The organism is Streptomyces sp. NPDC006259 (assembly GCF_042870975.1).
Classification (GTDB): Bacteria; Actinomycetota; Actinomycetes; order Streptomycetales; family Streptomycetaceae; genus Streptomyces.
Genome location: NZ_JBIAHY010000003.1, coordinates 1 through 115,343 on the forward strand (window position 1 = coordinate 1; position 115,343 = coordinate 115,343).

96 protein-coding genes (1 of these 96 running past the window's edge) are annotated in these 115,343 nt (G+C 73.2%); 48 read left to right on the forward strand and 48 right to left on the reverse strand.

Annotated elements, in window-relative coordinates; all coding sequences use genetic code 11:
- Positions 1-539 precede the first annotated feature (539 nt).
- Genes ACFYO5_RS11490 through ACFYO5_RS11500 form a run of 3 tightly spaced genes read left to right on the forward strand, consistent with a single transcriptional unit; the run spans position 540 to position 3,051 of the window.
- The gene (locus ACFYO5_RS11490) at positions 540-1,670 is read left to right on the forward strand and encodes an ABC transporter ATP-binding protein (protein ID WP_388707228.1); all 1,131 of its coding nucleotides are present in this window, start codon (positions 540-542) and stop codon (positions 1,668-1,670) included.
- Entirely contained in the window at positions 1,667-2,386 is a 720-nt protein-coding gene (locus ACFYO5_RS11495; protein ID WP_388707231.1) for an ABC transporter permease, read from the forward strand. The genes ACFYO5_RS11490 and ACFYO5_RS11495 overlap by 4 nt, the downstream gene beginning before the upstream one ends.
- The gene (locus tag ACFYO5_RS11500) at positions 2,383-3,051 is read left to right on the forward strand and encodes an ABC transporter permease (RefSeq protein WP_356562407.1); all 669 of its coding nucleotides are present in this window, start codon (positions 2,383-2,385) and stop codon (positions 3,049-3,051) included. Before ACFYO5_RS11495 ends, ACFYO5_RS11500 begins: the two co-directional genes overlap by 4 nt.
- 152 nt (positions 3,052-3,203) lie before the next feature.
- Here ACFYO5_RS11500 and ACFYO5_RS11505 read toward each other — a convergent pair whose 3' ends face one another.
- Genes ACFYO5_RS11505 through ACFYO5_RS11520 form a run of 4 tightly spaced genes read right to left on the reverse strand, consistent with a single transcriptional unit; the run spans position 3,204 to position 7,569 of the window.
- Positions 3,204-3,803, reverse strand: coding sequence for an ATP/GTP-binding protein (locus ACFYO5_RS11505; RefSeq protein WP_356562409.1), 600 nt, complete (start codon positions 3,801-3,803; stop codon positions 3,204-3,206).
- Complete coding sequence (locus ACFYO5_RS11510) at positions 3,790-4,230, reverse strand: DUF742 domain-containing protein (protein ID WP_356562411.1); 441 nt, start codon at positions 4,228-4,230, stop codon at positions 3,790-3,792. The genes ACFYO5_RS11505 and ACFYO5_RS11510 overlap by 14 nt, the downstream gene beginning before the upstream one ends.
- 37 nt (positions 4,231-4,267) lie before the next feature.
- Complete coding sequence (locus tag ACFYO5_RS11515; protein WP_356562415.1) at positions 4,268-4,744, reverse strand: roadblock/LC7 domain-containing protein; 477 nt, start codon at positions 4,742-4,744, stop codon at positions 4,268-4,270.
- Positions 4,741-7,569: an ATP-binding protein gene (locus tag ACFYO5_RS11520; RefSeq protein ID WP_388707235.1), complete on the reverse strand. Its 2,829-nt coding sequence runs from the start codon at positions 7,567-7,569 to the stop codon at positions 4,741-4,743. Before ACFYO5_RS11520 ends, ACFYO5_RS11515 begins: the two co-directional genes overlap by 4 nt.
- A 396-nt stretch (positions 7,570-7,965) precedes the next feature.
- Between ACFYO5_RS11520 and ACFYO5_RS11525 the strand changes: the two genes are divergently transcribed.
- Genes ACFYO5_RS11525 through ACFYO5_RS11535 form a run of 3 tightly spaced genes read left to right on the forward strand, consistent with a single transcriptional unit; the run spans position 7,966 to position 11,238 of the window.
- Positions 7,966-8,916 (forward strand): ABC transporter substrate-binding protein, encoded by a 951-nt coding sequence (locus ACFYO5_RS11525; protein WP_356562418.1) that lies wholly within the window; start codon positions 7,966-7,968, stop codon positions 8,914-8,916.
- Positions 8,917-8,926: 10 nt separating this feature from the next.
- Complete coding sequence (locus ACFYO5_RS11530) at positions 8,927-10,777, forward strand: aromatic amino acid lyase (RefSeq protein WP_388707238.1); 1,851 nt, start codon at positions 8,927-8,929, stop codon at positions 10,775-10,777.
- Between the two features lie 35 nt (positions 10,778-10,812).
- Complete coding sequence (locus ACFYO5_RS11535) at positions 10,813-11,238, forward strand: ankyrin repeat domain-containing protein (RefSeq protein WP_388707240.1); 426 nt, start codon at positions 10,813-10,815, stop codon at positions 11,236-11,238.
- An 84-nt stretch (positions 11,239-11,322) separates the two neighbouring features.
- On the opposite strand, the gene ACFYO5_RS11540 is transcribed toward ACFYO5_RS11535, so the two are convergent.
- Entirely contained in the window at positions 11,323-11,745 is a 423-nt protein-coding gene (locus tag ACFYO5_RS11540; protein WP_388707243.1) for a DUF6114 domain-containing protein, read from the reverse strand.
- Entirely contained in the window at positions 11,742-12,410 is a 669-nt protein-coding gene (locus ACFYO5_RS11545; protein ID WP_356562668.1) for a DUF6230 family protein, read from the reverse strand. Before ACFYO5_RS11545 ends, ACFYO5_RS11540 begins: the two co-directional genes overlap by 4 nt.
- Positions 12,411-13,085: 675 nt before the next feature.
- Between ACFYO5_RS11545 and ACFYO5_RS11550 the strand changes: the two genes are divergently transcribed.
- Positions 13,086-13,724, forward strand: coding sequence for a Tat pathway signal sequence domain protein (locus tag ACFYO5_RS11550; protein ID WP_356562426.1), 639 nt, complete (start codon positions 13,086-13,088; stop codon positions 13,722-13,724).
- Between the two features lie 75 nt (positions 13,725-13,799).
- On the opposite strand, the gene ACFYO5_RS11555 is transcribed toward ACFYO5_RS11550, so the two are convergent.
- Positions 13,800-14,741 carry a lytic polysaccharide monooxygenase gene (locus ACFYO5_RS11555; RefSeq protein ID WP_388707246.1) on the reverse strand — a complete coding sequence of 314 codons (942 nt, stop codon included), beginning with the start codon at positions 14,739-14,741 and terminating at the stop codon, positions 13,800-13,802.
- Positions 14,742-15,096: 355 nt separating this feature from the next.
- Here ACFYO5_RS11555 and ACFYO5_RS11560 point away from each other — a divergent pair, with 355 nt between their 5' ends.
- Positions 15,097-16,902 carry a S8 family serine peptidase gene (locus ACFYO5_RS11560; RefSeq protein ID WP_388707248.1) on the forward strand — a complete coding sequence of 602 codons (1,806 nt, stop codon included), beginning with the start codon at positions 15,097-15,099 and terminating at the stop codon, positions 16,900-16,902.
- A gap of 297 nt (positions 16,903-17,199) precedes the next feature.
- Here ACFYO5_RS11560 and ACFYO5_RS11565 read toward each other — a convergent pair whose 3' ends face one another.
- A complete protein-coding gene (locus ACFYO5_RS11565) occupies positions 17,200-17,850 on the reverse strand; it encodes a ScbR family autoregulator-binding transcription factor (RefSeq protein ID WP_356562432.1) in 651 nt (216 codons plus the stop codon).
- 178 nt (positions 17,851-18,028) lie between these two features.
- On the opposite strand from ACFYO5_RS11565, the gene ACFYO5_RS11570 reads away from it, so the two are divergent.
- The 4 genes from ACFYO5_RS11570 (at position 18,029) to cyc2 (ending at position 23,596) form a co-directional block, all read left to right on the forward strand.
- On the forward strand, positions 18,029-18,931 hold the full coding sequence (locus ACFYO5_RS11570) for a ScbA/BarX family gamma-butyrolactone biosynthesis protein (protein WP_388707250.1): 903 nt from the start codon (positions 18,029-18,031) through the stop codon (positions 18,929-18,931).
- A 68-nt stretch (positions 18,932-18,999) separates the two neighbouring features.
- Positions 19,000-19,650 carry a ScbR family autoregulator-binding transcription factor gene (locus ACFYO5_RS11575; protein WP_356562436.1) on the forward strand — a complete coding sequence of 217 codons (651 nt, stop codon included), beginning with the start codon at positions 19,000-19,002 and terminating at the stop codon, positions 19,648-19,650.
- Between the two features lie 464 nt (positions 19,651-20,114).
- Entirely contained in the window at positions 20,115-21,299 is a 1,185-nt protein-coding gene (locus tag ACFYO5_RS11580; protein WP_388707254.1) for a damage-control phosphatase ARMT1 family protein, read from the forward strand.
- 134 nt (positions 21,300-21,433) lie between these two features.
- Entirely contained in the window at positions 21,434-23,596 is a 2,163-nt protein-coding gene (cyc2, locus tag ACFYO5_RS11585; protein WP_388707257.1) for a germacradienol/geosmin synthase Cyc2, read from the forward strand.
- A gap of 122 nt (positions 23,597-23,718) precedes the next feature.
- Here the strand turns inward: cyc2 and ACFYO5_RS11590 are convergent, their stop codons facing one another.
- Complete coding sequence (locus ACFYO5_RS11590) at positions 23,719-24,474, reverse strand: hypothetical protein (RefSeq protein WP_388707260.1); 756 nt, start codon at positions 24,472-24,474, stop codon at positions 23,719-23,721.
- Positions 24,475-24,559: 85 nt separating this feature from the next.
- Here ACFYO5_RS11590 and ACFYO5_RS11595 point away from each other — a divergent pair, with 85 nt between their 5' ends.
- Positions 24,560-25,441: a LysR family transcriptional regulator gene (locus ACFYO5_RS11595; protein ID WP_388707263.1), complete on the forward strand. Its 882-nt coding sequence runs from the start codon at positions 24,560-24,562 to the stop codon at positions 25,439-25,441.
- A gap of 145 nt (positions 25,442-25,586) precedes the next feature.
- Positions 25,587-26,183, forward strand: coding sequence for a PDZ domain-containing protein (locus ACFYO5_RS11600; protein ID WP_388707266.1), 597 nt, complete (start codon positions 25,587-25,589; stop codon positions 26,181-26,183).
- A 132-nt stretch (positions 26,184-26,315) separates the two neighbouring features.
- On the opposite strand, the gene ACFYO5_RS11605 is transcribed toward ACFYO5_RS11600, so the two are convergent.
- Positions 26,316-27,071 carry a phosphodiesterase gene (locus tag ACFYO5_RS11605; RefSeq protein WP_388707269.1) on the reverse strand — a complete coding sequence of 252 codons (756 nt, stop codon included), beginning with the start codon at positions 27,069-27,071 and terminating at the stop codon, positions 26,316-26,318.
- A gap of 192 nt (positions 27,072-27,263) precedes the next feature.
- Here ACFYO5_RS11605 and ACFYO5_RS11610 point away from each other — a divergent pair, with 192 nt between their 5' ends.
- Complete coding sequence (locus tag ACFYO5_RS11610; RefSeq protein WP_388709177.1) at positions 27,264-28,391, forward strand: aminopeptidase P family protein; 1,128 nt, start codon at positions 27,264-27,266, stop codon at positions 28,389-28,391.
- A gap of 47 nt (positions 28,392-28,438) precedes the next feature.
- Positions 28,439-29,386 (forward strand): aminoglycoside phosphotransferase family protein, encoded by a 948-nt coding sequence (locus ACFYO5_RS11615; RefSeq protein WP_388707272.1) that lies wholly within the window; start codon positions 28,439-28,441, stop codon positions 29,384-29,386.
- A gap of 381 nt (positions 29,387-29,767) precedes the next feature.
- On the opposite strand, the gene treZ is transcribed toward ACFYO5_RS11615, so the two are convergent.
- Positions 29,768-31,513 carry a malto-oligosyltrehalose trehalohydrolase gene (gene treZ / locus ACFYO5_RS11620; RefSeq protein WP_356562450.1) on the reverse strand — a complete coding sequence of 582 codons (1,746 nt, stop codon included), beginning with the start codon at positions 31,511-31,513 and terminating at the stop codon, positions 29,768-29,770.
- A 200-nt stretch (positions 31,514-31,713) separates the two neighbouring features.
- Between treZ and ACFYO5_RS11625 the strand changes: the two genes are divergently transcribed.
- The 3 genes from ACFYO5_RS11625 to ACFYO5_RS11635 all read left to right on the forward strand — a co-directional run bounded on the left by ACFYO5_RS11625 (position 31,714) and on the right by ACFYO5_RS11635 (position 34,206).
- A complete protein-coding gene (locus ACFYO5_RS11625) occupies positions 31,714-32,265 on the forward strand; it encodes an FHA domain-containing protein (RefSeq protein ID WP_388707275.1) in 552 nt (183 codons plus the stop codon).
- Between the two features lie 130 nt (positions 32,266-32,395).
- Positions 32,396-33,745 carry a M14 family zinc carboxypeptidase gene (locus ACFYO5_RS11630; protein ID WP_388709179.1) on the forward strand — a complete coding sequence of 450 codons (1,350 nt, stop codon included), beginning with the start codon at positions 32,396-32,398 and terminating at the stop codon, positions 33,743-33,745.
- Entirely contained in the window at positions 33,742-34,206 is a 465-nt protein-coding gene (locus ACFYO5_RS11635; RefSeq protein WP_388707278.1) for an SSI family serine proteinase inhibitor, read from the forward strand. The genes ACFYO5_RS11630 and ACFYO5_RS11635 overlap by 4 nt, the downstream gene beginning before the upstream one ends.
- 139 nt (positions 34,207-34,345) lie before the next feature.
- Here ACFYO5_RS11635 and ACFYO5_RS11640 read toward each other — a convergent pair whose 3' ends face one another.
- From ACFYO5_RS11640 to glgX, 3 genes are all read right to left on the reverse strand, one after another.
- Positions 34,346-35,605, reverse strand: coding sequence for a M14 family zinc carboxypeptidase (locus tag ACFYO5_RS11640; RefSeq protein WP_388709181.1), 1,260 nt, complete (start codon positions 35,603-35,605; stop codon positions 34,346-34,348).
- Between the two features lie 182 nt (positions 35,606-35,787).
- Entirely contained in the window at positions 35,788-38,133 is a 2,346-nt protein-coding gene (gene treY / locus ACFYO5_RS11645) for a malto-oligosyltrehalose synthase (RefSeq protein WP_388707281.1), read from the reverse strand.
- Positions 38,134-38,190: 57 nt separating this feature from the next.
- A complete protein-coding gene (glgX, locus tag ACFYO5_RS11650; RefSeq protein ID WP_388707284.1) occupies positions 38,191-40,308 on the reverse strand; it encodes a glycogen debranching protein GlgX in 2,118 nt (705 codons plus the stop codon).
- Between the two features lie 190 nt (positions 40,309-40,498).
- On the opposite strand from glgX, the gene ACFYO5_RS11655 reads away from it, so the two are divergent.
- From ACFYO5_RS11655 to ACFYO5_RS11670, 4 genes are all read left to right on the forward strand, one after another.
- Complete coding sequence (locus tag ACFYO5_RS11655) at positions 40,499-41,332, forward strand: Tat pathway signal sequence domain protein (RefSeq protein ID WP_388707287.1); 834 nt, start codon at positions 40,499-40,501, stop codon at positions 41,330-41,332.
- A 114-nt stretch (positions 41,333-41,446) separates the two neighbouring features.
- Positions 41,447-42,793, forward strand: coding sequence for a copper amine oxidase (locus tag ACFYO5_RS11660; protein ID WP_388707290.1), 1,347 nt, complete (start codon positions 41,447-41,449; stop codon positions 42,791-42,793).
- Between the two features lie 72 nt (positions 42,794-42,865).
- Complete coding sequence (locus ACFYO5_RS11665; protein ID WP_356562674.1) at positions 42,866-44,131, forward strand: SAV2148 family HEPN domain-containing protein; 1,266 nt, start codon at positions 42,866-42,868, stop codon at positions 44,129-44,131.
- 133 nt (positions 44,132-44,264) lie between these two features.
- Positions 44,265-44,990: a 3'-5' exonuclease gene (locus ACFYO5_RS11670; RefSeq protein WP_388707293.1), complete on the forward strand. Its 726-nt coding sequence runs from the start codon at positions 44,265-44,267 to the stop codon at positions 44,988-44,990.
- Positions 44,991-45,047: 57 nt separating this feature from the next.
- On the opposite strand, the gene ACFYO5_RS11675 is transcribed toward ACFYO5_RS11670, so the two are convergent.
- On the reverse strand, positions 45,048-45,902 hold the full coding sequence (locus tag ACFYO5_RS11675; protein ID WP_388707295.1) for a phosphotransferase enzyme family protein: 855 nt from the start codon (positions 45,900-45,902) through the stop codon (positions 45,048-45,050).
- Positions 45,903-46,037: 135 nt separating this feature from the next.
- On the opposite strand from ACFYO5_RS11675, the gene ACFYO5_RS11680 reads away from it, so the two are divergent.
- Genes ACFYO5_RS11680 through mgt form a run of 4 tightly spaced genes read left to right on the forward strand, consistent with a single transcriptional unit; the run spans position 46,038 to position 50,398 of the window.
- On the forward strand, positions 46,038-47,015 hold the full coding sequence (locus tag ACFYO5_RS11680) for a carbohydrate ABC transporter permease (RefSeq protein ID WP_388709183.1): 978 nt from the start codon (positions 46,038-46,040) through the stop codon (positions 47,013-47,015).
- Complete coding sequence (locus tag ACFYO5_RS11685) at positions 47,012-47,845, forward strand: carbohydrate ABC transporter permease (protein WP_388707298.1); 834 nt, start codon at positions 47,012-47,014, stop codon at positions 47,843-47,845. Before ACFYO5_RS11680 ends, ACFYO5_RS11685 begins: the two co-directional genes overlap by 4 nt.
- Positions 47,845-49,131, forward strand: a complete 1,287-nt coding sequence (locus ACFYO5_RS11690) for an ABC transporter substrate-binding protein (RefSeq protein ID WP_388707301.1) — start codon at positions 47,845-47,847, stop codon at positions 49,129-49,131. The genes ACFYO5_RS11685 and ACFYO5_RS11690 overlap by 1 nt, the downstream gene beginning before the upstream one ends.
- Positions 49,132-49,189: 58 nt before the next feature.
- Positions 49,190-50,398: a macrolide-inactivating glycosyltransferase gene (gene mgt, locus ACFYO5_RS11695; protein WP_388707304.1), complete on the forward strand. Its 1,209-nt coding sequence runs from the start codon at positions 49,190-49,192 to the stop codon at positions 50,396-50,398.
- Between the two features lie 129 nt (positions 50,399-50,527).
- Here the strand turns inward: mgt and ACFYO5_RS11700 are convergent, their stop codons facing one another.
- A complete protein-coding gene (locus ACFYO5_RS11700; protein WP_388707307.1) occupies positions 50,528-52,780 on the reverse strand; it encodes an MMPL family transporter in 2,253 nt (750 codons plus the stop codon).
- Between the two features lie 430 nt (positions 52,781-53,210).
- Here ACFYO5_RS11700 and ACFYO5_RS11705 point away from each other — a divergent pair, with 430 nt between their 5' ends.
- Positions 53,211-53,762 carry a DUF1697 domain-containing protein gene (locus ACFYO5_RS11705; RefSeq protein WP_388707309.1) on the forward strand — a complete coding sequence of 184 codons (552 nt, stop codon included), beginning with the start codon at positions 53,211-53,213 and terminating at the stop codon, positions 53,760-53,762.
- Between the two features lie 284 nt (positions 53,763-54,046).
- Positions 54,047-54,673 carry a DsbA family protein gene (locus ACFYO5_RS11710; RefSeq protein ID WP_388707312.1) on the forward strand — a complete coding sequence of 209 codons (627 nt, stop codon included), beginning with the start codon at positions 54,047-54,049 and terminating at the stop codon, positions 54,671-54,673.
- Between the two features lie 17 nt (positions 54,674-54,690).
- On the opposite strand, the gene ACFYO5_RS11715 is transcribed toward ACFYO5_RS11710, so the two are convergent.
- From ACFYO5_RS11715 to ACFYO5_RS11785, 15 genes are all read right to left on the reverse strand, one after another.
- Positions 54,691-55,431: a sirohydrochlorin chelatase gene (locus tag ACFYO5_RS11715; RefSeq protein WP_388707315.1), complete on the reverse strand. Its 741-nt coding sequence runs from the start codon at positions 55,429-55,431 to the stop codon at positions 54,691-54,693.
- Between the two features lie 5 nt (positions 55,432-55,436).
- The gene (locus tag ACFYO5_RS11720; RefSeq protein WP_356562479.1) at positions 55,437-56,345 is read right to left on the reverse strand and encodes an ABC transporter permease; all 909 of its coding nucleotides are present in this window, start codon (positions 56,343-56,345) and stop codon (positions 55,437-55,439) included.
- Entirely contained in the window at positions 56,332-57,120 is a 789-nt protein-coding gene (locus tag ACFYO5_RS11725) for an ABC transporter ATP-binding protein (RefSeq protein WP_388707319.1), read from the reverse strand. The genes ACFYO5_RS11720 and ACFYO5_RS11725 overlap by 14 nt, the downstream gene beginning before the upstream one ends.
- A gap of 36 nt (positions 57,121-57,156) precedes the next feature.
- Positions 57,157-58,269: an aliphatic sulfonate ABC transporter substrate-binding protein gene (locus ACFYO5_RS11730; protein WP_388707322.1), complete on the reverse strand. Its 1,113-nt coding sequence runs from the start codon at positions 58,267-58,269 to the stop codon at positions 57,157-57,159.
- Between the two features lie 222 nt (positions 58,270-58,491).
- A complete protein-coding gene (locus ACFYO5_RS11735) occupies positions 58,492-59,826 on the reverse strand; it encodes a sulfate adenylyltransferase subunit 1 (RefSeq protein WP_388707325.1) in 1,335 nt (444 codons plus the stop codon).
- Positions 59,827-59,828: 2 nt separating this feature from the next.
- Positions 59,829-60,764 (reverse strand): sulfate adenylyltransferase subunit CysD, encoded by a 936-nt coding sequence (gene cysD / locus ACFYO5_RS11740; RefSeq protein ID WP_388707328.1) that lies wholly within the window; start codon positions 60,762-60,764, stop codon positions 59,829-59,831.
- Complete coding sequence (cysC, locus tag ACFYO5_RS11745; RefSeq protein ID WP_356562678.1) at positions 60,761-61,297, reverse strand: adenylyl-sulfate kinase; 537 nt, start codon at positions 61,295-61,297, stop codon at positions 60,761-60,763. Before cysC ends, cysD begins: the two co-directional genes overlap by 4 nt.
- A gap of 37 nt (positions 61,298-61,334) precedes the next feature.
- Positions 61,335-62,045 (reverse strand): phosphoadenylyl-sulfate reductase, encoded by a 711-nt coding sequence (locus tag ACFYO5_RS11750; RefSeq protein ID WP_388707331.1) that lies wholly within the window; start codon positions 62,043-62,045, stop codon positions 61,335-61,337.
- On the reverse strand, positions 62,042-62,230 hold the full coding sequence (locus ACFYO5_RS11755; protein WP_356562489.1) for a hypothetical protein: 189 nt from the start codon (positions 62,228-62,230) through the stop codon (positions 62,042-62,044). The genes ACFYO5_RS11750 and ACFYO5_RS11755 overlap by 4 nt, the downstream gene beginning before the upstream one ends.
- Complete coding sequence (locus ACFYO5_RS11760; RefSeq protein WP_356562490.1) at positions 62,227-63,924, reverse strand: nitrite/sulfite reductase; 1,698 nt, start codon at positions 63,922-63,924, stop codon at positions 62,227-62,229. The genes ACFYO5_RS11755 and ACFYO5_RS11760 overlap by 4 nt, the downstream gene beginning before the upstream one ends.
- A 182-nt stretch (positions 63,925-64,106) precedes the next feature.
- Positions 64,107-64,190 carry a putative leader peptide gene (locus ACFYO5_RS11765; RefSeq protein ID WP_309486338.1) on the reverse strand — a complete coding sequence of 28 codons (84 nt, stop codon included), beginning with the start codon at positions 64,188-64,190 and terminating at the stop codon, positions 64,107-64,109.
- A 127-nt stretch (positions 64,191-64,317) separates the two neighbouring features.
- Entirely contained in the window at positions 64,318-64,890 is a 573-nt protein-coding gene (locus ACFYO5_RS11770) for a GNAT family N-acetyltransferase (RefSeq protein ID WP_388707336.1), read from the reverse strand.
- Between the two features lie 17 nt (positions 64,891-64,907).
- Positions 64,908-66,200, reverse strand: coding sequence for a hypothetical protein (locus tag ACFYO5_RS11775; RefSeq protein WP_388707339.1), 1,293 nt, complete (start codon positions 66,198-66,200; stop codon positions 64,908-64,910).
- 278 nt (positions 66,201-66,478) lie between these two features.
- Complete coding sequence (locus ACFYO5_RS11780) at positions 66,479-67,780, reverse strand: GAF domain-containing protein (RefSeq protein WP_388707342.1); 1,302 nt, start codon at positions 67,778-67,780, stop codon at positions 66,479-66,481.
- 298 nt (positions 67,781-68,078) lie between these two features.
- Complete coding sequence (locus ACFYO5_RS11785) at positions 68,079-69,713, reverse strand: acyl-CoA dehydrogenase family protein (protein ID WP_388707345.1); 1,635 nt, start codon at positions 69,711-69,713, stop codon at positions 68,079-68,081.
- Between the two features lie 168 nt (positions 69,714-69,881).
- Between ACFYO5_RS11785 and ACFYO5_RS11790 the strand changes: the two genes are divergently transcribed.
- Positions 69,882-71,048, forward strand: coding sequence for a YihY/virulence factor BrkB family protein (locus ACFYO5_RS11790; RefSeq protein ID WP_356562499.1), 1,167 nt, complete (start codon positions 69,882-69,884; stop codon positions 71,046-71,048).
- Positions 71,049-71,136: 88 nt separating this feature from the next.
- Here the strand turns inward: ACFYO5_RS11790 and ACFYO5_RS11795 are convergent, their stop codons facing one another.
- Entirely contained in the window at positions 71,137-72,057 is a 921-nt protein-coding gene (locus tag ACFYO5_RS11795) for an NmrA family transcriptional regulator (RefSeq protein WP_388707348.1), read from the reverse strand.
- A gap of 80 nt (positions 72,058-72,137) precedes the next feature.
- Here ACFYO5_RS11795 and ACFYO5_RS11800 point away from each other — a divergent pair, with 80 nt between their 5' ends.
- Both ACFYO5_RS11800 and ACFYO5_RS11805 read left to right on the forward strand, forming a co-directional pair.
- Positions 72,138-73,148 (forward strand): AraC family transcriptional regulator, encoded by a 1,011-nt coding sequence (locus ACFYO5_RS11800; RefSeq protein WP_388707351.1) that lies wholly within the window; start codon positions 72,138-72,140, stop codon positions 73,146-73,148.
- 9 nt (positions 73,149-73,157) lie between these two features.
- Positions 73,158-73,838, forward strand: coding sequence for a helix-turn-helix domain-containing protein (locus ACFYO5_RS11805; protein WP_388707353.1), 681 nt, complete (start codon positions 73,158-73,160; stop codon positions 73,836-73,838).
- Positions 73,839-73,851: 13 nt separating this feature from the next.
- On the opposite strand, the gene ACFYO5_RS11810 is transcribed toward ACFYO5_RS11805, so the two are convergent.
- Positions 73,852-74,250 (reverse strand): VOC family protein, encoded by a 399-nt coding sequence (locus ACFYO5_RS11810; protein ID WP_388707355.1) that lies wholly within the window; start codon positions 74,248-74,250, stop codon positions 73,852-73,854.
- Between the two features lie 215 nt (positions 74,251-74,465).
- Here ACFYO5_RS11810 and ACFYO5_RS11815 point away from each other — a divergent pair, with 215 nt between their 5' ends.
- Together ACFYO5_RS11815 and ACFYO5_RS11820 are read left to right on the forward strand one after the other, a co-directional pair.
- Entirely contained in the window at positions 74,466-75,134 is a 669-nt protein-coding gene (locus tag ACFYO5_RS11815) for a ThuA domain-containing protein (RefSeq protein WP_388707357.1), read from the forward strand.
- A gap of 172 nt (positions 75,135-75,306) precedes the next feature.
- Positions 75,307-76,170 (forward strand): isocitrate lyase/PEP mutase family protein, encoded by an 864-nt coding sequence (locus ACFYO5_RS11820; protein WP_356562510.1) that lies wholly within the window; start codon positions 75,307-75,309, stop codon positions 76,168-76,170.
- A 337-nt stretch (positions 76,171-76,507) separates the two neighbouring features.
- Here ACFYO5_RS11820 and ACFYO5_RS11825 read toward each other — a convergent pair whose 3' ends face one another.
- A complete protein-coding gene (locus ACFYO5_RS11825; protein ID WP_388707360.1) occupies positions 76,508-77,551 on the reverse strand; it encodes a LacI family DNA-binding transcriptional regulator in 1,044 nt (347 codons plus the stop codon).
- A 692-nt stretch (positions 77,552-78,243) separates the two neighbouring features.
- Entirely contained in the window at positions 78,244-79,242 is a 999-nt protein-coding gene (gene mmuM, locus ACFYO5_RS11830) for a homocysteine S-methyltransferase (RefSeq protein ID WP_388707363.1), read from the reverse strand.
- A 129-nt stretch (positions 79,243-79,371) separates the two neighbouring features.
- Between mmuM and ACFYO5_RS11835 the strand changes: the two genes are divergently transcribed.
- The 4 genes from ACFYO5_RS11835 (at position 79,372) to ACFYO5_RS11850 (ending at position 83,733) form a co-directional block, all read left to right on the forward strand.
- On the forward strand, positions 79,372-80,787 hold the full coding sequence (locus tag ACFYO5_RS11835) for an APC family permease (protein ID WP_388707365.1): 1,416 nt from the start codon (positions 79,372-79,374) through the stop codon (positions 80,785-80,787).
- 301 nt (positions 80,788-81,088) lie between these two features.
- Positions 81,089-82,078 carry an ArsR/SmtB family transcription factor gene (locus tag ACFYO5_RS11840; RefSeq protein ID WP_388707367.1) on the forward strand — a complete coding sequence of 330 codons (990 nt, stop codon included), beginning with the start codon at positions 81,089-81,091 and terminating at the stop codon, positions 82,076-82,078.
- Between the two features lie 124 nt (positions 82,079-82,202).
- On the forward strand, positions 82,203-83,177 hold the full coding sequence (locus ACFYO5_RS11845) for a hypothetical protein (protein ID WP_388707369.1): 975 nt from the start codon (positions 82,203-82,205) through the stop codon (positions 83,175-83,177).
- A gap of 79 nt (positions 83,178-83,256) precedes the next feature.
- Entirely contained in the window at positions 83,257-83,733 is a 477-nt protein-coding gene (locus tag ACFYO5_RS11850) for a hypothetical protein (RefSeq protein WP_388707371.1), read from the forward strand.
- 350 nt (positions 83,734-84,083) lie between these two features.
- On the opposite strand, the gene ACFYO5_RS11855 is transcribed toward ACFYO5_RS11850, so the two are convergent.
- Positions 84,084-86,180 (reverse strand): autotransporter-associated beta strand repeat-containing protein, encoded by a 2,097-nt coding sequence (locus ACFYO5_RS11855; protein WP_388707374.1) that lies wholly within the window; start codon positions 86,178-86,180, stop codon positions 84,084-84,086.
- A 228-nt stretch (positions 86,181-86,408) separates the two neighbouring features.
- Here ACFYO5_RS11855 and ACFYO5_RS11860 point away from each other — a divergent pair, with 228 nt between their 5' ends.
- Positions 86,409-86,561, forward strand: a complete 153-nt coding sequence (locus ACFYO5_RS11860) for a hypothetical protein (RefSeq protein WP_388707376.1) — start codon at positions 86,409-86,411, stop codon at positions 86,559-86,561.
- 1 nt (position 86,562) lies between these two features.
- The gene (locus ACFYO5_RS11865; protein ID WP_388707378.1) at positions 86,563-87,975 is read left to right on the forward strand and encodes an RICIN domain-containing protein; all 1,413 of its coding nucleotides are present in this window, start codon (positions 86,563-86,565) and stop codon (positions 87,973-87,975) included.
- Between the two features lie 21 nt (positions 87,976-87,996).
- Here ACFYO5_RS11865 and ACFYO5_RS11870 read toward each other — a convergent pair whose 3' ends face one another.
- Positions 87,997-89,679, reverse strand: coding sequence for a rhamnogalacturonan lyase B N-terminal domain-containing protein (locus ACFYO5_RS11870; RefSeq protein ID WP_388707381.1), 1,683 nt, complete (start codon positions 89,677-89,679; stop codon positions 87,997-87,999).
- A 192-nt stretch (positions 89,680-89,871) separates the two neighbouring features.
- Here ACFYO5_RS11870 and ACFYO5_RS11875 point away from each other — a divergent pair, with 192 nt between their 5' ends.
- Both ACFYO5_RS11875 and ACFYO5_RS11880 read left to right on the forward strand, forming a co-directional pair.
- A complete protein-coding gene (locus tag ACFYO5_RS11875) occupies positions 89,872-90,921 on the forward strand; it encodes a rhamnogalacturonan acetylesterase (RefSeq protein WP_356562522.1) in 1,050 nt (349 codons plus the stop codon).
- 509 nt (positions 90,922-91,430) lie between these two features.
- Complete coding sequence (locus ACFYO5_RS11880; protein WP_356562524.1) at positions 91,431-91,799, forward strand: VOC family protein; 369 nt, start codon at positions 91,431-91,433, stop codon at positions 91,797-91,799.
- Positions 91,800-91,825: 26 nt separating this feature from the next.
- Here the strand turns inward: ACFYO5_RS11880 and ACFYO5_RS11885 are convergent, their stop codons facing one another.
- From ACFYO5_RS11885 to ACFYO5_RS11905, 5 genes are all read right to left on the reverse strand, one after another.
- Positions 91,826-92,413 carry a TetR-like C-terminal domain-containing protein gene (locus tag ACFYO5_RS11885; protein WP_356562526.1) on the reverse strand — a complete coding sequence of 196 codons (588 nt, stop codon included), beginning with the start codon at positions 92,411-92,413 and terminating at the stop codon, positions 91,826-91,828.
- 653 nt (positions 92,414-93,066) lie between these two features.
- Positions 93,067-94,407, reverse strand: coding sequence for a jacalin-like lectin (locus ACFYO5_RS11890; protein WP_388707386.1), 1,341 nt, complete (start codon positions 94,405-94,407; stop codon positions 93,067-93,069).
- A gap of 1,078 nt (positions 94,408-95,485) precedes the next feature.
- A complete protein-coding gene (locus ACFYO5_RS11895) occupies positions 95,486-98,392 on the reverse strand; it encodes a glycoside hydrolase family 2 TIM barrel-domain containing protein (RefSeq protein ID WP_388707389.1) in 2,907 nt (968 codons plus the stop codon).
- A gap of 225 nt (positions 98,393-98,617) precedes the next feature.
- Positions 98,618-99,862, reverse strand: coding sequence for an ROK family protein (locus ACFYO5_RS11900; RefSeq protein WP_388707391.1), 1,245 nt, complete (start codon positions 99,860-99,862; stop codon positions 98,618-98,620).
- 213 nt (positions 99,863-100,075) lie between these two features.
- Entirely contained in the window at positions 100,076-101,320 is a 1,245-nt protein-coding gene (locus tag ACFYO5_RS11905) for an FAD-binding protein (protein ID WP_388707394.1), read from the reverse strand.
- Positions 101,321-101,463: 143 nt separating this feature from the next.
- Between ACFYO5_RS11905 and ACFYO5_RS11910 the strand changes: the two genes are divergently transcribed.
- Together ACFYO5_RS11910 and ACFYO5_RS11915 are read left to right on the forward strand one after the other, a co-directional pair.
- Complete coding sequence (locus ACFYO5_RS11910) at positions 101,464-102,804, forward strand: radical SAM protein (RefSeq protein ID WP_388707396.1); 1,341 nt, start codon at positions 101,464-101,466, stop codon at positions 102,802-102,804.
- A gap of 231 nt (positions 102,805-103,035) precedes the next feature.
- The gene (locus ACFYO5_RS11915) at positions 103,036-104,514 is read left to right on the forward strand and encodes a cellulose binding domain-containing protein (protein ID WP_388707399.1); all 1,479 of its coding nucleotides are present in this window, start codon (positions 103,036-103,038) and stop codon (positions 104,512-104,514) included.
- An 85-nt stretch (positions 104,515-104,599) separates the two neighbouring features.
- Here ACFYO5_RS11915 and ACFYO5_RS11920 read toward each other — a convergent pair whose 3' ends face one another.
- From ACFYO5_RS11920 to ACFYO5_RS11935, 4 genes are all read right to left on the reverse strand, one after another.
- Positions 104,600-106,285: an alkaline phosphatase D family protein gene (locus ACFYO5_RS11920; RefSeq protein ID WP_388707402.1), complete on the reverse strand. Its 1,686-nt coding sequence runs from the start codon at positions 106,283-106,285 to the stop codon at positions 104,600-104,602.
- A gap of 196 nt (positions 106,286-106,481) precedes the next feature.
- Entirely contained in the window at positions 106,482-107,405 is a 924-nt protein-coding gene (locus ACFYO5_RS11925; protein WP_388709185.1) for an anti-sigma factor RsbA family regulatory protein, read from the reverse strand.
- 2 nt (positions 107,406-107,407) lie between these two features.
- On the reverse strand, positions 107,408-107,758 hold the full coding sequence (locus tag ACFYO5_RS11930) for an STAS domain-containing protein (RefSeq protein WP_356562539.1): 351 nt from the start codon (positions 107,756-107,758) through the stop codon (positions 107,408-107,410).
- Between the two features lie 203 nt (positions 107,759-107,961).
- Positions 107,962-108,174 (reverse strand): DUF4287 domain-containing protein, encoded by a 213-nt coding sequence (locus ACFYO5_RS11935; protein ID WP_388707405.1) that lies wholly within the window; start codon positions 108,172-108,174, stop codon positions 107,962-107,964.
- A gap of 414 nt (positions 108,175-108,588) precedes the next feature.
- Here ACFYO5_RS11935 and rsgA point away from each other — a divergent pair, with 414 nt between their 5' ends.
- From rsgA to ACFYO5_RS11950, 3 genes are all read left to right on the forward strand, one after another.
- Positions 108,589-109,689, forward strand: a complete 1,101-nt coding sequence (gene rsgA, locus ACFYO5_RS11940) for a ribosome small subunit-dependent GTPase A (protein WP_388707407.1) — start codon at positions 108,589-108,591, stop codon at positions 109,687-109,689.
- A gap of 580 nt (positions 109,690-110,269) precedes the next feature.
- Positions 110,270-111,655, forward strand: a complete 1,386-nt coding sequence (locus ACFYO5_RS11945) for a DNA-3-methyladenine glycosylase 2 family protein (protein ID WP_388709187.1) — start codon at positions 110,270-110,272, stop codon at positions 111,653-111,655.
- On the forward strand, positions 111,642-112,163 hold the full coding sequence (locus ACFYO5_RS11950) for a methylated-DNA--[protein]-cysteine S-methyltransferase (protein ID WP_388707409.1): 522 nt from the start codon (positions 111,642-111,644) through the stop codon (positions 112,161-112,163). Before ACFYO5_RS11945 ends, ACFYO5_RS11950 begins: the two co-directional genes overlap by 14 nt.
- 185 nt (positions 112,164-112,348) lie before the next feature.
- On the opposite strand, the gene ACFYO5_RS11955 is transcribed toward ACFYO5_RS11950, so the two are convergent.
- Positions 112,349-112,840, reverse strand: a complete 492-nt coding sequence (locus tag ACFYO5_RS11955; RefSeq protein ID WP_356562546.1) for a DUF456 domain-containing protein — start codon at positions 112,838-112,840, stop codon at positions 112,349-112,351.
- 58 nt (positions 112,841-112,898) lie between these two features.
- On the reverse strand, positions 112,899-113,882 hold the full coding sequence (locus ACFYO5_RS11960) for a helix-turn-helix domain-containing protein (protein WP_388707411.1): 984 nt from the start codon (positions 113,880-113,882) through the stop codon (positions 112,899-112,901).
- A gap of 478 nt (positions 113,883-114,360) precedes the next feature.
- Here ACFYO5_RS11960 and ACFYO5_RS11965 point away from each other — a divergent pair, with 478 nt between their 5' ends.
- Positions 114,361-115,343, forward strand: partial view of a protein phosphatase 2C domain-containing protein gene (locus tag ACFYO5_RS11965; protein WP_388707414.1) — the 5' portion only. The gene runs 742 nt beyond the window's last position; 983 of the gene's 1,725 nt are visible here — the first part of the coding sequence; the start codon lies at positions 114,361-114,363; its stop codon lies off the right edge, out of view.

The following is a 115,343-nucleotide window of genomic DNA, read 5'->3' on the forward strand; positions in this document are numbered from 1 at the left end:
AGCCGGGTCGGGGTGGCGGCGTGAGCGGGGACGTGCGGCGGGGGCGTGGGTGGCGTGAGCCGGGTCGGGGTGGCGGCGTGAGCGGGGACGTGCGGCGAGGGTGTGGGTGGCGTGAGCCGGGTCGGGGTGGCGGCGTGAGCGGGGACGTGCGGGCGAGGGTGTGGGTGGCGTGAGCGTAGGGGTGGGGGTGCTGGTGGTCGCGGTGTGGGGGCTCGGGTGGGGCGCGGCGTGGGCGGCGTGGGTGGTGCCCCGCCGCCGCTTCCCGTCCCGGCCCCGGGGGCTTCGCGCGAGAACCCCCGCGCCTTCGCCCACCCACCACCCGACCCGGTGAGCCGAGAAGCGCGGGACACCACGCCCGCGCGGTGTCCGCACAGCCGCTCGGCCGGGAGCCCGCCGATCCGGTGAGGGGCCGCGGGGAAACCCGTACCGCCCGTCAAAACCCCCGCAACACGAGCGGTTTAGACTCTCCCCGCAACGGCTCGGAACCCGTGTGGTCGAGAGCGGGCGGACACGGCCAGACCCGAAGGGTATTCGGCGCCTTGATACGGATAGATTCAGTCACCAAGCGGTACCCGGACGGGACGGTGGCGGTCGACCGCCTCTCCCTGGAGATACCGGACCGCGCGATCACCGTCCTCGTCGGCCCCTCGGGATGCGGCAAGACGACGACCCTGCGCATGATCAACCGGATGGTCGAGCCGAGCGAGGGCACCATCCACATCGACGGCGTCGACAGCCGCCGGCAGCCGGTCAACACCCTGCGGCGCTCGATGGGTTACGTCATCCAGAACGCCGGTCTCTTCCAGCACCGCACGATCGTCGACAACATCGCCACCGTGCCCCGGCTGCTCGGCTGGAGCAAGGACAAGTCCCGTGCCCGCGCCCGCGAGTTGATGGAACGCGTCGGCCTCGACGCCTCGCTCGCCAAGCGCTACCCCTACCAGCTCTCCGGTGGACAGCAGCAACGCGTCGGTGTCGCGCGCGCCCTCGCCGCCGACCCGCCCGTCCTGCTGATGGACGAGCCCTTCTCGGCCGTCGACCCCGTCGTCCGCAAGGGCCTCCAGGACGAACTTCTGCGGATTCAGGACGAGTTGGGCAAGACCATCGTCTTCGTCACGCACGACATCGACGAGGCCGTCAAGATCGGCACGATGGTCGCCGTACTGCGCACCGGTGGCCGCCTCGCCCAGTTCGCGCCGCCCGCCGAACTCCTGTCGAACCCCGCCGACGCGTTCGTCGAGGACTTCCTCGGCGCCGACCGCGGCATCCGGCGCCTGTCGTTCTTCTCCTCCGCCGGACTCGACCTGCTCACCGCGCCGATCGTCGCCGTCGACGCCACCGCCCAGCAGATCGGCGCCCGCGCCGGCGCCGGGGCGCCCTACCTCCTCGTCACCGACCTCGACGGCAGGCCCCTCGGCTGGAGCGAGCCGGACCGGCTCACCGCGGGCGGCATCGACGGGAGCCGACTGCTGTCCCACGGGCGCCCGTTCGTGGCCGGACAGGACTCGCTGCGGGCCGCCCTCGACTGCGCCGTGCTCTCGCCCACCGGTTGGGCGGTCGCCGTGGACGGCGAGGGCCGGGTGGCCGGAGTCGTCTCCCAGCAGAGCATCGGCGAGGCGATCCGCGGGGCCCACGAGGACAGCGTCAGCCGGCCCAAGGCCCTGCGATGAGCGGCTTCTTCGACATTCCCAGCGACCTCCAGCACAGCTGGTGGGGGCTGATCGGACTGCATCTGCGCGAGGCGCTGCTGCCGGTCCTGGCCGGCCTGCTCCTCGCCCTCCCGCTCGGCCAGCTCTGCGTGCGACTGCGCTGGCTGTACGCGCCGGTGCTGTGGGTGACCACCGTGCTCTACGCGATCCCGTCGCTCGCCTTCTTCGTCGTGCTCATCGACTACACCGGCCAGACCGAGCTGACCGTGATGATCCCGCTGACCGTGTACAGCCTGGTCGTGCTGGTCCCCGCGATCGTCGACGCGGTGCGCTCGGTGCCGCAGGAGACGCTCGCCGCGGCCACCGCCATGGGCTTCGGGCCGGTACGCCGCTATCTCCAGGTGCAGTTGCCCATCGCCGTGCCCGCGATCATCGCCGGACTGCGGGTGGCCACCGTCTCCAGCATCAGCCTCGTCAGCGTCGGCACCCTGATCGGCAACCAGGGCGCCCTCGGCAACCTCCTGCACGACGCCACCATCTACAACCGTCCCGAACTCGCCTGGAACGCCGTCATCACCATGGCCGTCCTGGCGATGCTCGCCGACGTCGCCCTGGTCGTCGTACGCATCCTGCTCACCCCCTGGATGCCGAGCGGTGCCGGCCGCCGCCCGGCCCCCGGACCCACCGGAGCCCGGCCCCTGGCGGCCGAGCCCGCCCTGAAGGACGCAGCCCGGTGAACGTACTCCACTTCGTCAGCGCCTTCTTCGGCGACAGCGCCCACTGGCAGGGCTACGACGGCATCCCGACCCGCCTGAGCGAACACCTCGGGTACACGCTGGAGGCGCTCGCCTTCGCCGCCGCGATCGGACTGCCGGTCGGCCTGGTCACCGGCCACTACGGCCGCGGCGGCAACGCCCTCTCCCTCATCGCCACGGCCGGCCGGGCCCTGCCCACCTTCGGTCTGCTGGTGCTGATGACGATGCTCCTCGGCTTCGGCATGCTGCCCGTGATGATCCCGCTGGTCGTGCTCGCCGTCCCGCCCATCCTGGTCACCACCTACGAGGCGATGCGCTCCGTCGACCCGTCCCCGGTGGACGCCGCACGGGGCATGGGCATGGCGGAGACCCGGATCCTCCTCCAGGTGGAACTGCCGGTCGCCCTCCCGCTGATCCTCGGCGGCCTGCGCTCGGCCGCCATCCAGATCGTCTCCACCGCCACCATCGCGGCGTACGTCAGCCTGGGCGGCCTCGGCCGCTACATCATCGACGGCCTCTACCAGCGCGACTACGAGAAGGTCGTCGGCGGCGCCACCCTCACCGCCGGCATGGCCCTGGCCACCCTCGCGGTGTTCTGGGCGGTCGGCAAGGCGACGGTGTCACCGGGGGTGCGCGGAAACGCGTAGCGGCTCGGCCGCCGACAACCGGGCCCTCGCGGTGGAGCCGAGGGACGGCGTCGAGCGATGGCGGCGAGCGGCGGCGCCGAGCGCGGAGCCGAGGGGCGGCGCCGAGCGGTGGGGCCCCGGGTGGCGCCGAGCCGCTCGGACCGGCGGGTCCGTCACCCCTGCGACCGTGCCAGCGCCTGCTCCAGCACCACCAGCAGCGCGTCCCGCACCGAGCCGCGCTCGCGGGCGTCGAAGACCAGGACTGGGACGCCCTCGGACACGTCGAGGGCCCAGCGGACCTCGTCCAGGCCGTGCTCGACCTGACCGTCGAAGGCGTTCACGGCGACGGCGAACGGGATCCGCCGGTGCTCGAAGTAGTCGACCGCGGCGTAGCAGTCGTCGAGGCGGCGGGTGTCGACGATGACGAGCCCGCCCACCGCGCCCTCCACGATGTCGTCCCACATGAACCCGAACCGCTCCTGTCCGGGCGTGCCGAACAGGTACAGCTTCAGGGTCGGGTCGATGGTGATGCAGCCGAAGTCCATCGCGACCGTGGTGGTGGTCTTGCGCGGGGTGTGGCTGAGGTCGTCCACCCCCGCCGCCACCTCGGTGATGGCGGCCTCGGTGGTCAGTGGCTCGATTTCGGAGATCGAGCCGACGGCAGTGGTCTTGCCCACGCCGAAGCCGCCCGCGATCACCAGTTTCACCGGCAGCGGCGGCCGTACGGCGGCCTGACCGGCGAATCGGCCGACAAGCGGTTCAGTCGGAGTCACGGAGTACCCCCCGGGAGTCGGGGATGGCCCGCAGGCCATCGATAACCCTGCGCAGGACGGACGCGTCATGGGTGACGCCGGAGTCGGGCACGTGCACCGACAGCTGCCCGGCCGCGCGCAGGTCCTCGGCGAGGACCCGCACCACGTTCAGGTGCAGCCGCAGCCGGGCCGCGATCTCGGCGATCGACTGCGGCTGCCGGCAGGCGGCGACGATGTCGTGCTGTTCGAAGGAGAGCCGGTCGAGCGCGGTGAGCCCCGCGGCGGTGGCCACCAGTTGGGTCTCCACGGGCATCGGGCGGCCGGTCGCGGCCTCGCCCGCGCCCGCCACCCGGCCGGCGGTGACCAGGAAGGGCCGGACGGCGGACGCCGGGCCGACGGGTGTGACGCCGTCCTCGCCGGCGCCGCGCGGAGTGCGGCCGTCCGCCATCGGTGGTGGGTTTCCTCTCTGGACCGGCGGCGAACGCTCAGCGCGACCTGGTGGCGCCGACGCTGTTCTTCAGCTCCAGCACGAGCTGCGGGCTGAGCGCGGTGCCGGCGCGGTTGGCGAACACGGTCATCTCGTAGGCGATGTTGCCCAGCTTGGCCTCCTTGTCGGTGACCACGCCCAGCACGGCGCCGCTGCCGATCGCGGAGACCAGCACATGGCCGCCCTCCAGGTCGATGATGACCTTGTTCAGGGCGCCCAGGCCGTAGTTGCCGGAGGCGCCGGCGGCCAGGCTGGTGATGCCGGAGACGATCGCGGCCAGCCGTTCGGAGTCGGCGTGCTCGCGCAGCTCCGACACGGCGATCAGCAGGCCGTCGGTGGACACCGCGATGGCGTCCACCACCCCGGCCGTCTCGGTGGCGAAACGGCTGAGCAGCCACGTGAAGTCGGCCGCGGCTGCCCGCAGATCGGTCGGCGTGGCGTCTCCCGCGGGAGTGCCACCTGTCGACGTGCTCACTGCTCGGCTCCTTCCGGGAGGTGGTTCTGGTGGTTCGTGGTGTTCCGGTCGTCGGTGCGGTGGCCGGTTCCACGGTCGTCGTGTCCGGCCTCACCGGGGCGGGCGGACCCGTCGTCGGTGAGGGGGCGAGGGTGCTCGCCGGTGTCGCGGTGGGCGCGTTCCACGGCCGCCTCGAACTCCTCCAGCGCGCTGCGGACGGCGTCCGCATCGGCGGGCGGGGGCGCGGGCCGACGCGCGGCCTGCTGGACGGCGGCCTCCGCGGTGGTCCGCAGGGTCGCCCCGCGGACCCGGCGGCGGAGCGGGCGGGCGCCGTCGGGTGCGGGATCCGCCGCCGGGCGCGTCGCGTCGCCGGGGCCGCGGTCGTGGCCCCGGTCGTGGTGGGTGCGGGCCGCGGGCTCCTCGGCGCCCGGCACGCTGTCCCCGACGCGGGCCTCGGGGCGTACGGCGCCGTGGGTCGGCTCGGCGCCGGAGCGCTCGGTACGGGCGGGCGGCGCGGGTTCCGCCGTACGGTCGTGGACCGTCGGTTCCTCGGTGCGGGGGCCGGGGAGGAGCGGAACCTTCTCCTCGGCCCCGGCCTGCTCGCGTCGGGGCACCCGGCGGGGGAGCGGTACCGGGTCCTGGGCGTCGGCCGTCGCCCAGGCCGGCACGGACGCCGCCCGGGAGGGGCCGCCGGCCGGGGCCGGGGCCGCCGTGGTGGGGGAGTCCGGCGCCCCCGTCGGTGCGGCCGTCGCGGCGGGCGCCGTACCCGCCGTCGTACCGGACGGCAGCGCCGCCGTCGCCGGCGCCGCTCCCTGGAGGGCGTCGCCGCTCATTGTCAGCAGCAGGGCCGAGGGGATGGCGACCTCCGCCGTCACGCCGCCGCCCGGAGTGCGGGTGAGGGTGACGTCGACCTCCCAGCGGCGGGCCAGCGCGCCGACCACGAACAGGCCCAGCACCTTGGTCGGGACGAGGTCGAGGCGTTCGCGGCGCACCAGGCGGGCGTTCTCCTCGGCGAGCCGCTCGGCGCTCATGCCCAGGCCGTGGTCGGCGACGGTGATCGTGGCGCCGTCGTCACCGGGCCGGACGCGTACCTCGACGGGGCTGCCCTCCGGGGAGAACGACACGGCGTTCTCCAGGAGTTCGGCGATCATCAGGGTCAGATCGCCGATGATGTCGGGCTCGACCATGACCTCGGTGCCGGCGTACAGCTGCACGCGCTGGAAGCCCTCGATCTGGCCGAGCGCGGCGCGGACCACGTTGGTGAGGGCGGCCGGACCGGAGTCGAGTACGGTCTCGCGGATTCCGGCCAGCAGCATCAGGCTGTCGGCGTTGCGGCGCAGCCGGACCGCGATGTGGTCGATGGAGTAGAGGCGTTCGAGCAGCGCCGGGTCGGTCTCGCCGCGCTCCACCGCGTCGATCAACGCGAGCTGACGCGTCGTCAGATTGCTGACGCGTCGTCCCACGTTGCCGAACATCTCGGCGACGTTGCGCCGGCTGAGCACCTGACGCTCCAGCAGTGCGGCCGCGGTCGTCTGGACGTTGTTGAGGGCCTCCGCGAGGGCCCCGATCTCGTCGTCGGCGGTGACCGGCAGCTCGCGCAGCCGCGGCGGCCCGCTCTCCTCGGCGTCGTCGTCGGCCACCCGGGCCAGCTCGCGCCCGGCGACGTCGGCGACCTCCTGCGCGGCCCCCGTCAGGGCCAGCACCGGACGGATCACGGAGCGGCGCACCAGGGCCGCCAGCGCGATCCAGACGGCGAAGCCCAGCAGCGCCAGACTCAGCAGCAGACCCGCGCGCCACTCGGCGCTGGAGGCGGCTGAGTCGGCACGGTCGGCGATCTGGTCGATGAGCGAGCCGGTGATCTCCAGCCGGGTCTCGGCCTGCTCGTTGTACCGGTGGTAGGAGTCCAGCGCCTCGCGGAACGCGACGCGGATCTCCTGCTTGGACTCGGCCTGCAACTCGCTCGGGTCCACGGCGAGTTCGGCGTAGTGCTGGCCGATGACGGCCTGCGCCGGGTTGTGCTCGATGTCGCCGAGCAGGTCGGTCTGCGCCTCGGTGGCGAACCGGGCGAACCGTTCGGCCTGGTACGTGTACAGCTCGTGGGAGCCGACCGCGCCGGTGAACTCGATGAGGGCGTTGCTGTCACCGGTCCGCGCGGAGAACACGCCGGTCTCGTAGGCGCCGTGGGCGGCGTCGGCGCGCAGCAGCGAGTCGAGGAGGCTGCCGGTGAAGGTGGTGGCGAGGGAGGTGTTGCGGTCGAGGCCGAGGCCGTCGATGAGTCCGTCGGCGGCGCCCGAGTACGCCGGGTCGATGTTGTCGGCGGGCAGATAGCCCTGCTCGATGGTGTCCCGCAGGCCGGCCAGGCCCTCGATCTCGCGCAGCGCCTGCCCCTCGGTCTCCGGCAGCCGGTCGCCGAAGGTGTCGCGCACCTTCTGGATCTGCGTGTCGACGGCGAGCTGGGCGATCCGGTAGGCGGAGGTGGAGGGCGTCCCCCCGTCGAACGACGCCTCGTACCGCACCGAGAGCAGGACGGCCTGCTGGTGCTCGGCCTGCACGTCGGCGACCAGCTGGGCGACCTCGGCGCTGTCCCGGACCAGTTGGGCCGCCGACTCGGAGTGGTTGGACTCCTGCACCAGGTCGGCGATGACCCACGTCAGCAGCAGGGCGATCACCGTCAGCGGGACGCCGACGAGGATGTTGAGCTTGCGCTGGAAGGGCCACCTGTCGGCGAAACCCCGCAGACCCCGGCGTACGGACGAGACGGCCGACCGTCGGGGTCCCCCCTGCTCGTGCCGCTCGTGCGAAGCCGAGGGACGGGGGGAGGGCGCGTCCACCTCGGTCGTGGACACCAGGCCTCCTTCATGAGGTCGTGCGCACCGCGCGACGCACGCTTCTGTCCGATCGTGATCGACGTCTGTGGCCCCACGGCCGGACGCGCGACATCACCACGAATGATGCGTCACGGCACCCGAGCGGCCCCCGCACACCGCTGTGGCCGACGCCAACTCCGGCGAGACTATCGCCTCTTCGATCGATCAAGCGCGTGGCCCCACGTCAAGAATCCATTACAAAGCGTCGTCCCCCGGGTGTCCAACTGGCCTTTTCTCCTTCACAAACCAACACAACCGCCCGCGCATCGAAGCCAATCGGTGACCCGGTTGCACTTGACTGACTGAGAACGCGCTGGATTGGATCAGGTGGAGCGTTCGTTCTCTCCACCAACCTCCGATCCCGGAACGGCAGACGTGACTTCCAACGCCCACAGCAGCAGGTCCTTCAGGAACCACCCAGGCGCGGCGGCCGTCGCGCTCGCCGCGATGACGGCCCTGCTGGCGGGTTGTTCCTCCTCCGACGACGACCCGCTCTCCGAGGACAAGGCGGCCGGTGACACCGTCGTCGTCGGCTCCAACAACTTCGCCGAGAGCATCCTGCTGGCCGACATCTACGGCGAGGCCCTCAAGGCCAAGGACATCAAGGTGTCCTACAAGCCCAACATCGGCAGCCGTGAGACCACGTACGGCCTGCTCAAGAACGGTTCCATCACCGTCCTGCCCGAGTACAACGGCTCGCTGCTGGCGTACCTCGACGCCAAGGCCGAGCAGAAGTCGCTCGAGGCCGTCAACGCCGCGGCCAAGGCCAAGCTCGACCCCAAGCTGACCCTGCTGGAGTCCTCGCCCGCCGAGGACAAGGACTCCGTCACGGTCAACGCGGACACCGCGGAGAAGTACGACCTCACCGCGCAGTCCACCCTCGCCGACCTCAAGGACATCGCCCCCGACCTGGTTCTCGGCGGTTCGCCCGAGTTCCAGACCCGGCAGCAGGGCATGGTCGGCCTGGAATCGGTGTACGGGCTGAAGTTCAAGACGTTCAAGGCGCTGGACGCCGGCGGCCCGCTGACCCAGGCCGCGCTGAAGAAGAACACGGTGCAGGCCGCGGACATCTTCACCACGGACCCGACCATCACCAAGGAGAAGTTCGTCGTCCTCCAGGACCCGGAGAACCTCTTCGGTTTCGCCAACGTGACCCCGCTGGTCTACAAGAGCGGGCTTTCGAAGGAGGGCGTCGACGCGCTCAACGCGGTCTCCGCCAAGCTCGACACCAAGACCCTGCTGGACCTGGACTCCCAGGTGCAGCTGGAGAGCAAGGACCCGCTGGACGTCGCCAAGGCCTGGCTGAAGTCCGTCGGCCTGGGCTGACCCGACCGCGTTGGACACCACAGCACCTCCGGTCGTCCTGAACGGCACCACCCTCACCGTCGGCGGGCTGATCGCGCTCGCCGACGGTGCGGCGGTGCCCGTGACGGCCCCCGAGGCCCGCGAACGGGCCGTACGGTCCTTCCACGCCGGACGCCGGCTGGCCGCCACCGGGCGGCTGTACGGCCGCGGCACCGGCGTCGGCGCCCACCGCGCGGTGTCCGTCGACGCGGACGACGAGACCGCGCACGGCCTGCGCGTCCTGCGCAGTCACGCCGGCGGCGCGGGGGCGCTGCTGCCCGCCCGCCAGATCCGCGCGATGCTCGCGATCCGCGCCAACCAGCTTCTGGCCGGCGGCTCCGGCATCCACCCCGGCTTCGTCGACGCCCTCGTCGAGGCCCTCCGCCTGGGCGTCCACCCGGCCGTCAACGAGTACGGCTCGGTGGGCACGGGCGACCTGACGGCCCTGGCCCAGACGGGCCTGACCCTGCTGGGCGAACGGCCCTGGCTGGACAGCCGGCCGAACGACCCGGACGGCGCGGACGGGCCGACCCGGACGGGCAGCGCGCCCGAGGCCCGCCCCGGCGGCGGGTACGTGGCGATCGTGGGCGGCGGCGGTGACGTCCCCGCGGACCGCGGCCCGTCCGACGGCGGCGGTCCGCCGGCTGACAGCGGGTCCCCGTCCCGTCCCTCGGGGGCGGACCCCGCCTCCCGGAACCCCTCCGCCCCGCCCACGGAGCTGACCGGGGGCGACTGCGCGCCCCGCGGCGGCGCGCCCGGTGTCCGGCCGGCGGGAGCCGGTACGGCACGCGACGGCGGGTCCCCGTCCGCCGGGACGGCGGCCGTCGGCGTCCCCGCCCGCGGTGGACGGAGCCCGGCACGACAGACGCACGCGGCACGGAGCGGCCCCGGGTCCCGACCCCTCCCCGCCCCGGTGGTCCTGCGCCCCGGTGACGCGCTCGCGTTGCTCAGCAGCAACGCGCTCGCGCTGGGGCAGGCCGCGCTCGGCTGGCACGAGGTCGACCGGTCGCTGCGGGCCACGCACGCCGTGGCCGCTCTGGCACTGGCCGCGGTCTCCGGTTCGGCCGAGGCGTACGCCGCGCCCGTGCACGCCCTGCGGCCCTACCCCGGCGCCGTCCGTGCGGCGGGGGAGGTGCGGCGGCTGCTCGGACTGCCCGACCGGCCCGAGGGCTCCGGGCGCCGTATCCAGGACCCGTACGGCTTCCGGGCCTTCCCCCAGGTCCACGGCTGTGCCCTGGACGCGGCGGAGCGACTGCGCGAGGTCGTCGAAGTGGAGATCAACTGCCCCTCGGAGAACCCCCTTCTGGCCCTCGACGGCACCGCGGCCCATCACCACGGCGGCTTCTTCGCCGCGCCCCTGGGCCACGCACTGGAGGCGCTCAACCTCACGCTGCTCCAGACCGCCCAGCTCTCGGCGGCCCGCCTGGCCGCACTCGGCGATCCCGGTCTCACCGGCCTGTCGGCGTTCCTCGCCGCCGGCCCGGCCAGCAGCTCGGGGACGATGATCCTGGAGTACACCGCCAACTCCGCGCTCGCGGAGCTGCGTGCGTGCACCGCTCCGGCCTCCGTCGGGCACGCCGTCCTCTCGCACGGACTGGAGGAGGCCGCCAGCTTCGCCGGCCAGGCCGCCCGCCAGACCCTGCGCGCGGCGCGGGCGTACCGCACGGTCCTCGGCTGTGAACTGGTGGCCGCCGTCCGGGCGGCGAGGATGCACCCCGTGCCCCCTTCGGTGGCCGCCTTCACGGTGGCGGCGGCAGCCCTCCCCGACGGCACGGACGACCGCCCGCTGACCGGCGATGTGACCGCGGCGGCCGAACTGCTGCCGCTGCTCGCCCAGTTGTGAGGGTCGGCGCCGCCGTCCGGCTACCCTGGCCGATCATGAACAGGCGGCGCCAGAAGAAACTGGCCACGAAACTCGTCCTCGCGGCACTGCTCGACGAGGCCTCCCGCGTCGACGCACTGCTGCGGGCCGGCGCCGATCCGGCGGCGGCCGACCGCGACGGCACCACCGCGCTGTACCTCGCCTCCGTCCACGGCAACGCCGGCATCGTCCGCCGCCTGCTGGAGGCCGGCGCCCCGCCCGACGCGGAGAGCGCCGGAGCCGGCTCCGAGGGCACCCCGCTGTGCGCCGCGGCCTGCTGGGGGCACACCGAGACGGTCCGCGTCCTGCTCGCCCACGGCGCCGACCCGGGCCTGCGCGAGGACCGGGGCACCGGCTGGACACCGCTGGAGTGGGCGGAGCGGGGACCGCACCCCGAGACGGTCGCCGTACTGCGCGCGGCGACGGCCGCCGCCACGCCGTAGCGGCACCGACGGGAAGGGGCCGGGAGCGATCTCCCTCGACGGTGATCGCTCCCGGCCCCCGTGCGGAGCCCGACGGACATCCGCTCAGGCGGGCTTTCCGGCCCGCGTCAACGGCGGCCGGCCGGCCGCCCGTTCCTCCTTGCGCCGCTGTCTGCGGGCGCCGCGCCCCTCCTGGTCCGGCAGCCACCCGAAGGCCAGGCAACTGCCGACGACCCCGAGGAGCAGGCCGACGAAGAAGCCCCCGAGGTTGGAGGTGGGCCAGGTCCCCAGGGACAGCAGGACGCCGATGATCGAGTAGAACAGCCGCTGCGTCGGATTGAAGAGGATCAGCAGCCCGATCAGCACCATCAGGGTCGGCAGGAGATAGCCGGCCAGGCCCTGCGCGCCGATGTGAAGGATCACCGGAAGCGGTGCCTTCATGGTCACCAGGATCTCCGCGCCGCCCAGGACGAGCAGCAGCCCGCCCGGGAAGGGCCGTCGCGCGGTCCATCGTCGGAAGCGGTTCACCGCGGGCAGCCCTCGCCCCCGAACCGCATGTGCAGGTCGGGCAGCTTGAACACGGCCGCGGTGGCGGCGTAGTTGTGCTGGTACAGGTTGTTGATGACGACCTTCTCCGCCTGCTGGCCGTAGACGCCCGGCATGCCGCGGGTGTCGACCTTGTCGAAGGTGCTGGCGTCGCGGCCGATCTCGATGTTGGTGAACGCGGCGTCGCCGGTGATGTCGTCCGAGTCGATGGCCAGGTTCTCCACGCTCACCTTGGTGCCCTTGTCGCCGGCGGTGAGGACGAGCTGGATGCCGCCGAGGTCGACGCTCTGGCACAGGCTGGTGAGCTTGCCCGACTTCACCACCGAGGTGACGACCAGGACCTGACCGCCGGTGTCCCCCTCGTTGGGGCTGTTCTCGATCATGTGGTCCAGCGATCCGAACTGCGCGAATCCGTTTCCCTCGAGCTTGTCGGCGGTCACCACGAACGGCATGCCGGAGATCGCGAACTGCACGCCCAGGGCTCCCTGGGCGGTGAGCACCGCGAGGCCGGCGGCGGCGAAGGTCGCGGGCACGGCCATCACGGCGGCCCGACGCAGCCGGACTCGGCCGCGCCTGTCTGCGGAACCGCTTTCCGGGTTCCCGGGGGTGTTCTCGGCGGACGACGTGACGTCCGAGGACGAGGCCATGTCTGCTCCCATGGGCATAGTCATGCGGGTTGGGCTTCAGTGGCGTGTTGTCCTGGCGCGGACAGCGGCTGCCGCGCACGTCTCCTCGCAACTCCCGGAAGCCGCAAGGGCTTTCTCGTTACGCGTCAGTAGCCGACGAGGAAGTTACCGATGGTTACACCACAGGGTCAAGGGAGATGTGGAAAAAGAGTGTGCGAAGTGTGCCGCCTGTCGGCCGGTGTGTTCGCCGGTCCGTTCGCATATATCTGCACAGTCATCAACTTCCGTACAAACCCTTGACTGTGACGGACCATCAGGTCTACAACTCTCGGTGACTCAGCCCGGATCCGTGGCGCCGGATCCGCAGCGCGGCGAGCCGATCTCCGCGCTCCCGGACCCCCGGTCCGGCCGTCACCCGAAACCGACGGCCGGACCTCCTGTCAGTACGGGTACCACCCGCCCGGGCATCCAGCACGGGCCCTCACGCGCCCCGAGTCCGACTCCCATCAGGCGCCGCCACGGCCGCTTCCCCCTGCCGGCCGTGCCCGCCGCCGACCGCCACCGCCGGTCCGACACGTACGGAGAAGGCGTTCCGGGCCGGCACCGGTCGGGAGTCGACTCGCGTCCCGCAACTCCCCTGAGCACACCCCTCGGAACACCTCCGAGACACCCCCACTCGAGAAACGAGGCACCCGCATGCGCACTCGCCCTCTCCTCGCCCTCGCCGGTACCGTCGCCGCCCTCTCGCTGACGGCGGTCACCCCGGCATCCGCGGCCGGCCCGGCCGTCCTCACCACCGCCAACGGCGACATCGCGGTCGGTGACGTCCTCACCGCCTCCCTCGCCGCCGGCACCAACGCCACCCTCTACTCCTCCGCCACCGGCACCAGCGGCGTCACCTGCGCCAACTCCGGCTTCACCGCCACCGTCACGAACAACCCCGCCGCCCCCGGCACGGCCTCCGAGTCGCTCACCGGCCACACCTTCGGCAGCTGTTCCGCGAACGTCGTCGGCGTGATGGGCGTCACCAGCGTCACGGTCAACAACCTCGCGTACTCCACGGCCGTGTCCTCCGGCGGCACCGTCACGGTGACCCCGGCGGCCGGCTCCACCATCCAGACGACGGTCGTGCTGCGCACCCTCCTCGGCAGCATCAACTGCGTCTACCAGGCGCCCAGCCTGACCGGCGTCGCGAGCAACACCGGCAACAGCATCACCTTCACCGCCCAGCACTTCACCAAGTCGTCCGGCTCGTCGCTGTGCTTCGCCAACGGCTACTTCACCGCCAAGTACGCCCCGGTGACCGACGCGGGCGCCGTCGTCACCGTCAACTGACCACCACCGAGGAAAGGACCGGGAAACCGGCTCGGGAACCGGTGCCGCGGCGGGCCGGAGACCGAGGAACCGGATTCAGCGCCGTCGCAGGCGCAGAACCAGGGTGGCGCCGCCGGTGAGCACCAGCACCGCCGCGGCGCCACCCGCCAGCAGAGGCGCGGACGGCCCGGAGCCGGCCCCGGAGGCGGACGCCACCGGGGTGCCCACGGGCGTCGCGGCGGCCGGTGCGCCGGACGCCGCCGCCCCCCGCGCGGGGGCGGCGGACGTCCTGCCCGCGGTCGCCGTACCGGCCGGGACGGAAGGGGCGGCGGACGGCGGCTTCGCCGACGCGACGGCCGTGGCCGCCGACGGCGAGGACGCCGCCGCGGCCTTCTCCGGGAACACCACGTCCGAGCACGAGTAGTAGGTGTCGGGCGTGCTGCTGTTCTGCCAGACCGTGTACAGCACGTGGCGCCCCGTGCGGTCGGCGGGCAGTTCGGCGGTGAGCCGGTAGGCGCCGTCCCGCAGCGCCGGGTCCGTCACCTCCGCGAACGGCCGCTCGGGCAGGTCGTCCCAGGTCAGCGGCTGTGACGGGTCATAGCCAGGCTTCGTCAGATAGAACGTGAAGCTGCCCGTGTGGGGGATCGTCGACACATACGTCATGCGCAGCGTGCCGCCCGGCGTCAGGCGGGTCGACGGCCAGTCCGGGCGCGCGAGGTCCAGCCCCCGGTAGGCCGGCAGACCGCCGCTGCACAGCCGCCCGTCGGGGATCGTGCTCCGGTCGCGGCCGCCGACGTTCGCCACCCGCAGGTTGTCCCAGGCCGTGAAGGGCGCTCCGTTGGCGGCCACGGCGGCCCGGCAGGCGGCGGACCCGGACGCGGAACCGCCGTCGGGGGAGCAGGCGTAGACCCGGCTGACCGGGTTCGTGGGCGCGCCGTGCGCCTGCGCCGGTGCCGCCGCCCACAGCAGCGCCGGCAGGAGCGGGCTCAGGGCGGTGGCCGCCAGGGCGGCGGTGCGGTGTGCGGTCGTGCGGCGCATCGGGGACGTCTCCTCCGGCCGGCGCGGGAACGGTGTCGACGTGCAGTACGCGGCGGCGGCCCGGCGCGTTCACCACGCCGACCTACCGGACGTCTCCCGAGCAAACCCGGTCATTCACCGTCCACTTGCCGCTGTCAAGGGTGCCGTTCCAGCCGGATCGAGGGTTTCCCCCGTATCCGGGGAACAGGCGCCCTGCCTATCGTTCCAGCACAGCTGACCCACAGGTAACCCCTGGGGCGGCAGCCCGCCAGGCCGGCCATCGCGTTGCTCCTCGATTCACCCCCGCCGCTTCGACGACGAAGCGAATCGACCGAGGCTCCCCCCTGCCCGGAGCCGGCCACGAAAGGCACGCCCCATGCGCACCTCACCCGCTCTCGGACGGAAGCTGATATCCGTCGCCGCGGTCTCCGCGGCCCTCCTCGCCGCCCCCACCGCCGCCTCCGCCGCGTCGCCGGGCGGCGAGCCGGCGGCGTCCGCCGTGCCCGCCGCCCAGACCGAGGCCGCGCCCGGCACCCCGGCCGAGCGCCTCATCGTCGGCTACCGGTCCGGCGCCGAGGAGGCGCGGTCGAACCGGGCCGCCGAGGCCGACGCCGCCGCCAAGGGCGAGGAGGCCGGCGAGGACGTCGACTTCACGCGCCGCCTCGGCACCGGCGCCGCCCTGGTCGACCTGGGCTCCGGCCTCACCGGCGCGGACGTCGCCGACGTCGTCGCCGAGTACCGGGCCGACCCGCAGGTCGCCTATGTCGTACCGGACCGTCTGAACACCGCGAAGGCCGACCCGAACGACACCGAGTACGCCAAGCAGTGGGACCTGTTCGAGGCCACCGCCGGCATGAACGTGCCCGCCGCCTGGTCCACCGCGACCGGCACCGGCGTGACGGTCGCCGTCATCGACACGGGGTACGTCGCCCACACCGACCTCGCCGCGAACATCGTCGGCGGCTACGACTTCATCGCCGACACCGCCGTGTCGGTGGACGGCGACGGCCGTGACGGCAACCCCGCCGACCCGGGCGACTACTACGCGGCCAACGAGTGCGGCTCCGGCGTCCCGGCGAGCAACTCCTCCTGGCACGGCACCCACGTGGCCGGCACCATCGCCGCCGTCACCAACAACGGCAAGGGCATCGCGGGCATCGCCCACGGCGCGAAGATCTCCCCGCTCCGCGTCCTCGGCAAGTGCGGCGGCTACGACTCCGACATCATCGACGCCATCACCTGGGCGTCCGGCGGCACGGTTTCCGGCGTTCCCGCCAACACCAACGTCGCCAAGGTCATCAACATGAGCCTGGGCGGCGACGGCGCCTGCACCTCGGCCACCCAGAGCGCGATCAACGCGGCCGTGAGCCGGGGCACGACCGTCGCCGTGGCCGCCGGCAACGAGAACGACAACGTCGCCAACCACTCGCCGGGCAACTGCAACAACGTGATCTCGGTCGCCGCGACCAGCCGCACCGGCGCCAAGGCCTCGTACTCCAACTACGGTTCCCTCGTGGACATCTCGGCGCCCGGAGGCCAGACCAGCACCGGCACCGCGAACGGCATCCTGTCCACCCTGAACTCCGGCACCAAGACGGCGTCCACGGAGTCCTACGCTTACTACCAGGGCACCAGCATGGCCACCCCGCACATCGCGGGCCTCGTCGCGCTGATGAAGTCGGCGAACTCCTCGCTGACCCCCGCGCAGATCGAGACGGCCATCAAGAGCAACGCCCGTGCCCTGCCCGGCGCCTGCTCCGGCGGCTGCGGCGCGGGTCTGGCGGACGCGGCCAGGACGGTGCAGGCGGTGAGCGGTTCCGGCGGCTCCACGGGGGGCACCACCTTCACCAGCACCACCGCGGTCGGCATCCCGGACAACGGGTCGGCCGTCGAGTCCCCGATCGCCGTCACCGGCCGCACCGGCAACGCGCCCACGGCCCTCCAGGTCGGCGTGGACATCACCCACACCTACCGCGGCGACCTGGTCGTCGACCTCGTCGCCCCCGACGGCACGGCCTACCGCCTCAAGGCGTCCAGCACCTCGGACTCCGCGGACAACGTCGTCGCCACCTACTCGGTGAACGCCTCAGGCGAGGTCGCCAACGGCACCTGGAAGCTGCGGGTGCAGGACGTGGCCGCGCAGGACACCGGCCGGCTCAACAGCTGGAAGCTGACCTTCTAGGGGCTTTCGTTCGGATCGGCCGGATCAGGGAGCGGGGTCCGGTGGCGTGCGTCGCAAGGCGGAGGAGGGAGCCGGGGCGGGGCCCCGCGGACCGACTCCGACGCGGCGAGGCGCGGTGCCGGACCCGCGAGCCCGGCCTGATCCGGACGAGGGGCCCCAGCCGCGTGGCCGTACACAGCGGCGGTCCTCCGGCCGCACGAACGGGCGGGCCGGCCGGTGTGGATGGACACCGACCGGCCCGCCGCACGTCACCCTCCTCGACTGCACGACCGCCGACCGCGGGCGGCACGCGCCGGGTCAGGACGCGACGCGTTGCTCCAGCGACGCCAGCACCCGGGCGCCGCGGTCGGCGCGGGCGTCGAGGCCGGGGAGGAGGCCGGGCACCGCGATGCTGGGCAGGATGTGCGCCCACATCACCGCCAGCCGGTCACCGAGGTCGGCGCGGTCGGACAGCGCCCGGGACATCAACTGGACGCCGGTGAAGGCGCCCACCAGCAGCTCGACGGTCTCCGCGGGCTTTATCGTGGGCAGCAACTCGCCCCGCTCGCGGGCCAGTTCCAGCAGCTCGGTGAGCGCCTGCGCCCACTGCCGGAACGGCTCGCCGTGGTCCACCCCCGACGGCGTCTCCTGGTCGACGGCCAGGCGCACGCTGCCCCGCAACAGGGCGTTGTCCAGCAGCCGGCGCGCCACCACGAAGGTCATGTCGACGATCTCCTGGAGCTTGCACGGCTGCGGCGGGACCGACCCGAAGGGCACCTGCTCGTTCAGCACGGCCTGCGCGAGGGCCTCTTTCGACGCGAAGTGGAAGTACAGGGCACCCTTGGTGACCTGGGCGCGCTCCAGGACCATGGCGATGGTGGTGGAGGTGTAGCCGTGCTCGTCGAACACCGCGCCCGCCGCTTCCACGATCGCCCTGCGCGTCCTGATCGCGCGCTCCTGTTTCGCCATTGAGAGCCCTTTCACGGCACCGAGTCGGCCGTCCCCGCCGCCGGATGCGGTGTCGGTCCGATCATAGGATGCCGTCGACTGATCTCATTGAAAACAAACCGGTCGCCTCGTACTCTAACGCTCAGCGAGCGGACGGTTCGCCGTCCTCCGTGGCCTTCGGGGGACCGTAGGGGGAGAGATGACTCGACCGCGGCAGCTTGCCGACACGCCGTCCCTGACCGCAACCGTCCCGCGTCAACTCGTCCACCGCGCCGCCGTCGCCGAGACCTTCCTCACCGGCTGGCGGCGCACCGGGGCCGACCGGTTCACGGTGTCCGCCCAGTGGCCGCGCGCACACGGGTTGCACGTGTCGCCCGACTGGGTCGCGTACGACCCGCTGCTCGTCGTCGAAACGATTCGGCAGAGCGGCACCCTGGTCGCTCATGCCGAGTACGAGGTGCCGTTGGAGCGGCAGTTCGTACTCAACGAGTTCCGAGTCAGCACGGTTCCCGGCACGTTGGCGCTCGGTCCGCTGCCGGCCGAGCCCGAGGTCGAACTCCTCTTCACCGACGTCCAGTACCGAGGCGGGCACCCCGCCGCCGCCCGCTACACCGCGCACGTCCTGCGCGGCGCCACCCGGGTCGCCACCGCGGACGTCGCCTTCGCCTGCGTCAGCGGACCCGTCTACCGACGGTTGCGCGGCGGGCGTACGCCGGAGACCGTGACCGCCGTGCCCGTCCCGCCGGGCGTGCCCGCCGACACCGTCGACCGGGCGCTGCCCACGGACGTGGTCCTCGCGCCGACCGATCGCCCGGGCCGCTGGCAGTTGCGAGTAAATACCGCGCACCCCGTTTTCTTCGACCATCCGCTCGACCACGTCCCCGGCATGCTCCTGCTGGAGTCCGCCCGCCAGGCGGTCCTGCTGGAGACGTCCGGGAAGCGGGTGCCGACCGCGTACCACGCCGTCTTCCACCGGTACGGCGAGCTGGACGAACCCATCTGGATCGAGACGAGGGACGGTCCCGGCACCGATGTGCAAGTCGTGGGCGTGCAGGGCGAGTCGACCGTCTTCGCCTGTCTGGTCGGTACCGCCGGATCGTGAACTGTTGTTTACTGGGGGTGAAAAACAAACGGCATGACCCGTTCTTTACGCCCAGGAGTGACCAGCCGATGGCGAGGCAACTACGCGCGGAACAGACCCGCGCGACGATCATCAGGGCCGCGGCCGATCTGTTCGACCGGAACGGCTACGAGTCGACCAGCCTCAGTGACATCGTCGAGCACGCCCGAGTGACCAAGGGCGCGCTCTACTTCCACTTCGCGGCCAAGGAGGATCTCGCCCACGCCATCATGGAGTTGCAGTCCCAGGCCTCGCGCCGGGTCGCCGGTGAGATCGACGACCGCGGCTACCCCTCCCTCGAGGCCCTGATGCGCCTCACCTTCGGCATGGCGCGGCTGTCGGTCGAGGGTCCGGTCGCCCGCGCCGGTCTGCGCCTGGCCACCGGCGGCGTCGCCGTACGGCCGCCCGTGCCCCACCCGTTCACCGAGTGGCTGGAGCTGATCTCCCGTCGGCTCGTCGGCGCGGTGCGGGAGTCCGACATCCATCCGGACGTCGACGTGGACGCCGTGGCCCACTCCCTGGTCTGTTTCTTCGTCGGCACCCGCGTGGTCGGCCGCTCCCGCGAACCCGGCGCCCGGCTCCCGCGCCGCATGGCCGAGATGTGGCACGTCCTCATCCGCGGCCTGGTCCCGGTCCCCCGCCGCCCCCGCTACCTGAGCCTCGCGGCCCGACTGGAACGGGAGGTCATGGCGGCGGTCTGAACCGCCGCCGCCTTCCGCGCGCGCCGGGTTTCCGCCGCGCCGGCCCCGGCCCCTGCCCGGATGCGCGGGGCGCCCGTTCCCGTCCGCCGCCCTCGCCGTCCGCCTGCCTCGCCTCGCGCCCGTACCCGTTCCGCACCTGCCGGTACCCGCGCGCTCCGCCACCCCGACGATCCGGAACTGACCGCGCTGATCGCCCCGCCCCCGCCTCCGCACCCCGAGGCCGCCCTCGCCTCAGCACCCCAGCGGCGTCCCCTCCGCCTCCGGACCCCGAGGCCGCCCTCGCCTCCGCATCCCAGCGCCGCCCCGTCTCCGCACTCCGAGGCCGCCCTCGCCTCAGCACCCCAGCGGCGCCCCCGCCGCCTCCGGACCCCGAGGCCGCCCCTGCCGCCTCCGCACCCCAGCGCCGCCCCCCCCCGCCGTCCGCCTGCCTCGCGCCCCGCCCCTCCCGCGATAGCGTGATCCGCATGTCCGACACCCCCCTTCCGCCCGTGATCCTCGGCGACGAGCCCGGCTCCTTCCCGCGCGGTGTGCTCGCCGAGCGGCACCCGGCGATCATTCGGCGGGTGCGGGACGCCTTCCCCTACGGACCGGACGTCCGGCGGTCGCTGGACGTCCTGCTGGCGAACTGCGCCGACGGCGTGATCGAGCCGCTCCCCGCCGACGCGCACGACCGGGACCGCTGGCGCGCCTGGGGGCTGGACGCATACGCGGGCCGCTCCTGGTACGAGGTGCCCTGGCTGTGGTCGGAGAGCTACTTCTACCGCCTGCTCCTCGAAGCCGTCGGCTACTTCCGGCCGGGACCCTGGCAGGGGCTGGACCCGTTCCGCCCGTTCAAGCTGGCCGAACTGGACGCCCCCGAGACCGACGAGGAACTTGCCGCGTTGGACGAATTGGAGGGCCGTCCGGTGCGGGAGCGGGCACAGGCCCTGCTGCACGGATCGCTGTGGGGCAACCGCGCCGACCTCGGCTTCCGGCTGTCCGACGCGGGCGCGGAGGACCGGGCCGCCGTCCCCGCACTCGTCGCCGACGACAGCGGGACCCTGTGGGCGCTGCTGGCGTCCCCGCGGACCGCCGACGGCACCCTGTGCCTGGTCGCCGACAACGCCGGCCGGGAGCTGATCCCCGATCTGCTGCTCGCCGCCCATCTCCTCGCCCACGGGCGGGTCGGCCGGGTCGTGCTGCACGTGAAGCCGTACCCCTACTACGTCTCGGACGCCACGACCGCCGACGTCGTCGACGCCCTGCGCCGCCTGACGGACGCTCCCGGGGCGGCCGCCGGGTACGGGCGGCGGCTGTGGTCCGCCATGACGGACGGCACGCTGACGGTGCGCGCGCACCCCTTCGCCGCGGCCCCGCTGCCGTACGAGCGGATGCCCGACGAACTGCGGGCGGAGTTCGCCGACGCGGCGGTGACGATCGTCAAGGGAGACCTCAACTACCGTCGCCTGGTGGGCGACCGGCGCTGGCCGCCGACGACCCCCTTCGCCGACGTGACCGCCTACTTCCCCGGGCCGGTCGTCGCCCTGCGCACCCTGAAGTCGGAGGTGATCACGGGCCTGTCCGCCGGCACGGAGGCAGAACTGACCGCCGCCGAGGGACAGAGCTGGCGCACCGGCGGGACGCACGCGCTGATCCAGACCGGGAAGTGAACACGGCGCGCACCGTCGCGTCCGCCCGCTGTCAAGGGCGCCCGATTCGCAAGGATTCACCCCTGATTCACGCGATGGTGTGATCATGTGCCGCGCCGCGGATGACGGTCGAATCCCCCGGGTAGGGCCCGGCCATGACGCAGCCGTTCGAACTCCCGCACTTCTACATGCCGTATCCCGCGCGGCTCAACCCCCACGTCGACGAGGCCCGCGCCCACTCGACGCGGTGGGCGCGCGAGATGGGCATGCTGGAGGGCTCCGGGATCTGGGAGCAGGCCGACCTCGACGCGCACGACTACGGCCTGCTCTGCGCCTACACCCACCCCGACTGCGACGGCCCCGCCCTGTCGCTGATCACCGACTGGTACGTGTGGGTGTTCTTCTTCGACGACCACTTCCTCGACATGTTCAAACGCACCCCGGACCGGGCGGCGGGCAAGGCCCACCTCGACCGGCTCCCGCTGTTCATGCCGCTCGATCTGTCGACGCCGGTGCCGGAGCCGGAGAACCCGGTAGAGGCGGGCCTCGCCGACCTGTGGGCACGTACCGTGCCGGCGATGTCCGCCGACTGGCGCCGCCGCTTCGCCGTCGCCACCGAGCACCTCCTCAACGAGTCGATGTGGGAGCTGTCCAACATCAACGAGGGGCGGGTCTCCAACCCCGTCGAGTACATCGAGATGCGCCGCAAGGTGGGCGGCGCCCCGTGGTCGGCGGGGCTCGTGGAGTACGCGACCGCCGAAGTGCCCGCCGCCGTGGCCGGGTCACGGCCGCTGAGGGTGCTGATGGAGACCTTCTCCGACGGCGTGCACCTGCGCAACGACCTGTTCTCCTACCAGCGCGAGGTGGAGGACGAGGGCGAGTTGAGCAACGGCGTGCTCGTCCTGGAGACGTTCTTCGGCTGCACCACCCAGGAGGCCGCCGACACCGTCAACTCCATCCTCACCTCCCGTCTCCACCAGTTCGAGCACACGGCCGTGACCGAAGTGCCCGCGCTGGCCCTGGAGAACGGCCTGCGCCCGGACGAGGTGGCCGCCGTGGCCGCCTACACCAAGGGACTCCAGGACTGGCAGTCCGGCGGCCACGAGTGGCACATGCGCTCCAGCCGCTACATGAACAAGGGAGCCACCGCCGCCTCGCCCTGGGAGAAGCTGACCCACCCCGGCACCTCCGCCGCCGACGTCGGCGCCCTGCTCGCCTCGGCCGCCGCGGAACGCCTGCGCGTGTACACGCACGTGCCGTTCCAGAAGGTCGGCCCTTCCCGCCTGCCCGAATTTCTCATGCCCTTCCGGGTGGAGCTGAGCCCGCACCTGGACCGGGCCCGCCACAACCTGGTCGAGTGGACGCGCCGGATGGGCATGCTCTCCGAGGGGGTGTGGGACGAGGACAAGCTCGCCTCCTGCGACCTCGCGGTGTGCTCCGCCGGACTGGACCCCGACGCCACCCCGGAGGCCCTCGACCTCAGCGCCTCGTGGCTGGCGTTCGGCACCTACGGCGACGACTACTACCCGCTGGTGTACGGCAACCGCCGGGACCTGGCCGCCGCGAAGGTGACCACGGCCCGCCTCTCGGCCTGCATGCCGGTGGAGGGCGAGGAGACCCTCGTCCCCCTGAACGCCATGGAACGGTCGTTGATCGACCTGTGGGCGCGCACGACCGCCGACATGACCCCCGACCAGCGACGCACCCTGCGCGCGGCGGTCGACACCATGACGGAGAGCTGGGTGTGGGAGCTGGCCAACCAGCTCCAGAACCGCATCCCCGACCCCGTCGACTACCTGGAGATGCGGCGCGCCACCTTCGGATCCGACCTCACCCTGAGCCTGTGCCGCATGGGCCAGGGCCCCGCGGTCCCCCCGCAGGTGTACGCCAGCGGCCCGGTCCGCTCGCTGGAGAACGCGGCCATCGACTACGCCTGCCTGCTCAACGACGTCTTCTCGTACCAGAAGGAGATCGAGTACGAGGGCGAGATCCACAACGCGATCCTCGTCGTGCAGAACTTCTTCGGCTGCGACTACCCGACCGCGCTCGGCGTCGTCCACGACCTGATGACCCAGCGCATGCAGCAGTTCGAGCACGTCGTCGCGCACGAACTGCCCGTCCTGTACGACGACTTCGACCTGTCGGCGGAGGCCCGTGACGCGATGCGCGGATATGTCACGGACCTGCAGAACTGGATGGCCGGGATCCTGAACTGGCATCGGGTGGTGGACCGTTACAAGGCCGGCTATCTGTCCCGCCGGTCCCATGGCTTCATGCCCGACCGCCGGCCGACCGCCGTCACGTTGCCGGTCGGCTGACCGCCCACCCGGCCCGCCCCTCGCCGCGGGGCGGTTCGCCGCCGCTCACGCGAACTCCCGTCCGTCGCCGCCCCGTCACCGCTCGCACGGGTACGCCGCGCGACCGTGGCGCGGTGTGCGCGTCACACCGGCCGCGCCGCCGACCGTCGCGCCGCGTGCGCGACCGCGGCTCGCGCCAGCCCCCGGACCATGGGGTGCGGGCGCGAGCCGTCGCCGGACAGCTCCGGCTGGAAGAGGGAGGCCAGGAAGAAGGGGTGGCCGGGGAGTTCCGCCGTCCGGACCTGGCCGGCCGCGTCCCGGCCGGAGAACCGCAGGCCGTGCGCGACCAGGGTGGAGAAATGACGGGAGAGGCCGTACCGGCAGGAGTAGCGCTCGACGGTGGACTCCCTGCCGACCACCGCGTGGGCCAGCGAGCCCGGCTCCAGCAGGACCGTGTCCTCGTGGCCCTCCAGGGAGCAGGCGAGCGGTCCCAGGAGGGGGTCCTCGGCGGCGGGGTCGTTCTCGGCGTGCGCCGCGTGGGCCAGCCCGCAGGCGTTGCGGGCGAACTCCAGCAGCGCGTGCTGGAAGCCGCCGCAGGTGCCGAGGAACGGGATGCCCTCCTCGCGGGCCGTACGGATGGCGGCCAGGACACCGGTCTCGCTGCGGTACGGGCTGCCCGGCACCACCCACACCGCGTCGAAGCCGCGCACCGCGCCCTCGGCCTCCGCGTCGGACGAGGGGATCCAGTACGCGTCCAGGACCAGCCGGTCCCGGGTGGCGAGGGCGTCGAGCAGGAGCGGGATCCGGGTGTGCGAGACGACGTCCGGGGAGTGGTCGCCCACCAGGGCGACCTTGGCGATCCGGGCCGTGCCGGTGGTCCGAGCGGGGCTGTCGGTCATGCGTCCATCCTCGGAGCCGCCCGCACTTCACGTCCAACGATGATTCCTGCACCCGCGATAAGCCGAACTGATGCAACCTGTGGCCATGGACCCGCACCTCCTGCGCACCTACGTCACCGTGGCCCGCCTCGCTTCCTTCTCCGAGGCGGCGCGTGATCTCGGCTATACCCAGTCGGCCGTGTCCCAGCACATCGCGGCCCTCGAACAGGACCTCGGCGCGCCGCTGCTCACCCGTCGCCCCGTCGCCCCCACCGCGGCGGGTGAGCGGCTCCTCGAACACGCCGGACCGCTGCTGCTGCGCCTGGCGGCGGCTCGCGCCGACGTCGTACGGACGGCCCCCGACCACGGTCTGACGCTGGCCGCCTCCCCGACCGCGCTCACCGCCGCGGCCCTCGCCGCGCTGCCGCCCGCAGGTGTGACGCTGCGCGTGCTGGCCCGCGACGAGGTGCCCGCCGCGGTCGCCGCGGGCACCGCCGACCTGGGTCTCGTCGACGGGCTGGCCGCCCCCAGCGACCCCCTTCCGCTGCCCGACGTGGCACCGCTGACCACGTACGGCGTCGGTGAGGGGCCGGTCGGTGTCCTGCTGCCCGCCGACCACCCCCTGGCCCGCCGCGCCGCCCTGCGCCTCGGCGACCTCGCCGACGCCCGCTGGATCGACGCCCCCGACACGGGACTGCCCCTGCCCCAGCTCCGCGCCGCGAACGGCGGCAGCGGCTTCCGCCCGGCCCTGCGTTACGACGGCACCGACGTCCGTGTCCTGACCGCGCTCGCCGCCGCCGGCCACGGTCTGACCCTCCTGCCCCGCTCGGCGGCGGCAGGCGCCCCGGGCACCGCGACCGTGCCGCTGGGCGCGCCGCGGCTCGTCCACCGGGTGGAACTCGTCCACCTCGACGGGCGCGGCCCGGGCCCTGGTCGCGGCGCTCTCCCCGCGCGCGTGAGCCGGCCGGTTGTGAGCCGCCCTTCGTAGCCGACGGCGACGCGCTCTCCCCGCGCGCGTGAGCCGGCCACCCCGCCCCCGGGCGCCGTACCGCTGTCGACGACTGGTCAGTCTCACTCGTTCGTGGCTCGTGGCGCCGCGGTGCGACGGGTAGAGCACCAGCCGGAGGCGATCCATGGAACAGACCGCGTTGCGTCCCAAGCCCATGCCCGGCCAGGAGCCCGGCGGCGCCACCCCGCCCGGCGGCACCCCGGCGTGCGGCCGGCCGCGCCATCCGCACGCCGCCCGCCGTCGCGGCCGGCGTCTGGTGACCTCGCTGTTCGCCCTGTTCGTCGGCACGGTCCTGGTGCTGTCCGGCGTCGGCCTCGGCACGGTGGGCGCCACCGTGATCGGAGCGAGCCGACTGGCCGAGTCGCAGGGGCGGACGGGCGGGGCCGCACCGGGCGTCGCACCCCCGGCGGCCGGCCGGGGCCCCTCCGCGCCGGCCTCCCCGGCGCCGGCGTCCGCCGACGCCACCCTGGGGGTGGAGATCGTGGACGCGAAGAAGGCGGGCGCCGAGATCGTCGCCGTCCACGTGCCCGGCCCCGGTTACTCGGCCGGTCTGGTGCGCGGGGACGTCGTCCTGCACTTCGGCCGGGACCGGATCGACTCGGCGGCGGATCTCGCACGGGCCGTCGACAGGGTGAAGCCGGGCAGGCGGACCAAGGTGACGGTCCGCCACGACAGCGGCGGCTACCAGCAGCTGACCGTGGTGCCGGGGATCGTGACCTGACCACCCGCTCCGGCGCCGCCCGGCCGCCCGGCCGGCGCGCGAGCGCCGCGGAACACCACCCGACCCGCCCGGTCCGCGCGCCGTCGGTGTCGCCGTCGCCGTCGGTGCCGGAGTTCGCCGTGGGTGTCGGAGTCAGACGACCACCCGGAAGTGGCTCGTGAGCCGCCGCTCCTCGTCCAGGACGTGGAACGCCAGACCGACCGGCGCCTCCCGGTCGGCGATCCGGTCGCCCTCCCAGGGCAGCCGCAGCGTCCACGTCACGCCGGGGCCCACCACCAGCGGCCGCCCGGCGAAGAGGGTGGCCGCCGGGGTGTGGGCGTGGCCCGTGATGATCCCGGCGATCTCGGGCCGCCGCTCCAGCAGCGCGGCCAGCCGGCCGGGGTCGCCCAGCCGGTAGGAGTCGGGCAGCGGGTGGTGCAGTGCCACCGGCGGATGGTGGAAGGCGAGCAGCGCGGGCAGGTCCTCGTCCAGTTCGTCGAGGGTCTCCTCGATCCAGGCGTACGTCTCGTCCGCCAGGGCTCCCTCGTCCTCGCCCGGGATGCTGGAGTCGCACATCAGCACCGCGCCCCCGTCGAACACCTGGACGCTGTTGACCGGCCCGTCGGCGGCCGGCTGTCCGAGCAGGGCCTTGCGGTAGGGGGCGCGGCGGTCGTGGTTGCCGGGGCAGGTCAGCACCGGCCAGGGGGTGTCGGGGCCCTGGAGCCCCAGGACGCGCGCGGCCTCCTCGTACTCGGCCTCCGTCCCGTGGTCCGCGATGTCCCCCGTGACCAGCAGGGCGTCCATCCGCCCCGGCAGATTCCGCAGGTGCTCGCGGACCCGCTCGGCGCGCTCGGTGGCGCGGGCGCTCCCGTCCAGGTGCAGATCACTGATGTGGGCGAGTACGAGCACGGCGTCGGCCTTCCGCAGGAGGAATAATGCTTATTCCCGATCTAACCATTAGTCCTAATGGGCGGACAGTCCATGCCCGTTAGCATCGCCGAGAACGCGTTCCCCGCGAGAACACCGGCGATCGGGTCGCGCCGCCCCCGCTGACCGGGCAGGATGCTGCCCGTAGTCATGACGTCCCCCAGGGAGGCCCGGATGACCGGCCGTACGCCCGCGCGCTTCACCGCCGACGACTACCGGGCCCGCATGGAACGGGCCGTGCACGCGGCCGGCGACGCGGGGCTGGCCGGGCTGCTCGTGGCACCCGGCCCGGACCTGGTCTGGCTCACCGGCTACGCGCCTCCCGCGGCCACCGAACGGCTCACCCTGCTCGTCCTCACACCCGACCACGACCCGGTCCTCGTCGTGCCGACCCTGGAGGCCCCCGACGCCGCCGGGGCGGCCGGCGCCCCCGCGCTCACCCTGCGGGACTGGACCGACGGCAAGGACCCCTACGCCGCCACCGCCGCCCTCCTGGACACCGGCGGGCGGTTCGGCGTCAGCGACAACGCCTGGGCGATGCACCTGCTCGGGATGCAGAAGGCCCTCCCGGACAGCTCCTACGCCTCCCTCACCGAGGCCCTGCCGATGCTGCGCGCCGTCAAGGACGCGGCCGAACTGGAACTGATGGCCGCCGCGGGAGCGGCCGCCGACGCGACGTACGAGGCGATCCGCGGGCTTCCCTTCGCCGGGCGCGCGGAGTCGGAGGTCGGCGCCGACCTCGCCGACCTGCTCCGCCGCTTCGGCCACTCCCAGGTCGACTTCACCATCGTCGCCTCGGGGCCGAACGGCGCCAACCCGCACCACGAGGTCGGCGACCGCGTCATCGAGCACGGCGACATGGTCGTCCTCGACTTCGGCGGCCTCAAGGACGGCTACGGCTCCGACACCTCCCGCACCGTCCACGTCGGCGAACCGACGGACGAGGAACGCCGGGTGCACGACCTGGTCCGCGAGGCCCAGGAGGCCGGCTTCCGGGCCGTCCGGCCCGGCGTCGCCTGCCAGGAGATCGACCGGGCCGCCCGCGCCGTCATCGCGGACGCCGGCTACGGCGCGTACTTCATCCACCGCACTGGCCACGGCATCGGCGTCACCACCCACGAGCCGCCGTACATGATCGAGGGCGAGGAGCAGCCCCTCGTGCCCGGCATGTGCTTCTCCGTGGAACCCGGCGTCTACCTGCCCGGCCGCTTCGGGGTGCGCATCGAGGACATCGTCACCGTCACGGAGGACGGCGGCCGACGCCTCAACGACACCACCCGCGAGATGGTCATCGTCCACTGAAGCCCACCAGGAGTCCCGGCACCCACCCGAACGGCTACGACGCGACCATGACCCAGGCACCCACACCCACCGCGGACACCGTCCGCCGGCTGGTCCGAACGCTCCTCAAGGACGCCGGGGACAGCGGTCCCGGTCCCGAGGTCCGGCCCGTCACCGCGGAGGGCGGCCACGGCACCTGGTGGGTCGGCACCCGCCACGTCCTGCGGCTCGCCGCCGACCGCGAGGCGACCGTCCGCATGCGACGCGAGGTGCGGCTGCGCGACCTGGTCCGGCCGCACGTCCCGGTCGCCGTGCCGACCGCCGTCGCCCACGGCGAGTGGTCGCCCGGCCTCGCCCACACCCTCGACACCAAGGTGCCCGGCGGCACCGCCGAGGACCACGACGTCTCCGCCGTCGGCGAGGCAGACCTGGCCGGACTGCTCGGCGGACTCCGTGAGGTGCCGGCCCGGCAGGCCGAGGCCATCGGTGTGCCCCGCGTCGCCCCTCGCTCCCTGGAGGCGCTGCGCCGCATGGCCGTGGCCGCCGCCGGACACCTCGCCGCCGCCGACGAGTTCGACCCCGCCCGGCTGCACCAGCTCACCCCGCCCGGCGCGGCCCAGCTCGCCGCGCGGCCCGCCACCGCCGTCCTCGTCCACCACGCCCTGCGGGGCGAGCACCTCGTGGTGAGCGCCGACGGCCGGGTGCGCGGCGTCCTGCACTGGACCGACGCGGTCGTCGGCGATCCCGCCGAGGACATCGCCGGGCTCACCCTCGCCGTCGGCTCCGGCGCCGCCGTCCGCGCCGCCACCCTCACCGGGTACGGCGCCCGCGCCTGCCTGCGCGGCCTGTGGCTGGCCCGCTGCGACACCGTCGTACGCCTCGGCGAACGCCTGAAGGGCCAGGGCACCGAGTCCCCGGCCCTGCTGCGCACCCAGCTGCGACGCGCCTGGGAGGCGATCCTGCTGGAACGGGTGACGGAGCTGCGGGAGGACGGGGCGGACGGGGCGGACGACTGAGGGCTGTCCCGTCATCCGCGCCGAGCCGTCGGAAAGCACGGGACGCCCCGCAGGCCCGGCCGGCGAATCCCCGCCTGCCGGGCCCCCTCGGCACGTGCTCTGCGCCGCGCCGGGCGAACGCCCGAGCACGTCCGCTACGAGGCCATCCGCTCCGAGCCCCTTCGCTCCCGGGCCGCCCGCCCGGCACACCGGGAGCACGCCCAGCACGCCGCCCGGCCGCCCCTCCGTGCGGACGACGGGACGGGCGACGGGGCGGACGCCGGGACGGACGCCGGAGCGGACGCCGGGAACGTGACGGAGCGGACGACCGTGCGGACCACGAGGACGTGACGCGAGGGCCCGGCCCACCGCCTGCCCGCGCGCCCTCCCCGCGCGGTGGCCTCAGTCCTGTTCGAGCACCACGCACGACTCGGCGGGCAGGTGCAGCAGCCCGTCCGGGCCCGGTGCCTCCACCGGCTCCCAGGCGGCCAGCACGCGCGCGGGGCGCGTCCCCAGGGGGATCGCCGCCGGCGCCTTGCCGAGGTTCACGGCCACCCGGACGTCCCCGCGGCGGAAGGCCAGCCAGCGTGCCTGGGTGTCGTGAGCGACCTTGAGGTCCGCCAGGTCGGGGTCGGTGAGGTCCGCATGGGCGTGCCGCAGGGCGATCAGCCGGCGGTACCAGGCCAGTACGCGCGCGTGGGGCTCGCGCTCCGGCTCCGACCAGTCCAGGCACGAGCGGTCCCGGGTCGCCGGGTCCTGCGGGTCGGGCACGTCCTCCTCCGCCCAGCCGTGCGCCGCGAACTCCCGCCGCCTGCCCGTGCGTACGGCCTCCGCGAGGTCGGGGTCGGTGTGGTCGGTGAAGAACTGCCAGGGTGTGCCCGCCGCCCACTCCTCGCCCATGAACAGCATCGGCGTGAACGGGGAGGTCAGCGTCAGCGCCGCCGCGCAGGCCACCAGACCGGGGGAGAGGGAGGCCGCCAGCCGGTCGCCCTGGGCCCGGTTGCCGACCTGGTCGTGGGTCTGGGAGTAGCCGAGGAGCCGGTGCGCGGGCAGTCGCGTACGGTCCAGCGGCCGCCCGTGGGCCCGGTCGCGGAAGCTGGAGAAGGTGCCGTCGTGGAAGAAGCCGCCGGTGAGGGTCTTGGCGAGGGCGGCGAACGGATCGCGCGCGAAGTCGGCGTAGTAGCCCTGGGACTCGCCGGTCAGCGCGGTGTGCAGGGCGTGGTGGAAGTCGTCGTTCCACTGGGCGTGCAGACCCAGGCCGCCCTCCCGGCGGGACGTGATCAGGCGCGGGTCGTTCAGGTCGGACTCGGCGATCAGGAACAGCGGCCGGCCCGTCTCCTCGGCGAGCGCGTCCACGGACTCCGAAAGCTCCTCCAGGAACGGGTACGCGCGCGTGTCGGCCAACGCGTGCACCGCGTCCAGCCGCAGACCGTCGATCCGGTAGTCGCGCAGCCACGCCAGCGCGCTGCCCAGCAGGAACGCCCGCACCTCGTCGGAGCCGGGCGCGTCCAGATTGACGGCCGATCCCCACGGCGTGTGGTGCGTGTCGGTGAAGTAGGGGCCGAACACGGGCAGGTAGTTGCCCGACGGGCCCAGGTGGTTGTGCACGACGTCCAGGACCACGCCCAGGCCCAGCTCGTGCGCCCGGTCGACGAACCGCTTCAACGCCTCAGGCCCGCCGTACGGCTCGTGCACCGCCCACAGCGACACCCCCTCGTAGCCCCAGCCGTGCCGGCCGGGGAAGGGGCACAGGGGCATCAACTCCACGTGGGTCACGCCCAGTTCGACGAGATGGCCGAGCCGCTCGGCCGCCGCGTCCAGGGTGCCCTCCGGCGTGTACGTGCCCACGTGCAGCTCGTACAGGACCGCGCCCGGCAGCGGACGCCCCGACCAGCGCGTCCGCCACGCGTACGCGCCGTGATCGACGACCGCGCTCAGGCCGTCGGGCCCGTCCGGCTGACGGGGTGAACGCGGGTCCGGGAGCACCGGACCGTCGTCCACCGCGAAGCCGTACCGGGTGCCGTCCCGCGCCTCCGCCTCACCGATCCACCACCCCGGCCGCGCGGCGTCGCGCTCCAACGCGCGCGTCACGCCCTCGCACTGGAGCGTCACACGTTCGGCCTGCGGTGCCCACACCTCGAACTGCACGGACGGTTCCCCTTCGTCTGCTCACAGCCTGCTCACCGTGAGGTGGCCCGACCCGTCCATCGTGCTCCAAACGAGATCGATCCGCCGCACGAACGGCCCCTTCGCGGCAGGTGTCGCGGCGGACCGCGTCGGCACGCGCGCACGGCGGCCGTTCTCCCGTTTTCTGGACACCCGCCGTTCACTGCCCGACAATCACGAACGTGACGTCGTCATTCGAGTTCAACACGTACCCCGCGCGCCTGTCCGACGTGGAGCGCGACAGGGCGCTGAAGGTGCTCCGTGACGGTGCCGCCATGGGCCGCCTCTCCCACGACACGTTCATCCGGCGCATGGAACTGGCGCTCGCCGCCCGCCGCTCCGACGAACTCGCCGTCCTCACCGCCGACCTGCCCAGCGAGAACCGCTTCTCGCGCGCCCTCTTCGGCACCGTCGAGGCGGTCTCCGGTTTCACCGTACGGCTGCGCCGGGCCTGGCAGGCCGAGCGGCTGCCCAAGCTGCTGCTGCCGCACCCCGGCACCGCGCGGGCCCTGCGCATCGGCCGCGACCCCGCCAGCGGCCTCAGGCTGACCCACGACAGCGTCTCGCGGGTGCACGCCGAACTCAGCCGCCAGGGCGGCATGTGGATCCTGCGCGACCTCGGCTCGACCAACGGCACGACCGTCAACGGACGCCGGGTCATCGGCGCCGCCGTGGTCCGCGAGGGCGACCAGGTCGCCTTCGGGGTGATGGCGTTCCGCCTCTCGGTCGACTGAGGCGGCCGCGACCCGGCCGGCAAGTCCGGGCGTGCGGGGCGGTGTTGACGTACCTCCCGTGCCATGACTCACTGTGCGTACCCCCGGCACTCCCGGTGACCCGAAGGCACTCCCGACGCGGAGGTGTGTCCTGCCGTCACTCCCGCGCTACCCGACCGCGGACGAACTCGCCGCCCACGCGGCCGCACTCGTCGCGCGCCGGCCCCACGACACCCGCCTGCGCAGCGTCGGCGTCTCGCGCGCGGGCACGCCCCTGCGGCTGCTCTCCGTCGGCCACGGCACCCGTCAGGCGCTGATCGTGGCGGGGCCGCACGCCAACGAACCCGTGGGCGGTGCCACCGTCCTGCGGCTCGCCGAACGCCTCCTCGCCGACCCCCGGCTCACCGAGGACGCCGACGCCACCTGGAACCTGCTGCTCTGCCTCGACCCCGACGGCCTGCGCCGCAACGAGGGCTGGCTGTCCGGCCCGTACACCCTCGGCCGCTACTTCCGGCACTTCTTCCGGCCCGGCTTCCTGGAACAGCCCGAGTGGCTGCCCGACGGGGCGCAGGCCGCGGCGCTGCCGGAGACACGGGCGCTGCTCGGCCTCCAGGACGAGCTGAAACCTTTCTTCCAGTGTTCGCTGCACGGCGTCGACGTCGGTGGCGGATTCGTGGAACTCACCCGCGACCTGCCCGGACTCCCGCAGCGCGTGGCCCACGCCGCCGCCCGTCTCGGCATCCCCCGCGAACTCGGCCCCTACGACACCCTGTACTGGCCGGCCCTGGGACCCGCCGTCTACCGGATACCGCCGCCGCGCCCGCGCGACCTGGCCGCCGCCATCACCGAGGCCGCCGTCGAGTCGACCTGGTATCACCCGCACCGGCACGGCACCGTCACCGCGGTCGTCGAGGCGCCCATGTGGGGCGTCGCCGCCGTCGAGGACGACTCACCGCCCACCGACCGCGACGCCGCGCTGCGCGCGGTGAGCCGGACCCTGCGCCACGAGACCCGGCTCCTGGAACGCGTCCTGGCGCGCGTGCGGCCCCATCTCCCCGGCACGCCCGACACGGCCCGCCTGCTCGCCCCGGTCGACGACTACCTCCTGGTCTGCCCCGGCCTCGCCGACGCCTGGGACCCCGACGCCGGCGACCCGGCCCGTCCGCTCCCGCCCCTGACCACCGCCCACCTGGCCGCCCTGCGCATCGCCGGCCGCCGCATCGCCGTACGCACCGCGGGACTGCTGCACCAGCTCGTCACCGGATCCGGGCACGATCCGGCCGGAGCGCTGCCGGAGCTGGACGCGCTCATCGACACGTGGTGCGCCGACTACCACGACGGCTTCGGAGCCCGCTGGATCCCCGTCGCCCGACAGGCCGAGTACCAGACGAGAGTCGTCCTCGCCGCGTTCCGACTGGCCGCACGACGCGTACCCGCACCCGCACGATCGGGTGAGCCGGACTGGGGAACCGGGGCCGCCGTGCCGATGCACCGGGAATGAAGCCCTTCCCCACACACCGCCTCCCGGGCGCCCTGCCCGTCACGGCCGCCCTCCTCCTCGCCGCCCTGGCCCCCGCCCACGCCGCGGCGCCCCCCGCCCTCCTCCCGGTCGGCGGGCTCCGGCTCAGCGTCACCACCGGGGACGCCCACTCCAGCGACACCCGCGGCACCCTCCTGCTGTGCGACCCCCCACAGGGCCACTCCCGCGCCGCCGAGGCCTGCGCCGACCTCACGGCGGCCGGCGGCTCCATCGACGCCATCGCGCCGAAGGACGCCGTCTGTTCCCTGCTGTACGCGCCCGTGACCGCCCGTGCGACCGGCCGGTGGAACGGCCGCCCGGTCGCGTACGCCAAGACCTTCTCCAACACCTGCGTGATGCTGGCGGAGACGGGCGCGGTGTTCGACCTCGACGACGAGCAGCTCCCCGACCTGCCCGAGATGACCGAGCTGCCCGGGGTCTGAGACCGGCCCGTCCGGTGCCGGGCACGCCCGCTGGGCGTACCCGGCACCGCCGTGACCGCCGTGACCGCGGGAACCACGTGACTGCCGGCACCGCCGTGACCGCCGGCACCGCCGTGACCGGCCCGCGACCGCCCGCGTCCTACGGCTCCCGCGGCGCCCCCTCGCGCGCGTGCAGCGCCGCCGCCACGACCGTGCGGGACTGGTGCTCGACCTGGTGCTCCAACGGCACCCAGCGGGCCCGGAACCGCTCGGCGAACGCCTCGCTCCACACCTCGACGAGATGCTCCAGGCGGGGCGCCGCCCGGTCGTCGCGCTCCCGCAGCACCCGCCACAGCATCGCCGCCGCCCGCAACGGCAGCCGGCGGCCGAAGGCGTCCACACTCCCGACGTACGCCATCGTGGTGTCGGCCGGGGGCATGTGGGTCCAGTCGGCGGCCAGGCCCGGCACCAGTTCCAGCGCCCAGCGGGCCGCCCGCAGCAACGGCCCGTCGACGCCCTCCAGCCGGGGTGAGGCCTCCGCCAGCACCCGCTCCACCTGGCCGGCGTCCCGCAGCAGCCGGCCCGCCAGCCGCCGTATCTCCGCCGCCGGGTCGGGGTGCGGCGCGGGGTCGTCCACCAGGTCGCTCGCCCACATCGGCACCTCCACGACCGCGGTCAGGCCGCCGTGGCGGTGGGCGTGGTACCAGGTGCTGTGCCGCGCGTCGTCCGGCATGCTCGGGTACGCCATCCCCGCGCCGGGCTCCGGCATCACATGCACACCGGGTCCGGACGCCGGCCAGCCCGCCGCGTCGGAGGCGCCCGTCTCCACCGGGATGTGCGACTGTGCGGCCGACTTGGCGAACGGCTCGGCCAGTCCCGGGATGTCCCTCGTCAGCTGCACCCAGCTGCCGCCCAGGTCGGTGCCGTGCAGCGTCACCTGGAGGTAGGGCCGCAGCTCGTCGATGACGCCGGTCAGCGCACGCGTCTCGGGCGGCAGCCGGTCCGCCGGCAACACGGCGGGGGACCACTCGGGCTGTTCCGGGCCCGCCGGCCGGAAGAAGCCCCGGTGGTACTCCAGCAGACTGCGCGGCGCGGGCGTCACATGCAGACTCGCCCCGTCCGGGTCCGCGCAGAGCAGGAAGTGCCAGGACGTGCCGTCCCGCAACTCCCGTTCGGACAGCACCCTTTCGGCCAGGGCGAGGAGGGTCGGGCCGCCGGTGGGCTCGTTCGCGTGGGCCCCCGCGACGACTAGGACGGCCCGTCGCGCGCGTCCCACGGACAGCAGGTGCAGGGGGCGCCCCGCCCGCGACAGGCCCACCCTCCGCAGGGTGCACAGCCCGGGGCGGAGCGCGGCCAGGGCTCTGGCGGACGAGGTCAGTTCGGTCACCGTGGGGTAGCGCAGCTCCGGCAGGAGACTCACCCCCGTCATGTCCGCCCGGCCTTCGCATCCGCAGTACCCCACGGACTCGGTGACCTGTCAAGAACGCGCCACCGGAGCGTTCGGGGGGCGCCCGGAAGCACCCGGTGGCGGGCCCGACGACCGCGGAGGCGCGAGGGGCCCGCCGCCTCGGCGACGCCCCCGGGCGGCACCCGCCCCGCGTCTCATTCCGCCCTCTCCAGCAGCGCCACCGGCAGTCGCTCGAACAGTTCCTCCACGCGCGCGTGCCCGGTGAACTCCCGGCCGGGGCGCAGGGCGTCCACCCACCTCCCCGGAGGGAGCGTCAAGCGGGTGTCCCCCCAGCCGCCGGCCTCCGCCAGGCGCAGGGACAGCCGGGTGACGGCCGTGACGGTGCGGCCGGAGCGGGCGAAGGCCAGGCAGTGCCCGGCGGCCGGGCCCTCGGCGGGCAGCGGTTCGTACGTCGCCGCCGCATCGAAGGCGTCCGGGTACCGGCGGCGCAGCCGCAGCGCCGCCGCGGTCACGGCGTCCTTGGCGCCGGCGTCCGCCGGAGGGAAGCCGACGGGGCGCCGGTTGTCGGGGTCGACGAGGGCGAGGTACTCGCCCTCCGTGCCCTGGTAGAGGTCCGGCACCCCCGGCATCGTCAGCTGCACCAGCGCCGCGCCGAGCACGTTCGCCCGGATGTGCGGTGCGAGCGCCTCCCGCAGCGCGGCCACCCGTTCGCCCGGCGCCCCGCACGGCCCCGCCGTGACGAACGCGGCCACGGCCTCCTCGTACGGCGGCTCCTGTTCCGTCCAGCTCGTGTACATGCCCGCCTCGCGCACATGCTTGAGCAGAGCCTCCCGTACCCGCTCCGGGGCGGCCGGCCCGAGCCCGAACGCGGTCTGCCAGGCCGCCCACGCCAGTTGCCCGTCTGGCACGCTCTCCTCGGCGTGCGTGACCTGCTCCAGGACCTCCGCCCAGCGCCGCGGGCATTCGGTGAGCACGGCCAGCGCCGCCCGGACGTCGGCGCTGCGCTTGGTGTCGTGCGTGGACAGGACCGTGCCGGTGAGCGGCCAGTCGCGCTGCACGCGCGCGCAGTACGTGTGGAAGCCGGCGGGGGAGACGCCCTGCCGGCCGGGATCGCCGCCGACCTCGTTGGCCGAGAGCAGCGGCACGTACCGGTAGAACGCCGTGTCCTCGACCGACTTGGCCCGCAGCGCGGACGACGTCTGCGCGAACCGGGTGCGGAACTCCACCGCCGCCGGACCGTCCTCGCGCCCCAGGACCAGAGCGCGCACCACGTCCACCGCGCCCGCCTCCTCGGGCACCACGAAGGCGAGCCGGGCCTCCGCCGCGGCCTCCTCGGTGACGACGGCGGCCGCGTCGCCCGAGACGTACGGCCGGTAGACCTCCATCCGCACCAGCAGCTCCTCCAGCGCGGTGCGCAGCGCCCAGGGTGCCCGGTCGCGCAGGGCCGGGTCCGGGGAGGCGGCGCACGCGCGCGTGGCCGCCCGCGTCAGCCGGTCCAGCTCGGTCGCCAGCTCGTGCCGGAGCACCGCGTACGCCGCCCGCCGCACCGTTGCCGCCCAGTCGCCGCCCCGGTCCGTCTGCGGGGCCGCGAACCGCCGGTACAGCTCCAGCAGCTCCCCGGCGCCCGTGGGGTCCGTGAACAGGCCGTCGACATGGCGCAGGGCGTCGTAGCCGGTGGTGCCCGCGACCGGCCAGGTGTCCGGCAGCCGTTCGCCGTCGGCGAGGATCTTCTCCACGACGGTCCAGCGGCCCCCGCTCGCCTCGTGCAGCCGCGCCAGATAGGCGTCGGGGTCGGCGAGCCCGTCGGGGTGGTCGACCCGCAGCCCGTCCACCACGCCCTCGTCCAGCAGTTGGAGGATCTTGCCGTGCGTGGCGTCGAACACCTCCGGATCCTCCACCCGCACCCCGATCAGCTCCGAGATGCTGAAGAACCGCCGGTAGTTCAGCTCGGTGCGGGCCAGCCGCCACCACCCGAGGCGGTACCACTGGGCGTCCAGCAGCCGGGGCAGCGGCAGGTCCCCGGTTCCCTCGCGGAGCGGGAACGCGTGGTCGTAGTAGCGCAGCACGTCCCCGTCGACGCGCAGCTCGTCGATCACCTCGCCGACCGGCCCGCCGAGGACGGGCAGCAGCACCCGGCCGCCCTGCGCCTCCCAGTCGATGTCGAACCAGCGCGCGTGAGGCGACTTCGGTCCCTCCCGCAGCACCTCCCACAGGGCGCGGTTGTGGCGCGGGGCCATGGCCATGTGGTTGGGCACGATGTCCACCACCAGCCCCAGTCCGTGTTCGCGCGCCGTGCGCGACAGGGCCCGCAGCCCCTCCTCGCCGCCCAGCTCGGCACGCACGCGCGCGTGGTCCACCACGTCGTAGCCGTGCGGGGAGCCCGGTACGGCCTCCAGCACGGGCGACAGGTGCAGATGGGACACGCCGAGCGAGGCCAGATAGGGCACGGCCGCCGCGGCGGCCTCGAAGGGGAATCCGGGCTGGAGCTGGAGCCGGTAGGTGGCCGTGGGCACGACAGGGGCAGGGCGCTCAGAGGTCATGCAGACCTACGTACCCGCCCTGCCCCCTTTCGTGTCATCCGTCCTCCGGGTGACCGTCTACGCCGGTCGTTGGAGGACGATCATGCTCCGGCCCACCAGCGTCAGCCGGTCTCCGGCCGCCGCCTCGGCGACCTCCTCCCCCTGCACCGCCTCCGGGTTCGCCGTGTCCACGACCACCTGCCACTGCCGACCGTGGTCGACCGGCACCACGAACTCCAGGGTCTCCCCGGAGGCGTTGAACATCAGCAGGAAGGAGTCGTCGGTGATCCGCTCCCCGCGCGCGCCGGGCTCGGAGATCGCGTTGCCGTTGAGGAACACGGTCAGGGTGGAGGCCTGCGCCGAGTCCCAGTCCTGCTGGTCCATCTCCTTGCCCTCGGGCGTGAACCACGCGACGTCCGACAGGTCGTCGTGGGTCCCCTCCACGCGCCGCCCGTGGAAGAAGCGGCGGCGGCGGAACACGGGGTGCTCCTTGCGCAGCCGCACGATCGCCCGCGTGAAGTCGAGCATCGCGGAGCCCTCCCCCTCGGGGTCGGGCCACTCCACCCACGACAGCTCGCTGTCCTGGCAGTAGGCGTTGTTGTTGCCGTGCTGGGTGCGCGCCACCTCGTCGCCGTGGCTGATCATGGGCACGCCCTGCGACAGCATGAGCGTCGCCATGAAGTTCCGCATCTGCCGGGCGCGCAGCTCGCGCACCTCCGGATCGTCGGTCTCGCCCTCCACGCCGCAGTTCCAGGACCGGTTGTGGCTCTCGCCGTCCCGGTTGTCCTCACCGTTGGCGTCGTTGCGTTTCTCGTTGTACGACACCAGGTCGTTCAGGGTGAACCCGTCGTGGCAGGTGACGAAGTTGATCGAGGCCAGCGGCCGGCGCCCGTCGTCCTGGTAGAGGTCGGACGACCCGGTCAGCCGGGAGGCGAACTCGGCGAGCGTGCTCGGCTCGCCCCGCCACAGGTCCCGCACGGTGTCGCGGTACTTGCCGTTCCACTCCGTCCACAGCGGCGGGAAGTTCCCCACCTGGTAGCCGCCCTCGCCCACGTCCCACGGCTCGGCGATCAGCTTCACCTGGGAGACGACCGGGTCCTGCTGCACCAGGTCGAAGAACGACGACAGCCGGTCCACCTCGTGGAACTGGCGGGCCAGGGTGGCCGCCAGGTCGAAGCGGAACCCGTCGACATGCATCTCCAGGACCCAGTAGCGCAACGAGTCCATGATCAGCTGGAGCACGTGCGGGGACCGCATGAGCAGCGAGTTCCCGGTCCCGGTGGTGTCCATGTAGTACCGCGGATCGTCCGCCAGCCGGTAGTACTGCGCGTTGTCGATGCCCCGGAAGGACAGCGTCGGGCCCAGGTGGTTGCCCTCGGCGGTGTGGTTGTAGACCACGTCGAGGATCACCTCGATGCCCGCCTCGTGCAGCGCGCGCACCGCCGACTTGAACTCCAGGACCTGCTGTCCGCGGTCGCCCCAGGAGGCGTACGCGTTGTGCGGGGCGAAGAACCCGATCGTGTTGTAGCCCCAGTAGTTGTTGAGGCCCATGTCGACCAGACGATGGTCGTTGACGAACTGGTGTACGGGCATCAGCTCCAGCGCCGTGACGCCCAGCTCGGTGAGGTGTTCGATGATCGCCGGATGCGCCAGGGCGGCGTAGGTGCCGCGCAGCTCCTCCGGGAGCCCCGGGTGGAGCATCGTGAGGCCCTTGACGTGCGCCTCGTAGAGCACCGTGTGGTGGTACTCGGTGCGCGGGCGCCGGTCGTCGCCCCAGTCGAAGTACGGGTTGACCACCACCGACGTCATCGTGTGGGGCGCCGAGTCCAGGTCGTTGCGCTTGTCGGGCGCTCCGAAGTGGTAGCCGTACACCTCCTCGCCCCACGTCACCGATCCGCTGATCGCCTTCGCGTACGGGTCGAGCAGCAGCTTCGCCGAATTGCAGCGCAAGCCGCGCTCGGGCGCGTACGGCCCGTGCATCCGGAAGCCGTAGCGCTGTCCGGGCATGATGCCCGGCACGTACGCGTGACGCACGAAGGCGTCGCTCTCGCGAAGTTCCACCGCCGTCTCCGAGCCGTCGTCGTGCAGCAGACACAGCTCTACTCGGTCCGCGGCCTCCGTGAAGACCGCGAAGTTCGTACCGGCGCCGTCGTACGTGGCGCCGAGGGGATATGCCTCTCCAGGCCAGACCTGCATGGACACGACTCTTTCAGGTGTGCGTCCCCGTCGGGGACGCCTTCGTACCGAGTCTCCCGGAAAGTGAGGGAACCACCTGTGACTTACGTCCCTCTTACCGGACGACCAGTGCATACGCCCCGTTTGGCGTACGCCGAACCAGTGGGGCCTACAACGTACTCCCGGGGCACAGGGGGAGCAGGGGGAAGATGTGCGCACGACAGTGCGCCGCCACCTGGGCAAGGTGGTGGCAGGCGCGGCCGTCGCGGTGGCCGCGACAGCCGCGATGATCGCGATCACCCTGCCGGGCACGGCAGGGGCGGAAGGAACCGGAGGGGGCTCCGGCGGGAAGACCGCGGCGGAGCAGCAGGGCGCCGGCCAGGGCGCCGCGGGGCAGGGCGGCTCCGCGGCGGTGGCGCCCGGCGTCGTCGAGCAGGCGCCCGCCGAGGGCGAGCGGGGCACGGGGCGCGACCCGCTGACCGACGACGAGATCGCCCGCGTCGAGCGCATCGCGCTCAGCCGGCAGCTGTTCGACGCGAGCCGGGACGTCGACGGCGACCGGGGCCCGCAGCCCCTCGGCGTGGACCTCGCCGACCCGGAGGCGGACGAGGTGGACGACCCCTCGGCCCCCCGGCGGGCCGAGGTGACGTTCTACGACTACCAGGACGACACGCTTGTCACCAGGACCGTGAACCTGGACACGGGCAAGGTCGAGGCCACCGGCAGCGCGCAGGGCGTCCAGCCGCCGCTCGGCCGCGCCGAGAACACCGAGGCGGCGGCGCTGCTGATCGCCGATCCGCTCGGCGCGGGCCTGCGCGCCGACTACAAGGACGCCACCGGCAAGAAACTCACCTCACCGGAACAGTTGCAGCTCTCCAGCATGGTGTACCGCGCGGTGCCGGGCGCCCAGCCCGCCGCCTTCGACTCCTGCGGGATCCACCGCTGCGCACGGCTGCTGCTGAAGGTGAAGAACGGCCCGTGGATCGACACCCGGTCCCTGGTCATCGACCTCAGCACCCGCAAGGTGGCCGCGCTCACCCGCTGAGCGCTCCTCCGTCCACTTTTCCGATTTCCGATTTTCCGACTCACGCCTCCCGCGCCGGGCCGCGCTGTCGCGCCCCCGCCCCCGGGAGGGTGACGCCCAGGGAGTCATGTCCTCATGCGCCTGAACCACCCGAACGGCGGCCACCGGCCGCCCGGCATCAGCCGCGCCCGCAGAAGCGCGGCCCTCGGACTGTCCGTGGTCGCGCTGGCCGCCGGTGCGTCCGCGACGGCCACCGCCCCGGCCACCGCCCGCCCGAAGGCGGCCCCCGCGGCCGCCCCGGACTGCAGCGCCGCCTACCGCATCCAGCAGAAGCTCTCCAACGGCACGACGTGGAGCATGTGCTGGCGCTTCGAGTCCAAGTCCGGGCTCGTCCTGGAGAAGGTCGCCTACCAGCCGCCCGGTGAGGCCCGCCCGATCCGGGTCCTCAACAGCGCCAAGCTGGCCCAGATCCATGTGCCGTACGACGACGGCTCCAACGAGTACAACGACATCACCGACTACAACTTCGGCTCGGGCCTGGTCAACATGACCCCCGCCGAGTGCCCCGGCGGCACGATCAAGACGGTGAAGGTCCCGGACGCCTACAACTCCGTCGACCCCAACGTGAAGGGCCTGTGCACCACCACCCGGGCCCGCGGCCACGCCTACCGGATGCAGACCGACTCCGGGAAGGTCTACCAGGCGCAGGGCAAGGACCTGCTCGTCTACACCGTCAACAAGGTGAGCTGGTACGAGTACATCACCGAGTGGCGCTTCTCCGACGACGGCACCGTCTCCATGAACGTCGGCGCCACCGGCAGCCTCTCGCCCTTCGACTACGACGCGGGCGACGGCCGCGGCTGGCCGATAGGCAAGGGCGCCAAGGCCTACGCCACCAGCCACAACCACAACGTGTTCTGGCGGTTGGACTTCGGGCTGGACGGCTCCTCGAAGAACAAGGTCGAGCAGTACGACTCGGTGGTCAGCCCGCCCGCCGCCGGCGCCCAGGCCCCCACCAACAAGACCACCCGCACCCCCGTCACCAAGGAACTCGCGGGCGACGCCAAGAGCATGCGCTGGTGGCGCGTGGTCAGCACCACCGGCAAGAACAAGGACGGCCACCCGCGCTCGTACGAGATCGTCCCCGGCGTCAGCGCCAAGTACCCGGGACGCGCCTTCACCCGGCACGACGTCTACTTCACGCAGTACGACAAGTGCGAGCAGTACGCCAACAACAACGTCCGCCTGTGCGCTCCCCGGCACGCCACGGCTGTCGACAAGTGGGTGGACGGACAGGCCCTCACCCACCCCGTGGCCTGGGTGAACGTGGGCTTCCACCATGTGGCGCGGGACGAGGACCAGCAGCCCATGCCGGTGCACTGGCAGGGATTCTCGATCGTCCCCAGGGACGTCACCGCTATGAGCCCGCTCACTCCCTCGGCCCTGGCCGGTCAGAACGGCCGCCCCGACAACGACAGTTGATAAAAGACCCTGTCCATCCGGCTGCACCGCCGACCGCTACCGGAGTACCCTTCCTTGATCGTTGGGACGGGGATGCTCGGGGGAGCGGAAGGCGGTGCGCGGGTGGGCTCGGGAGGGCTGGAGCTGCCCCCTGGTGACGACCGTCACGAGGGAGGCTCCGCAGACGTCCCGCCCGGCACGGTTTCCCTGGCCCGGCCGATGGAGGGCGCCATCGGACCGGAGCTGGACTGGGACGCCGAGGCCTGGCGCGAGGTGCGCACCCGCGCCCAGCGGGCCGGCCGGGCCTACATCTGGCTCAACCTCGTCGAACAGCGGCTGCGCGCCGTGGTCTCCGCCGTGCTGCGGCCCATCTACGAACCGGTCCACGGCGACGAGTGGGTGGTCGCCGCGGCCGGCCCGGCGGGCCAGGAGTGGGTGCAGCGCGCCGTCGCCGTACGCGAAGTGAGCCGCCGCAAGGGCTACTTGCTCGACCCGGCCGACGACAACGTGATCTCCTTCCTCACCCTGCCGCAGCTGCGCGAGCTGATGGTCCAGCACTGGCCGTGCTTCGAGCCGTACCTGGACGACCGGCGGGACGTGGAACTCGCCCTGGACGAGCTGGAGGTGACCCGCAACGTCGTCTCCCGCAACCGGGCGCTGTCCGAGGCCGTCCTGGGCCAGGCCGAGCGCGCCTCCGCGCGCCTGCTGGAGATGCTCGGCACCGGCGGGGACGTGCCCTCCGCGCGCCGGCTGCCCGTGGACGCCGTCGAGGACCTGATCGGCGACCGGTACGCGGACGTGGTCGCCGTCCACAGCGACCGGGTACGGCTGCTGCGCCGGTTCCCCGCCGAGGACATCTTCGACGGGGCCCGCCGGCTCGACGCGATCGGCATCGGCCTCAACCTGCTCGTGCAGAACTTCTCCGGCCGGCGACTCGTGCGGCTGGCCGAGGCGGGCGCCCGGGTGCGGCTGCTGTTCCTCAACCCGGCCTCCAGCGCGGTGAAGCGCCGCGAGCGCGAACTCGGCATGAAGCGGGGCGAACTGAGCCGCGCCGTGGAGATGAACATCCTGCACATGCGCCGGGTCCGCTCCCGGCTGCGCGACCCCGGCGCCTTCCAGATCCAGGTCTACGACGAGACGCCCCGCTTCACGGCCTACCTGGTCGACGGCGACGGCACCGACGGCATCGCGGTCGTGCAGTCCTATCTGCGGCGCATGCGCGGCATGGAGGCACCGGTGCTGGTGCTGCGCAACGGCAACCGGGTGGTCAAGTCGGGCGAGTCCGACGAAGGCGGACTTTTCGGCGCCTATCGCGAAGAGTTCGAGCTGGCCTGGGCGGACTCGCGGCCGGTGTCCTGACCGTTCGCTGGTGATGTGCGGCAGTTGTCCGGAACCGTCCCGCCGGTGAGCGGAACGCACTCCTCTGGTTGTCAGTGGCGCATGCGAAGGTGGGAAACCACTGGGGGAAGCACCACCGAGAAGGGGGGCCGTCATGGCCTGGCACCACGAGCTGCTCATCGGCTTCGACCTGGAGACGACCGGGACGGACCCGCGCGAGGCGCGCATCGTCACGGGCGCCGTGATCGAGGTCAGGGACGGGCAGGTCCTCGGAAGCCGGGACTGGCTGGCCGACCCGGGCGTGGAGATCCCCGCGGACGCGGTGGCGGTCCACGGCATCAGCAATGAGCGGGCGAACTCCGAGGGCCGCCCGGCCGACGAGGTCGCGGACGCCATCGCCGGCGTCCTCACCACCTACTGGCGCACCGGCGTCCCGGTCGTCGCCTACAACGCCGCCTTCGATCTGACCCTGCTCTCCGCCGAACTACGCAGACACGGCCTGCCCTCCCTGCGCGACCGGCTGGGCGGCCTCGACCCCGCCCCGGTCGTCGACCCGTACACCATCGACCGCTGGGCCGACCGCTACCGCCGCGGCAAGCGCAACCTCGAAGCGGTCTGCGCCGAGTACGGCGTCACCCTCGACGCGGCGCACGACGCCTCCGCCGACGCCCTCGCCGCCGCCCGCCTGGCCCGCGCGATAGCCGAGCGCCACCCCAAGGTCGCCGCCCTCGGCCCGGCGGAGCTGCACCGCGGCCAGATCGAGTGGTACGCGGCCTGGGCGGCGGACTTCCAGGACTTCCTGCGCCGCAAGGGCGACGCCGAAGCGGTCGTCGACGGCGTCTGGCCGGTGCGGGAGCCGGCGGACAGCCACACCGCCTGAGTCCGGCCGGACGGCCCCGAGGGACCACCCGGCCGGCCACGGGCATCTGAGCCGGACTCAGAAGGGGTACCAGCGCACCGACTCGTCCCCGTCCCGCAGCGACGCCACCCGCCGTCCGAACTCGGCCAGCGCCTTGGGGTCGGCCGGCGCGTGCTGGGCCACCCACGCGCAGCTCGCCGTCTCACGAGCGCCCCGCAGCACCGCACAGCCCTCCCACTCCCGCACGTCCCAGCCGTAGGCGGCGGTGAAGGAGTCGTACGCCTCGGCGGGCAGGCCGTAGCGGTCGCGGGAGAGCGCCAGCACGACCAGGTCGTGTTCGCGCAGGTCGGCCGAGAAGGTCTCCAGGTCGACCAGGACCGGCCCGTCCGGGCCGACGTGCACATTGCGGGGGAGCGCGTCGCCATGGATCGGACCGGGCGGCAACCGCGGGGTGAGCGCGGCGGCGGCCGACGCGAAACCGTCCCGCCGCTCCCGCAGATACGCCGCGTCCGCCGGGTCGATCGCGTCACCGGCCAGCCGCAGCCAGCGCTCCACACCCGCCAGCAGATCGCGCGGCGGCAGGGTGAACGAGGGGGAGGGCAGGGCGTGCACCAGACGCAGGAGTTCGGCCAGATCCCGTGGCTCGGCGGGCCGTACCGGGTCGGGCAGCCGGTGCCACACCGTCACCGGGTGTCCCTGGACCAGCAGCGGCTCCGGCTCGGCCGCCCGCACCGCGGGGACGCCCGCACCGGCCAGCCAGGCCGCGACCTCCAGCTCGCGCCGCGCCCGTCCCAGCAACTCGGGGTCCCGGCCGACCTTCACCACCAGGTCACCGGCGGCGAACACCGCGTTCTCGCCGAGGGCGAGCAGCCGCGCCTCCCCGGCCGCCAGCCCCGCCGCGGCCAGTACGTCCCTCGCCCGTCCCTCGTCCATCGTCCGCCTTCCTGTGGTGACCGTCCGCTCCTGCCGGGACGGCGTCGGGATCCGGCCATCCGACGTCAAGTCTCGCATTCGCACAGGTCGCACCGTGTGCGAGGTGCCTTGACGGCGTACCGCGGCTTCACGACCATGGCGGGGCCCGTCGAAGCTGCCGGGAAGGGGGACCGCATCGTGCCGTCGCTGACCGAGCGGAGCCGCGCGCCCCGCCGCGTGTCCGGCACCGGCCCACCGCACCGTGCCACCGACCGCGGCGCGTGGTTCCTCGTGCTGCCCGCGCTGCTGCCGATCCTGGTGCTGAGCGTCGGCCCGCTGCTCTACGGCGTCCTGCTCGCCTTCACCGACGCCCAGTCGGGCCGGACGGCGGCCACCAAGTGGGTCGGCGGGCTGAACTTCCGCGACCTGGGGCACGACACGCTGTTCTGGGAGTCGTTCCGCATCGGGCTGGTCTGGGCGGTCGGGGTGACCGTCCCGCAGTTCCTGCTCGCCCTGGGCCTCGCCCTCCTGCTGAACCAGGAGTTGCGGCTGCGCTGGCTGGCCCGCGCCCTCGCGATCATTCCCTGGGCGATGCCCGAGGTCGTGGTCGGCGTGATGTGGCGCCTCGTCTACAGCCCCGACGCCGGTGTCCTCAACGAGAGCCTGCGCGATCTGGGCCTCGGCGACGGCCGGGACTGGCTGAGCGGCCTCACGACCGCGCTGCCCGCCGTGATCGTCGTCGGCGTGTGGGCCGGGCTGCCCCAGACGGCGGTCGCGCTGCTCGCCGGAGTCCAGAACACCCCGCGCGAACTGCACGAGGCCGCCGCGGTCGACGGCGCCGGCTCCTGGCGACGCTTCCGCACGGTCACCTGGCCCGCCCTGCGCCCGGTCGCCCTGGCGATCACCGCGCTCAACTTCATCTGGAACCTCAACTCCTTCGCCCTGGTCTACGTCCTGACCAGCGGCGGCCCCGGCGGCCGCACCCGGCTGCCCATGCTCTTCGCCTACGAGGAAGCCTTCCGCTACGGACAGTTCGGGTACGCGGCGGCGATGGGATGCGTGCTGGTCGCGGTGGTCTCGGTGCTTCTGGCCCTCGTCCTCGTCGGCCGCCTCCGAGGAGGTGACGGCGCATGAGGACGAGCAGGGCGGGCCGCGCCGGCCAGTACCTGGCCCTGATCGGCTATCTCCTCTTCCTGGCCCTCCCCTTCCTCTGGCTGATCTCCACCGCCTTCAAGTCGCCCCGCGAACTGGGCAGTCTCCATCCCACCTGGATCCCGGAGAACCCCACCCTCGCCAACTTCCGGCAGGCGTTCGACGAACAGCCGCTGCTGCGCGCCGCCGGCAACTCCGCGCTCGTCGCCGCCGCGACCGCGCTGATCGCCGTACTGATCGCGCTCCCGCTGGCCTACGTCGTCGCGCGGCGCCGCACCCCGCTCGCGCGGGCCGCGACCGGCTGGGTGATCGTCAGCCAGGCATTCCCGCTGGTGCTGGTGATCATCCCCCTGTTCCTGGTGCTGAAGAACCTGCGGCTCGTCGACTCGGCTCCCGGACTGGTCCTGGTGTACGTGGTGTGGGCCCTGCCGTTCGCCCTGTGGATGCTCGTCGGACACGTCCGGTCGGTACCCGTCGAGCTGGAGGAGGCGGCGGCGGTCGACGGGGCCGGGCGGCTGCGGACCCTGGTGTCGGTGACCGCGCCGCTGCTCGCGCCGGGCATCGTGGCGACGGCCCTGTTCGCGTTCATCACGGCGTGGAACGAGTTCTTCTTCGCGCTCGTCCTGCTGAAGACCCCGGAGAAGCAGACTCTGCCGGTGGTCCTCACCCACTTCATCGGCGCGGAGGGTGTCGCCGACCTCGGGCCGTTGGCGGCCGCCGCCTTCCTGGCCACCCTTCCCTCCCTGCTCGTGTTCGCGCTCATCCAGCGACGGATCACGGGCGGCATGCTCGCCGGGGCGGTGAAGAGCTGATGCGCACCCGAGGCTCCCTCCTGCTCGTCCTCGCCCTGCTCCTGGCGGGCTGCGCCGGCTGCTCGGGCGGCGACGGGTCCGACACCGGGCCCATCACCCTGCGCTTCCAGTCCCTGGCGTGGCAGGAGGAGTCCGTCGAGACCAACAAGCAGCTGGTGAAGGAGTGGAACGCTACCCATCCCGAGGTCAGGGTCGAGTACGTCCAGGGCAGCTGGGACAGCGTCCACGACCAGCTCCTCACCTCCTTCGAGGGCGGCGAGGCACCGGACGTCATCCACGACGCCTCCGACGACCTCGCGGACTTCGCCCACGGCGGCTACCTCGCCGACCTCACCGACCTGCTCCCCGAGCGGCTGAGGTCCGACATCCCGCAGCGCAGCTGGGAGACGACGACCTTCGGCGACGGCGTCTACGGCGTGCCGTTCCTCCAGGAACCCCGCGTCCTCGTCGCCAACGCCACCTGGCTGGCGGAGTCCGGCGTCCGCGTCCCGACGCCCGAACGGCCCTGGAGCTGGGCGGAGTTCCGCCGGATCACCGAACAGCTCAGCGGCGACGGCCGATACGGCGTGGCCTGGCCGCTGAAGGACCCCGTCTCCGCCACCCTCAACCTCTCCCTCTCGGCCGGCGGACAGCTGTTCCACCGCGGGCCGGACGGCAAGGTCACCGTCCGCTTCGGGGCGGGCGACGAGGTCGTGCCGCGCACCGTCCACGACCAGGTCGGCGAGGACCGCAGCGCGCCCGGCTCGCTGCTCGGCAGCGGTGGCTCGGACACCCTGCCCGGCTTCTTCGCCGGGAAGTACGCCATGGTCCCGCTCGGCTTCTCCTACCGCCAGCAGATCGTCCAGCAGGCCCCGAAGGGCTTCGACTGGCAGGTACTGCCCGCGCCGGCCGGCGCCGAGGGCCTCACCCAGGGCGTCAGCCCGCAGACGCTGTCCGTCGCCGAGGACAGCCCCCACCAGCAGGAGGCCGCCGCCTTCATCGACTTCCTCCTGAGCCCGCCCCACATGGTCCGCCTGGCTCTGGGCGACTGGATGCTGCCCACCGGCACGGCGGCACTCGCCGACCCGGCGCTGCACTCCACCGAGCACGACTGGGCCGTCGGCACCGCCCTCGCCGCGCACCTGCGCCCTGCGCCGGCGCAGTCGGTGCGCGGCTACCCGGAGTGGAAGGACAAGGTGGCGACCCCGGCCTTCCAGGAGTACTACAGCGGCGCGATCGGCCTCGACGAGCTGCGCGACCGACTGGAGGACGACGGCAACCTGGTGCTCGCCCGCTACCAGCGCTGACGGCACCGGCGAGCCATTGGGCTGGACGAGACGTATCGTCTCGTCTAGAGTCGGTCGCATGACCGCACCCGCGCACATCGCCATGTTCTCCATCGCCGCCCACGGCCATGTGAACCCCAGCCTCGAGGTGATCCGCGAACTCGTCGCACGCGGGCACCGGGTCACCTACGCCGTCCCGCCCGCCCTCGCCGACAAGGCCGCCGCGACCGGCGCCGAGGTGAAGCCCTGGCACTCCACCCTCCCCTCGCCCGACGCCGACCCGTCCGCCTGGGGCTCCACCCTCCTCGACAACGTGGAGCCCTTCCTCGACGACGCGATCCAGGCCCTGCCCCAGCTCATCGAGGCCTACGACGGCGACGAGCCCGACCTCGTCCTGCACGACATCGCCTCCTACCCGGCCCGCGTCCTCGCCCACCGCTGGGGCGTGCCCGCGATCTCCCTCTCACCCGCCCTCGTCGCCTGGGAGGGGTACGAGCAGGAGGTCGCCGAACCGATGTGGGCCGAACCGAGGCGGACCGCGCGTGGCCAGGCCTACTACGCCCGCTTCCAGGCCTGGCTGGAGGAGAACGGCGTCACCCTCCACCCCGACGACTTCGCGGGCCGGCCCGCCCGCTCCCTGGTGCTCATCCCCAAGGCGCTCCAGCCGAACGCCGACCGGGTCGACGAGAGCGTGTACACGTTCGTCGGCGCCTGCCAGGGCGACCGCGCCGGAGAGGGCGACTGGACCCGGCCGGCCGGCGCCGAGAAGGTCGTGCTCGTCTCCCTGGGCTCCGCCTTCACCAAGCAGCCGGACTTCTACCGCGCCTGCGTGGAGGCCTTCGCCGGCCTGCCCGGCTGGCACCTCGTGCTCCAGATCGGCAAGCACGTGGACCCCGCCGAGCTGGGCGACGTACCCGCCGACGTCGAGGTGCGCTCGTGGGTACCCCAGTTGGCGGTGCTGCGGCAGGCCGACCTGTTCGTCACCCACGCCGGCGCCGGCGGCAGCCAGGAGGGGATGGCGACGGCGACGCCGATGATCGCCGTACCGCAGGCCGCGGACCAGTTCGGCAACGCGGAGGTGCTCCAGGCGCTCGGGGTGGCCCGCCATGTGCCCGCCGAGCAGGCCACCGCCGAGACGCTGCGGGCCGCCGCCCTGGCCCTGGTCGGCGACCCCGGGGTCGCCCGGCGCCTGGAGCGGATCCGGGCCGCCATGGCCGAGGAGGGCGGCACCCGCCGGGCGGCCGACCTGATCGAGGCCGAACTGCCCGCCGAGCAGCCCCACCGGTAGCCCTCCGCGGCGGACAGCCCCGTCCGGGCGGACGTGGGTGAGGGCCCGTCGACTCCCCGGTGGTCGACGGGCCCTCGCTCCGGTGGATCCAGGAATGCGGATCCAGGGGGGTGCGGTCGGATCAGCGGGTCACACCCGCACCGGCTCCCCCTCGTCGTCCTTGGCCGTCGGCCCGACCGCCTCGGCCGCCTCGTCGTGCGTCAGGTCGGGCAGCCGGTGCAGCCACTTCGGCAGGTACCAGTTGCGCTCGCCGAGCAGCGCCATCACCGCCGGGAGCAGCACGCCCCGGATGACCGTCGCGTCGATCAGGACGGCGGCGGCCAGGCCGACGCCCATCTGCTTCATGGACTGCATGGAGAGCGTGCCGAAGATCGCGAACACGGCGACCATGATGACGGCGGCGCTGGTCACGACACCGGCCGTGGTGACGACACCGTGCGTGATGGCGTCCCGCGTGGTCAGGCCGCGCAGCCGTGCCTCGCGGATCCGCGAGACCACGAACACGTGGTAGTCCATCGACAGCCCGAACAGGATCACGAAGAGGAACAGCGGCAGCCAGGTGACGATGGCGCCGACGCCCTCCGCGCCCACCAGGGACGCGCCCCAGCCGTGCTGGAAGACCCCCACGAGGATGCCGTAGGCGGCGCCCACCGACAGCAGGTTGAGGACGATCGAGGTGAGGGCGATCGTCAGCGAGCGGAACGAGAGCAGCATCAGCGCGAAGGCGAAGACCACGACGAACGCGAAGACCGGGACGACGGCTCCGGCGAGCTGGTCGTTGAAGTCCTTCGAGCCCGCCACCTGCCCGGTGATCGGTGCCTCGACGCCGTCGACCTTGCCCAGCGTGGCGGGCCGTACGTCGTCGCGCAGCTTGTCCAGGCTCGCACCCGCCTTGTCCAGGTCGGAACCGCCGACCAGCGGCACGTACACGAAGGCGATGTTCTGCGCGTCGTGCAGCTTGATCTCGACGGGGCCGCGCGAGGCCCCCGAACTGATCGCCAGTGCGCGGAAGTCGGCGAGCGCGGACTTCACCTCGGGCGCGTTGATGTCCTTGGCGTGGACGACCACCTCGGCCGGGTCGGAGCCGCCCGGGAAGGCCTCGTTGACCCGGTTGTAGGTCTGCACGATCGGCAGCGAGTCGCCGAACTCCTGGTCGAGGGTGAGGTTCTGGGTCTTCATGCCGACCGCGGGCGCCGCGATGGCCAGCAGCGCGCCGGCCGCGACGAGCACGGAGACCAGGGGCCGGGCGAGGACGCCCTTCAGGACGGCCGACCAGAACCGGCTCTCGCCGCCACCCCCGGGGTTGCGGGTGCGGCGCCGCAGGAAGGGGAGACGGCCCTTCTCGACCCGCTCGCCCAGCAGCGACAGGAGCGCGGGCAGCACGGTGACGGAGCCCACCATGGCCACGGCCACCACCATCAGGGAGGCCAGGCCCATCGCCTCGAACTCGGCGAGCCCGGTGAACAGCATGCCCGCCATCGCCACGCACACGGTGACGCCGGAGACGATGATCGCGCGGCCACTGGTCGCGGCGGCGATCCGCAGCGCGGTCTGCCCGTCCCGGCCGGCCTCGCGCTCCTCGCGTTCGCGGCGCAGGTAGAACAGGCAGTAGTCGACGCCGACGGCCAGACCCACCAGCAGCATCACGGAGTTGGCGGTGTCGCTCATCGGCATGACATGGCTGACGACGCCCATCAGGCCCATCGTCGCCATGATCGCCGTGACCGCGAGCAGCACCGGGAGCAGGGCGGCGACCAGGGCGCCGAACGCGATGAGCAGGATGCCGAGGGCCACCGGCACCGCGCTGTACTCGGCCTTCTTGAAGTCGTCGCCGAACGCGTCGTCGAACGTCTTCATCATGCTGGCGCCGCCGATCTCCTCGATCCGCAGCGCCTCGTGGTCCTGCCGCACGCCCTCCACGGCCTTCAGGACCGGCTCGATCCGCTCGCCCGCGGTGTCGGAGTCGCCGCGCACGTCGAACTGGACCAGCGCGCTGTGACCGTCCTCGGAGATCGTCCGCGTGTCGTACGGCGAGGAGACCTCGGTGACCTCACCGGTGCCCTCGACGGCCTTGACGACGGCCTCGACGGCCGCACGGAACTCCGTGTCCGTGGCCTTCAGCTTCCCGTCCCTGGCCTGGACGAGGACCGTCTCACCGGCGGGCTCCTCGATTCCGGCGTCCTCGATGATCTTGGCGGCGGTGTGCGTCTCGCCCTTGAGCTGGTCGCTGTCCTTGACGTCGACCCGGCCGGCCGCCGACCCGAGCCCGATGGCCAGGACGACGAACAGCACCCAGATACCGACGGCTGTCCAGCGATGCCGGGCACTCCAGCCGCCGGCCCGCGCGGCGATGCCCCGCACCCGTGAATCTCCGTTCCCCATGACGGGCTTTCCCCCTCGAGGTGCGGTGGCGGCCCCCTGCCGCCACCTCTCCCCTCGAAGGTATGGCCGGTATAAAGCCATCTCGTCGTGCTGTTCGACGAGGTGTGGGCCGCCGGACTCCTCCCCTCGGACCCCGCCGTCTCACCGCTGGGGAGGACAGCGACCCCCTACATCTATCGCCGGGCCTCGGGGACGACGATCAGGGTCGCGCCCCGCTGTCCGATCCGCCGGACCGGTCCCCGAACGGGATTGCGCAACCTTGTTGAATAAGTCACAGACGCGCGGAGAAGTTGATCCGGCACCCGTCGATCGGCGAAAGTCTCGCGCAACCCCGTTCCACGGACCGGGGATCCGCGGCCGTCGTACCCACGGCCCGAGCGGCCGTCGTGCCCACCCCCCACGGGGCACGACGGCCGCTTACGCTGTCCGGATGACGACGACGTACGCCGCACTGCTGCGCGGAATCAACGTGGGCGGCAGCCGGAAGGTCCCGATGGCGGCCCTGCGGACCCTGATGGAGGGCCTCGGCCACGACGGCGTCCGTACGTACCTCCAGAGCGGCCAGGCCGTCTTCTCCACCGGCCGCCACGGCGACGAGGACGGTCTCGCGCGGGAACTGACGCGGGCGATCGAGAAGCAGTTCGGCTTCACCGTCGACGTGATCGTGCGCGACCACGCGTACCTGAGGGCGGTCGCCGACGCCTGCCCCTTCCCGGCGGCCGACCTGGAGGCCAAGCAGCTCCACGTCACCTACTTCTCCGCCCCCGTCGACGCCGGCCGTTTCGCGGCGATCGACCCGGCCGCGTTCCTGCCCGAGGAGTTCCGGCTCGGCGACCGCGCCCTGTACCTGTACGCCCCCGAGGGCCTCGGCCGCTCCAGGCTCGGCGAACAGCTGTCCCGGCCCCGGGCCCTGAAAGGGCTGATCGCGACCACCCGCAACTGGAACACCGTGGCCAAGCTCGTCGAGATGACCGGGTCCTGAAGCCCGCCGCGTCCGTCTCCCAGGACCCCGCACCCCCCTGCCTGGGGTCGGGAACACGAAGGACGACGAGACCCACCCGTCGTACCCCCGGTGGAGGTCGCCGTGGCGTTCGACGACGTCGAGGACCCTCCGCCGATCCGGTGGCGGTGCCGGACTCCACTTCGGCCTTCGGACGGGCGTCGGCGGCGAGCGACGGGATCCGCGGCAGGGCGCCCCGGTGGACCACGGAAACAGCTCCGCAATGGGCCCTGGCGAGGATCCGATCGCCCACTAGTGTCACCGGCATGTCCCTCAGGTCCCACCCCGTCCCGCCCCGCGTCGACCTCTGGTTCGACCCCGCCTGTCCCTTCGCCTGGATCACCTCGCGCTGGCTGCTGGAGGTGGAACGGCACCACCCCCTCGACCTCCGCTTCCGGGTCATGAGCCTGTACCTGCACAACGAGGGCAACGAACTGCCCGACTGGTACCGCGAGCTGGTCGACAGGTCGATCGGCCCGGTCCGGGTCGCCGTCGCGGCGGCCCGGCTGCGCGGAGACACCGTCCTGCGCGACCTCTACACGGCCTTCGGCACACGCATCCACGTGCGGGGGATCAAGGACTTCGACGCCGTGATCGCCGACTCCCTCGCCGAACTCGGCCTCCCCGCCGACCTGTCGTCCGCCGCCCACGACCCGTCGTACGACGAGGCCGTGCGCCGCGGCCACGAGGCGGGGGCCGAGCCGGACTCCGGCGGCTACGTCGGCACGCCGACGATCCACGTGGACGGGACGGTGTGGTTCGGCCCCGTGCTGCGCGCCGTCCCGCGCGGGGAGCGAGCGGCGGAACTCTTCGACGCGTTCCGGGTGTTGGCGGCCGAACCCGACTTCTTCGAACTGAAGCGGACGCGGGTGGGCGGGCTGTCCCTCGGGTGACGCCCCCGGGCGGCCCGTCAGGCCCCGACCGCCGCCAGTGCCGGGGTGCGGGCCGCGTCGTACCGCTCCAGCAGCACGCGCGCCACCTCGGGGGACGGCCCGAGCACCTCGCCCAGGACGTCCGCCCCCGCCGCGCCCCGGGCGATCCGGTCGGGGAGGAAGCCGGGCGCCAGGACGTACGGGGCCACCGCCACCGTCGAGCACCCCAGTTCGCGCAGTTCGCGCACCGCGTCCTCGGTGCGCGGAAGCGACGCGGAGGCGAACGCGGGTCGCACGGCGCACCAACCGGTGTGCCGCCACTCCCGCGCGATGTCCGCGATCACCGCGATCGCCTCCGGGTCCGTGGACCCAGCCGAGGCCAGCACCACCCCGGTCGAGGACTTGTCGGCAGACGTCAGACCCGCCTCGTACAGCCGCCGTTCCAGGGCGGAGAGCAGCAGCGGGGAGGGGCCGAGCACCTCCGCCCGGCGGATCCGCAGCCGGCGCGGCGCGTCCCGCAGGACCGCCGGCACGTCCGCCTTGGCGTGGAACGCCCGCGTCAGCAACAGCGGGAGCGCCACCACGTCACGCACGCCCTCCGCCGCCAGCGACTCCAGCACCCCCTGCGCGGAGGGGACGTTGAAGTCCAGGAACCCGGTCTCCACGCGCAGCCCGGGCCGCAGCGACCGCACCCGCCGGACGAGGGCGTGGACGGTCGCCGCGTGCCGCGGATCGCGGCTGCCGTGGGCGATGACGAGGAGAACCGGCTGACGGAACACGAGGGTCAGCCCTTCACCAGCAGTCCGCGCCCGCGCAGCACCCGCCGCTCCAACGGGCTGAAGATCAGCAGGTCGATGGCGATGCCGACGAACAGGATAAGGACGATCGCCTCGAACACCATCGCCATGGAGCTGGCGTTGCGCCCGTTCTCCAGGAGCGCGCCCAGGCCGACGCCCAGGTCGGGGGAGGAGGCGATGATCTCCGCCGCCATCAGCGACCGCCAGGAGAAGGCCCAGCCCTGCTTCAGTCCGCTCAGATAGCCGGGCAGCGAGGCCGGCAGCACGATGTGCCAGGCGCCCTTCAGCCCGGTCGCGCCCATCGTGCGGCCCGCCCGCAGGAACAGCGGCGGCACCTGGTCGATGCCGGAGACCAGGCCGTTGGCGATCGAGGGGACCGCGCCGAGCAGGATCACCGCGTACATCATCGAGTTGTTCAGGCCCAGCCAGATCACCGCGGGCGGCACCCACGCCACCGACGGCAGCGACTGGAGGCCGGACAGGATCGGGCCGATCGCCGCACGCACGAACTTCACCCGGGCCACCAGCAGGCCCAGCGGGGTGCCGATGGCGAGGGCCAGCAGGAAGCCCAGCAGACCGCGCGAGACGCTGGTCCAGATGTACCCCAGGAGCTTGCCCTCCAGCCACGCGTCCTTGAACTCGTCGCCCACGTCCGAGGGGGACGGCAGCTTCGCGGGGTCGTCGACGATCTTGAAGGTGATCAGCGCCTGCCAGACCACCAGGACCACCGCGATCGCCACGATCGGGGGCAGGATCTTGTTGACGAAGGTCTGCCGGAAGGACGTACCGGCCGCCGCCGAGGTCTCCAGGGCGTCGAGGCCCGCCTCGACGCCCGCGATGCCGTTGTCGCGGACCGGGGCCTTCGCCGTCGGGTCGGTGGTCTCAGTGCTGGCCATGACGGCGGATCTCCCCACGCAGGACTTCGGTGATCTCCAGGGACAGTTCGGCGACGGGAGCGTCCTCGATGCGGCGCGGCTGCGGAATGCCGACCGTCCACTCGCGAGCGATCCGGCCCGGCCGGGAGGACAGCAGGACGACGCGCTGCGCGAGCCGCACCGCCTCGCGCACGTTGTGCGTGACGAACAGCACCGAGAGACCCGTCTCCGCCCAGATCCTGGTGAGTTCGTCGTGCAGCACGTCCCGGGTGATCGCGTCGAGCGCCGCGAACGGCTCGTCCATCAGCAGCAGCCGGGCGTCCTGCGCCAGGGCGCGGGCGAGCGCCACCCGCTGGCGCATACCGCCGGAAAGCTCGTGCACGCGCTTTCCGTACGACCCCTTCAGCCGGACGAGTTCCAGCAGCTCCTCGGCGCGCTCGCGCCGGTCGTTCTTGGCGACTCCGCCCAGTTTCAGGGCGAGTTCGATGTTCTTGCCCGCGGTCAGCCACGGGAACAGGGCGTGCTCCTGGAACATCAGAGCCGGTCGCCCGTCGGTGCCGATGTGACCGGCGGTCGGGGCGTCGAGCCCCGCCACCAGGTTCAGCAGCGTCGACTTGCCGCAGCCCGAGGCCCCCAGGAGGGTGACGAACTCGCCCGGCGCGACATCGAGGGTGATGTCGTCCAGGACGAGCTGCTGCCCGGCGGGCCCGGAGAAGGACTTCGAGACGTGCTCGATGCGGGCGGCGTACTCCACCGACTCGGTGCCGTCGGCGGCCTTGGCGAGGGTGGTGGCCATGGTCGTCACCTCCTGGGAACTGTCGGGGTTTCGGGGTTACTTGACGCCGAGACCGGCGTCGTCGACGGTGGGCTGACCCGCGGCCTCAAGGACCTTGTTCAGGGGTGCCAGGTCGTAGATGCCGTCCAGCAGCGGGTCCTCCAGCAGACCGGCCTTGACCGCGTGGTCGGCCTCGCTGTTCAGCGTGGCCGCGAGCGGGTCATTGGTGAACTGGATGGACTTCCACGCCGGGTCCAGGATCTCGGCGGGCAGTTCCTTGCCGGAGTCCGCCTTCAGCTGCGCGTTCGCCGCCGCCTTCGCCTCGTCCGGGTTGGCGTTGATGTACTTGTTGATGTCGACCGACGCCTTCAGGACCGCCTCGACGGCCTTCGGGTGCTCCTTGAGGAACTTCTGCGACACGATGATGTTCGTGATCACGAACTTCTTGTCGGGCCACAGGTCGGACTCGTCCAGCAGCACCTTGGCGCCCTCGGCCACCAGCTTCGAGGCGGTCGGCTCCGGCACCCAGGCACCGTCGATGGAACCGGCCTTGTAGGCGTCCGGGGTGACCTTGTTGTCGGTGCGGATGACCGACACGTCGCCCTTGCCGCTCTCCGCGTCGACCTTCCAGCCCTGCTCGGAGATCCAGTTCAGCAGCGCCACGTCCTGCGTGTTGCCGAGCTGCGGGGTGGCGATCTTCTTGCCCTTGACGTCCGCGAGCGACTTGATCTTGGCCGGGTTGACCACCAGCTTCACCCCGCCGGACGCCGAACCGCCCACGATGCGCAGGTTCTTGCCGGCGGACTTGGTGTAGCCGTTGATCGCCGGGGAGGGGCCGATCCAGCCGATGTCGATCGAGCCGGAGTTCAGCGCCTCGATCTCGGACGGGCCGGCGTTGAAGACCTGGTACGACGCCTTGGTGGCGCCCAGCGCCTTCTGGAAGTAGCCCTTGTTCACGCCGACGAGGGCGGTGCCGTGGGTCAGGTTGCCGAAGTAGCCGATCTTGACGGAGTCGAGACCGTCGATCTTCGCGGCCCCGGCGGCGACCTTCTGCGCGGCCGGTTCGTCCTTGGCGTCGGAGCCGTAGCCGCAGGCGGCCAGGGTGAGGAGGGGCAGTGCGGCGACGGCGGCGAGGCCGCGGCGAAGAAGCGTTGAGCGAGTGGCAGGCACGGGAGGTTTTCCCCTCGTTGGCCCGGCGGTCACGGTCTCTCAGGTCGTGGCCGGGAGGTCGGCAGGTTTTCGTCTACGGCGGTGGGGGGTGCGGGCGCGCAGGCAGTGCGCGTACGTCAGCGCACACATCGCGCCACTCCGCCCTGCCCGCTGCCGAGGGCGCCGCTGCCGACGCGGCCGCCCTCCTTCGCGAACGTGGAGTAGTAGTCGGTGGAGTTCACGTCAGAAGTCCCACCCGTCCTCGTCGGCCAGGCTCTTGACCGGCTCGGGGGAGGCGAACGACTCGCCGACCATGCCCGCGGTGAGCGTGGTGCCGTCGCTCGGGTCGATCAGGATGAACGAGCCCGTGCGGCGCGAGTCGGCGTAGGAGTCCACCGGCAGCGGCTCCGCGGCGCGGATCTTCACGCGGCCGATGTCGTTGGCGACGAGCTGTCCCGGGTGCGGGTGCAGGGACAGGTCGGCGAGCGTGAGACGGGACGGGATGTCCTTGACGATGGCCTTGACCGTGCGGGTGCCGTGCCGGAGCAGCACCCGGTGGCCGACGGTCAGCGGCGCGTCGGCGACATGGCAGACGGTAGCCTCGACGTCCTGCGTGGTCGGCGGGGCGTCCTTGCTGGGCACGATCAGGTCCCCGCGCGAGACGTCGATGTCGTCCTCCAGCAGGACGGTCACCGACTGCGTCGTCCAGGCCACGTCGACCGGCGTGCCGAGCAGGTCGATGCCGGCGATCTTCGTGGAGCGGCCGGACGGCAGCACCGTGACCTGCTCGCCCACCCGGAACGTGCCGGCGGCGATCTGACCCGCGTAGCCGCGGTAGTCGGGGTGCTCGGCGGTCTGCGGCCGGATCACGTACTGCACGGGCAGGCGCGCGTGGCAGTGCGCCAGGTCGTGGCTCACCGGCACCGTTTCCAGGTGCTCCAGGAAGGTCGGCCCGCCGTACCAGTCCATGTTCGCCGACGGGTCCACCACGTTGTCCCCGGCGAGCGCCGAGATCGGGATCGCGGTGACCTCGGGAACGCCCAGCTGGCTCGCGTACGCCGTGAACTCCTCGGCGATCGCCGCGAAGACGCTCTCCCGGTACGCGACGAGGTCCATCTTGTTGACGGCGAGGACGACGTGCGGGACCCGCAGCAGGGCCGCGATCGCCGCGTGCCGGCGGGTCTGCTCCACCACCCCGTTGCGGGCGTCGACCAGGATCACCGTCAGCTCGGCCGTGGAGGCACCCGTCACCATGTTGCGGGTGTACTGCACGTGACCGGGCGTGTCGGCGAGGATGAACCGGCGCCGGGGCGTGGCGAAGTAGCGGTACGCCACGTCGATCGTGATGCCCTGCTCGCGTTCGGCGCGCAGGCCGTCCGTGAGCAGCGCGAGGTCGGGGCCCTCCTGGCCGCGGCCCGCCGAGGCGCGCTCCACGGCCTCCAGCTGGTCCGTGAGGATCGACTTGGAGTCGTGCAGCAGCCGTCCGACGAGCGTGGACTTGCCGTCGTCGACGGAGCCGGCGGTGGCGAACCGGAGCAGGGTGGTGGCCGAGAGTTCCTCGGTCGTGATCGTGCTCATGCTTAGAAGTACCCCTCGCGCTTGCGGTCTTCCATCGCGGCCTCGGACACCTTGTCGTCGGCGCGGGTGGCCCCGCGCTCGGTGAGCCGGGAGGCGGCGATCTCGGTGATGACCTGCTCCAGCGTCAGCGCGTCGGAGTCGACGGCGCCGGTGCAGGACATGTCCCCGACGGTGCGGTAGCGCACCCGTCGCTTCTCGACGGACTCGTTCGCCTTGGGGCCGCCCCAGTCACCCGGCGTCAGCCACATCCCGGCCCGCTGGAACACCTCCCGCTCGTGCGCGAAGTAGATCCCGGGCAGCTCGATGCCCTCACGGGCGATGTACTGCCACACGTCCAGCTCCGTCCAGTTGGACAGCGGGAAGACGCGGACGTGCTCACCGGGGGCGTGCCGGCCGTTGTACAGGTTCCACAGCTCGGGGCGCTGGCGGCGCGGGTCCCACTGGGAGAACTCGTCGCGCAGGGAGAACACGCGCTCCTTGGCGCGGGCCTTCTCCTCGTCGCGCCGGCCGCCGCCGAACACCGCGTCGAACCGCTCCGACTGGATCTTCTCCGTCAGCGGCAGGGTCTGGAGCGGGTTGCGGGTCCCGTCCGGACGCTCCTTCAGCACACCCCGGTCGATGTAGTCCTGCACGGAGGCGACGTGCAGCCGCAGACCGTGCCGCTCCACCGTACGGTCGCGGTACTCGAGGACCTCGGGGAAGTTGTGCCCGGTGTCCACGTGCAGCAGGGAGAACGGCACCGGCGCCGGCGTGAACGCCTTCAGCGCCAGATGCAGCATGACGATGGAGTCCTTGCCGCCGGAGAAGAGGATCACCGGGTTCTCGAACTCGCCCGCCACCTCGCGGAAGATGTGCACCGCCTCCGACTCCAGGGAGTCCAGGTGGCTGAGGGCGTACGGGGAGTCCGTGCCCTCCTCGGTCCGTGCGACGGTGGTCACACCAGTCCCCTCTCGTTGAGCAGGGCGTACACCGACGCCGCGGACTCCTTGACGGTCTGGTCCTGGGACTCGATCCGCAGATCGGGCCGCTCCGGGATCTCGTAGGGGTCGTCGACCCCGGTGAGTCCGGTCAGCTCGCCCGCCGCCTGCTTGGCGTACAGGCCCTTCACGTCCCGCTCGCTGCACACCTCGACCGGCGTCGCCACGTGCACCTCCAGGTACGCCGTGGCGCCGTCCTCGTGACGCTTGCGCACCGCCTCGCGGCTGTCGGCGTACGGCGCGATCACCGGCACGAGCGCCTTCACACCGTTACGGGCGAGCAGTTCGGCGAGGAAGCCGATGCGCTGCACGTTGGTGTGCCGGTCCTCGCGGCTGAAGCCGAGGCCCGCGGAGATGAACTCGCGGATCTCGTCGCCGTCGAGCACCTCGACGAGGTGGCCCTCCTCGCGCAGCCGGGCGGCCAGCTCGAACGCGATGGTGGTCTTGCCGGCGCTCGGCAGACCCGTGAGCCAGACGGTGGCTCCGGTCGTCACGTGGTTCTCCAAATCGGTAGGAAGCGCGGTCATGGGGTCAGCCGTGCAGTCCGCACTCGGTCTTCGCGCGGCCCGCCCAGCGGCCGGCGCGCGCGTCCTCGCCCTCCAGGACCCGGCGGGTGCAGGGGGCGCAGCCGACGGAGGCGTAGCCGTCCGTCAGCAGGGGGTTGGTCAGTACGCCGTGCTCCGTGACGTAGGCGTCCACGTCGTCCTGGGTCCAGCGGGCGATGGGGGAGACCTTGACCTTGCGCCGCTTCTCGTCCCAGCCGACGACCGGGGTGTTCGCCCGGGTCGGGGACTCGTCGCGGCGCAGCCCGGTCGCCCAGGCTCGGTAGCCCTTCAGACCCTCCTCCAGGGGCTGCACCTTGCGGAGCTTGCAGCACAGGTCGGGGTCGCGGTCGTGCAGCCGGGGGCCGTGCTCGGCGTCCTGCTCGGCGACCGTCCGCCGCGGTGTGAGGGTGATGACGTTGACGTCCATCACGGCCTCGACGGCGTCCCGGGTGCCGATGGTCTCGGGGAAGTGGTAGCCGGTGTCGAGGAAGACCACGTCCACGCCCTTGAGCACGCGGGAGGCCAGATGGGCCACCACGGCGTCCTCCATGGACGAGGTCACGCAGAACTCCTTGCCGAAGGTGTCGACGGCCCACCGGAGGATCTCCAGCGCGGGGGCGTCCTCCAGGTCGCGGCCCGCCTGTTCGGCGAGCGCCTTCCACTCCTCGGTCGTACGGGATTCCTGAGCCGTCGTCATATCGGGTCCCCTCCGTTGTCGGCTCGCTGAACTCCCCGGGCGAGCAGCCCGAGGAACTTCAGCTGGAATGCGCGACTGCATGCCGCGCATTCCCAGGCACCGTGGCCGCCCTCCACGGCTTCGCTCGGACGAAGGTCCTCGTCGCCGCAGTAGGGGCAGTAGAAGGGCGCGGCCCGCTCGCTCACGACAGGGCCTCCTCGTCGGCCCGCGCGGCCCAGACGGCGAAGCGCTCGCCGTCCTCGCGCTCCGCCTGGAACCGCTTGAGCACCCGCTCGATGTAGTCCGGCAGCTCGTCCGAGGTGACCTTCAGGCCACGGACCTTGCGGCCGAATCCGGCTTCGAGGCCGAGCGCTCCGCCCAGATGCACCTGGAAGCCCTCGACCTGCTCGCCGGCGGCGTCGAGCATCAGCTGGCCCTTGAGACCGATGTCCGCCACCTGGATCCGCGCGCAGGCGTTCGGGCAGCCGTTGATGTTGATGGTGATCGGCTCGTCGAACTCCGGGATACGGCGCTCGAGTTCGTCGATCAGGACGGAGCCGCGCTGCTTGGTCTCGACGATGGCGAGCTTGCAGTACTCGATGCCGGTGCAGGCCATCGTGCCGCGCCGGAACGGGGAGGGCTTGGCGGTCAGGTCCAGCGCCCCGAGGGCTTCGACCAGCGACTCGACCTGCGCCTCCTCGACGTCGAGGACGATCATCTTCTGCTCGACGGTGGTCCGGACCCGGCCCGAACCGTGGGCCTCGGCCAGCTCCGCGATCTTCGTCAGGGTGGCGCCGTCCACGCGGCCGACACGGGGTGCGAAACCGACGTAGAAACGGCCGTCCTTCTGGCGGTGCACGCCGACGTGGTCGCGCCAGCGCTCGACCGGCTGGGCGGGGGCGGGGCCGTCGACCAGCTTGCGCTGGAGGTAGTCGTCCTCCAGCACCTGGCGGAACTTCTCCGGACCCCAGTCGGCGACCAGGAACTTGAGCCGGGCGCGGTTGCGCAGCCGCCGGTAGCCGTGGTCGCGGAAGATGGAGATGACGCCCTCGTGGACGTCCGCCACCTCGTCCAGCGGAACCCAGGCGCCGAGCCGGACGCCGATCTTCGGGTTGGTGGAGAGGCCGCCGCCGACCCACACGTCGAAGCCGGGGCCGTGTTCGGGGTGGTGCACGCCGACGAACGCCACGTCGTTGATCTCGTGCGCGACGTCCAGCAGCGGCGAACCGGAGACCGCGGTCTTGAACTTGCGGGGCAGGTTGGAGAAGGCCGGGTTGCCGACGATCCGCCGGTGGATCTCCTCGATGGCCGGGGTGCCGTCGATGATCTCGTCCTCGGCGATGCCGGCGACCGGCGAGCCGAGGACCACGCGGGGGGTGTCGCCGCAGGCCTCGGTGGTGGACAGGCCGACCGCCTCCAGGCGGTTCCAGATCTCCGGCACGTCCTCGATGCGGATCCAGTGGTACTGGACGTTCTGCCGGTCGGTGATGTCGGCGGTGCCGCGCGCGAACTCCTGCGAGATCTCGCCGATCACCCGCAGCTGCTGGGTGGTGAGCCGGCCGCCGTCGATGCGGACCCGCAGCATGAAGTGCTCGTCGTCCAGCTCCTCCGGCTCCAGGATCGCGGTCTTGCCGCCGTCGATCCCGGCCTTGCGCTGGGTGTACAGGCCCCACCAGCGCATCCGCCCGCGCAGATCGTTCGGATCGATCGAGTGGAAGCCGCGCTTGGAGTAGATCGTCTCGATGCGTGTCCGCACATTGAGACCGTCGTCGTCCTTCTTGAACTGCTCGTTGCCGTTGAGCGGGGTGAAGTGTCCCGCTGCCCACTGTCCCTCGCCGCGGTGACGGCTCACCTTGCGGCGGGGCGCGGAGGCGGCGGGGTCCTGGGGGGTGGCGGCCATGGTGAATACGTCCTTCGGGACAGCGACGGGAAGGGGTCGGGCGCGTGGCGCCGGCCATGAGGGGCGGTGGTCGGGCGACGGGCGGGCGGCTCTGACCTGCGTCGGCGGGTGCACGGGGGCATGCGTGCGCGTCGTTGCGCGGAGGGGAGGCCCGGAAGGGGCTGTCGCGGTGCTTCGGCTCGTCAGCTCGCCGGACAGATGGCGCTGGACATGCGGCCGAGGTCGACGTGGCGCCGACTCACCAAGGCAATTCCAGTTCCGGACATGACGGAAGCGTGGCACGACGATCTGGACACAGTCCAGCTTCGTCCGTCATGTGGACACCCTGGTCCCGCTATGTGAGACCAGGGTGGTGTCGGTCACATGCTGTGCGCGAGGTCTTGTCGACGCAGGTCAGGACGGGTATGCGCCGGGCCAGGGGCCCGGAGCGGCCACCTCCGCCTCCGCCTCGACCCTGGTGTCGAACAGCGTGAACCCGCGGCGCTGGTAGTTGGCCATCGCGTGCTCGCCGTCCAGGCTGCACGTGTGCAGCCACACCCGCTTCGTCGACGGCAGCGAGGGCCAGCGGTCCGCGAGGTCCCAGGCGCGCGCGGCGCCGTACGACAGCAGGTGGCCGCCGATCCGCCGCCCGCGGAAGGCCGGGATCAGACCGAAGTAGACGATCTCGACGGCCCCGCCGTCCTGCGGCTCCAGCTCCACGTACCCCGCGGGCGTCCCCCGGTCGTACGCCACCCAGGTCTCCACGCCCGGCCGGCCCAGATGCTCCCGCCAGCGCGCGTACGTCCAGCCCAGCCGGTCGATCCAGCGGATGTCCCCGCCGACGGACGCGTACAGGAAACGGCTGAACTCGGGCGAGGGCACCTCGGCGCGCACGATCCGCACGTCGCCCTCGGGCGCGGCGGCCGGCAGCAGGTCGCCCGGCGCGGTCTGCTCCAGGGACCAGGTGGTCACGGGGATGTGGGTCATGCCCGTCAGGCAATCATCTACTCCGCCGATCTGTCGATCGAGGCCAGTGGCAGGGCGAACAGCACCCGGCCCGACTGCGTCCACACGTCGCCGGTCTGCGCCCAGTAGGAGAGGGACGCCGTCCGCGGGCTCCAGCAGTCGCGGCTGTCGTCGGCCCCGCAGCGCGCGGCCCGCGCGCCGTCCGCGTCCTGCCGCCACAGCGTCCCGTGCCCGCCCTCGGCGCCACCGGCCCGGCTCAGGTACCAGCCGTCCTCGTACGACAGCACACCGCGCACCCCGGTCGCCTTCGTCCGGTACGCCTCCGTCACGTGCACCCGGCCCGCGAGGTCACCGGCGAGGAACCCGGCCCGGCCGGGCGCGGAGTCGAAGGGGTACCGCCACAGGCGGGCGCCCCGGTCGCCGTCGTCGAGAGTCCACTCCCCGGCGACCAGGCTGTCCGGCGCGGTGCTGCGGTCCAGTGACACGGTGGCGGGGTGCGGCGCGCCGGAGCCGCCGCTCAGCCGGTAGGAGGCCACGGCCGGCAGGACGTACGGGGCGCCGTGCGCCGACCAGCCGCCGGGCACCCGGCCGACCGCCTCGCCGGCCACCGTGGCACGGTGGATGCGGTTGACGTCGTAGACGTACAGCGCGGCCCGGTCCCCGTCGTCGGCGGTCACCAGCAGCTTGTCCTGGTACCAGACCATGCCGGAGACCTGGGAGACCAGCCCCCGGTAGTCGCGGCCCCCGTCGACGGGGACGGCGAGCAGCGCCCAGGTGTAGGCGAGGCGGTTTGGGTCGTCCGCGTCCACGAGCGCGATCCGCGCCAGCCCGTGGTCGGCGACCTGGCCGGAGCCGAGGGACCAGCCGGAGACGATCACCCGGTGGGCGCCCCACAGGCCGTCGTCGTCCGCGTCCCCCGAGGTGGTGACCGCGCCCGGCTCCCAGCCCTCGGTGTCGTCGGCGTTCCAGCAGTAGGCGCGGGTGGCCGCGGGGGAGACCGGCAGGGCCTCGCGCTCGTCCCGCGTGCAGTCGGCCTCCTCGCGCAGCGCACGGCCGGCACCGCTCAGCGCCTCGTCGACACCGACCGAGGGGCCCATGCCCGCGGCGAGCCGGTCCAGGGAGGCCGGCGGTACCGCCTCCTCCGTCAGCCGCAACGCGGCCGTGTCGGCGGAGGACGTGAGGGGTTTCAGCGCGCCCGGACCGCCGGCCACCGTGGCCTGGGAAGCACTGATCATGGTGGCGGCCGCGGTGAGCGCGAGAGCGGTTCCCGCGAGGAAACCGCGTACCGCCCTGCCCCGCCTGCGTCGGCGATGTCGGCCACGCTGTTTCATTCGTCCTCCCGAGGCGGGCCAACTGCGCCTGTTGATCCTTGCGTTGACGGAGGAGCAGGTGGGGTGACCCGTAGAGGGATGCTACGGCAGTCGGCCCCGGATGGGGGCGAAGACCTCGGATCTGTACGGAAGCCGCCGCGCCGTAAGTCGATTTACGGTAGGAAAGCCCCCATCGCGGGCGGGCGGAACCCGCACACCGGCCCCGTCCCGGGCTCCCGGCAGGGGAACGCGGGCTTCGCCCTCCGGCGCACCGGACCGCGTCCCGGCTCCGGCCCCGGTCACCGAGGAGCGGAACCCGTGACGCGTGCGCCCGTCACCGCGGGAGCGGTCGAGTGCGGGAGGAGGTCCTTCGGGTCGTCGGGCAGGAGCACCGCCACCTCCGCCTGCTCGCCGAAGCGATACGGCCGATGCTCCAGAAGCCCTCCGAGATACCGCCGGACCCGCGACATCTCGGCCCGGACCGTCACCCTGCGCGCCGGGTCCCCGAACACCTCCTCGGCCAGCTCCGAGGCACTGCGCCCCGCGCGGTGCACCGCCAGCACATAGAGCAACTCCGCGTGCCGGGGACTCAGTTCGTGCGACCACACACCGGTGCCGCCGGTCACCGTCACCGACCACCGGCGCGGCCGGGTCAGATCCAGCACGATCCTGGTCGCGCCGGGCGCCTCCGGCTCCACCGCCCCGTCGAAGGGGCGCACCAGCCAGCCCCCCGCCAGCGGCTCCAGCGTGCACAACCCCAGCGCAGGCAGCCGACGACGCCCCGGCGAGGGCGACTTGGGCAGCGCGATCCGGCTCGTGTACGGCATCCCGGTCACCGCCGCCGTCCACCCGTCCCGGTCCACCACCACCGCCCGGCCGCCGATCCTGGCCAGCACCGGGGCCGCCACCGCCCGCAACCGCTCCAGCGCGCCCAGGTGCCGCTCGCGCAGCGTCGCCTCGGCCAGTTTCGCCACCGAGTCGACCCAGGCGAGGGTCGCCGGATGCATCGTGTCCAGCGGGCCGCTGACGTCGACCACGCCGAGCAGGCGCCCGCTCCGCGGATCCGTGATCGGGGCGCCGGCGCAGGTCCAGGCGGTGTGCGAGCGCACGAAGTGCTCGGCGGCGAACACCTGCACGGGCCGCCGCACCGCCACGGCCGTGCCCACCCCGTTGGTGCCGACCACGTCCTCCCGCCAGTCCGCGCCCGGCTCGAAACCGATTCCGTCCGCCGCGCGCAGCACCGTGGAACAGCCCTCCCGCCACAGCACCCGGCCGTCCTCGTCGGCGACGACCATGATGTGCCGGGCGGCGTCCGCGACCGACAGCAGGCCCTCGCGCAGCACCGGCAGCACGTCCCGCAGGGGCGACTCCTCCCGGCGCCGCCGCAACTCCTCCGGGCTGAGCAGCCTGGTCCGGGCACCGCTCTCGGGATCGACGCCACTGCGCAGCGTCCGTTCCCAGGACTCCTCGATCACCGGCCGGTGCGCGAGTCCGCCCCGTCGGCCGGCGAGCCTGGCGTCCCGCACCTGACTGAGCATCCTCGCCGCCCGCGCGGCGTCGACGGCGGCGAGTTGCGGCACGTTCAACGGCGACTTCGCCACGGGGCCTCCTGGTGAGCACACGGGCACAGGACCGGATGTCAAGCTCCTGCGCCGACTGTTTCCGGTCTTGCTGGAGGTCCCATACTGCCGTCCGCCGGTGACGGAGGGGCACAGTCCGGTCACTCGATCCGCCCCGTTGCAACCCCCTGCAACCCTGGTCAACCACCACGGGCTGTCCGAAACTTGTGGCACGCCGTCCCGAGCGGCGTTCCTGGCCTCGCAGGGCCATTGCCGCGGGGGTGGTGCCGTGTCGGCGCAGCACCACCCCCGCTCCTGTTCCCGCTTCTCTTCCCGCAGGTCAGGGCAGGGGCCGCGCCCGCTCCACGAGTGCCCGCAGATCCAGGGTGTGGGGCAGCGTGCCGAAGGCGGCGCCGCCGTCGCCGCCCAGCCGCGAGGCGCAGAACGCGTCGGCCACCTCCGGCGGCGCGAACCGTACGAGCAACGACCCCTGCAACACCAGTGCGAACCGCTCCGCGATCCGCCGCGCCCGCGCCTCCGCACCGTCCAGATCGGCCAGTTCGGTCAGCAGGTCCTTGATCGCCGCGTCCAGCCGGTGATCCGCCCCGCGGACCTGCCCCACCTCGTGGAGGAACGCGTTCAGCGCCTGCGGCTCCCGCCGCAACGCCCGCAGCACGTCCAGCGCCTGGACGTTGCCCGCACCCTCCCAGACCGAGTTCAGCGGCGACTCGCGCACCAGCCGGGGCATCCCCGACTCCTCCACGTACCCGTTGCCGCCCAGGCACTCCGCCGCCTCCACCGTCACCGGCGTACAGCGCTTGGTCACCCAGTACTTGGCGGCCGGCACCGCGATCCGCAGCAGCGCCCGCTCCTGCTCGCCGTCGTCGTCGCAGGCGGCCGCGAGCCGCAGGCCGAGAACCGTCGCCGCCTCCGACTCCAGCGCGAGATCGGCCAGCACGTTGCGCATCAACGGCTTGTCGAGGAGCTTCCCGCCGAACGCCTCCCGGTACGCGCAGTGGTGCACCGCCTGCGCGACAGCCGCCCGCATCAGACCCGCCGACCCCAGCACACAGTCGAGGCGGGTCGCCGCCACCATGTCGATGATGGTGCGCACCCCGCGCCCCTCCTCACCGACCCGGCGCGCCCACGTCCCGTCGAACTCCACCTCGGCGGAGGCGTTCGACCGGTTGCCCAGCTTGTCCTTGAGGCGCTGGATCAGGAACCGGTTGTGCGTACCGTCCTCCAGCACCCGCGGCACCAGGAAACAGGTCAGCCCCTCCGCGGCCTGCGCCAGCACCAGGAAACCGTCCGACATGGGGGCCGAACAGAACCATTTGTGCCCCGTCAGCTCGTAGGTCCCGGCCTCGGCCAGCGGCCGCGCGGACGTCGTGTTCGCCCGGACGTCGCTGCCGCCCTGCTTCTCCGTCATCCCCATCCCGAACAGGGCCCCCGCCTTCTGCCCGGCGGGCCGCAACTCCCGTTCGTACGTCGTGGACGTCAGCCGCGGCACCCACTCGGCCGCCAGCTCCGGGTCGGCGCGCAGCGCGGGCACGGCCGCGTGCGTCATCGACAGCGGACAGCCGTTCCCCGCCTCCACCTGCGTCCACACGACGAACCCCGCCGCCCGCCGCACATGGCCGCCCGGCCGGGTCCAGGCCGCGGTCAGCCCCGCGCCGACCCCCTTGCCCAGCAGCCGGTGCCACGCCGGATGGAAGACGACCTCGTCGATCCGGTGCCCGTACCGGTCGTGCGTGTGCAGCTCGGGTGGGTTCTCGTTCGCCTGCGCCGCCCACTCCTGGAGCTGCGCCGACCCGGCGGCCCGGCCCAGCGCCGACAGCTCGCCGCCCGCCTCGTCGAGCAGATCCGGATCGAGGTGGCGCTCCACCGCGGCCACCAGGGCCCGGTCGGTGCCGTAGACGTCGTACCCGGTGAGGGGAGGGGGCTGGTTGGACACGGTGTGCGTACTGCCTGCCATACCGCGAACGTACCCCCGGGTACGCCGGTCATGGCCGCGGGGGCCGCGGAACGCGCCGAGCGGCACCGCGCGCGGGCCGGCCGCCCGTGCGTGCCGCGGCGCGTGGCACGCGGTGACGGCTCACCCTCGGAGGTGAGTGGGGTCCCGTACGGCGGATACCTTTAGGACGTGCAGCCAGCAAGTCAGTCACCCGAGCAACCCGAGGCCCCCGCCGGGCGTCTCCATCGGGCGCGTGCCCTCTACCGGAACGTCTCCAAGCGCAGGACCGCCTGGCTGCTGGTCAAGGACACCGTCAACTCCTGCATCGAGTACCGCATCCTCGGCCTCGCCGCGGAGGCCGCCTTCTTCACGCTGCTGTCCGTGCCGCCGCTGCTGCTCAGCCTCATCGGCCTGCTCGGTTACGTCGACGACTGGACCGGCACCGACACCATCAGCAGCCTGGAGTCCAACCTCCTCGACGCCTCCCGCACGGTCCTGTCCCAGAAGGGCGTCGCCCAGATCGCCCAGCCGATCCTCGACGACGTGATGAAGGGCGGCCGCCCCGACGTCATCTCCATAGGCTTCCTGTTCGCCCTCTGGTCCGGCTCCCGCGCGGTGAACGTCTTCATCGACACGATCACCGTCATGTACGGCCTCGACGGGGTGCGCGGCATCGTCAAGACCCGGCTGGTGGCCTTCCTGCTGTTCGTCGCCGCGCTGCTGCTCGGCGCCGTCGCGCTGCCCCTCATGGTCGCCGGACCCGACGCCGTCGTACGGATCGTGCCGTGGTCGGCGACGCTCGTCCAGGTCCTGTACTGGCCCGTCGTGATCGTCCTGTCGATCGCCTTCCTGACCACGCTCTACCACGTGTCCGTGCCGGTGCGTTCCCCGTGGATCGAGGACGTGCCCGGCGCGCTGGTCGCCCTCGCCATGTGGGTGCTCGGCAGCTTCCTGCTCCGCATCTACCTGGAGAACACCATCGAGGGCGCCACCATCTACGGCTCCCTCGCCGCCGCCGTCGCCGTCCTGCTGTGGATCGGCGTGTCCGCGTTCGCCGTCCTCGTCGGCGCCGCCATGAACGCCGCCATCGACCGCGTCTGGCCGGCCGCCGCGACGGCCGCCGCCCGTGCCGCCAACGAACGGCTGCGGCAGGAGGAGGCCGCCGAGTACGTCGCCCGCCTCGCCGCCGCCCACCCCCACGAGGACCCCGACGACCCCGACATGCCCTCCGAGTTCCCCGAGCGCTGGTCCAGGTTCCTGCCCCCCGAGGACGTCACGGGCCGGCTGCGGACCCACGCGAAGACCTCGCCGAAGGGAAGCGGGGGCGGGGAGGAGTGCCCGCCCCCGGAGAGGTGAGCGCCGGGGACGCGGCGGACGGCGGGGGCGGGACGGACGGCGGGGACGGTGCCCAGGCCGTCCGGCGCGCTCTCCACGAACCGCCTCCTCACCCCCAGACACCCGCCGCCGCGGCCTCCTCCACGAACGCGGCGAAGTCGCGCGGCGCACGGCCCAGGACCTGGCGCACACCGTCCGTGAGCTGCGCGTTGTGCCCGTCGAGCAGCTCCTCGAACAGCTCCACGAGGAAGTCGGCCTCCTCGCCGGGCACCCCGAACCCGACCAGGTGGTCCCGGTACTCCCGCGCCGGCACGGCCCGGTACGACAGCTCCCGCCCGGTCGCCGCGGCGATCTCCGCCACCGCCGCGCCCCACGCCACCAGCCGCGGCCCGGTCACCTCGATCTCCCGCCCCGCATACCGTTCCCCCGAGGTCAGCGCGGCCACCACGACCTCCGCGACGTCCCGTACGTCGATGAAGGGCTCCCGCACCCCCTCGGCGGCCGGGAACACCAGCCCGCCGCTCAGACGGACCTCCTCCGCCAGCGGACCCTCGCTGAAGTTCTGCGCGAACCAGGCGGCCCGCACGATCGTCCAGTCGGCGCCCGACTCCCGCAGCGCCTCCTCGGTCGGCCGCGCCCGCTCCTCGCCCCGCGCGGACAGCAGCACCAGCCGCCGCACGCCCAGGGAGACCGCCTCCCGCGCGATCTCCCCGACCGCCCGGGTCGCCTCCGGCGAGCCGACGTCCGTCGGGAACACCAGGTAGGCGGCGCGCGCGCCGCGCAGCGTCTCGGGCCAGGTCGACCGCTCCCCCCAGTCGAAGCCCGTCGCCCGCGAGGCAGCCCGCACCGTCAGCCCGGCCGCCCGCGCGGCCTCCGCCACGCGCCCGCCCGTGCGACCGGTCGCGCCGGTCACCACCACCGTCGTCCCGGACGCGTCGCGCGCCGCGTCCACCTTCGCGCTCGTGCTCGTGGTCGTGCTCGTGCTCGTCGTCGTGTTCCGGACCGTGTTCCCGGCCGCGCTCTGTGTCATGTCGCCAGTCAACTGCCGTGCGTCGCACGGGCCCATCGCCGAACGGCTCATTCCCATAAGCGCGCGTCTACGCTGGCCGCATGGACGCTGCCCCACGCTCGAACGGGCTCACCCGGGGGGACCCCCTCACCGGCCTCCTGGAGGGTCCACGCGCGCGTGGCGCCCTCATGATCCGCGCGTGTTTCGACCCGCCCTGGGCGGTACGGGTCGAGGACCGCGCCCCGCTCACGGTGATGCTCATGGTGCGCGGCGAGGGCTGGGTCGTGCCCGACGGGGGCGAGGGGATCCGGCTCGCGGCGGGCGACCTCGCCATCGCCCGCGGCCCCGCCCCCTACACCTGCGCCGACGACCCCGCCACGGCCCCGCAGGCGCTGATCCTCCCCGAGGGACGGTGCGCCTACCCCGACGGCCGGTCCCTGAACGGCTCGATGGACCTGGGCGTGCGCGCCTGGGGCGACCGCCCGGACGGCTCCACCCTGCTGCTCATCGGGACGTACATGATGGACGGCGAGATCGGCGGCCGGCTGCTGGACGCCCTGCCGCCCCTGCTGTCGCTCACCCCGGACGTGTGGCCGTGCCCGCTCACCCCGCTGCTCATGGAGGAGATCGGCCGCGACGAGCCCGGCCAGGAGGTCGTCCTGGACCGGCTGCTGGACCTGCTCGTGATCGCCGCGCTGCGGGCCTGGTTCTCCCGGCCGGAGGCGGAGGCACCTGCCTGGTACCGGGCCATGGCCGACCCCGTCGTGGGCCGGGTCCTGCGTCTCGTCCAGGACGACCCGGCCCATCCCTGGACGGTGGCGTCCCTCGCCGTGAAGGCGGGTGTCTCCCGGGCCGGCCTCGCCCGCCGGTTCACCGAGCTGGTGGGCGAACCCCCGATGACCCACCTCACCGGCCGGCGCCTCGCCCTCGCCGCCGACCTCCTGCGCGACACCGACGAGACGATCGGCGCGATCGCCCGCCAGGTCGGGTACGGAAGCGCCTTCGCCCTGTCCAGCGCGTTCAAACGGGTGTACGGGATCAGCCCGCAGGAACACCGGGCCCGGACGGGTACCGGCCTCCCGGCCGGTACCCCCGCGCGGGGCGACGCGTAGCCTGGCCCCGTGTACGAGGAACGGCCCTCCCGGCTCGCCGGTGCGGTGCTGTGGACCAGCACCCCGACGGGCGGCGTCCCCCGTCCCGTGCTGCCCGACGGCTGCATGGACCTGTTGTGGAACGAGGGCCGGCTGCTCGTCGCCGGCCCCGACACCCGCGCGTACGTCCCCGACGGCCCGGCCACGGCCTGGGCCGGCCTGCGCCTCTACCCCGGCACCGCGCCCGCCCTCCTCGGCGTACCCGCCCACGAATTGCGCGACCGGCGGGTTGAGCTGACCGATCTGTGGCCCGCGGCGGAGGTACGGCGGCTGCGCGACGGGATCGAGGCCGCGACGCACCCGGCGACCGCGCTGGAGGAACTGGCGCTCCAACGGGCGGCCCCGCCCGCCCCCGACCTCCGCCGCCTGGTCGACGCCCTCGCAAGGGGCCGCCCGATCGCCGAGACCGCGGCGGAACTGGGCCTCGGAGCACGCCAGTTGCACCGCCGCTCCCTGCACGCCTTCGGCTACGGACCCAAGACGCTGGCCCGCGTCCTGCGCCTCCAGCGAGCCCTGGCCCTGGCCCGGCAGGGCGTGCCCTACGCGGACACCGCGGCCCGCGCCGGCTACGCCGACCAGGCCCACCTCTCCCGCGACGTGCGCGCGTTGGGCGGTACGACGCTGACGCGGCTCCTGCGGGACGACCCTTAGAGGTCGGCACGGCCTACGGCCGGGTCAGGGGTGCGAACAGGTCGACTCCGTGACCGTCCGGATCCTGCACGACGGCGTACCGCTGACCCCAGAAGGCGTCCCACGGCTTCAGCTCGCCCTCGTGGCCCGCCCCCACCAGCTCCTCGTACACCGCGTCGACCTCGGCGGGATCCTCGCAGCGCAGCGCGAGGGAGTGTCGGCCGCCCCGGGAGGGCGTCCGCCGGCCGGGATGGAAGGACCGGACGGTCTCCTCGGTGTCCAGCAACAGCCGCAACCCGCCCGGCAGAGCGGCCTCGGCGTGCGGTTCCCGCTCGGCGCCCTCGGGGAAGGCGAGACCGAGCCGGCGGTAGAAGGCGACGGAGGCGGCCATGTCGGAGACGACCAGGCCGATGGCATCGAATCGTGGACTCATACGGCCACCGTAGGCAGGGCCGCCCGAGGGGTCTTGAAGGAAACGGACCCACCGCACCGCGTCGGATCACGCCGCCCGGGACGGCGTGCCCGCCCTCCGCGTCACGCGACGACGGATCGCCCGTGCGGCAGGACGACCGCACGTGCCCGGCCGGAGAGCGCGGGGCAACCGCTTCCCCCGGGCGGCTCCCCGCCGTCCGCATAGGGTCGGGTGGCATGACCCCCCGCCTGCTCGTGTACACCCGCACCACCGACTACCGCCACGACTCCATCCCGGACGCCGTCGCCGCCGTACGCGCGCTGGGCAGGTACACCGTCGACCACACCGAGGACCCGGCGGCCCTGGAGGCCCCGTTGGACCGCTACGCGGCCGTGGTCTTCCTCTCCACCAGCGGCGAGGTGCTGACCCCGGCCGGGCGGGAACGTCTCGCCCGCTACGTCGACTCGGGCGGCGGCTTCGCCGGGGTGCACGCGGCGGCCTGCACCGAGTACGACTGGCCGTACTACGGCGAACTCCTCGGCGCCCGCTTCGCCCGCCACCCCGCCCTCCAGCCCGGCAGGGCCCTCGTCGAGGACCGCGCCCATCCCGCCACCCGCCACCTGCCGGCCGTCTGGGAGTTCACCGACGAGTGGTACGACTTCCGCACCAACCCCCGGAAGCAGGGCCGAGGGCGGGGCCGCGTCCGCGTGCTGGCCACCGCCGACGAGTCCTCCTACGACGGCGGGCGGATGGGCCCCGACCACCCTCTCGTCTGGTGCCGCGAACAGGAGGCGGGCCGGGTCTTCTACACCGCGCTCGGCCACGCGTCCGAGGCCTACCGGGACCCCGGCTTCGTGGCACATCTGGCCGGCGGAATCGGATGGGCGGCCGGGGTGGAGCGGTGAGGCGGTCCGACACGTCCAGGTCTTGGGGCCGGACACGTCCAGACCTCGAGTGACGTTTCTGCGGTGAACCGCTTGCGCCATCGGGGTGAGACCGCCCGGACGGGCACGGCGCCGGCCCCCGGCCGCGGAGATCCTCTTGTCCCGGTAATGGCACAGCACGAGAGGCCGGACGTTGACTTACGGGACCAAGCTGCGAGAGCGGATCGCCGCACCGGGCACGACACCGCTGATCGGCGTGTACGACATGTACTCGGCGTCCATCGCGGCCCAGCACTACGACGCGATGTTCGTCTCCGGATTCGGCTTCGCGGCCTCCTACTACGGACTGCCCGACATCGGTTTCATCGCCTGGCCGGACATGATGGCGTTCGTCCAGCGGCTGCGGGGCGCCTTCCCGGGACACCACCTGCTGGTGGACATCGACGACGGCTACGTCGATCCCGAGGTCGCCTGCCATGTGGTGGAAGGCCTCGAGCGGATCGGGGCGTCCGGCGTGATCCTGGAGGACCAGAAGCGGCCCCGCCGCTGCGGGCACGCCGACGGCAAGCAGGTGCTGCCGCTCGCCGACTACCTCGCCAAGCTCGACATGGTCCTCGCCACCCGCCGCGACCTGGTCGTCGTCGCCCGCACGGACGCCACCGACGAGGCCGACATCCTGTGCCGGGCCGAGGCGCTCGCGGCCACCGACGCGGACGTCGTCCTGGTCGACGGCGTGCGCAGCGTGGAGTGGATCCGCCGCATCCGGGGCGTCGTCGGCGACAAGCCGTTGCTGTTCAACCAGATCGCCGGCGGCAAGTCCCCGAGCCTGTCCCTCGGCGAACTCACCGACCTCGGCGTGGACGTCGCGATCTACAGCACGCCGTGTCTCTTCGCCGCCCACCAGGCCATGCACTCCGCGCTGAGCGACCTGAAGCGGACCGACGGCCGCCTGCCGGACGCGGACGAGACCGGTGGCGTCGGCGTACGCACGGCGACCCGGCTGCTGGAGGGCAATCTCGCGCGGCTGCGCTCCGTGCCGCAGAGCGCCCGGGGATGAGCCGGGAGGCGCCGTCCGCGGCGTCCCGGCCGGGCAGGACCCCGCTCCGCGCCCCCGCCCCGGCCCGCCGACGAAGGGGGCCGCGGCCCCCTCTCCTCGTGCCGGCGCGGGGGCGCGCGGTGCCGGGCCGGGTGACCACCGAGCCGACGCCCGGCGGCCTGGGCGACCCGGACAGCGAGCCGGGCCGGGCCGGGCGCCGCCCAGGCCGCCGGACTCCGCGCCGGTCGGACGCTCACCGTCGGCCCGGCCGGGCCGACGACACGCCGCGCCCATGAGGAGGGGCGGGCGGGCCGTCCCCGGGCTGCGGGGAGGTGGGAGGCGGGGCGCGCCGCGTGCGTCACCGACGCGGCGGTGCGGTGCTCGCTCGCTCCACCAACCGTGTGGACAGCTCCGTGCGGGTCCCCTCCGGGTGTTCGCCGTCCATCATCCGTACCAGCAGCCGGAGGGCCGTCGCCGCCATCTCGGCCAGGGGCTGGCGGATCGTGGTCAGGGCCGGAGTGGCCCAGCGGGACTCGGGCAGATCGTCGAAACCGACCACGCTGACGTCGTCCGGAACCCTCAACCCCCGTTCCGCCAGGGCCTCGTAGACACCCAGCGCCATACGGTCGGAGCACACGAAGACGGCCGTCGGCGGCTCGGGCAGGTCCAGCAGATCACGCATGCGGTGACGGGCCACGGACTCGTCGAAGCCGCCGTGGCGGATGTACTCGGGGCGGTGACCGAGGCCCGCCGAGGCGAGGGCGGAACGGTAACCGGCCACACGAGCGGTGCTGCACATCCTGCGGCGCGTTCCGGCGACCACCGCGATCCGCTCGTGACCGAGGGCCAGCAGGTGCTCGGTCGCCGTCACGCCGCCCTGCCAGTTCGCCGCTCCCACCGACACCACGCCCGGCGGCGGCTCCACCACCGGGTCGATCATCACGAACGGGATCCGGTGCTGTTCCAGCCACAGGTACTGGAACTCGGCCAGTTCGGTCAGGTTGAACAACACTCCGGCCGAGCCGCGCGCGGTGAGCTTGTCCAGCCAGCCGCGCTGCGGACGGCTCACCCGGTTCCGGGAGGAGGCGGCCGAGACGACCACGTCCAGGCCCGCGTCGTGCGCCGCCTCCTCCACCCCGTGCAGGACCGCACCGGACCGGGAACTGGCCAGGGAGTGCACCACGAGATCGACCAGCCGGGGCGGTTTCGCGGGGTCGAAGCGGGGTCTGCGGACGTAACCGAGCCGGTCCAGCGCCTCGGTGACGCGGCGTCGGGTCTCGGGAGCCACGTCCTCGCGGCCGTTGACCACCTTCGACGCGGTGGGCACGGACACCCCCGCCTCGCGGGCCACGACCGCCAGGGTCGGCCCGGCCGCCACGCTCGCACTGCCCGTGCGGACCATCGGGAACCACCTCTCCGGCCCGCCCGAGGGCCAGCGAAAGTTCGACCACCGCCCTTTCGGAGCCGATCCTGTCCCGACGGCTCGCAGAAAGCGCTTGCTATCCTAGGTGCGCCCCAGCGCGGCGTGAAGACGTAGGGAACTGTTCGGCTGATGTGGGCGCCCCCGGTGACGGTTCGGCAGCCGTGGCCGCACCGGTGACGAGCGCGCATCACGTGCCATCGGGCCGACGGGCTTCCGCGTCGCCCCGGGGGCGGGGCCGGGAATCAGGCGGTGAGAAGCACGGGCGTCGCGGTGACTCACGGGCCCGTCGCGGTGACGATCACGGGTCGGTCGGCGGCAGGAGGCGCGGGTCCGTCGGCGGTGGGAATCATGGGTCCGTCGGCGGCGGGAGGCGCGAGTCCGTCGCGGGTGGGAGACGAAGGCCGCCTGCCCCGGGGCCGGAGGGGTCGGCCGGGAGCGCCCCGGGGCGCTCCCGGGGCTCCGGCCGCCGAGCCGCGCGCCGCAGACGCGCGCGCCACTGCCCGACGGCGGACATCCCCGGCCGGTGCCCGGACATCCCCCGGGCCGGGCCGCCCCCGGCCGATATCCGGCCGATGCCCGCGCACCCCCGGCCGATGCCCGGATACCCCCCGAGCGGCCCCCGGCCGATATCCGGCCGATGCTCGGACACTCCCAGCCGGCACCCCCGCCGGTTAGGCGACCGTCAGCGTCCGTGCGATCGACGCGACCGCGTCCGGCCCCACCCGGCAGCAGCCACCGATCAGCCGGGCGCCCGAGTCCCGCCAGGCGAGGACCTGTTCGGGGGTGAAGGTGGAGCGGCCGTTCCAGGCGCGGGTCCCGGCGTCCCAGGCCTCGCCGCTGTTGGGATAGACGACGACCGGCTTCCCGGTCACCCGCGCCGCGGTCGCCACGGCGCCCTCGACGTCCTCGGGAGCGCAGCAGTTGACGCCGACCGCGATCACCTCGTCGGCCTCCGCGGCCAGGGCGAACGCCTCCTCCAACGGCTGCCCCGCACGGGTGCGGTCACCCGCGACGCTGTACGACAACCAGGCGGGCACGTCCAGTCCGCGCACCGCCCGCAGCAGCGCCTCGGCCTCCTCGGCGTCGGGCACGGTCTCCAGTGCCAGTACGTCCGGCCCGGCGGCCGCCAGCACCTCCAGGCGAGGCCGGTGGAACCGCTCCAGCTCGTCCACCGTCAGCCCGTAGCCGCCTCGGTACTCGGAGCCGTCCGCGAGCATCGCCCCGTACGGCCCCACCGACGCGGCCACCCACAACGGTTGCCGTACGCCCGCCTCCCGAGCCTGCCGGGCCGCCTCCTGCGCCAGTTCCACGCTCAGCCCGAGCAGCCGGGCCGCCTCCTCGCGGCCGATGCCGCGCTTCGCGAAGCCCTCGAAGGTGGCCTGGTAGCTGGAGGTGATCGCCACGTTAGCGCCGGCCTCGAAGTAGGCGCGGTGCGCCTCGGTGATCGCCTCGGGCCGTTCCGCGAGCAGCCGCGCCGACCACAGCTCGTCACTCAGATCGTGTCCGGCCGACTCCAGCTGGTTGGACATGCCGCCGTCGAGGACCACGGCGCCGGCGGCGAGCGCCTCGGCGAGGGCGGGGCGGCGCGGGGCGGAACCGGGTGCCGAGGAGGCGGGGGCCGGGGCGTCCTGCGCGGCGGGCCCGTGCGGGGTGGGGGTGTCGCTGCTCATGCCCCGACGCTAGTCGAAGCCGTCGCGGAGAAGCCGACTGTGTCCAACAGATGAACAAAGCGCCCACCATGTGGGATGCCGGGCTACGATCACGGTCCCCCCGCCCCACCGCACCCGTACGGATCCGCCATGACTGCCCCCAGCCCCACCGAGGCCACCGGCACCGACGCCGGTCCCGCGCCCGCCCCCCGCCGTCGCGGCTTCGGCCTCGTCGCCGCCACCGCCCTCGTCATGGGCAACATCATCGGCGGCGGCATCTTCGCGCTGCCCGCGGCGGTCGCCCCGTACGGCACGGTCAGCCTGCTCGCCTTCGTGGTCCTCTCCGTGGCCGCGCTCCTGCTCGCCCTCCTCTTCGGCAGGCTGGCCCGCCGCAGCCCGGTCACCGGCGGCCTCTACGTCTACCCGCGCGACGCCTTCGGCCCCTTCGCCGGCTTCCTGTCCGCCTGGTCGTACTGGACGATGTGCTGGGTCAGCATCGCGGCGCTGGCCGTCGCCGTCGTCGGCTACGTCGACGTGCTGATACCGCTGCACGGCGATCACGCCCTGGAAGCGGTCGTCGCCCTGGCCGCGCTGTGGCTGCCGACCGCCGCGAACTTCGCGGGCACCCGCTGGGTGGGCACGGTCCAGATCGTCTCCACCGTCCTGAAGTTCGTTCCGCTGCTGGTGGTCGCCACGGTCGGTCTGTTCTTCGTCGACACCGACAACTTCGGGCCGTTCAACGCCTCGGGGAGCAGTGTCCCCGGCGCGCTCGCCGCCTCCGCCGCGCTGCTTCTCTACAGCTTCCTCGGCGTGGAGTCGGCCGCCGTCAGCGCGGGCGAGGTCGACGACCCCGAGCGCACGGTCGGCCGGGCGAGCGTCCTCGGCACCCTGGGATCCGCGCTCGTCTACCTGCTGGGCACGGTGGCCGTCTTCGGCCTGGTCCCGCACGACCGGCTCGTCGACTCCGGGGCGCCCTTCGCCGACGCCGTGAACGCGATCACCGGCGGCACGTGGGGCGGCACCGCCATCTCCCTGGTCGCCGTCGCCTCCATCGTCGGCTGCCTCAACGGCTGGATCCTGCTGGCCGCGCAGATGCCGTACGCCGCGGCCCGCGACGGACTGTTCCCGCGGCCGTTCGCCCGTGTCGGCAAGGGCGGGGTGCCCGCCTTCGGTGTGTGGGCCGTGGCCGTCCTCGGCACGGTGCTCATCGGCCTCAACTACACGGCGGGTCCCGACACCACGTTCCGGGTCCTGGTCCTGATCACCACGTTCACCGGCTGCGTCCCGTACCTGCTGTCCGCCGCCGCCCAGCTGTACTGGCTGGCGCGAGGCAGCCGCGAACGCGTCCGTCCCGCGGGTCTGGTCCGGGACGTCGTGGTCGCCGCCCTCTCCTTCGCGTTCTCCTTCTGGCTGATCGCGGGAGCCGGCTACGCGGCCGTCTACCAGGGCGTGCTCTTCCTCTTCGCGGGCATCCCGGTGTACGTGTGGCTGCGCGGGCGCCGGGAGACGCCGGAGCCGTCCGCGCCGACGCCCGCGCCCACCGAGGTGACCGCTCCGGGCGCGTGAGGCCCAGCCGCCCTGCATCACGCCTACCGGCCGGACCCTGCGGCTGACGGTCGAGGATGGGCTCGTTCCGCAGGAGTTGCGGAGTTGTTCGAGCGGGCGGTGCCGCCTGCTCCGTCGCGGTCTCGTCGAGTGGGTGGGCAGATGCGCCCGGCGCCGGCGTCGGTGGTCCACGGCAACCGGCGGCAGCGGGGCGAGTGGTGGGATCGGGGGAGTGGCCGGATCGTGGCGAGGCCCGGAAGCACCCTGCGCAGTGCCGTGTTGTCCGAAACGACGACAGCAGGCCTCTCACGAAGGACTTCCTATGCCGGGCACCTACCTCTCGCTGGGTCCGCTGGACGACGTGCACGTCGAAGTGGTCAGGGGCCCCGGACCCACCCTCTTTCCGTTGCTGCACGACGTCCTCGGCGACGGTGCGCACCACGGCGTGCCCGGACCCTGGCGGCGGGCCGTCGCCGCGGCGCTGCCGTCCGCCGCGGAACTGGTCGGCCCGCTGTTCGCAGCGGGCTCCCACTGGGCGCCCGACACACTGGCGCTCACCGCCGACCTGCGGGCCGCCTCCATCGGAGCCGTCCTGGCACGGCTGGACGACGCGGACCCCCGGGAACTCGGCCTCGAAGTCGCGCACCACTTCCAGGGCCGGCCGCCGCGGTCATGGCAGCGGCTGGTCAGCGACCCGTCCGGCACCCTGCGCGCGTACCGCGACGTCGTGACGGCGGCCTCGCGGGTCATGCAGCCCCTGTGGAACGCGGCCGACCCCCTGCTGGGCAAGGAGGTCGAGCGGATCGGCGCCGCCGTCGTCAGCCGGAACCTCGACGCCGTGCTCACCGGCCTGGACCCCGGCTACCGCTACGAGCAGGGCTGTCTGCGACTGCCGCACGGCGACGGTCACGCGCGCATCGAACTCGGCGGCCGCAGGCTGGTGTTGATTCCCGTGGCCTCCGGCAGCAAGGCGGCGATGTACAGCCTGGACTCCGAGCAGGAGGTCTGGCTGGGCTATCCCCTGCCCGGCCAGGGGCGACTCACCACCCGGCAACAGCCTCCGCGCAAGGACGCCCTCAGCCAGCTCCTCGGCCCCCTGCGCGCCGGGGTGCTGCGCTCGGTCCAGCCACCGGCGACCGTCAGCGAACTCGCGGCGTTGCTCAACGTCGGCGTCAGCACCATCACCTATCACTGCGAACACCTGAAGGCGGCGGGACTGCTGCAACGGGAACGGCACGGACGCGAGGTGCGCCAGCGGCTCACCCGCCGCGGCGCCGAACTGGTCGAACTGCTGGCCGGACCGATCCGCTGACCTGACGCGGCCGGCCCGCTCCGGCCCCACCTTTCGAAAAACATGCAAAGGCTCGCCCCCCGTGCCCGGCCTGCCCAGGATGACTGCATACCCAGCAGCCCCTCACCCCCGGGAAAGGACGTCCATGGACGCGACCGCGCCACCCGAGCGCCGTTCCCGCCGCAGCGCCACCCGACGCGATCCGGTCTCCCCGCGACGCCCCATGGCCGTCCTCGTCACGGTCCTCGCCACCGCCACCCTGGCCGGCTGCGGCGGCACTCGGAACACGGACGCCCATCCCGGGACGACGGCGGCTCGTCCGCCCCAGCTCTCCGACGCGCAGCACCTGCGCATCGCCGACGCCCAACAACGCCTCATCGCCGAGTGCATGCGGGGCAAGGGCTTCCGTTACCGGGAGCCCGCGCGGCCCAACCTGGAGGAAAGCCGGACCTTCGGCTATGTGACGGACGACGTCGCCTGGGCGCGCAAGCACGGCTACGGCAGCCGCATACGCGCCGAGGAGGACCGGGCACGCCGCACGAACCCCAACCTCGCCTACCGCCTGACCCTGTCCCCGCCACGGCGCGCCGCCTACGACGCGGCGCTGGACGGCGGCACGGACGCCCCGGTCCTCTCAGCCGAACTCCCCTCCGGCGCCACGGTCCGCAAACGGGTGGGCGGATGCGCGGCGGCCGCCGAGGAACGCCTGTACGGCGACCCGGCGACCTGGTTCCGGCTGGAGAAGACGGTGGACAACCTCCAGCCGCTCTACGTCCCCAAGGTGCTCGCCGACAAGCGCTTCTCAGCGGCGGTCGCGGCCTGGTCACGCTGTATGCGGCGAGTCGGCCACCCCTTCGACTCACCGGCCGCGGTCCGTGCCGCGGCGCTCCGACCGGACGAAACGATTCCCGCCGGGGCGGCGTTCCGGAGGGAACGCGCACTCGCCGTCGCGGACGCGACCTGCGCCCGGAACACGTCACTCAAGGCCATCGGGACGGAACGCGAAACCCACTACGTCGACCTCCTGCGCGACCGTTACGGCACGGCCCTGGACGCGCACGCGCGTCGTCAGCGGGAGGCCCTGCGACGCGCCATGGCCGTCGTGGGCCCCCGGACCTGACCGCGTCACTCCCGCGGTCACCTCACACGTCCACGGTCAACGCCGTGGTTCGGCACGCTTCGACAAGAAAGGCACGTCAATGAACATGCGCAAGGTGAGCACGGCCTTCGCGGGACTCGCCCTGGCCGCAGTGGGCCTCGTCGTCCCGACCACCTCGGCCCAGGCGGCGGGCCAGGGCGCGGGCTGCGAAGCGAAGTGGCCCGGCCGGGACGGGTACGTCCGCGCCTGGCAGCACCCCGACTGCCAGGGCATCCTGCTGGGCGCCTCCACGGGCGACGACTCGCACTGGGGTGACGGGGCCGGCGGCTTCGGCTACGACGCCTACTACGACACGAGCTCGGTCATGAACAGCGGCACCCTCGGTGGCCGCGACGTCGTCGCCTTCTACCACAGTCCCGGCTACATCGGCGGCTACACCTGCCTGTCCCCCTACGAGCTGTACGCCGACAACCTCACCGACAACCACTTCACGGACGGGCTCGTCGTGGACAATCGCATCGGATCCCACCGCTGGGTGACGTCAGCCGAGTGCGCGCCGGGCAGCTGGCTCAGCTGACCGCTCCCCGTATCCCTCGTCGGCCGGCCGGCACCACGCGGCCGGCCGGCCTTTCCCGTTCGGGTCCGGTCAGGCCTCTGGGTCCGCTGGCGCCGTCGAGGCCGAAGTGGCCGCCGTGTGCGCCGGTGTCCCCACCTCGTTGCTCGTGGCCGGCGGCGTGGCCCGTGGTCCTGCTGAGCTGCGTTGCGCCCGCCGGTCCGGCCGCCCCCGCCTTCGTGCGGTCCGGGGCCGCGACCGCACCGGCCGCCCGAGTGGGCGTGTGAACAGGCGAATCACTCCTGATGTTCGACGGCTGTTCCGTCGTCGGAGTCCCGTCGTCCGGCCGGCAGGCGGGAATCCGACGGCCGGGCCTACGCCGCGTGCCGCCCGCCCCCGCCGCGCCGCCCGCCGCGGCGGCCGCGCAGTGTCACCGGCAGCACCAGGCCGCCCAGCAGACTCGCGGCCAGCGGGTACGGCCACCAGCCGTAACCGTCGGTGCCGGCCGCCGCCGTACCGCGGGCCTCGGTCGTGACCGCTCCCGACGAGGCGCGGTCGGCCGCCTTGCCGGAAGGGCTCGCGGTGGTGGCCGTCAGGACGACGTCGTTGCCGTCGCCGCCCCGGTAACTGATCCGGTGGACGGTGTCGGCGAGTTTCACCTCCGCCCCCTCCCTCAGCCCCTCGAAGACCCCGCCGACCGGCGTGGTTCCCGCGTGGTCGAGGAGGGTGATCTCCCTCGCGGTGGTGTCGCCGACCGCCGCCAGGTCCAGCCCCCCGGCCAGTCGCACCTTGCCGGTCACCTTCAACGGCTGCGTGCGGACGACGAGTTCGCCGTCCGCGCGCTGTGTGTAGTCACCGTCCACCGTCGGTCCGCCGGTGACGACGCCCTCGTTCGTCACGCTGCCGCGCACCGTGCCCCGGCCGCCGAGGGTGCCCGTCACCCGCAGTGCCGAACCTCCCGTGTCGAGCCGCGACCTCTGGGAGTCGAGCCGCACCGAACGGCTGTCGGCGAGCGTCGCGCCGTCCCTCAGCGCGAGGGTCCCCTCGCGGACGGTCGTCGTCCCGGTGTAGGTCACGGCCGGCCCGGTGAGCGTCGTCGTCGCGGCGCCGGCCTGCACGAGCGATCCGCTCCCGCTGATCCGGGACAGGGAGACGGCGGTCTTCCTGTTGCGCACGACAAGGGTGCCGTCGTTCACGATCCGCCGCCGGTCCGTGCCGGTGAGCAGCGAACCGTCGCCCCCGGCCGTGCCCGATCCCAGGCGCAGCACCGCGCCCTTCTCGACGGTCGTCGACCCGTCGTAGTGCTGCGCGGCCGCGAAGGTGACGTCGTTTCCCCTGGTGCCGGCGATGACGATGTCCCCGGCGCCCGGCGCGGCCAGGGTGTCGTGGAAGCGGCCGCCGCCGATGGGAGCCCCGAGCGTGACGGGGCCGTTGTAGTCGAAGGTCAGCTTCGAACGGGAGCGGGCCGCCAGCAGGTTGATGTACACGGTCTTCGCGGTGCCCGGCATGAAGATCTCGCTCGTGGTGCCGTCGCCCCACCGGACGTCCGCCCCCTTGATGTTGGTGCCGCGCTTGTTGACGTTCCCGCGCGCCGGGGTCCAGTTCAGGGCCGGGTCGCTGAGCGAGGGATCGGTGTCGCCGCCGCGGTCCGACCAGCTGTACCGGCCGGTGAGCACCACCCGGCCGCCCGGCCTGGACTGGATGTTGATGTCGCTGCCGTACTCGCGTTGGTAGAAGTCCATGCCCATGGTGACCGTCCGGCCCAGGGGGGTGTCCACGGTGAACGTGCCCTGGTTGAGCACCTTGCGCACGTGGGGCAGGGAGGTCGCGTACTCCGGCCGGCCGGCGTTCACCTGGGTGCCGTTGTCGATCACTCCGGAGAAGGGGTGGGTGCCCGACAGGTCCCAGGTGCCCCAGAGGAACCGCGGCTGCGTGATCAGCCCGGAACCGCTGATGGTGCCCAGGTTGTAGGCGCTCCGCAGGGAGAGCCGCAGCGTTCCGTCGACGCGGATGTTGTCCTGGTTGAGGCGGAACGCCGGGGTGTCGTACGGGAAGTGGCCGATCAGACCGGCCGTGCCGCCGTCGCCGTACTGGAGGGTCGCGCCGCGTTCGACGGTGACCGCGGGCGGATCGGGGCGGGTCACGGTCACGTACGGGTGGTTGCCGCCGAGCGTCCGCACGGTCTGCCGCGGCTCGGGCAGAGTGAAGTCGCTGTCCCTGGTCAGGACGAGGGTGCCGCGGCCGCGCACGGTGAGCGTTCCCCGCCCGCGGAAGACCCCGTCGTACGTCGTGGTGCCCGGCGGCACGGTGACGGCCGTGGGGCCGGAGAGGGTCACGTCGCGGTTAGCGAGCACGTCGGCGGTGACGTCCCGGGCACCGGCCGCCGCGGCCGGGGGAGCGGTGGTCAGAAGGGCGGCGACCGCCGCGAGTGCGCCGGCGGCCGCTGCTGTGGTGGGGAGAGGACTTCGCACGTGTTCGGAGACGGTCCGGGGCAGGGCGCGATAACAGAAATCCGCCACCCGGCCGGAAACCTGGGGAAAGGGCTTTCTGTACTTCCCTCCCAGTCTCGCCGGACCCGTTGACCTCGTCGTAACACGCCCTTACCTTTTCGGCGTTCGTCATTCCACATGCCGTTCGCGATCTCGAACAACCGGAGGGTGGTTCGAGGCCGGAACGACCCCCAGGCGAGAGGCAGCCGCGTGCAGCCCATCCCCTCGTCCGCCACCCAACCGGCCCCCCGGGCCCGGATCCACCGCCCCACCCGCCTCCAGGCCCCCACCCGGACCGCGGACGGCGCCCCCGACGTCGGCCTCCCCGTCGCCGACACCGTGAACGTGAAGGAGAGTGCGTGACATGAGACGTGCGTACGCGATCCTGCTCGCCCTCTGTCTGGCGCTGACCGGCGCCCTCGCCACCGCGGGCCCGGCCCAGGCCGCGCCCCAGACCGTCGCCACCGGCACACAGTTCACCGACACGTCCGGCAACCCCGTACACGCCCACGGCGGCGGGGTGCTCAAGGTCGGGACCTACTACTACTGGTTCGGCGAGAACCGCAACGCCGACAACACGTTCCGGTACGTGGACGCCTACCGTTCCACCGACCTGAAGAACTGGGAGTTCCGCAACCACGTCCTGACCGAGGCGAGCGACCCCGAGCTGGCCACCGCCAACATCGAGCGGCCCAAGGTCATGTACAACGCCGCCACCGGCAAGTTCGTCATGTGGATGCACAAGGAGAACGGCACCGACTACAGCGAGGCGCGCGCCGCCGTCGCCGTCTCCGACACCGTGGACGGTAACTACGCGTGGCAGGGCAGCTTCCGCCCGCTCGGCCAGCACATGTCCCGCGACATCACCGTCTTCGTCGACACCGACGGAAGCGGCTACATGGTCTCGGCCGCCCGCGAGAACTACGACCTCCAGATCTACCGGCTCACCGCCGACTACACCGGCATCGCGAGTCTGGTCGCCGACCCCTGGCACGGCGGCCACCGCGAGGCCCCCGCACTGTTCAAGCGCGGCAACGTCTACTTCATGCTCACCTCGGCCGCCACCGGCTGGAACCCCAACCAGCAGCAGTACGCCACCGCCACGTCCCTGTCCGGGCCCTGGTCGGCGATGACGAACGTCGGCGACTCGACGACGTACGGCTCGCAGACGGCGTACGTCCTTCCCGTGCAGGGCAGTTCGGGCACCTCCTACCTCTACCTGGGCGACCGGTGGGGGAACTCCTTCGGCGGCACGGTCAACGACTCGCGGTACGTGTGGCTGCCGCTCACCTTCCCGACCTCGACCTCGATGTCCATGTCCTGGTCGCCGGAGGTCACGATCGACACGGCCGCCGGGACCGTCAGCGGCACCAGCGCCACGTACAACACGCTGATCGCCCGGCACTCGGCCAAGTGCGCCGACGTGACCAGCCAGTCGCTGTGGCCGGGCGCCCAGATCAAGCAGTACGACTGCAACGGCGGCGCCAACCAGAAGTACTGGTTCAAGTCCGTCGGCAGTGGCTACTACCGGCTGATGGTCCGCAACAGCTCCCTGTGCGTGCAGGAGAACGCCGGCACGGTCACCCAGGAGAACTGCAGCGCATCGGCGACCACTCAGCAGTGGTCACTCACCACCACCGGCTCCTACGTGAACATCAAGTCCCGTGCGAGCGGCAAGTGTCTGGACGTGAACGGCGCGTCCACCGCCAATGGCGCGACCGTCATCACGTACACGTGTGGCAGTGGCACTAATCAGCAGTGGACGCGCGGGACATGACGTCAGGTCAGGTGGGTGGCGTCAGGCCAGCAGGTCGATCGCGTCGATCGCCGTCCCGGCGCTGAGGAAGCCGGTCGTTCCCGAACCGCTCACCACGTTGATCTTCAGCACGTTGTACTGGCCGGTGTCCGTCCGCCAGGCGCTCGCCGGGATGCTGTAGGTGAAGGTGTGGTTGTTGCCCCGGTAGGACCCGTTGGTCAGTGACCGCGTGTTCGGCTGGGTGGGCGGGGAGGGGATGGCCGACGTCCAGGCGTCGTTCAGGGTGACCTGGGGGCGCCCGTTGGCGTAGGCCGTCGTCACGCCGATGCGCAGGGTGTGCGCGGCGGCGGCCTGGGCGGCGGTCAGCTTGAAGTACACGAGCAGGCCGCTGTTGACGTCCTTCCAGAGGTAGCAGGGGAAGGCGGACGTCTCGCTGCCGCTGCCGATCACCACGTTGCCGGTCCAGGAGGCGGCCCGCACGTCGGACGGATGCGCGTACGTCATCAGGTCGGCGTTCTTGAAGCCGCTCGGGGTGCCGTTCCAGTCGTTGATCCGCCAGAGCGTTCCGGCGTTGCTGGGGTCGTTCGAGGACGGGATCGCGATCGAGTTGAGGGTGGTCGTCCCTCCTGCGGACACGGTCGTCTGTGTACTGTATACAGCCAGCTCACCCTTGTGGACAGTCAGTGTGTAGGTCCCCGGCAGCACCCCGCCGATGGCGAAGTAGCCGTCGGACGAGCGGTCCGAACCCCAGTACTGCGCCGCTGTGTTGGCGAGCCCGACCGTGTAGGGGTGGGCGGTGTCACGGCCCGTGATGCCGACGCCGGCCACCTTGCCCCGGCCGCTCGCGCCGACGTAGCCGGAGATGCCGAGCGAGTCCGCCCAGGAGGTGGTCAGGGTGCCCGGGAACAGTGACGAGGAGGGGGCGCCGCCGTCCGTGAAGGCGATGACGTACGGGCCCTGGAGGCCGAAGCGCTGGTCCTCGGTCTGGTTCTGCCCGTAGTACAGGATCTCGTAGAGGCCGCCGCCGTCCGCGCTCTGGTGGCGCAGCAGCGAGCGGTAGAACGGACCGCCGGAGGCCTTCTCGTGGTTGCTGCGCACCATCCACAGGCCGACGCTGCCGGTCTTCCAGCCGATGAAGTCGTAGTCCATGACCCGCAGCTTCGAGTAGTGCTTCGAGCGGGTCTGGCCGTCCGACTTCGCGAACACGTCCGACGCCTCGATGGTGCTGGTGGTGTACGTGTAGGAGTCGGGCTCGTCGTTGAGGAACAGACCCTTCTTCACGCGCAGGATGTAGCGGGTCGCCGATACGGACGTGTCGGCCTTGTTGGTCCACAGGTAGACGTTGTTCTCGCCGCTGCGAGCCGCGTAGTAGTGCTTCAGCGTGCCGTACGCGACGGAGATCAGGATCGTCGCGCCGGACTGCTTGACGGACACGGTGGAGGCGCCGAGGCCGGACTCGATGTGCGAGTTCATGCCGCCGTAGCCCTGGTACTCCACGCCGCGGTAGACCAGCGAGGTCAGATCGCCGTTGGACTTGCCGACCTTGAAGACGAGGTCGGCGCCGGTGGCGACGACGTAGTTCGAGCCGTCGTCGGTGTAGCCGAAGGCCGCGGCGGACGCGGGGGCGGCGAGGGGACCGGTGAGCGCGGCGGTGCCGGCGGCGGCCGCCGTGCCCAGGACGAAGGTGCGGCGTCGGACCGGGTGACGGCTCTCGGATCCGGACATGGGGGTGCCTCCTTCGGGAGGAGTGGGGGGTGCGGGTGATTCGCCAGAGTGGCAGTTGAATCGATTTTCCGAAAGGGCTTTCGCGCGTAGGAAGTTGGCGATCCTGTGAAGTCGTCCCCGGGTCTAGAAAGCGCTTGCCGAAGGCGGTACGGTCCTCCGCCAGGTCCTGTTGCCGCGACCGAGGAGCCGCATGTGAGTCGTTTCACCCCCGCCGTGCTGTCGGCGCTGACCCTGGCCACCGCCCTGACGGCGGTACCCGCCGCCCGGGCCGACGACGGCCGGAGCCCGGCGCCGGGCATCGCCGCCTGCACCGCCACCGCCTGCCACTTCGACGTACCGCCCGGCACCTACGACGTGAAGGTCCTCCTCGGCGGCGAGGCCGCGTCGAGCACCGCGATCGGCGGCGAGACCCGGCGCTCCCTGCTGCCCGAGACGGCCGTCCCGGCGGGCGAGCGCCTCGCCCGCACCTTCACGGTCGACGTCCGCACCCCCGAGGGCGAGCCGACCGGCGCCGACGGGACCCCCGGCCTGGACCTCGTCCTCGGCGGCTCGGCGCCCGCCCTCGCCGGCATCCGTGTCACCCCGGCCCGCCACAGCCGCCAGGTCTTCCTCGTCGGCGACTCCACCGTCTGCGACCAGCCGGGCGACCCCTACTCCGGCTGGGGCCAGCAACTCCCGCAGTACCTGCGGAAGGGCGTCTCGGTCGCCAACTACGCCGATTCCGGGGAGAGTACGGTCACCTATCTGGGGAACCCGCAGTTGTGGGCCGCCGTCCAGCCACGGATCCACCGCGGCGACCTGGTCCTGATCCAGCTCGCGCACAACGACAAGACGACCGACGAGGCGACCTACCGCGCGAACCTGGAGACGCTGGTCGCGGGCGTCCGCGCGAGGGGCGGGACGCCGGTCCTCGTCACCCCGATCGTGCGCCGCTGGTTCAACGCCGACGGCACGCTGAACAACGGCACGGCCCTGCTGGTCAACGGCCTCGGCGTCGACCACCCCGCCGTCGTCCGCTCGGTCGCGGCGGCGCGGGACGTCCCGCTGATCGACCTCACGGCGAAGACCAAGGCGCTGGTGGAGGCCCTGGGCGTGGAGGGCTCCAAGGCCCTGTATCTCTACAACGAGAAACGGGACAACACGCACACCTCCGTGCACGGTGCCACCGTCTACGCGGGCCTGGTCCGTGACGCACTCGTCGCCCTGCGGCTGGTGCCGGAAGGCCTCGTGCGGGTGGGATGAGACCCCTGGGGGCGCCCCGACCGGAACCGGGACGCCCCCAGGCCCGAACCCCCGCCTCTCGCGGCCGGTGGACCGCCGCCGACCGGCCTCGGCCCGTCGTCCGTGCGCGTACGGCACCGGTACGGCGGGGACCCGAGTGGCGACGGCGTCGGCCGTGGCCACCGCCGGGCCGACGGGTCGCCGGGCCGATGGGCCGGTTCCGGGCGCGGCGGGATGCGCGGCCGCGCGGACACGGTGCCGGTGAGTCGCGGGTTCGGTTCTCATGTCCGGTTTGTGAGGCGCGAGTTGCGCGTCGTCCGGCTGTCATGGTGTGCCGTTGCCGTTGCCGTTGCCGTTGCCGTGCTCGGTCAAGCCGCCTGCCCGAGGGACGACTTGCCGGGCGAGCGGCGGGTGCTGCCGGGCCGGGGCGCCCATCCGCCGGGGGTTTCCGGCCGTCGGGCGGCTGCCGTCGGCCCGGCCGACACGGAATCCGCGTTGCCGCGCGTGGCCGGTTGCACGAGACTCCCCGCATGACATCCAAGATCCGGCACGTGACGATCGACAGCGCGGACGCGTACGGCCTGGCCAGTTTCTGGTCCGCGGTCCTCGGCGAACCCCTCCACCAGGACGACAACCCGGGCGACGAGGAGGCGTTGATCGAGGGAGCCGGGCTGCTCTTCGTCACGGTCCCCGAGCGCAAGACCGTCAAGAACCGCGTCCACGTCGACCTCCAGCCGCAGGACCGCACCCGCGACGAGGAGGTCGACCGACTGCTCGCCCTCGGAGCCACCCTCGTCGCCGATCACCGCCGACCGGACGGCACCGGGTGGGCCCTCCTCGCGGACCCGGAGGGAAACGAGTTCTGCGTGGAGCGGAGCGCGGCGGAGCGGGCGGGCTGACGGCTCGACGGCCGGCGCGCGCCCCGCTACCCGCCGTTCGGCCGCTTCTCGCCGGGCCAGTGCGTCAGCGCCGTGTGCAGGGCCTCGACCGCCTTGTCCCACGAGCGCTGTACGTCGCGGGGCGCGCCGAAGCCCCCGCCGGCCTCCAGGACGCAGTAGCCGTGGAAGGTGCTCCGCAGCAGACGCACCGCGTCGGTGAGGTCGGGCTCCTCCAGGCCGTACGCGCGGAGCATGCCGTAGGTGATGTCCGCGGTGCGGCGGAAGGACGGGGCCTCGGCGACCAGCGTCTGGTCCATGGGGATCTGGGTGGCGGCGTACCGCCCCGGATGCTGGAGCGCGTACGCGCGATAGGCGTCGGCGAAGGCCGCGAGGGCTTCCCGGCCGGAGCGGCCCGCGACGGCCGGGGCGATCCGGTCGATCATCTCGGCGCCCGCGTACAGCGCGAGGCGGGTCCGCAGGTCCTGGACGTTCCGGACGTGGGAGTACAGGCTGGCGTCCTTGACGCCGAAGCGGCGGGCGAGCGCGGAGAGGGTGACGTGGTCGAACCCGGCCTCGTCTGCGAGGTCGGCGGCGGCCGCGACCAGAAGATCCGCGGTGAGGCCGGCTCGGGGCATGGGGGGCGCCTTGTTCGTCGGGGGCCTGGGTGGGTCGGGGAGGATCCTAAGGGCTGTCTCGACGCGGCGGCTTCGCGGCGAACGCGGCGTGATCATGGTCACGGTCCTCGGGAGAAGCGGGAGAAGCGGGGGAAGCGGGGGAATGCTGAGGGACCGCTGACACCGTCCCCACTCGTGAACACCGGGAGGGCATGCACAGGTGGCCGGCAGATCCTCCGAGGAGTCCGGGAACGACGGCTCGTCCCCGTCCGACGACGAACTGCGGGCATTCCTCCAGGAGAGCGAACGCGGCGCGGTCGATTCCGCCCCGAGGGAGTCCTCCGCCCGCGCCCGCATGGTCACCGAGCGGCTGCGGGGGCAGGCCGCCCGCGGCGAGGTGCCCCCGCCGTGGCGAGGCGGCCCGGCTCCGGGCGACCGCTCGCGGTGGCGGAAGGCGTGGCCTTTCCTGGGTGTCTCCCTGGCCGTCCGCGCGCTGGCCGTGTCGCGGACACGTGCGGAGGGGAGAGGGCGGGCACCGGCCGCGACGGGTCTTCCCGGGGCCGGGGCGGGAGCGGCCCGGGCCGCCGCACCGCTCGCGGCGGGGGCCGGCCCGGACGACGAGACGGGCCGGGGCGCCACCTGCACCGGGCGTGGGTGGCGCCCCCGCCACGGGCTCAGCCGATCGGTGCGTAGACCACGCCCAGCTTGTCCACCTCGGACCCCGCGCGGCCCGTGAAGCCGACGATCTGCCAGCCGGACGGGGCGGTGAAGGTCCTCGTGTCGGCGGTCGCCGTACCCGTCGCCAGGGTGCGGCCCCTGTCGGTCGTGAAGGACGCCGAGAAGACGCGGGTGCGTCCGTCCTTCTGACCCTGCGTCAGTACGGCGGAGGTGAGGTGTTCGCCCGCCGCCAGGGTCAGTGTGGTGGCCGTGCCGCCGGTGCCGCCGTGCGTGAGGGTCGTACCGCCGTCGTGGGTCAGGGAGACGGCGTCCACGCGGGAGCCGCCGCGCAGTGTCAGGGTGCGGGGAGCCGGTGTGGCCGGCAGGTCGTCCGCCTCGGTGAAGGCCGTACCGTGGGGGCCGCCGACGAAGTCGCTCGCCCGCAGGGTGGGGTTGAGGGTGTAGGAGAAGTCCACCGTGTGGGGGAAGTGGTCGGAGAGGTTGCCGCCCGCGGAGTCGAGGAAGGACGCCCACGCGTTCTGGTAGCGGGTGGCGTCGAGCGACAGGAGCCTGCTGCCGCGGTAGAGGATCTTGTCGACCACCTCGCAGTCGTTCGTCGGGGCCGTCGTCGGGCAGAGCAGGGGGTCCGCGCCCTGGGCCGGCGGCGTACCGCCCTTGACGAGCTTCACCCAGGGGTCGGTGAGCCCGTTCTCGGTGACGAGGGTGCGGATGTTGTCCTGGGCGCGGGTGTAGCGGGTGTTGGTGTCCCCCATCACGAGCACCGCGTTGCCGGAGGAGTTGGCCTGGATGAAGTCCGACAGCTGCTCGATGTTGGCGCGTCGGGCGGCCATCGCGTCGTCCGCGGAGTCGGCGTTGGTGTGCACGTTGTACAGGTCGAGGAAGACGCCTTCGGCGAGCCGTACACGCGCGAGCGAGAAGCCCTTCGGGGTGAGGCAGTTGGTGCCCGTGCAGGTGTTCCACCGCACCCGCTCGAAGTCCTCGAAGGCGTGGTCGGAGAGGGTGTTGATGCCGTCGCCGAAGGGTACGCCGCCGCTCGTCGCGGTCCGGTAGGGGTGGTTGTCGCCCGCGTACAGGGCCGCGTGGTAGTTGAAGTCCTCCTGGACGTTGACGATGTCGTACGCCCCCAACCTCGGTGAGATCAGCGGGGTGTTGGTCTGGGGGTGGCCCGAACTCAGCCCTTCGGGCAGGCCCGCCACGTTGTAGGTGAGCACGTTGAACGAACCGGTGGTGGCCGTCGCGGCGGAGGTGGCGGCCGCGGCCGGTGTCGCGCCCGTGCCCGCGAGGCCGGTGAGGGCCAGCGCGGAGGCCGCGAGGGTGCCGAGGAGTCGTCGTCTCATGTGGGGGTGTCTCCCGGTCGGGGCGGACTGCTGGAAAGGTGAACGCTGCTCAGGTTCGATGGCGATCAGTGTGACGGCAAAGGGCGGTTGAGGGAACAGTGGGAGACGAGGCGAGCCGCCGTCTCCGGATCCGTCGACATCACCCGGGGCGGCTACTAACCCGCCTGCGGGCCACGTGGGGTACGAGGTGACCGAGGGCGCCCCGGACGCCGTGGGCCCGTGGTGCTGTACCGCGCGGGGCGGACCGGCTGCGCGGCACGATGACCGGTGGTGGAGGTGCTGTCGGTGTCCGCGGTCGACCGTGTCACGGTGTTGCGCGTGTCCGGCCGACCGGCGTCCGCCGCGCGGCTGGTGGCGCACCATCAGGTGTTTCCGCGGCGGCGGAAGCGGTGGGCCGGTGCTCGCCGTGATGCCCGTCGTGGGCGGCACCCCGGTGCCGTTCGCGGAGCCCGAAGCGACCCCCTGACGCGCGGATTGCAGAGGGTCGGCGCCGCCGGCGGCTGGCCGATGCACCCGGCGCACCCGGCGACCAGGGGCGGCGGGAGCGGCTGAGGTGGCGTCCCGGCGGGCCGGCGGCCCGGTCGCGCTGTAGGGGACGCCGGGGTTCCAGGCCCGCCGTCGTCCGAGCGACCGCCGACCGTCGAGCGGCGTCCGGGCGACCGCCGATCGGCGTCCGGCGTCCGGGCGACCGTCAACCGCCGACCGCCGACGGCCGACCGCCGACGGCCGACCGCCGACCGTTTCCGGCGACCCGGCGACCCGGCGACCCGGCGACCCGGCGACCCGGCGACCCGGCGACCCGGCGACCCGGCGACCCGGCGACCCGGCGACCCGGCGACCGTCGTCCGGGCGACCGCCGACCGTTTCCGCCGAGCGTTTCCGCCGAGCGGCGTCCGGCGTCCGGCGTCCGCCGACCGCCGACCGCCGACCGCCGACCGCCGACCGCCGACCGTTTCCGTCGACCGGCGACCCGGCGACCCGGCGCCCGGCGACCCGGCGACCCGGCGACCGCCGACCCCGCGCCCCGTCTCCCGCTCTCCTGCGGGACCCGGGGCGCGAGACCGCTCGGCGGGCCGGCTCAGTCGGTTTCCGCGAACACGAAGGAGAACTCGGCGGGACCGGCGTTCAGGAAGTACCGCGGCAGCGGGCCCGGACCGCAGGACTGCGAGCCGATGCCGTGCTGCCCGTGGTCGAGATTGACCCACACGGTCGGGCCGGGCACCAGGTCGGTGCGGTGGCGGGCCGCGTCGAGCTGTTCGTTCGTCCAGCGCCGGGCGCTGAACCAGAACTCCGGGTCGCCCTCGACGCGCAGTCCGCCGATCTCCGCCCAGCGGACGTCGGCGCGGGCGCCGTTCTCCTGCGGGCGGACGTACGGCGTCTGGAGATCGTCCACGGTCGACTGCCAGCGGCCGACCATCGACGCCGCCCGGGTGTCCGGATACGCCTCGCCGGGCCCGCCGCCGAACCAGGTCACCCGGTCGGCCCCGGCGAGTCCGAAGCGGATGCCCAGCCGGGGCAGCGGCAGCGTCCAGTCGCCTTCCGGCGTCACCGACACCGTCAGCCTCAGCCGGCTGCCGTCGGACGTCCAGCGGTACACGGTGGCGAGTCCGACCTCGCGGGCGGCGGGCGCCACCCGGGTCCGCACCGTCAACGCGTCGTCGTCCACCTCGACACCGTCCAGGCGGTGGCGCATGCGGTGCAGGCCCAGCCGGCGCCACAGCGTCGCGTAGCGGGTGTCCGACTGCCACTCGGCGCCGTCGTCGTTGTCGGTGGGCGCCCGCCACACATCGAGGCGCAGTCCCTCCACGGACACTCCGCCGATCGACGTCAGCGCGCCGGTGCGGGCGTCGAAGGCGCCCGGGCCGAGGGTGATCAGCCGGTCGCCGGCCACCTGGGCGCGGGCCGGGACGACGGCCGGGCGCGGCCGGGCGGCGGCCGCCGCGAACTGTCCCCACGCCACCTGGTGCCCCTTCGCCGCCCACGCGGTGTCGGCCGCCAGCAGCGCCCGCACGGTCCACCACGACTCGGCGCCCCGCGCGTCCACCGGCGGCTCCGGCAGCTCCACGTCGGCCGACTCGCCGGGGGCCAGCGGCGGCACGTCCAGCACTCCGGTCCCGACGCTCTCGCCGTCCACCTGGTACGACCACTCGAAGGCGAGCGAGGAGAGGTCGGCGAAATCATGGCCGTTGGTGATCCGCACGGTGCCGTCGGCGCCGTCGCCCCCGATCCGGACCGGCTCGATCACCTTCTTGAACTCGACGAGCCCGGGGGAGGGGGTGCGGTCCGGGAAGAGCAGGCCGTCGCAGACGAAGTTCCCGTCGTGCAGCTCCTCCCCGAAGTCGCCGCCGTACGCGTAGCCGTAGCGGCCGTCCTCGATGCCGTGGTCGATCCACTCCCAGACGAAGCCGCCCTGGAGCCGCTCGTGCGCCTCGAACAGCCGCTGGTAGTCGGCGAGTCCGCCGGGGCCGTTGCCCATGGCGTGGCCGTACTCGCACAGGATGAACGGCAGTCGGCGCCGCCTCGCCGTGCCGCCGTCCAGGCCCCGGCCTATGCGCTCGACCTCGTCGTGGAAGGCGTACATCCGCGAGTACATGTCGGTGTCACGGCAGTCGAGGTCACCCTCGTAGTGGACGAGGCGCGAGGTGTCACGGCCGTGGATCCACTCGGCCATGGCGGTCAGGCCGCGGCCGGTGCCGGCCTCGTTGCCCAGCGACCAGATCACCACCGACGGATGGTTCTTGTCCCGCTCGACCATGCGGGCGGCGCGGTCGAGGAGGGCGGGGGTCCAGCGGTCGTCGTCGACGGGGTTGTCGCGCCAGTCCTGTTCGACGAAGCCGTGGGTCTCCAGGTCGCACTCGTCGATCACCCACAGGCCGTACTCGTCGCACAGGTCGAGGAAGGCGGGGTGCGGCGGGTAGTGGGAGGTGCGGACGGCGTTGATGTTGTGCCGCTTCATCAGCAGCACGTCCTCGCGCATCGTCTCCAGGTCGAGCGCGCGACCCCGCACGGGATGCCACTCGTGCCGGTTGACGCCCTTGAACAGCACGGCGGTGCCGTTCACCTTGATCAGGCCGTCCTCCAGGGCGACGGTGCGGAAACCGACGCGCAGCGGGATCCGCTCGCCCTCGGTCGCCAGCTCGCCGTCGTAGAGCCGGGGCGTCTCCGCACTCCACGGCTCGACGGGGACCGTCACCGGCTCGCCCGTGGCGACATCGATGTCCAGGGCGGGCACGGTCACCCGCCCGTCGACGTCGGAGTCGACGCGCAGGGTGCCCTCGCCCGTCACATGGTCGTAGGAGGCGTGTACGAAGAAGTCGAGCGCGCTGCCCGCCGGGCGGTGCAGCAGCGTCACGTCACGGAAGATGCCCGGCAGCCACCACTGGTCCTGGTCCTCCAGGTACGAACCCGCCGACCACTGGTGCACGCGGACCGCCAGCACATTGCCCGCGGGCCTGAGCAGATGGCCGACCGCGAACTCGTGCGGCAGCCGCGAGCCCTTGAACTCGCCGATGTCCGTGCCGTTCAGCCAGACCCGGGCACAGGACTCCACCCCGTCGAAGCGCAGGACCGCGCCGCCTTCGGCCGGGGCGGGCCAGTCCTCGGGCAGGTCGAAGACCCGCAGGTGGTCACCCGTGGGGTTCTCGGTCGGCACCCGCGGCGGGTCGACCGGGAAGGGGTAGAGGTGGTTGGTGTAGACGGGGGAGCCGTGACCCTGGAGGACCCAGTGACCGGGGACGGCGACCTCGGCCCAGTCCGCGGCGTCGTACCCCGCCGCGGCGAACGACTCGTCCTGCGCGTCGGCCGTGGCCGACAGACGAAAGCGCCAACTGCCGTTCAGGGAGAGAGACGTGGCGTCGGACGACGCGTACCAGGCGCGGGGCGGGAGGGCCCCGGAGCCCGGTGACACGTCCTCGACGTAGCGGACGGCCGAGGGAGGACCCGCCGCTCGGGCTGCGCCGGGAGTGGGGGAGGTGCGCAAAGACATCGGTCTCCTTGTCCGGCCCCGGGCGCGGCGCCAAGGGCTCGAAGGGGTGCGGAGCGGGACGTTAACCTTCGGCAAAGGCTTCGGCAAGGGGTTGGGCGAAGTCCGGAGTCTTCTCGAGGCATGGTGGGGCGAAGTCCGGAGTCTTTCGAAGCATGGTGTGCGTCCGCGGGCCGGACGCCGAGGGCCGCTCGCCCTTCCGCCCCCCCGGCGGGCGCCCCCGCTCCCTCAGGCGGACGGTGCCGTACGGATCCTGCCGCTCGCCTCGCGTCGCGTGCTCCGTTGCCCCACCGACGACAGCGCCCCTTCCAGGGCGAACGTCGCCGCGCCCAGGCAGACCGGATCGGTGGGGATCGGGGAGAGGACGATCTCCGTGGCGGCCAGCGGGCGCCGCAGCGCATGCCGGGCGACCGCCTCGCGCACCTCGTCCAGGAGGGGCTCGCCGAGCCGCGCGGCGACCCAGCTGCTCAGCACGACGACCTCCGGGTTGAGCAGGTTGACCAGGTCGGCGATGCCGGCGGCCAGATAGCGGGCGGTGTCGCGGACCACCTCGACGGCCACCGGGTCGCCGTCGGCGACCGCGCGGGCCAGGGCCTCGACGGTGGCGGTCTGGTCATCGGGGCGCAGCAGCGCGCTGCCCGGGCTCAGATCCGCGAGATTGCGCATGATCCCGGGCGCCCCGACGTACGTCTCCACGCAGCCGTGGTTGCCGCAGTGGCACAGCCGCCCGTCGAGCACGAGCGTGGTGTGCCCCCACTCGCCGGCGCTGTTGCTCACCCCCCGGTGCAGTCCGCCGCCCAGCACCAGCCCCGCGCCGACCCCGGTGCCGAGGTTGACTACGACGGCGTCCCCGCGTCCGCGCGCGGCACCGAACCACAGCTCGGCCACCGCGCAGGCCCGCAGCGGATTGTCCAGGTACAGGGGATACGCGATGTGCTCGCGGAGCAGGTCGAGCAACGGCACGTCGTGCCAGTCCCAGTTGGGCGCGTACTCGGCGATCCCGGTCTCCCGGTCCACCTGCCCCGGCACGCTCACGCCCACGCCGAGGACACGGGCCGCCTCGACGCCCGCCTGCGCGACGACCGAGCCCGCGGCCGCCGCGACGTGGGCGACGACCTGCTCCGGGCGGCTCTCGCCGGGCCGGATGTCCTTCTCGGCGCGGGCCAGCACGTTCAGCGCGAGGTCGAACAGCTCGACATGGACGTACGTCTCCGCGATGTCCACGCCGATCAGCGCGCCCCCCGTGGCGTTGACCGCCACCAGACCACGGGGCCGGCCGCCCGCCGAGTCCTCGAAGCCGACCTCCGTGATCATGCGCAGGTCGAGCAGCTCGCCGACCAGGGTGGCGACGGTGGCGAGGCTGAGGCCGGTGGCCGCGGCCAGCTCCTGTCGGGAGGTCGGGGACCTGGCGATGATCTGGCGCAGCACCTCGTAGCGGTTGGCGGTGCGGATGTCACGCGAGGTGCGCTTCACCGGAGAGCCCCCTCTCTTCCGTGACGGCGTGCCCGTGCACCAGGTGCACGGATGTGCCGATGTGTCGATGTGCCGATACACCGAGATGCCGAGATGCCGAGATGCCGACGTGCCCGGGCCGGGACGGCGTCGGCGCGGCGCCAGGTTATGGCGCGTGGGACGGTTCGACAAGGTCTTAGGAAAGGGGCTGGACAAAGCCCGGGCTCAGGTGGTTCACGCGTCGAGAACGTCCCGCACGAAGGCGTTGGTGAACGTCCCGGCCGGATCCAGTTCCCGGACCAGCGCCCGGAAGTCGTCGATCCGCGGATACCGTCCGCGCACCACGGCGGCGGGTATCTCGTACACCTTCCCCCAGTGCGGCCGGGGCCCGAACGGCCGCAGCGCCGCCTCCAGCGCCCGCACCACCGGGAGTACGGCGGCCGTGTCGTCCACCCACGTGAAGTGCACGGCGACGGAGTCCCGCCCGTGGGCGGGGCTCAGCCACTGCTCGTCGGCGGCGATCGTGCGCACCTCGCAGATCTGCAGTACGGAGGCGACCGTCTCCCGGATACCGTCGATCGCGTACAGGATGTCGGCGGCGTGCTCCCGCGGCAGCAGATACTCGCTCTGCAACTCGTTCCCGCTGCTCGGTGTGAACTCCGCGCGGAAGTGCGGCAACCGCTCGTGCCACGGCCCCGGCACCCCGAACTGCTCCGTGCAGTTGACCGCGGACATCCCCGGCACCGGATGCAGTGCCTCGGTGGCGGGCGCCGCCGACGGGAAACCGGCCAGGGGCTGGTCGGTGCGCCGCTTGAGCCACACCTGCCGGAACCCGGGCGCCCGCCAGTCGGTGAACAGGCTCACGCTGTACGCGGCCGCGGCGACGGCCTCGAAGTCCAGCCCCTCCAGGGGCAGCTCGGTGAACAGATGCTGCTCGACCTCGAAGGCCGGCTCCAGGTCGAGGGTGAGCGCGGTGACGACACCGAGGGCGCCCAGCGAGGTGACGGCCCCGCCGAACCGCTCGTCCCCCCGCCCGATCACGACCGTCGACCCGTCCGCCGTGACGATCTCCACCTCCCGCACCGGCGCCGCGAGGGGGCCGTTGCCCACCCCCGACCCGTGGGTGCCGGTCGCCACCGAGCCGGCCACCGAGATGTGCGGCAGCGAGGCCATGTTCGGCAGCGCCAGCCCGTGCGCGTGGACCCGCCGGGCCAGCTCGGCGTACCGCACCCCGCCGCCGACCCGCGCGGTCCGCGCCGCGGCGTCCACCTCGACCTCGGCGGGCAGCGCGCCCAGCGACAGCAGCACCCCGTCCGCGCCCGGCTCGGCGATCGCGTTGAAGGAGTGCCCGCTGCCCAGCACCCGCACCCGCTCGCTCGACGCCACCAGCGAGCGCAGCTCGTCCAGCGAGGCAGGACGGTGCAGCTCCTTGGCGGTGTACGTGATGTTGCCCGCCCAGTTGGTCACGGTCTCGGCCATGCGGTCGCCCTCCCCAGGAGATCGAGAACCAGGAATTCCCAGGTGGAACCTACCCTGCCCCCGACACAGGGCCCCCGCCCCCACCCCCGCGCGAGCAGGGGCATACCGTGAGGAGTCGTACGCCTGAGCCGGGAGGAGAGACGATGGGCAGCCGTACCGCGCTGGTCGAGGATCTGATGAGGCGGTTTCCGCAGGTGCCGCGGGAGGCCGTGTTCAAGGAGGACCTGCTGCGCGGGGGCGTCGCCTTCGACCCCTCCGCGCTCAGCGACAACGAGGGCGGTGAGGTCAAGCCGAAGTCGTACTTCATCTTCTCCTTCGACCACGGCACCCTCCCGGAGCTGGGCGAGGCCGCGCTGCGCCGCCCGCCGGAGGAGATCATCCTCACCGGCGGCCCCTACGACCTGCGGCGCACGGTCGTCTCGGTCCGGGTGAACCCCGCCTCGCCGTACCGGGTGGCGGCCGACGAGGACGGCATGCTCGGCCTCTACCTCGACGGGAAGCGGATCTCCGACGTCGGGGTGCCGCCGATGCCCGAGTACTACCGGCACAAGCTCTCCAACGGGAAGTCCGTGATGGAGGTCGCCCCCACCATCCAGTGGGGCTATCTGATCTACCTGACCGTCTTCCGGGTCTGCCAGTACTTCGGCGCCAAGGAGGAGTGCCAGTACTGCGACATCAACCACAACTGGCGCCAGCACAAGGCCGCCGGTCGACCGTATACAGGAGTCAAGGACGTCGAGGAGGTCCTCGAAGCCCTGGAGATCATCGACCGTTACGACACCGCGAAGGTCTCCACCGCCTACACGCTCACCGGCGGCGCCATCACCAGGACGGTCGCCGGGCGCGACGAGGCCGACTTCTACGGCCACTACGCCAAGGCCATCGAGGAGCGCTTCCCGGGCCGCTGGATCGGCAAGGTCGTCGCGCAGGCCCTCCCGCGCGACGACGTGCAGCGCTTCAAGGACCACGGCGTCCAGATCTACCACCCCAACTACGAGGTGTGGGACCGCCGCCTGTTCGAGCTGTACTGCCCGGGCAAGGAGCGTTACGTCGGCCGCGACGAGTGGCACAAGCGCATCCTCGACTCGGCGGAGATCTTCGGCGCGCGCAACGTCATCCCCAACTTCGTCGCCGGCGTGGAGATGGCCGAGCCGTTCGGTTTCACCACCGTGGACGAGGCGATCGCGTCCACCACCGAGGGCCTGCGTTTCTTCATGTCGCACGGCATCACCCCGCGCTTCACGACCTGGTGCCCGGAGCCGACCACCCCGCTCGGCAAGGCCAACCCGCAGGGCGCGCCGCTGGAATACCACATCCGTCTGCTGGAGGCCTACCGGGCCACGATGGACGAGTTCGGCCTCGCCTCGCCGCCCGGCTACGGCCCGCCCGGCCCCGGCCGCGCGGTCTTCTCCGTCAGCTCCTTCATGGACAGCCTGCCGGCGAACCAGCCCTCGGCCACGGCGGCCGGCCCCTCGACCGTCTGAGGGAACCGCGCCCGGAAAAAGGTTCCACCGCATTGAGTCGCAGGGCGGTCCGCGCCCGTACTGGAGGCCGAGAGGCCCGGTCGTGAGGGCGCGGACCGCCCTGTTCTGACATCTGAACAGGGCGCTTGTCAGTTGTGCGAGAGTCGTGAAAAGCTCTGCCTCTGCCGCGAGGTTCCCCCAACTCCATTGCCGACATGTCGAGTTGACCTTGCTTGTGGATGCCGGAGACTCATGCCCGACCTGCCGACCCCCAAGGACGCCGCCGAGGCCGCGCTCTTCTCGGAGTGCTGGGACGCCGTCCTGTCGTACGCCGACCTGTGCACCTCCGGTTCCATTGCGGCCAACCAACTGGCCCGCGAGGCGTTCGCGCTCGGCATCCGCGAGGCCCGTGCGGCCGAGGACGGCACCCGGCAGGCGGCCGGCCGCCGGGCGTCCCGGCTGCCCCGGATCCCCCTGCTGCTGACCGCCGTACGCACCACGGCCGCCGCCTGGGAGGTCCAGGGGCAGGGCCACAAACTCGACCCCGACCTGCGCCTGTGGCTGAACTCCGAGAAGGCCGCGCGCTACACGGGACCGCCCCTGCGCCGGCCCATCGCCCTGCGCGGGCTGCGCGACATGCAGGAGCCGGACGCCGCGCTGCTGTGGCTGGCCGAGGTGGAGGCGCTGCCGCCGCGCGCCGTCGCCCGCCGGCAGGGGCTGGACCCGGCCGCCGCGATGGAGGAACTCAACCAGGTCCGAGGACTGTTCCGGGACCGCTGCCACCGCAACCATCTCGACACGCCGATGGACGCCGAGTGCCGCAGCTACGTCCGGCTCCTCGACGCCGTCACCCGCTCGCCCGTCGCCGAGACGCCCGAGGACCTCTCCCGCCACCTCGCCACCTGCGTGGAGTGCGCGGAGGCCGCGGCGTGTCTGCGGCTGCACGGCGGCGGGCTGCCCGCGGCGCTGGCCCAGGGCGTGATCGGCTGGGGCGGACTGGCCTATCTGGAGCGCCGCCGCCGCGCCGCCGAGGTGCGGATGGGCGCGGGCCGCCCCGCCGCGCCCGACCCGGACGGCGAGTGGGGCGACCCGGCCGCGAACAAGGCGCGCACCCTGCGCAACGGGCTGCTCGTCGCCGCGGTCCTGGTCTCCGCGCTGGCCCTCGCCGTGTCGCTGATGCCGTTCGGCGACAGCGACGTCGACGCGCGGGGCGGCCTCCCCACCGACAGCACGCCGGTGGCCGGCCCCGGCAACCCGTCCGGGTCGTCCGCCGCGCCCGGCACCTCACCGTCGTCGACCGGCACGGGCACCGGCACCGCCCCCGGCTCCCCGAAGCCCTCCGGCAGCGGTACCCCCTCGGCCACGACCCGGACCGATCCGGAACCCCAGGGCACCTCCTCGCCCGCCGCCCGCACGGCGGCCTGCCAGGTGGCGTACGACCTCGTCAACCAGTGGCCCGACGGCTTCCAGGCCACCGTCACCGTGACCACCACCGAGGCGCTGGACTCCTGGCGGGTCTCCTGGTCCTTCCGGGACGGTCAGCGGGTCGACCAGATGTGGGACGCGAGCGTCGCCCAGAACGGTTCGCGGGTCACCGCCTCCGCCGCCGACTACAACAAGGACGTCCCGGCGGACGGCAGCCTCTCCTTCGGCTTCCTCGCCTCCTGGCAGAACAAGAACACGGCACCGTACGCCTTCAGCCTGAACGGCGAGACCTGCACCCTGTCCTGACCTTCCGGCGACACCGTTCGGCGACTCCGTCCGCCGTCACGCCCGGCGGCGCCGTCCGCCGTGATCGCCGGGCGGCGCCGCCGCGTCACACCGGTGTCAGGCCCGGGTTGCCCGCCTCCGTGACGAAGGACGCCGCCGTGGAGACGGGGGACCCCGGGGTGGTCACCGCCGCCAGCGTCCTGAAGTCGGCGCGGGCCGCGTCCGGGGTCAGCTCCACCCGGACGTAGCCGCGCCGGCCGTCGTAGAAGCGCAGATGCGGGTTGGCCGTGAGGTAGGTCTGCCAGTTGGCGGGCCGCTCGGTGCCGTCCTTGCCGCTGGCGACGGACGTGGCCACGATCTCGGTGCCGACCGTTGTCGAGTCCGGGTCGTCGAAGTCGGCCTTGATGTCGAAGGCGTAGCCCACATGGACGTCGCCGGTCAGCACGACCAGGTTGCTCACCCCCGCCGCCCGCGCCCCCGTCAGGAGGCGGCCGCGGGAGGCGCGGTAGCCGTCCCAGGCGTCCATCGACATCTTCGCCTGCGCGTCGAGGGAGAGTCTGCGCTGGGAGAAGCAGACCTGTTGCGGCATCACGTTCCACACCGCGTCGGACGCCCGCCAGCCGTCCAGCAGCCAGCGTTCCTGCGCCGCGCCGGTCATGGTGCGCGCCGGATCGTCCGACTCCGGGCCGGGTGGGTGCTGGACGTCGCCGTACGCCTGGTCGGAGCGGTACTGGCGGGTGTCGAGAATGTCGAACTGCGCGAGCGAACCCCAGTGCAGACGCCGGTACAACGGCATGTCGGGCCCGACCGGCGACCGGTCGGCGCGCAGCGGCTGGTGCTCCCAGTACGCCCGGTAGGCGGCGGCCCGCCGCAGCAGGAACTCGGCGGGCGGGCTGCCGTGCTCGTCGACGGCGCCGGCGTAGTTGTTCTCGGTCTCGTGGTCGTCCCAGGCGACGACGAAGGGGTGGGCGGCGTGCGCGGCGCGCAGGTCGGGATCGCTCTTGTAGAGGGCGTACCGCAGCCGGTAGTCCTCCAGGGTGAGCGTCTCCCGGTCGAACACCGCGGGCAGCACCCGGTCCGCGTAGGCGCGCGCCCCGCCGACGGAGTTCACCGGGTACTCGTACAGGTAGTCCCCGAGGTGGAACACCACGTCGATGTCCTCCTGCGCGAGGTGCCGGTGCGCCGTGAAGTACCCGTCGTGGTACGCCTGGCAGGACACGGCCGCGAAGGCGAGCGAGCCGGGGGCGGCGCCGGGGGCGGGCGCGGTGCGGGTGCGGCCGGTCTCGCTGATCCAGGCGCCCGTCCTGAACCGGTAGTAGTACGGCCGTCCCGCGTCCAGGCCGGTGACGTCCACGTGCACGGTGTGGTTGTACTCGGGCAGGGCGAGGGCGGTCCCGCCGCGCACCACCAGGCCGAAGCGCTCGTCGTGCGCCAGCTCCCACTGCACCGCGACGCTCTGGCCGGCGAGCCCCCCGCCGGGCGCGTACGGCTCCGGAGCGATCCGCGTCCACAGGACCACCGAGTCGGGCAGCGGGTCACCGGAGGCGACGCCCAGGGTGAAGGGATCCTCGGAGATCCTCGCCGGGTCGAGCCGGCCGGCCGCCGCGGCGCCCCTGGCGGGTGCCTGGGTGGCGAAGGCGAGGGCCGCCGCGGCGGCGGTGAGGGTCAGGAAGCGGCGGCGGCCGAAGTGCCGGGCGGCGGCGTGCGGTTCGGGGCCGTGGAGGAGCGCGGCGTGCCGGGGGGCGGCGGAGCCGGGGAGCAGCGGGGTTCGGTGACGGCCGGTCGGACGCATGGGGCTCGGCTCCCGTGAGGATCAGGGGGCGTCTGCGGCCTCGGCGGCCGGAGCCCGCGGCGCGGGCTCCTAGATGCTAAACGGACAATCTTCCCAATCCCGGCAGGCGTGACGTTTCTTCGGGGTCGTGGTCGCCGACAGGGCCGCGCGCGGCCCCTTCTGAGCGGACGTCAGCGCGGGAAGGGGGGGGGGACCTCTACAGGCCGACGTAGAACCGTACGGCCGTGCCGTCCGGTGCCGTGTGCAGACGCACCAGGTCGGACACGTAGTGCACCAGCATCAGGCCGCGGCCGCCGATCTGACCGCGTTCCGGCGGCCTGCGGCCGGCCAGCGGGTCGGCCAGCCGGCCCTGGTCGCGGACCTCGCACACGACCTGCCCCGCCTCGGCCCAGATCCGCAGCACGCCCTGGCCGCCGCCGTGGATCACGCTGTTGGTCGTCAGCTCCGCGACGGCCAGTTCCGTGTCCTGGAGCCGCTGCCCGGCCAGGCCCAGCTGTGCGGCCCGGTCCACGGCGAAGTGGCGGGCGTCGGGGAGTTCGGCGGAGCCGAAGGAGAAGACGGCGGCGTCCGGCGCGGGGGTGAGCGCCTCGTTGTAACGGTCCACCACGGCCCGCCAGTCGTAGGCCTCGCTGGTCCGCTCACGGCCCCCGGCGATGAGGGTGGGATGGGTGATCCGTGCGTCGGCGAGCACCTCGTCGTCCAGGCGGCTCTCGTCGTACGGGCACAGGATCGTGGCCGCCCGGCCCTCGAAGGCCGCGTTGATCAGCGCCTCGTGCTGCGCGCACGCCGGGTACTCGACGGAGGTGCGGCCGGCCCAGATCGGCTCGCCGATGATCCGCACCCGCGAGTGCGGATGGGCGTCGGCGAAGGCGCGCAGGACGCCCGGGATGATCCGTCCGGGGTTGCGGCCGGCGTCGGTCATGTCCAGGAGGAGGACATCCTCGGCGTCCGGGCCCAGTTCGTCCCTGATGATCCCCAGGTTGGGGCCGGGCACGGCCACCGCGACCGGTTCACCGAGGGTCAAGCCCTCCCGGACGAAGGTGACCGTGTGGTCGGCGTAGTCCTGTCCGGTGCGGTAGAACAGCGCCGGATGGACGAACTTCTCGTCGGCTGTCGGCATCATCACGGCGCCACCTCGATCCCATGCAGCGTCGGCCAGAACAGAGCCAGCACGCGCGGCAGTTGCGGGGGAGGGGACTCTACGACGACCCGTCCACCCGGCAGGTTCATCGCGGTGACGGCGAGCGCGGACACGCCTGCCACGTCGACGAAGCGCACGTGGGAGAGTTCCACGTAGGACACGTCCGCGTGTCGTCGGGCCAGTTCGGCCAGCGCGCCCTCCCAGGACGGGCGGGTGGTCATGTTGATCTCACCACTGACGCGGATTCCGGCACGACCGGACAACGGGCTCACCTCCAGCACGGCATTGCCGTGCGCGTGAGCGGGGTTACCCCAGTCGCGCGTGCCATCCACACTCGGTCTCCTCCGCGGTCGCCGACCGTCTGCTTCGTCCTCGCGTGGCGTGGACGGAGGACGGCGCTTCTCCGACCATGCAGCCTACCCCCGTCCGGCGGCTCGGGCGGCGTCACTCCGCCCGTGCCATGCGGCTTCCCCCCGGCGGCGCGGCCATGCCTTCCCGCCCCCGGCTCGCCCGGGTGTCCCACGGGACGGACGGTTCAGCGGTCGGCGTCCTCCGCGAGGGTGTGCGCCACGAGGGCGTTGGCGTGGCCGTGGCCGAGACCGTGCTCGGACTTGAGCCAGGCGACCAGTTCCCCGTGCCGTGCCAGCGGCGAGCTGCGGATCAGCCGCTGCCACTCGGCGACCGGCCGGCCGTACTTCTTCTCGATCGAGGGGAAATGGCCGGCGGGACCTTTCACGGGAGCGCTCATGGGTGTCGCGTCCTTTCCTGCGGCGGGATGGCGCACTGATGACCTGAGGGAGACGCGGAAGTCATCGGCCAGGTGGCGAGACGCGTGTCACAGGTGACGCGAACCCGTAGCGGCGGGACGGTACGGGCCGGGGAAAACCGATGGCGTCGGCCGTCGGCGCGCTCCTATCCTGACCGGGCTTCCCGGCCGCCACCGGCGTGACCCGGACGACGCGCACGACGTGCCCGGCGCACATGACGTACAGGGCGCCCACGACACGGATACAGGAGGTGTGACCGATGACTGTCGCCAAGACGGGTGCTGTCCGCAGCCACCAGACGTTCGTCCACCGCACCTCAGCGGTCCCCGGCTGACCACACGAGCTTCGGCGCGCCCTGGGCGCGCCGCCGGGACCGCCCCTGTGAAGGGTCTGTCTTGAACCTCTCCACCTCCCCGGATCCGTCCCACCCGCTCGCCCCCTACGGCTGGGACGAGGGATGGGCGGCCGAGTTCGCCGTACACGCCGAGCGGGGTCTGCTGCCCGGCCGTGTCGTCCGCGTCGACCGCGGGCAGTGCGACGTCGTCACCGATGACGGCACCGTCCGCGCGGACACCGCCTTCGTCACCCCGCACGACCCCCTGCGCGTCGTGTGCACCGGAGACTGGGTCGCCGTCGACACGGACGGCAGCCCGCGCTACGTACGGGCGTACCTGCCGCGCCGCACCGCCTTCGTGCGCTCCACCTCCTCCAAGCGGTCCGAGGGGCAGATCCTCGCGGCCAACGTCGACCACGCGATCGTCGCCCTGTCGCTCGCCGTCGAACTCGACCTCGGACGGGTCGAACGGTTCCTGGCGCTGGCCTGGGAGTCCGGCGCCCAGCCCGTCGTCGTCCTCACCAAGGCGGACCTCGTCACCGACCCCGCCACGCTCGCCCACCTCGTCCAGGACGTCCGGAAAAGCGCGCCCGGCGTGCCGGTGCTCACCGCCAGCGCCCTGGCCGGGCACGGTGTCGGGGAGCTGGCCGCGCTCCTCGGCCGGGGCACGTCCGTGCTGCTGGGAGCGTCCGGCGCGGGCAAGTCGACCCTCGCCAACGCGCTCGTCGGCGAGGACGTCATGGACGTGCGGGCCACCCGCGACATGGACGGCAAGGGGCGGCACACCACGACCACCCGCAACCTGCTGCCGCTGCCCGGCGGAGGCGTCCTCATCGACACGCCCGGACTGCGCGGCGTCGGGCTGTGGGACGCGGGGCGCGGCGTCGGCCAGGTGTTCGCCGAGATCGAGGAGTTCGCCCGCGGCTGCCGTTTCCAGGACTGCGCCCACGAGCGCGAGCCGGGCTGCGCGGTACTCGCGGCCGCGGACAACGGCGACCTGCCGGTCCGGCGGCTGGAGAGCTACCGCAAGCTCGTCCGGGAGAACCGGTGGATCGTCGCCAAGTCCGACGCCCGGCTCCGTGGCGACGTCCGCCAGGACGGGAAACGCAAGCAGGCGGCCGGGCGGGCCGCCGGGCGCGCCAAGCGCGCGGGCGAGTGGTGAACGCGGGGCACCGCGGCCGGACCGAGCCACCGTGCCGCCGAGGGCGCAGGCACGCCGAGGGCGCAGGCACGCCGAGGGCGCAGGCACGCCGAACGGGGCGGCGTCGCCGTGCGGGTGCGGTGGGGTGAGGTAGGGGGGCTCCCTGAGCGGGTGAGCGGGCCCGGCCACGAGGCCGGGCCCGTCCGGACATCGTCCCGCCCGCCCCGAGCCGGTCCTGCCCGGCCAGGTTCGCCCGGTGCGGCTCGGTCCGGTCTACTCTCCCCGCCTTCCCTGAGCGGCTCGGCTCGGTCCGGTCTGCCCCGCTCCGCCTTGTCCGGCGGCCCCGTCCAGTCCGCTCGGCCTCGCCAGTCCGGCATCGCCCTTCCTGGTCGGCCGTGCTCGGCCACGTGTGGGCACCGTCCCGCCCGTCCAGGTCGGCCCTGCCCGGCGAGGTTCCGCCTCCCGGTCTGGCGCCCGGTTCGGCCCCGGTCCGGTCTCGCGCCCGGTCCGTACCGGTGAGCGGGAACCGGCCGGGGACCGTACCGTCACGTCCGATTTCCGCTAGCGGCATTCTCCGTGCGGGCGAAGACTGGGGTCCGTGATGGACGAGGAGAGCAGGTACGAGGCGGTTCGCAGCCGGGACGCCCGGTTCGACGGCGCGTTCTACTTCGCCGTCGAGACGACCGGCATCTACTGCCGGCCCAGCTGCCCCGCCGTGACCCCGAAGCGCCGCAACGTACGGTTCTTCGCGACGGCCGCCGCCGCGCAGGGCTCGGGTTTCCGGGCCTGCCGGCGGTGTCGTCCGGACGCCAGCCCGGGGTCCGCCGAGTGGAACGTGCGCGCCGACGTCGTGGGCCGCGCCATGCGGCTGATCGGGGACGGGGTCGTCGACCGCGAGGGCGTCGCCGGGCTCGCCGTGCGCCTCGGATACAGCGCCCGTCAGGTGCAGCGCCAGCTCACCGCCGAACTCGGCGCGGGGCCCGTCGCGCTCGCCCGCGCGCAGCGCGCGCACACCGCTCGGGTGCTGCTGCGGACGACCGGCCTGCCGGTCACGGAGATCGCCTTCGCCTCCGGCTTCGCCAGCGTCCGCCAGTTCAACGACACGATCCGCGCCGTGTACGCCGCCACCCCGACCCAACTGCGGGCCGCCGCCCCCCGCCGGGACCGCACGGCCGCACCGGGAGCCGGGATCCCGCTGCGGCTCGCCCACCGGGGCCCCTACCAGCCCGCTCCGGTGTTCGACCTGCTCGAACGGGAGGCCGTGGCCGGTGTGGAGGAGGTGAGCGGTCCGCCGGGCGGCCGCACCTACCGCCGCACCCTCCGCCTCCCGTACGGCACCGGCGTCGTCGCCGTCCGGGAACGGCCGGGTCACGGCCCGGGCACCGCCGTCCACCCCGGCGGCTGGCTCGACGCGCGCCTCGGCCTCACCGACCCGCGTGACCTGACCACCGCCGTCCAGCGGCTGCGCCGGCTGTTCGACCTCGACGCCGACCCGTACGCCGTCGACGAGCGGCTCGGCGCGCACCCGCGGCTCGCCCCACTCGTCGCCGCCCGGCCCGGACTGCGCGCGCCCGGCGCCGCCGACCCGGAGGAGTACGCGGTGCGCGCGCTGGTGGGCCCTGCCGAGGCGGGGCACCTGGTGCGTGCCCACGGCAAGACGCTGGACGCGCCCTGCGGCGGCCTCACCCACCTCTTCCCCGAACCGGCCGCCCTCGCCGACAGCGCCGGCGTCCTGGGCCGGCTCGCCACCGCTCTCGCCGACGGCACCGTACGGCTCGACCCCGGCGTCGACCGGGACGACGCCGAGGAGGCGCTGCTCGCCGTGCCCGGCCTGGACGCGCGTACGGTGGCGGCGATCCGGGCCCGCGCCCTCGGCGACCCCGACGTCGCGCCGCCCGGCGCCGGCGTCCCCGACACCTGGCGTCCCTGGCGGACGTACGCCCTTCACCACCTGCGTGCAGCGGAGGAAGCCCATGTATTTCACTGACGTCGACAGCCCGCTCGGCCCCCTGCTCCTCACCGCGGGCCCGGACGGCGTGCTGACCTCGCTGTCCGTTCCGGGGCAGAAGGGCGGCCGGACCGTCCGGGACGGCCAACGGCGCGACCCGGGGCCCTTCCGCGCCGCGAAGGAGCAGCTGGCCGCCTACTTCGCCGCCGACCTGAAGGAGTTCCGGCTGGAGACGCGCGCCGAGGGCACGCCGTTCCGGATGCGCGTCTGGGCCGCCCTGGACTCGGTGCCCTACGGCGCCACCGCGACGTACGGCGAGATCGCGGCCCGCGCCGGGGCCTCACGGGCGGCCGTACGGGCCGTCGGCGGGGCCATCGGCGCCAACCCGCTGCTGATCGTCCGGCCCTGCCACCGCGTCATCGGAGCCGACGGCTCGCTGACCGGCTACGCGGGCGGTCTGGAGCGCAAGGTGCGGCTGCTGACGCTGGAAGGGGTCGAGGCCGCCGGAGCCCCGGCGGGGATGCTCATGGAGCCGGGAAGCCGGTGAGCCGGGAGGTGTAGGAGCGTCGCGCTCCGATCCCGGCGACCGTGGATGCGGTGGGGGTGGAGGAAGCCCCACCGGTTCTGCCTGCGGGCCGACGGTGTCGGCCGCTCGGCGGCGGACCACGCGTCCGGGGCGCGGCGCGGCGGCTTCCGGGGCCAGGCGCGGGGAGCGCTCGGGGCTGGCGGCGCCTACCGGGGGCTGCCCCAGAGCACGGCCCCCAGCCAGGCGCCCATGATCAGCAGGCAGGTGAGGAGTTCCGCGAGGATGCTGGAGCCGCCCGCCCGCATCACCGTGCGCAGGGAGGCGCGGGCCGCGTCGTGGCGGCCCAGGCGGAGCCGCTCGGAGAGGTAGATGCCGCCCAGGAACCCCGGGACGGCGCCGAGCACCGGCACCAGGAAGAACCCGAGGAGGGCGCCCGCACCGGCGTAGCCGGCCATCCGGCGGGTGGCGCCGCTCGACTTCAGCCGGCGCGGCGGCAGCACCCAGCGCACCACCTGGGACAGGAACAGCGCGACCGTCGCACCCACCAGCACCAGCCAGGCGACCGGCTGGGGGTCCTTCAGCGCCCACCACAGGACCGCGGCCCACACCAGCCACGATCCCGGCAGGCCGGGCACCAGCACTCCGCACAGGCCGAGCAGGATGACCAGGCCGACCAGCAGGAGTTCCCACGCTCCCATCTGCCCAGCCTGCCGGAAGCGGGCGGAAGGGGCAGGTCGAGAGGGTCGGCGCCGCCGGTCAGCGCTCCCGGGTCACCCAGCCGCGCTCGTACGCCTGCCAGCCCAGCTGGAGGCGGGTCGTCACCCCGGTCAGCTCCATCAGCCGGCGCACCCGGCGCTGTACGGTCCGCAGCCCCACGTCGAGCTGTTTGGCGACGCTCGCGTCGGTCAGGCCGGCCAGCAGCAGCGACAGGATCTCCAGATCGGCGGCGTCGGGACCGTCCGGACCGTCCTCCGTGACGCCACGCTCACCGAGTCGCAGCGGCAGCGCCTGCCGCCACACCGACTCGAACAGGCCCGACAGCAGTTCCAGCAGCCCGCTGGCGTGCACCACCAGCGCGGCGGGCTCCGCGGAGCGCACGGTCAAGGGCACCAGCGCCAGCGAGCGGTCCGCGACGACCAGCTTCGTCGGCACCTCGTCCACGACCCGCACCCGCTCGCCGCGGTCCAGCGCGGCCGTCAGCTCAGTGATGCCGTCCGGCTGCTCGAGGACCGCGCGCTCCAGCACCACCCGGTAGCGCACCCCGCGGGCGGCCGCCTGCTCCTCCGCGTCGTTCTCCATGCCGGTCACCGCCACGGGCGTACCCGTGACCAGCGCGCACACCTCCTCGGTCGCGCCCAGCTGGATCTGGAGGAAACGCTGGGAGACCGCCGCCGCACCCGTGACCACCTCGACCAGGTCGTGCACCGACGGTTCGGCCGCCGCCGCCCGGTACTCCTCGGCGAGCAGCGCCGCCGCCAGCTCCGCCTGCTCCAGCTCGTGCCGCTGCCGGGTGAGCAGCGCGCCCAGCGCCACACCCGGCGGCGCCGCGACCCAGCGGCCCGGCCGCCCCGACGACTGCGCCGCCAGCCCGTGCCCCTCCAGCCGGCGCAGCGCCCCCTCGGTGTCCCGCTCACCGAGCCCGAGCCGACGCGCCAGATCCGTCACGTCGGCGGCCCCCACGGACACCAGCGCGCGGTACGCCGACTCGTGCCTGTCGTCGAGCCCGATCGCTTCCAGCATCTGCCGCCCCTCCCGTACCCGCGTGCCCTGACTGGCGGGAAACCGCCGCGGCGCAATCCCGCCGCGGTACATCATCGCGCCGGTGCCGGTCACTCTGCCAAGGTGACCACGGCGGTGTCGGTGATCATCCGCGGCGGCCCCATCGTCCGCCGCAGCGGATCACCGGCCGACCGCGCGCACCGGCAAGCCGCGCGCACCGGTAAGCCGCGCACAGAGGCGGGCCGCGCACAGCGGGGCCCGCCGCGACGGCGGACCGGCTCCGTGGCGTCGAGACGTGGTCCGGGCTCACCACGCGCAGGGGCGCACAGGGGTGTGGGTCCGGATCACCCGGAGTCGCCGGGCGGTTCTCCCGTGGGGGGTGGAACCGCCCGGCGGCCCTCACCCTCCACCGCTCGCACGGCTGTTCCCCGCGCCGGTTCCGCAGCGTTTTTCCGGATGCCCCGTTCTCCCACGGCCCTCGCGGTGGACAATCGGGAGCATGAGCCAGCAGGGGGGAAGGCCCACCGGTCACGAGGACGACTGGTGGGGCCAGTTGTACGACGACACCACCGAGGACACCGGACCCGCGGCCGCCGCGGACTCGCTGGACGACCGATTCGCGTCGGCGGCGGGAACGGTGCGCACCGCGGGGCCGGCTGGTCTCCCCGCGGATCCGGCCGACGCGGTCCCACCCGACGCGGCCCCGTCCGACGCCGTTCGGCCCGACGCGCCGGGCGAGGCGCGGCCGACGTCGGCGGGGTCCGTGCCGGGGCCGCGCCGGGAGGCGGCCGAGCGGACCGACTGGTGGGCGCAGCGGCCGACGGGCGATCAGCCCTCGGCGGCCGGCACCGCCGAAGCCCTCCCGGGCGACCGTCCCCCCGTACGGCACAGCGCCCCCGGGGAGCCGCCGCCGGACCACCCCGCCGGACCGACGACGTTCCTGCCCGGCCCACTGCCTCCGGGATTCGACGAACGGGCGTCCCAGGGCCTCGCCCCGGACGGCCGTACGCCCCCGGAGCCGGCGCGCACCGCCCCGGCACCGCCGCAGGCTCCACCGCTCCCGCAGTCCCCGCCCGAGACGCCACCCCCCGCCCGGACCGCCCCGGCCCCGGCGCACCCCGGCGCCCCGCAGGCCCCGCCGCAGTCGCCACCCTCGCCCGCCGGCGGCACACCCCTTCCTCCCGGCACCCCACCCCAGGTACGCCCTCCGGCACCCCCGCACGCCCCCGCCGAGCCACCCGCGCCGTACGGGCCGCCCCCCGCGAGGCCCTATCTCGGGTCCGGGCCGCCCACCTACGACGCCGAGCCGACCGCGCTGCCGGCCGCCGATCCGGACGGGCTGGACGATCCGGTCCCGGACACCGTGCTGGACGGGGCCAGGTACGGGGCCTGCACGCTGCGGGCCGCGTCCGTGCGCGGGGACTCCGCCCGGTACCGGGGCGAGCCGCGCCGCGACGCGCTGCTCACCGCCCGCTTCGGCAG

Bases quoted from the DNA above. Each gene is read 5' to 3' on its own strand.
- ACFYO5_RS11495 (WP_388707231.1), top strand. From the start codon at position 1,667: ATGAGCGGCTTCTTCGACATTCCCAGCGACCTCCAGCACAGCTGGTGG.
- ACFYO5_RS11510 (WP_356562411.1), bottom strand. From the start codon at position 4,230: ATGGCGGACGGCCGCACTCCGCGCGGCGCCGGCGAGGACGGCGTCACA.
- ACFYO5_RS11535 (WP_388707240.1), top strand. From the start codon at position 10,813: ATGAACAGGCGGCGCCAGAAGAAACTGGCCACGAAACTCGTCCTCGCG.
- ACFYO5_RS11545 (WP_356562668.1), bottom strand. From the start codon at position 12,410: ATGGCCTCGTCCTCGGACGTCACGTCGTCCGCCGAGAACACCCCCGGG.
- ACFYO5_RS11550 (WP_356562426.1), top strand. From the start codon at position 13,086: ATGCGCACTCGCCCTCTCCTCGCCCTCGCCGGTACCGTCGCCGCCCTC.
- ACFYO5_RS11555 (WP_388707246.1), bottom strand. From the start codon at position 14,741: ATGCGCCGCACGACCGCACACCGCACCGCCGCCCTGGCGGCCACCGCC.
- ACFYO5_RS11560 (WP_388707248.1), top strand. From the start codon at position 15,097: ATGCGCACCTCACCCGCTCTCGGACGGAAGCTGATATCCGTCGCCGCG.
- ACFYO5_RS11565 (WP_356562432.1), bottom strand. From the start codon at position 17,850: ATGGCGAAACAGGAGCGCGCGATCAGGACGCGCAGGGCGATCGTGGAA.
- ACFYO5_RS11570 (WP_388707250.1), top strand. From the start codon at position 18,029: ATGACTCGACCGCGGCAGCTTGCCGACACGCCGTCCCTGACCGCAACC.
- ACFYO5_RS11575 (WP_356562436.1), top strand. From the start codon at position 19,000: ATGGCGAGGCAACTACGCGCGGAACAGACCCGCGCGACGATCATCAGG.
- ACFYO5_RS11580 (WP_388707254.1), top strand. From the start codon at position 20,115: ATGTCCGACACCCCCCTTCCGCCCGTGATCCTCGGCGACGAGCCCGGC.
- cyc2 (WP_388707257.1), top strand. From the start codon at position 21,434: ATGACGCAGCCGTTCGAACTCCCGCACTTCTACATGCCGTATCCCGCG.
- ACFYO5_RS11590 (WP_388707260.1), bottom strand. From the start codon at position 24,474: ATGACCGACAGCCCCGCTCGGACCACCGGCACGGCCCGGATCGCCAAG.
- ACFYO5_RS11595 (WP_388707263.1), top strand. From the start codon at position 24,560: ATGGACCCGCACCTCCTGCGCACCTACGTCACCGTGGCCCGCCTCGCT.
- ACFYO5_RS11600 (WP_388707266.1), top strand. From the start codon at position 25,587: ATGGAACAGACCGCGTTGCGTCCCAAGCCCATGCCCGGCCAGGAGCCC.
- ACFYO5_RS11610 (WP_388709177.1), top strand. From the start codon at position 27,264: ATGACCGGCCGTACGCCCGCGCGCTTCACCGCCGACGACTACCGGGCC.
- ACFYO5_RS11615 (WP_388707272.1), top strand. From the start codon at position 28,439: ATGACCCAGGCACCCACACCCACCGCGGACACCGTCCGCCGGCTGGTC.
- ACFYO5_RS11635 (WP_388707278.1), top strand. From the start codon at position 33,742: ATGAAGCCCTTCCCCACACACCGCCTCCCGGGCGCCCTGCCCGTCACG.
- treY (WP_388707281.1), bottom strand. From the start codon at position 38,133: ATGACCTCTGAGCGCCCTGCCCCTGTCGTGCCCACGGCCACCTACCGG.
- glgX (WP_388707284.1), bottom strand. From the start codon at position 40,308: ATGCAGGTCTGGCCTGGAGAGGCATATCCCCTCGGCGCCACGTACGAC.
- ACFYO5_RS11660 (WP_388707290.1), top strand. From the start codon at position 41,447: ATGCGCCTGAACCACCCGAACGGCGGCCACCGGCCGCCCGGCATCAGC.
- ACFYO5_RS11665 (WP_356562674.1), top strand. From the start codon at position 42,866: ATGCTCGGGGGAGCGGAAGGCGGTGCGCGGGTGGGCTCGGGAGGGCTG.
- ACFYO5_RS11670 (WP_388707293.1), top strand. From the start codon at position 44,265: ATGGCCTGGCACCACGAGCTGCTCATCGGCTTCGACCTGGAGACGACC.
- ACFYO5_RS11675 (WP_388707295.1), bottom strand. From the start codon at position 45,902: ATGGACGAGGGACGGGCGAGGGACGTACTGGCCGCGGCGGGGCTGGCG.
- ACFYO5_RS11680 (WP_388709183.1), top strand. From the start codon at position 46,038: ATGGCGGGGCCCGTCGAAGCTGCCGGGAAGGGGGACCGCATCGTGCCG.
- ACFYO5_RS11685 (WP_388707298.1), top strand. From the start codon at position 47,012: ATGAGGACGAGCAGGGCGGGCCGCGCCGGCCAGTACCTGGCCCTGATC.
- ACFYO5_RS11690 (WP_388707301.1), top strand. From the start codon at position 47,845: ATGCGCACCCGAGGCTCCCTCCTGCTCGTCCTCGCCCTGCTCCTGGCG.
- mgt (WP_388707304.1), top strand. From the start codon at position 49,190: ATGACCGCACCCGCGCACATCGCCATGTTCTCCATCGCCGCCCACGGC.
- ACFYO5_RS11700 (WP_388707307.1), bottom strand. From the start codon at position 52,780: ATGGGGAACGGAGATTCACGGGTGCGGGGCATCGCCGCGCGGGCCGGC.
- ACFYO5_RS11705 (WP_388707309.1), top strand. From the start codon at position 53,211: ATGACGACGACGTACGCCGCACTGCTGCGCGGAATCAACGTGGGCGGC.
- ACFYO5_RS11710 (WP_388707312.1), top strand. From the start codon at position 54,047: ATGTCCCTCAGGTCCCACCCCGTCCCGCCCCGCGTCGACCTCTGGTTC.
- ACFYO5_RS11720 (WP_356562479.1), bottom strand. From the start codon at position 56,345: ATGGCCAGCACTGAGACCACCGACCCGACGGCGAAGGCCCCGGTCCGC.
- ACFYO5_RS11725 (WP_388707319.1), bottom strand. From the start codon at position 57,120: ATGGCCACCACCCTCGCCAAGGCCGCCGACGGCACCGAGTCGGTGGAG.
- ACFYO5_RS11735 (WP_388707325.1), bottom strand. From the start codon at position 59,826: ATGAGCACGATCACGACCGAGGAACTCTCGGCCACCACCCTGCTCCGG.
- ACFYO5_RS11750 (WP_388707331.1), bottom strand. From the start codon at position 62,045: ATGACGACGGCTCAGGAATCCCGTACGACCGAGGAGTGGAAGGCGCTC.
- ACFYO5_RS11760 (WP_356562490.1), bottom strand. From the start codon at position 63,924: ATGGCCGCCACCCCCCAGGACCCCGCCGCCTCCGCGCCCCGCCGCAAG.
- ACFYO5_RS11765 (WP_309486338.1), bottom strand. From the start codon at position 64,190: ATGTCCGGAACTGGAATTGCCTTGGTGAGTCGGCGCCACGTCGACCTC.
- ACFYO5_RS11770 (WP_388707336.1), bottom strand. From the start codon at position 64,890: ATGACCCACATCCCCGTGACCACCTGGTCCCTGGAGCAGACCGCGCCG.
- ACFYO5_RS11775 (WP_388707339.1), bottom strand. From the start codon at position 66,200: ATGAAACAGCGTGGCCGACATCGCCGACGCAGGCGGGGCAGGGCGGTA.
- ACFYO5_RS11785 (WP_388707345.1), bottom strand. From the start codon at position 69,713: ATGGCAGGCAGTACGCACACCGTGTCCAACCAGCCCCCTCCCCTCACC.
- ACFYO5_RS11795 (WP_388707348.1), bottom strand. From the start codon at position 72,057: ATGACACAGAGCGCGGCCGGGAACACGGTCCGGAACACGACGACGAGC.
- ACFYO5_RS11800 (WP_388707351.1), top strand. From the start codon at position 72,138: ATGGACGCTGCCCCACGCTCGAACGGGCTCACCCGGGGGGACCCCCTC.
- ACFYO5_RS11810 (WP_388707355.1), bottom strand. From the start codon at position 74,250: ATGAGTCCACGATTCGATGCCATCGGCCTGGTCGTCTCCGACATGGCC.
- ACFYO5_RS11815 (WP_388707357.1), top strand. From the start codon at position 74,466: ATGACCCCCCGCCTGCTCGTGTACACCCGCACCACCGACTACCGCCAC.
- ACFYO5_RS11825 (WP_388707360.1), bottom strand. From the start codon at position 77,551: ATGGTCCGCACGGGCAGTGCGAGCGTGGCGGCCGGGCCGACCCTGGCG.
- mmuM (WP_388707363.1), bottom strand. From the start codon at position 79,242: ATGAGCAGCGACACCCCCACCCCGCACGGGCCCGCCGCGCAGGACGCC.
- ACFYO5_RS11835 (WP_388707365.1), top strand. From the start codon at position 79,372: ATGACTGCCCCCAGCCCCACCGAGGCCACCGGCACCGACGCCGGTCCC.
- ACFYO5_RS11840 (WP_388707367.1), top strand. From the start codon at position 81,089: ATGCCGGGCACCTACCTCTCGCTGGGTCCGCTGGACGACGTGCACGTC.
- ACFYO5_RS11845 (WP_388707369.1), top strand. From the start codon at position 82,203: ATGGACGCGACCGCGCCACCCGAGCGCCGTTCCCGCCGCAGCGCCACC.
- ACFYO5_RS11850 (WP_388707371.1), top strand. From the start codon at position 83,257: ATGAACATGCGCAAGGTGAGCACGGCCTTCGCGGGACTCGCCCTGGCC.
- ACFYO5_RS11865 (WP_388707378.1), top strand. From the start codon at position 86,563: ATGAGACGTGCGTACGCGATCCTGCTCGCCCTCTGTCTGGCGCTGACC.
- ACFYO5_RS11870 (WP_388707381.1), bottom strand. From the start codon at position 89,679: ATGTCCGGATCCGAGAGCCGTCACCCGGTCCGACGCCGCACCTTCGTC.
- ACFYO5_RS11880 (WP_356562524.1), top strand. From the start codon at position 91,431: ATGACATCCAAGATCCGGCACGTGACGATCGACAGCGCGGACGCGTAC.
- ACFYO5_RS11885 (WP_356562526.1), bottom strand. From the start codon at position 92,413: ATGCCCCGAGCCGGCCTCACCGCGGATCTTCTGGTCGCGGCCGCCGCC.
- ACFYO5_RS11890 (WP_388707386.1), bottom strand. From the start codon at position 94,407: ATGAGACGACGACTCCTCGGCACCCTCGCGGCCTCCGCGCTGGCCCTC.
- ACFYO5_RS11895 (WP_388707389.1), bottom strand. From the start codon at position 98,392: ATGTCTTTGCGCACCTCCCCCACTCCCGGCGCAGCCCGAGCGGCGGGT.
- ACFYO5_RS11905 (WP_388707394.1), bottom strand. From the start codon at position 101,320: ATGGCCGAGACCGTGACCAACTGGGCGGGCAACATCACGTACACCGCC.
- ACFYO5_RS11910 (WP_388707396.1), top strand. From the start codon at position 101,464: ATGGGCAGCCGTACCGCGCTGGTCGAGGATCTGATGAGGCGGTTTCCG.
- ACFYO5_RS11915 (WP_388707399.1), top strand. From the start codon at position 103,036: ATGCCCGACCTGCCGACCCCCAAGGACGCCGCCGAGGCCGCGCTCTTC.
- ACFYO5_RS11920 (WP_388707402.1), bottom strand. From the start codon at position 106,285: ATGCGTCCGACCGGCCGTCACCGAACCCCGCTGCTCCCCGGCTCCGCC.
- ACFYO5_RS11925 (WP_388709185.1), bottom strand. From the start codon at position 107,405: ATGCCGACAGCCGACGAGAAGTTCGTCCATCCGGCGCTGTTCTACCGC.
- ACFYO5_RS11935 (WP_388707405.1), bottom strand. From the start codon at position 108,174: ATGAGCGCTCCCGTGAAAGGTCCCGCCGGCCATTTCCCCTCGATCGAG.
- ACFYO5_RS11945 (WP_388709187.1), top strand. From the start codon at position 110,270: ATGGACGAGGAGAGCAGGTACGAGGCGGTTCGCAGCCGGGACGCCCGG.
- ACFYO5_RS11950 (WP_388707409.1), top strand. From the start codon at position 111,642: ATGTATTTCACTGACGTCGACAGCCCGCTCGGCCCCCTGCTCCTCACC.
- ACFYO5_RS11955 (WP_356562546.1), bottom strand. From the start codon at position 112,840: ATGGGAGCGTGGGAACTCCTGCTGGTCGGCCTGGTCATCCTGCTCGGC.
- ACFYO5_RS11960 (WP_388707411.1), bottom strand. From the start codon at position 113,882: ATGCTGGAAGCGATCGGGCTCGACGACAGGCACGAGTCGGCGTACCGC.